The following is a 115,343-nucleotide window of genomic DNA, read 5'->3' as shown; positions in this document are numbered from 1 at the left end:
TTTACATAGCTGCGTCAGGATCTGCCCTACCCCGCCTGCAGCCGCATGAATCAAGACGTCATCGCCAGCCCCAACCGGGTAGCTATCATGTATCAAATAATGCGCAGTCAGTCCCTGCAGCATCAAGGCAGACGCCTGCTCGAAGGTGATGTCCTCCGGCAGCGGAATCAAGTGGTCCGCATCTGCCTTCACCAGCTCCGCATTGGCATGCGGGACGTCGGCGAAGGCGACCCGATCGCCAACCTTCACTGTATGGACATCCGAGGCAACTTGTTCCACAAGACCAGCCCCTTCATAGCCTAAGATATAGGGGGCCGTACCGGCCAGGTGATAATCGCCACGTCTGCGGTAAATATCTGCAAAGTTCAACCCGACCGCTCGCATCCTCACCAGCACCGTCCCCGGTTCCAGCGCAGGGTCCGGCAGATCTGCATCATAGAGCACCTCCGGCCCGCCAAACCGTTCAAATACCAATGCTTTCATAGAGTACCTCCCATTAATTCAATCCTCTATCTTCACCTATCTATTATCCATGTCCATTATTATATACATCCGGTGCCTGATGAATCCAATAGTCCCTTCCCGCTACCAGTAACAACCTATAAATTATGAAAAAGTCCATCCCGCAGGATGGACTTTCTTCTATTATCTAGCTTGACGCTCGCCAAACCGCTCTCTCGAGAGTTTATTTCCGCTCTGTCTCCAGCCGCATCGTGGTAATGTCCGTGTTCAATGCTGTCATTCCTCCCAGTCTGTAATGGCTAACCTTGGATCAGACTAGAGTACGAATTTGGCATATGGACCCCTCACCTTCCTATTAACTGGTCTAAGCATACGGGGGCCCGACAGTGGGATACAAGGTACGATTTGATTTTAATCAATCATGGTCTTGGCGGGCGCATGGATGAGACTCCCCTGCCAAACAAATACGCCCTCCTGTGCTAGGAAGGCGCATCGGTGATCAGCTGATTCTCTTCACATGCTGCTCTCGCGAATCATTCGGTTTACCGCTCTTTCTACGACCTGTTTAACCGTTTTATAATTATCAATATCTGCTTGGGTTTCTGTCATCTGCTTGTAGGATTCGTAGTTGAGACAGTTATAATTTTGGATATACTTTACGACTTCCTGGAACTTATCGTAATATAACGGAGTTTGGATATATGAATTGACCGCCTTGCGAGCCTCTTTCGTTTGAGCATAGAGCAAAGCGTCCTTACTCAGCGGTGCCCAGGTTACGGATTGAATATAATAGTGAACTTGGGGCCTAAGGTTGCCGGAGGGAATGTACATAACATCGCTCTCGCTGCCATCGTAATTACTGGTTGTAATGGCAAAGAAATTCAAGCAATTATATTGGTTTTGCCGTTCCTCAGCATTTTTGATCCTCGAATAAAGCACTCTTGCTGTGTCATAATTGGTCATTTCCCCACTCAACAAATCAAGCTCCCCATTCATCTCATAGAGCTCCGTATCTGTCATGCAGATATACTGGACCTGATGGGAAGCACTTACTGCCTGCTCGCCATAACTTTTGGAGAGTTTCTCTCGAACGGGTGCTGAGAGGATGTGAAGGGCAATTAGCTCCGTTTCATCAACCCCGAGCAGTGTTCGGCAAAATCTCACGCCATGGTAATGAATGGCCTGTTCTACCGTTTGTGCCGCTTGTTCATAAGTCAGCTCTCTCGCATTATACTCGTCTAATTCAGCTTGATGATGGCTAAGTTCAGCATGGTAAGTATCCAGCTTGCTTTCATGCTCTTCTGTGAACTTTGCCGTTAACTTATCATTATAACGAATAAAATAACCATCGACTTTTTTCTTGAATATGAAGTATACGATCAGCAGCAGAGCGACAATACTCCACAGGATGATGGCAGCCGTCATGGAAATGGCATGGGCTTCCTTAACTGCAGCTATCAATGCACTGAGTATAAAAGCTACAATGAACCAGCATCTCACCGGCTTAGTAGCCAAGTTGTTAAACAGACGGTTTTTCTTTAAATCAGGTTCCGCTTGATGGAAAGCAGGAGCCACAGTGGTCAGACTATTGTTCAGATAGGCCAGCTTCTCTGTTAGCGGGAGCTGTTCATAGGAGACATCTGACAGTTTTTTTAGAGTGCTCATAGCATCACCTTTCGGTTTAAATGGCCAACACGGAGTCAAAATAACGTTGATCGCTCTCATCGAGCTTCACGATTTTTATAATCTGGTGAACCTCTTCCGCATCCAGATTAAAATTATTCGCTGTCTCCAGAAGCGTCCTGCTGCTCCCTCCCGGGTGCATATTGAACAAGTAATATTCATAATAGTCCCGCTTGATCACCGCTTGCATGATATAGTACAAGCCGTTACCGCTGGACAAAACCTGGGCGCTATTCAAATACGACTCTACCTTGCGGACTTTGTCCATACGCAGTACACGCGGCTTTTTCCCTTCGAGCATAGCAAGCGCCATATAGTAGAAGACGTTGGGATCCGAGCAGTTATTCTCGGCCAACTTCCTCAGAATTTCGAAGGCAAACTCATAATTTTGCGCATCGATGTGACACATAGCCAGGGAAACCGCGACCGGAATATTTTCTTTGTTGTCCTCGAGCCTTTCCTTGTACGAGGTGATGTACTTGTGCTTGGTTTGACTGTCCATCTTGGCCAGGGATACGAGGTTTTTGGGAATGTAGGCCGTCCCGCAAAATTCACAGATCTGGTCCAAATCTACCGCCAGGTTTGCTCCACAATTGGGGCAAGTATTCACCATAATCTTCGCCATGGATCCTCCTGTTAATGATGATTTTATGTAGTAGAAACTGATTAATACTCACTGCATGAATCAGCAAATTTTAACAAATTGCAACAATTTCATACTATCATACTAACGACTAAAGTACCAGATTATAGTAATAGATTTGTAGCCCATATTCACAGTTTCATGTGGAAAATGCAAAGAAGCCGGCACCGATTAATCCGGGTGCCAGCCAGTCCTTTTTGAGATCCTATCCAAGCCATTATACGTTGGCAATGGCAGCGGCCTCTTGATTCCATTTCATTAAATTGAAAGTCCTTCTCCACTGAATGACTAATTTCAATTCTTCCAGTCATCTTTTAATTTCTTAGGCGCTCACTCCCGCACCCACATCTTCCCCAGCCAAGTCTCGATCAGCACCCACTCCTGCCACTGCTCCCGGATATTCACCTTCTGAGCGGACAGCCGCCCGGCGGGCTGCGTGTCGAGCGGACTGCGATAGAACGGCGTGTTAGCCTGGAGCTCAATTTGTTTATCTACGGAATGGACCGGCGTCAGCGCCTGCCCGAGAGGCAACCAGCGCTCGCCGACCCAAGTGCTCACCTTGCCCCAATTGCCCCTTGTGGCAGCAACCTCCAGAATCTGCGGTGACAAACCCAATGAAGTACGGGTGAACTTCCCGTTGGACAGTTCATATAGCTGAGTGCCCGTTGGCAAGTAGATCCGAGAGGACTCTTGCACGTCGGGCCCATCGGCCGGATACGCCATCGCCTCGTTAATCCCATCGGCGATTCCCTGGGTTAAGATATTCAAATACCCAGCATCCGATAACCGCCGATCCTCATCGGGGTTGGTCATAAAGCCCATTTCCACCAGAACGGACGGCACCGTGGACCAATTGAAGCCGGTAAGATCCGAACGCGGCACCACGCCTCGAGAGCTAGCTTGCGTAGCAGCGACGGCTTTATTCAAGATGAGCTCCGCCGCTTCCTTGCTCTGAGCAAAGATCCCTTGATTCTCCTTCGTCCATGCCGGATACAGCAGGGACATGCCTTGCGTCTTGGGAGAGCTATCCCCATCGGCGTGTATCCGTACCGCCAAATCTGCTTGAACGTCATTGCACAGTTGAGCCCGCCCAACATTAGACATATCGACTTCATGAGACTCCCGGGTCATGACGACCCGGTAGCCGAGCAGCTCCAGCTTGTCCTTAAGCAGCTTGGAGGCTTCCAGGGTCAGCACGTACTCCGGTTTCTTCGTGACGACACCTCGGGTCCCGGAAGACACCTTGGCTTTCTTTTCTCCCGAACCCGGTGCAACCGGCTCTAACGCGTTATTCCCATACAATTGATGACCGGGGTCCAGACAAATCAGCTGCTCACCCTGCGTCTTGGCGCTAACGGGTGCCGGGAGCAGGAAACCACACACAAGAACACATCCTGCGACCAGTAAACCGGTCATACTACGGGTAACGAGAACCATGGCCTAGCCTCCTTCGTCTTTCTTTACTATGATTATTGATCCTATGGATGTTGAACCACGGCCAGCTTCTTCTCCTGAATCCACCCTTGACCGAACCAGGTTCGAATCGAAACCCAACCGTTCCAGCGCTCCAAGGCGTCCACTTCCTGCGGATTCAACTCGGCAACCACGACCGAGTCGTCCGCGTTAGGGTACGGATAGATCGACGTTTTGTCCGTGAGCTTCATGCGTTCCTTATAGTCTTCACTATGGCCCTTCAGATAAGAGCCTGGCTGTATATGAACCCATTTCGGTCCGAGCCAGGTCGGGACACGATACCAATCGCCAAGGCGAGCGTCGGCTATGACCTTGGCTCCATCCAGCTTGGCTCCGACGGGAAATGATTCATTAGGGCGGTTGTAGAGTTGAACGGATTCGAGCAGTTGGATGTTCTCCTCGACCTTCTCCACCGGATAACGCTCATGCCAGAGCTTGTACGCTTCTGCAGCCAAGTAGAGGCCCAGCTTCTGATTTTCTTCCCAGATGCCCGTGAACGTCCAGAGCGGCAGCTCGGTTTCCTCCTGATACGTCCCCAGCTCTGCCGTAAATCCTGGGCGCCCGAACTGTGCGATGAACCAATCCGTGAAGCCTCCGCCTGAAGGATCCTTGTCCGGTTTCACTTGTCTATAGCCTGTCATCGCGCTGATGGCATCGGCCAGCTTCTTATCACGTGCCAGATGTTCCGGTGGTGTCTTGAAATTCCAGTACAAGACTTTACCCGAGGTATGGTAAGAAAGCGCAATCTCCGGATCAGCCTTGTAGGCAAAGTGGATCATGGCGGTTGCTTCCGCCGTCTCAGCAGGCGCTGAACCCTTATAATTCTTGAACATCGGATAAGCAGGCGAATTGCGGATGCCGGTCCACAGTGCCGGGTACTGCCTGTTAATGTCGATCCCCTGAGCATTGGCCTTCCAGCGTTTGAAGCTACCGCTATTGCCGTTCATGCGGAGCAAGCCAGCATGCAATGAATCGGGTACAGCCTCCAGCCCCCGCTGCTGCAGCGACACACCGTCCGGATTGACCATCGGCACAAACCAGATCGAGCTCTGGTCCAATAATTCCCTAACGACATATTGATCATATTTCATATTGTGCTCGTATGCATAGGCATAACGATCGATCATATAGAGAATCAGATTCGTACCCATCCATTCTCTCGCATGCTGAGACCCGTCTATGAGAACAGAGGCCTCCCCTTTTCCTAATCGAACCGCCTTGATGTCCCGTCCTAGATCCGTCTTGCCTATCGATATCACTTCGATTAATTCCGGATAGGCAGAGGCCAGCTGATCCATCTGTTGAATCATGAGCTCGTACGTGTACATCTGATAGGGATCAATGATATCCTTACTTACACTCGGCAAATCCGGACTAGCTGCATGTACATTTCCCATCATTAAGGCTGTCCCTAGAATGACCGTTAACAGGGCTAACCGTCTTCCGCGTTGTCTCTTTGTCACCAGAATACGCTCTCCTAATCGTGAGGTCTTGTGATTATTGTCTTGGGCCAAATATCCTACTGCGCACGTTTAGTTTACTAGAGGACTCCCAAAATTACTATATATTCGCTGAAATATTGCAAGTTAAACCTTGCGAGAAGAATCTTTATATTTCTTACGATCTATAAGATAGGTACATTGTCATGCCCGGAGAGGTCGTGTAAGATGAGAATTACGCATTACTTAATCAAAATTCCTAAACGGACTAAGGAGAGGGTAATTGATGGGAAAAAGCTTGAAACGGCTATCGGTTATGCTGGTACTGTACCCTGCCTCCTTGGCTAAAGATAAGCAATTTACTGGAGCCGGTGCTAAGCAGTACCGTAACTGTGGCATGATTCCTGGTCGCAATATATATCACATAACCGCTTCTGGACACAACCGTTTTCCAGTTTTTATCGAACTCCGATCGCACCACTCTGTTCGAATAGACCTGGTTCTCCAGCCGTGTAGCTTTGGTTTTTTTCAACTGCCCTGTTAATCTATCTACATGAGCAGACCCGCTCAAAGCTTCTATCTTAGCCTCCCGCTACATATATTAGGTCAAAACTATGGGCCTAGGATGTGTTTGCTTGAAAACCCCTCGATCCTCTGCTAATCCGCTGGAAAAACCGAACTTTCTCGTGTTTGTCGTCGATGAAGAACGCTACCCTCCCGTCTATGAGGACGAGGATATTCGGGAGTGGCGTCAGCAGAACCTGATCACGCAGCAGCTATTAAAAACGCACGCCGTGGAATTCCAAAGGCATTACATCGGGAGCGCTGCATGCTGCCCTAGCCGCGCTACGCTGTTCACCGGCCACTATCCATCCCTCCATGGTGTCACTCAGACGGACGGAATCGCCAAGCACGCTTCGGATTCGGATATGTTTTGGCTAGACCCGAACGCGGTGCCGACCATGGGAGATTACTTCCGTGCCGCTGGATACCAAACCTACTATAAAGGGAAATGGCATATTTCCCATGAAGATATCGTCATTCCAGGCACGCATACGAGCCTGGCCAGTTATGATGCGCTGACGGGTCTTCCTAATGAGAAGCAAGACTTGTACAGGTCTGCCAATCGCTTGGGCAGCTTCGGATTTTCCGATTGGATCGGTCCCGAGCCTCATGGCAAGAACCCGCGAAATTCCGGATCTTCCGCTGCATTCGGCGTAAGCGGCCGAGATGAAGGATATGCCGAAGAGACGGTGGAGCTGCTCCAGGCACTGGATCGGCTCCACCATGACACCGGGCAAGAGGAACCTTGGCTCGTGGTGGCTTCATTCGTCAATCCGCATGATATTGTGCTATACGGCGATCTCACGGCTCAGCTGCCCGTGTTCCGGTTCGACGTGGGTCCTATGCCAGAGGTTCCGCCTCCGCCAACCATCCACGAGGATCTGCTCAGCAAGCCTCGCTGTCAGGCTAGCTACCGGGATATCTACCCCCAAGCTTTGCAGCCGATTACCGATCAGAGCAAGTACCGCAAGCTGTATTACCAGCTGCAGAAAAATGCCGATCGTCAGATGCATAAAGTGTTCGAAGCACTTACCCATAGTTCTTTCTATGACAATACGATCGTGATCTTTACTTCCGATCACGGAGACCTGCTCGGCGCCCATGGTCAGTTGTACCAGAAGATGTACTGTGCCTATGAGGAAGTGATACATGTCCCTTTCCTCATCTATAATCGTCAGCTCTTCCCGCAGCCCGTACAGGCAAATACCCTCACAAGCCATGTCGATCTGCTGCCTACTATGCTCGGACTTGCGAATATCGATATCGCTGAGGTACAAAGCCGACTGCAAGGCCAATTCAGTGAAGCCCGCCGGCTTGTCGGACGCAATCTCACGCCGCTGCTTCGCGAACAGCATCCTTTATCCATAGCGGAGGAACCTATTTATTTCATGACCGATGATGAGATCACCCGCGGCCAGCATCAGATCAGCCCGCTTGGACATCCCTATCCGGCTGTCATTCAGCCTAATCATATTGAGACAGTCATCACGTTCCTCTACCGGCACGGAAAAAAAGAACTGTGGAAGCTTTCCCGTTATTTCGATAACCCTCAGTTCTGGAGCACTCCATGCGTGGAGGATACGACCTATCGGCCTGCTCGGGACCCAGACGGAAAGGGGACAGCGTGGGTCGAACAGAGCAAAACAAAACCTTGCCCCGACGAATACGAGCTGTATCACTTAACGGAAGATCCGCTCGAAACGCGAAATCTGGCCCACCCTGCGTTCGCCCAGCAGTATCCCGGCATTCTATCCCGGATGCTGCAAGTGCTGGAGGAGCAGCGGAGGCAGAAGCGTTTGTACCCCGAGCGGTCTAACCGCTAAGATGGACAACAGCTTCGGATCAAACAAAAGGACGCCGGAATCCGGCGTCCTTTTGTTTATGCGATAGCAATATAGATCTGTACCTCTGTATTCGCAGGATCGAAATGCCGGGAGTCATACACCTCGAAGTCCCCGGTAAAGGCCCTAACTTCCTCTGAGTCCTTGTAATAGTCCCAGATTTGGCCCCATGCCTCGGCAACGACTTCATGTACCGGGCCCTTCTTCGTCGTAAATACCCTATATCGGCTCGCTGGCACAACGGCACGGGCACCTTCGGCTTCAGCAGGAGCCGCAGCACCGTCCACCTCATGCCCGATAATCACCGTGTAGGCTCCGGTTGCGTCGCTTTCATAGTCGGTATACAGCGCATAGATAAGATGAGCAAGATGGCTATTCGCCTGTAAGGCAGCTTGATTGCGGAAGTAATCATCCCATAGCTGCGCCAAGCGTCCATTCGGACCCATTTCCTCGGCATTCGTGGTACGTACAGTCACTCCTGCCAGCGTCATTTGCGGTTTTTCAGTCTGAAAGGTATTCATTCGCCTGCCTCATTTCCTAGTGTTTAAGCTTAGTATAACCAGGAAAAGTAGACAGCTATCTGTCCACTTTGGCATAGCGCTCCACAATTTTTTGAGCACGGCTCACCACTTCAGCGGCCACATGCTCCGGCTGCTCCACGTGGACATGCTCCCCATAGCTCAGAAGCATGCCATATAACCATTCGTCAGCCGGAAATCGCCCATGTAGCTGTATCGATCCATCGTCTCGATAAGTGAGCAGCTCGGGAGGGAACGCATCCCCGACCCTGTAGCCAACCCTCGGGCTGAAGGTAAACACCATCTCTTCCTTGATGTCCTGCGACCATTGCGGATCCCATGCATAAGCTTCCAATGACGGCACCTGACGACGTATAAAAGGTTGATCCAGCACCTGCAGATTTTTCATACGGGATAACCGGAATACCCGAAACTCACCCCGCATCGTACAATAGGCATGCACATACCAGATATAGCCTTTGAGAATTAACACCGCCGGTTCGATGACCCGTTCACTCTCTGCGCCGTTCATATTCGTATATTGGAAGGACACCAAGCTATGGCTCTCTATCGCTTGCCTGAGCTTATTGGCTTTATCGCTTGCGCCAGCGCCTTGGCCCCACGGATTGAAGTCAAACACAATGCCCGTTCTTGGCTGCCCTGTAGCCACTCTATCCGCTTTACTGAGCTGGGCTTTTACTTTATCGAGCAGCGTAGCGAATACTTGATCATTCATCACGGTGTTGATGCCTTTTACAGCCGCGACAATAGCTTCTATTTCGCTCAGCGTTAGAAATTGGCGGGCAATTGTGTACTCCTCCATAATTTCGAACCCGCCCGATGTTCCTTGATGCGCCAGAACCGGAATTCCCGACTGACTCAGCGTGTCCATATCCCGGTAAATGGTCTTCGTCGAAACTTCAAAGCGTTCGGCCAGTTCCTTGGCACTGACCCGCTGGCGATTGAGCAGCAGCACCGTCATAGCTAATAGGCGATCAATTTTCATCCGTTCTCCCCCAGAGACTGTCCAGGACAAGGCCGAGCCTTATCCTGGACTAGCTCGCGATGGTCATCGCTACTGAACCTAGTATCTCATAGATTAGATGACAATGGCTCCTCTACTGAGAGGCCCTTCTATATTATAGATATGACCTTCTAATGTTTCTGAAATAACAGCTCACGGAATTGTTGTTCAAACTCGCCTAAACCTTGTAACGAATCGCCTATCGCTTGCCACTCCCCCCGAACGGCAAGGCCATGGCAATTTCCGAACATCTCGGACTGCATGAATTTTAGCCCGGATAGTTTGGGGTTCTCACATTGGAAAAACTCGCTGTAGTTCAATGCTCGCCTTGCCCCGACCTGAAATGCAAAATGCGTTAAGTGACCTTGCAGTCCCGGATCAACTTCCCCTGCCTTTACATGGCGCTGCAATGCCGCAATAGCATCGCCCCCTGTCATCCAACCATGTACCGATGCGAGGCGATCCGCATCCAAATACACTTCCCGAAAGTAACGTATGGCTTCGCGATACATTTCACTCGATGTTCGGTGTTGCAGCCTCACTGGCTCGCTCCAATAGTGATAGATAAGATCATTTGGATAAAGCCGATACTGCAGTCGGTTTGTTTTGCATGCTTGGATCAAGTCGCGGACAGGCAGCGTAGCAAAAGGATATCCCGCCGGATCATGCAGTCGAACCCATCCGTCCTCCAACCCAAGTGCCAACACATAATGGTCGGAGCCATGCAGATATGGATGATTCGGCATATAGGTCAGAAAACCCATATCGAGCGGCCCCATCATAATCGGATGTTCCTTAAGCTCTTCCGCTATCTTTTCCACCAATCCAGCTTCATCCGTTCCAGAAACTTCTTTGCTTGCACACCCCAGAATGTCCATGGCTTTGCTAACCCCTAGATGGGGAATACCATTGGAGAAAAAAATCATGTTGTCTTCCTTAAACCAAACCGCCCCCAATCCTACTCCGGTCAACACCTCGATAAGGTTCGGCGAAACCTGTTCCCCGATGCTATCCAGCAGCATGGATGTGGAATTTGCATAACAATATGCACCGTTTCCGACATAGGTAAACACAAGCTATCATCCTTTCTCCCCCGATTCTGCCCTGCAAGATATTCAGAATAACTCTTTTCATCCGGCAGTTCTTGCTCTTTATTGCTGAAAATTTGATGTTGCGGAGCTAATTGCGCCAACAAAAAAAAGCATAAATGGCCTAAACGGCCATCTATGCTTCCTTAATCAAACGATAGATTTTTGCTTATTCGGATTCGCTTGTTCTTTGCCTGCCAGACCAAGCGCCCGCGCTGTGGATGTATGAATATCCTGGACAATCTCCGGATGCTTCGACAGGGACACGCCATACGAAGGAATCATCTCTTTTAATTTCGGCTCCCAAGCTTTTAAATGCTGAGGGAAGCATTTTTGGATGATCTCCACCATGACGGAAACGGCGGTAGAAGCACCCGGTGAAGCGCCAAGCAGTGCAGCTATCGAGCCATCCGCGGCACTAATGACCTCCGTACCGAATTGAAGTGTTCCTTTGCCGGCAGCCGTATCTTTAATAATCTGCACACGCTGACCCGCGACGACCAGTTCCCAATCCTCGCTCTTGGCATTCGGGACAAATTCCCGCAAAGCCTCCATGCGTTTTTCTTTGGACTGCATAACTTCCTTGATCAGGTAGGTGGTCAACGGAACGTTCTTCACACCTGCCGCGAGCATCGTGACCAGGTTATGCGGCTTTACGGAAGTGATCAAATCCAGCATGGAGCCGTGCTTGAGAAACTTCGGCGAGAAGCCGGCAAACGGCCCAAAGAATAACGATTCCTTCTTGTCGATCACCCGAGTATCCAGATGAGGGACAGACATCGGAGGCGCGCCGATCGCAGCTTTTCCGTATACTTTGGCCTGATGCTGTGCGACAATATCCGGTTTCTTACAGACCATAAACAGTCCGCTTACCGGAAATCCGCCGATCCCTTTACCTTCAGGAATATCGGACTTTTGCAGCAAGTGCAAGCTTCCGCCGCCGCCGCCGATAAAGACGAATTTGGCCGAATGGCGCTCAACATTACCGCTATCGACATTACGAACCTTCAATTCCCACAAGCCGTCGCTGGTACGTTTAATATCATCCACATTTTGCTTGAATTTAATATTGACGTTTTTGCTCTTCAGGTGGTCGAACAATATGCGCGTTAAAGCACCAAAGTTGACATCCGTTCCAGAGTCAATTTTAGTTGCGGCGATAGGTTTATTCACTTTGCGGTCTTTCATCATGAGCGGCGTCCATTCCTTCAGTTTTTCCGGATCATCGGAAAATTCCATCCCTTGGAATAGGGGGTGGCTGGACAACGCATCGAAACGTTTTTTCAGAAAAGCTACATCGTCTTCCCCTTGGACAAAGCTCATATGAGGCACGGGACTGATAAAATCCTTCGGATTGCGGATCAGCTTGCTGTTCACTAGATACGACCAAAATTGCCTCGATACCTGATACTCTTCATTAACCTTTATCGCTTTGCTAATATCTATGGAACCGTCCGGTTTTTCAACGGTGTAGTTAAGCTCGCATAGTGATGAATGCCCGGTTCCCGCATTATTCCATTCGTTGGAGCTTTCCTCGCCTGCCTTCTCTCGCCTTTCAAGCACTGTGATTTCCCAGTCCGGTACTAATTCTTTCAGCAGCGACCCCAACGTAGCGCTCATGATTCCTGCGCCAATTAAGATTACGTCTGTTTTAGTTTGTCGGTTACTCATTTTTACCGTCCTTATACCCTAAAGTTTGCAGAAAGAATGTAGCGCACGGGCTTAGGCGCCACAGCAAGACAGGGCGCAGGCTAGTCACACATTTTTTCTGTATCGTAATAACCTAATGCTAGTGTATCACTATTAATAATAGATTAAAATATTAATTTAATTCCCTTAATCCTAGTATAAGCCATTAATGTCTGCTGAACAAGTTTAACGGCGGTCTCCCGCTGAGGGCCGATAAGACGCTCCCGAAGGGTAATTGCCATCCTTAATCCGATATTCATAGAGCCGACAACGTTTCTGAGGATCGCCAGTTCCTACGAACGAAGTCGTCTCATCTACACCCTCACCCAGGCTCTCTTCCACCATCTTACGTATCGGGGTTTCCAGTTGTGAATGTTTATGCAGCATGTCCTTCTCAGCCTCGAGTTCGCCGACAAGCCGTACATAGTCTTTCAGACAGACGAAGGCATCCGCTGAGGGCTTATGGAGCCGAGGACGAGTCCATTTCAATATCTTTTTAACCAATCTAGGATCGTATCCACCGCTTCCCTATATCGCTGCCCTACGAGCACGCCGGTATGGGTGGTATGCCACAGCCCTTTATATTCAGCACGGAGATGCTCCGCTGTCACGAGGCCCCGGCGGTCGTCATCCTCACAGCCTACTGCCTTGACCACCAGGCATGGGCAAACAATCGACCTGCTATCTATGGATATGCCCTTGGCTTCGCTTGAAAAAACAAAAGCCCCAAACGCCTTCGATGACTCCATAGTCAAATATTTTCTTTGAAACTCGATGTCGTCAGCCGTTTCATCTAGGCTTGAAATCTCTTCACGTACCGGGGCAGGCAGTATGAGTCCCTGTGCCATCCAGTCCATCTGCTCGTAAGGTACGGCTTCAAAAACCTCTCGGCTTATGACGGAATCGATTAATACCAGCCCGGCGATCAGGGTGGTTTCGGCCAGCTTCTGACTTAAGATCCCTCCCATGCTGAAGCCGACAAGAATCGGCGGAACACCGCACGCCGCGATAATCTCGCGTATATCCTCCAGATAATCATCGAACGTGATCTTCGTCATATCCAGCAGCCTACTCTTGTAGTGACTTCTCAAGTTCATGACGTAGCAGGTCCACCCTGCTCGGATGAAGTGCGGGACATACTTGCTCCACATCCAGCTTCCTGTATAAGCACCGTGTACAAATAACAACGGAGGCCTTGGCTGAACTGCACCGGGGAGAGCATCTCCCTCGAATATCTCTACAAATAAATCATGTTCACCGATGTATATCTCCGTATGACTGGGCAATTCCTTCGCAAAATCTCTCATGATCATATCCTCTCCTTCGTTTAGTTTGATATCAAACTATATATCGAAAAAAATTTAAAAATTCCCGTGGATCTTTTTTAAAATGTGAAGCAGATCTTTTTTCTCTTGTTCAGAAATGTTGAAGTAAAACACGTCCAGCATGTCTTGGGATATGGATTCGAAGACAGGCCTCAGCTCACTCCCCTTAGCGGTTAGAGCCACATAGACAACCCTCGTATCCTCGCTATCCCTTTCCTTGGCCACATAACCGAGTCGAGCCAACTTGTCGACAAGTGCGGTAACTGTGGACTTATCCTTATTGATCTTCTGAGCGATATCGGCCATCGTGAGCCTGGGATTCTGGAATAGCGCATAGAAGATATCGCCATGCGAGGTACCTATGCCTTCTATCCCATGCTTCATCATCTCTGTGACAATAAACCGATTCACTTTCTCTCTAATTTTCGATATCAACGAAATGCCATCTCTAATTTCCATAGCTAGATTATAGTTTGATGTCAAACAAATTTCAAGATAAAGAAACTAAGCCTGATTATCAAATAGGTATTCTGCCTGACGAGTTAGCCCTCTTTCGTCTTCCTGCCAGCCTTCACATGTTTAAGTTGTGCAACAATGATGACGCTGATGATAACCAGCAGGAACCACGAGCTGATCTTACTGAAGCTAACAAGATGCCAAGTTTGCTGTTGGTCAGGGTACGTCCAAGCGCCCAGAAATGTAGCAATGTTCTCAGCTAACCAGATGAAAAAACCTACCAGCATAAAAGCAACCGTTAATGGCATGCGATACGTCACCATCCGTACCCGATAGATGATCCATGTCTTCCAAAAAACGATACAGACAAGCCCTGTCAGCCACCAACGAAAATCCGGAATGAAATGATGCGTGAAAAAGTTCAGATAGATGGCTCCTCCCAGCAGTCCTGCAGAAGCAAGTCCCGGCCAGCCGGTCATGTCCATCCTCAGTCTGCGCCACACCTGGCACATAAAGCTTGCTACACTTGCATACATAAATCCGCTATAGAGCGGTACACCGAACACCTTCGTTAACCCAGGCTCCGGGTATGACCATGATCCCATCCTGACCTTATAAATTTCCAGCAGCAAGCCTATGAGATGAAAGACACAGATGACTTTAATTTCATCGCGTGTCTCCAGTCCACTGCGGTACATCAGGTACTGCACGGCAAGCAGGATGAGAAGAATGGCATCGTACCGGTAAAGAAAAGGCACCTCGATCACGCGGGATATCGCTAAAGTTCCAAAAATTGCAACCGGAAACAGGCAGCTCATTGCTTGATGATAGCCAAAATGTAGGAGTTGAAGTATGCGGTACATTAGGTTGATTTCCTCCCTTGCCCTCTCATCATACGTTTAGCTTATGAAAGAAAGTCCTCGGATTTGATTACTTTCATCATCATAAAGGTGTAAGGGATCGGGAAAAAGAGAAAAACATTTCGGTTTTTTACTTATTTTCAAGCTTACTTTACCCCTATCCCATATCCCTGTAAAATATGAAGTATGCATATATGTAACCTATATCCACCCCAAGGAGAGTGTAATGGATGAGTGAAAGCTGTGTTCCTACTGGTGTGGCGCTAAAAGATACGGGATTCGGGTATACCTTGTCATTAATCGGCGGAAAATACAAAATGATTATTATGTATTGGCTGGCTGAACATAAAGTTTTACGGCATAATGAGCTGAGGAGAAGCATCGGCACGATCTCTTTCAAATCGCTAAGTGTCATGTTAAAAGAGCTGGAGGCGGATGGCCTGATCCTGCGCAAGGAATTCCCTCAAGTCCCCCCACGAGTTGAGTATTCTCTAACGGAACGGGGTCTGTCTCTCCTTCCCTTGTTAAACATGATGTGTGAGTGGGGAGAAAAGAACGGTTTGCCTGCTCTGGAGACTGTGCCGCGGTAGGCTCGGCTCATCTGATAGCCAAAGAAGTATGTCCTAATTGGAACATACTTCTTTTTGTCATCTTCACTACATCTGCCGCTTACAGGCTATCGATAAAATTCAAATATTGGCGTGCGCTTTGTTCCAAGTCGTCTGCTGGCGTCTCATTTTCTGTACCATAAAACGCAAAGAACGAACGGTAATCAGCCTTGCAGTACCGAAAGGTCGTTTCGAAGGGAGCTAACAATTGCTCCAGCGTATAATGGTATTTCCCTTCTTCCCGGTAATCTTCTTCATCAATTCCGGCAGATACGGCTAACCCCGCTTTGCGACTCTTCAGTTTATCCCCATTGGAGCCATAGGCCCAGCCATACGCTAACACATCGTCGAGCCATTTTTTAAGAAGCGGCGGACAATTAAACCAATAGATCGGGAACTGCAGAATAAGATGGTCGTGGGATTCAATGAGTTGCTGCTCCTTTTCCACATCCACATTGCCGTCCGGATACACCTTATACAATTCGTGCACCGTATACTTGTCAGGATACTTGCTCAGCTCTTCTACCCAACGCTTATTTACAACGGACTTCTCCAGACTAGGGTGCGCTACAATAATCAAAGTTTTCATGAGTATGACCTCCTTCAGGATTTACTTCCAGAGTATAAATCGCACCGTGCAAATAAGTAAGTATGCACTTTTAGTTCAGGTACTTACATAAAGGTTAGTGTGCAGGGTACCTAGGCCATAACATCTGGATAGCTTTTGTTTCCTTGGGATATTCTATAGTCAACGCCATCCAGCATTCGACAATGTTCGCAGATTGGGTCTTGACAGAAAGACAGCTTTAAAATATAGTAAGCCCATCGGAATTAGCCTTAACTGACTAATCAGTCAAGTGGAGAGGGGCGATGGAAGCTGCCTGCTTTACCGGAACAAGATCAGAACCGCCGTCAGCAATTAATGGCTGTGGCGCTCGACTTATTTGCCCGCAAGGGCTATCACGGCACCAAGATTTCAGACATCGTCAAGGCGTCTGGGGTGTCGCAAGGTACCTTCTACTGGCATTATCCAAGCAAGGAGCAGCTCGCGCTGGAGATCATCGAGAGCGGTAAAGCGAAGCTAATCGAAGTCATCCAGCAAGGCTACCGCAAGCATGCGGGTACGGTGGACGACATGGTGAGTTCGTCCGCGCGATTGCTAACGGACTTATTCACGTTCGCCGACCAGAATCGGGATCTGATGGCTCTGCTGCTCATGAAGGGCCAGGGCGCTGACCCGCCGATCCGGGAAGCCGTCTCGCAGACCTGGATTGCCTTCGAGGAAGCGTTCAAGAACAATATACAGCGGGCTACCGAGCTCGGTATGCTTCCTGCTGCTCACGACCTGGCGCTACGGGCCAACATTCTGGTCTGTCTCATTACCGGCGTGCTGTCCAAGTGGCTGTTCGGGCCGATGCACGACGTGGATTACCAATCGCCTTATTCACCTGGAGCCATAGCTGAAGAAACCGCCAAATTCGAATTCCGGGGATTGCTCGGATAACCTGCCGTTATATCGCTATAAACCAACATCTTAGAAGACTCGAGGAGGCAACTGTTATGTCTAACCACCTAAGCAAGTTTTTGAAATCGGCGTCGCTGCTCAGCGTTCTGGTGATCGCGCTCGCGGGCTGCGGGAACAAGCCGGCTCCAACTCCGGCTCCGAACGCAAACGCTGGCAATAAACCGGCAGAAACAACAGCCGCATCGGGCTCGTTGGAGCAAATCAAGAAGGCCGGTAAAATCCGTGTCGGGCTGATGGGCACCTATGCTCCCTACAACTTCCTGAACGATAAGCACGAGGTCGACGGCTTCGATGCGGACGTGGCCAAGGCGGTAGCCAAGCGTCTGGGCGTTCAAGTGGAATTCATCACCGGCGAATTCTCCGGCCTGATCGAAGGGCTGCAGAAGGATAAATACGACGCGCTCGTCAGCCAAGTTACGATTACGGATGACCGTAAGAAAACGATGGACTTCTCGACACCTTACGTGAAAAACGCAGTGAACGTCATCGTCAAGAGCGACAACACGACGATCCAGAAGCTCGAGGACTTCAAGGGCAAGAAGATCGGCGTCGGGCTCGGCACGAACGACGAGAAATATTTGCGCGACACCGCGATGCCGAAGGTCGGCAGCTTCGAAATCGCCACATATAACGATGTCATCACGTCGCTGAAGGACCTGAACGTCGGCCGGATCGACGCGACGATCAACAACGTGTTCGCCATCAAGCCGTTAGTCGAGAAGAACCAGTTCAAGATCAAGGCAGTCGGCGACCCGATCAAAGAGGATTTTGCCGGCATCGCCCTCCGCAAGAACAATCCGGAGCTTCTCGACGCGATCAATAAAGCGCTGGCTGAGATGAAAACGGACGGTACGTTCAAAGAAATTTTCCAAAAATGGTTTGGCGTAGATCCGAACTTCTAATCCGCGCCAACCGGGAGGATGTAAGGCATGGAACTGGTTTTGCAGAACTTCCAATTTCTATTGACGGGCGCGTATTATACGCTGCTGATCACGATCGTCTCAATGTTCTTCGGCTTGATCATCGGGATCGTCGTGGCCATCGCCCGCCTCAAAGGAAATCGGCTCATCCGTAATCTGGCCAGAGGTTATGTGTCCATCATTCGCGGGACCCCGATTCTGGTCCAGCTCTTCATCATCTATTTCGGACTACCCGACTACGGGGTTACGCTCGGGCCGCTCACAGCGGCCTTTATTTCGCTTAGCATCAACATCGGCGCCTACTTGTCCGAGACATTCCGCGGCGCGATTCTATCCGTGCCCAAGGGGCAGACGGAAGCCGCGCAGTCTCTGGGCTTGACGCCCTGGCAGACAATGAGGCACGTCGTGCTGCCTCAGGCTGCCCGGGTGGCGATCCCGCCGATGGGCAATACGTTCGTCGGGATGCTGAAGGAGACGTCGCTCGTGTCCGTCGTCACCGTGACCGAGCTGCTGCGTGCCGCCCAGTTGCTAATCGCGCAATATTATGTCGCCATGCCGTTCTATATCGCCATCGCTCTGATGTACTGGCTGATGAGTATGTTCTTCTCGTATGTGTTAGACCGTATCGAATCTCGCTTGTCAAAAGCTTATTAAAGGCGTGTGATCTGCATGATCGAGGTAAACCAACTCGGCAAAAGCTTCGGCGATCTGGTCGTGTTCCGCGACATTCAGCTACATATTCAATCCCGCGAGATCGTCGTCCTGGTCGGCCCGAGCGGCTCCGGCAAGAGCACGCTGCTGCGCTGCCTGAATGGGCTGGAGGAGCCGGATGCAGGCTCAATCCGAGTAGGAGAAGCGGCCTGGGACGCCTCGATGGACGCGGCTCGCAAGAAGCAAGCGATCCGGAACATCCGCACGTTGACCGGGATGGTGTTCCAATCGTTCAACCTGTTCCCCCATATGACGGCGCTGGAAAATGTCATGATGGCACCCACGCTGGTCAAGAAGATGAGCCGGGCTCAGGCCGCCGAGATCGGCGAATCCCTGCTTGCCAAGGTCGGGCTGTCCCAGAAGAAGAACGAGTACCCTTCCCGGCTGTCCGGCGGCCAGCAGCAGCGGGTTGCGATCGCGCGAGCTCTTGCCATGCAGCCGCAGGTGATGCTGTTCGACGAGCCGACGTCGGCACTGGACCCCGAATTGACAGGCGAGGTGCTGGCCGTCATGAAGCAGCTGGCTGCGGAAGGGATGACGATGATCGTCGTCACCCATGAGATGAAGTTTGCGCGGGAAGCCGCCAACCGGGTTATCTTCATGAGCGACGGAAAAATTCAGGAAGAAAGCACGCCGGAGCAGTTTTTCGTCCAGCCGAAGACCGAACGGGCGCGCAAGTTTTTGCGGCAAATCGAAGGCGTGCCCGATATGGAGTAACGAGTAAGATTCCGAAGGAGTGGGCATTGTGATTCCCAGCAAAGCAGAGCATCTGAAGGACGTCGCGTCGCGGGCGCGGGCGATCATGGAGAAGGAGAATGTAGAGGCGCTCGTGGCGTCGGGCTGCGAAAATTTCTACTACTTGTCCGGCCACCCCAGCACGTTTATGTACACGCTGCGGATGAGCGAAGTCGCGCTGGCCGTGATGTTTCGTGACCCGAGCCGGTCCACGGTCATCATCATGAACGAGTTCGAAGCGGCAGGCGTACCCGCCGATCTGCCCCACTGCGAGCTGCGCACGTACCCCACCTGGGTGGACGTCGACGATCCGCTCGGCTTGCGCGGCGAGAAATACGAAGGCCGGCGGCCCGTGAACCATCAGGTGCAGGAGATGTTCGGACTGCTCGGACAGGTGCTGGCGGAATACGGCATACACAGCGGTCAGGTAGCTGTCGAGCTAAACGCGATGCGATATCCGGCCGTCCAGGCGCTGCGCGAAGCTGTCCCTGGCGTCCAACTGACGGAGGCCGCTCCGATCCTAACCGAGCTGCGCGCGCTCAAGACACCCTGGGAGATCGCCCAGCTGCGCAAGAGCTGCGAATACGCCGAGATCGGCATCGCCGAAACGGTCAAGGGCATCCGAGCCGGCAGCTCCGCGGCCGAGATGGCCCAAGCTTTCCGGCTTGCCCTGCTGACCCAGGCGGATGGCGCGGAATCCCGCTTCCACATGATCTCAGCCGGGGCGCATTTTGCCCCTGCGCATGTCTTCGACACACGCCCGAGTCAGCCGGGCGACCTGATCAAGTTCGACGTCGGCGTCGATGTCGCCGGGTACGGCTCGGACATCGCGCGCACCTTCGTGCTAGGCCCCCCATCTGACACGGTGAAGCGCATCTACGGTGCGCTGCGCACCGGTCACGACCGGCTGCTCGAGCTGATCGAGCCCGGCCTGCCGATGAAGTACGCCTTTGACGAGGTGATGCCGCTGATCCGCCGCTCGGGTCTTCCGAATTACAACCGCGGCCACCTGGGGCACAGCGCGGGCCTAAGTCTCGCCGCCGAGGAAGCTCCGTTCCTCAGCCCGGCCGAGGAAACCGTCTTCCGCCCCGGCATGGTCATCTGCCTGGAGACGCCGTACTACGGGCACGGCATCGGCTCGATCATGATCGAGGACATGGTGCTGGTCACGGATAATGGCTGCGAGCGGTTGAATAAGTTGTCGAGGGACTTAATATCGTTGTAGATGAAAAAAGGTCAAAAGACGCGTTTACCGCGGTGCTTTTGACCTTTTTCCAGGTTGCGTTCATCTTGTAAGTAACGAATCTATCAAGCGATGCCCTGTCCAATTTCATCGGACTCGCCTTAAGCTAGCGCCCTGAAGGCAGCTTGACCTGAAATTGTGCCTCACGAACCCAGGTACCCTGCTCGAAATCCCGTCCTTTTACCCGTACATAGTCGGGATAGACCTCGACATAATAGCCTTGACTGCCGTCCTTATGCTCATCCTCATCGGTCCATAGATAGGCCACGGAGGCCGCGTTGAATATAGCCGGCTCTTCTCCGTCGCCTCCATAGTAGTTATGGGCAGCCGCCAGCTCCCAATGCGTATGGCCGGAGAATAAGATCGCCTGCGGATGCTTCTTAAGCACCGCCCGCAGCTCAGCATCCTGGGTTACACCATACCAGCGCTGCTCCTCAAGCGAACCTGCAACCGTATTGACTAGCGGCTGATGCAGGAAGACGAAAACCGGGCGATCCGGCGAAGACTGCTCGGAGAGCTTCGCATCTTTCTGTCTTCAATAATTATTGAATATTTGTCATAATCAAGCTATAAAAGTCTATATTTCGTTATTTGTTCAAAAATTATTGTACGTTAAATGTTTGCGAGAATGGTTATTGGAATGTTATGCGAGTATGAAGGTTATGTAAATTTTTACTGCGAATGCAGTCGAAAGTTGAGGGATCTGCCATGAAGAAGGCCACTTCGGGGCTCGTGAAGGAGCCGGAGAATGTTCGCGAGAAGGCTCGCTTTCAGGTGATCGATGCGATTGCCAAAACGATGGACCTGTACGGGGTCAACTATACCTTCGGCCAGTTGTACGGCATTATGTTTTTCGAGGACCGGCCGATGACCCTTGAGGAAATGCAAGCATTTATGAATATGAGCAAGAGCAACATGAGCTACGCTGTCCGCTCACTGAGCGAGACGCAGATGGTGTCCAAGCTGAAGGAGAAGGATGAGCGCAAGGATCTGTATGTTGCCGAGACCGATTTCTTCAAGACGTTCCAAGCGTTCTTCGCTACCAAGCTTCAACGGGAAATCGAAGTCATGCAGGAAGCCATCCAAGCAGCCCTCCCTGAACTAAGCGAAAGCATTCTGGCGGAGGAGACGACGGAGGAGGAGCGCAGCCTGTGCCTGACCGATTTCCACAAGCTGAAGCATGCCGCCAGCTATTATGAATGGCTGCAGCATTTTGTAAACGGGATAAGAAGCGGTGCCTACTTTGAAGACAACCCGGTAAAGGAGCAAGCGAGTTCCCCATCGGCAGACGACCCGCGTACTTAACATTTTCGACCAAAAAGGGTTATCCTCACCGGACGCTAGCCGGCAAAGGATAACCCTTGTTTTATGATTTGAGACTACCGCCTTCTGGACCATGGGACGGGTTATACTTGAGGCACAATTCAAAACTGCTGATATAACTTTCCTCCCCACCTCCTTGGCCCCCAACGTCACTTCCACTCTTCTGCCAATATGGCATACACGCAATCATCATACCACTCGTCATTTAGCCGGTAACTTTTGATAAAATGGGCTTCTTTTCTAAACCCCAGACCTTCAAGAAGCTTGATGGACTTCAGATTGTCAGGGTCGACCGACCCTGTAACTCTATGCTTACCGAGCCCTGCAAACAAATAATCGATCACAGCCCTAACCGCCTCGGAGGCATAGCCTTGGCCCTGGAATCCGGGAGCAAAGGTATAGCCGATTTCAGCCTGGAAACCGTCGTCCAGAAAATGAATGCCGATATCCCCCGCAAGCTGTCCATCCTTCAGGCATACCGCTACTTGCAGCCATGAATCTCCGGTATCCGGCACAACAGCCATATTCGCCGAGATAAAGTTCTCAGCTTCGCTGATATCCGCGGGTTTCCAGGATTGATACTTATAAACCTCAGGCGTAGAACGATAGGTATAAAAGGCTTCCTTATCTCTCATGTCCAGCGTTCTGATTACGAGCCTATCCGTTGTAAGGCTATTGAATGTATTCATATATGTCTCCAATCCTAACTTGATTCACATAAGCACCGTGCCAACGTTACGGCACCAACAACAGTCGTGTTTGCCTCGAGGCGCGCCAACGGCGACATCGGGTGAATATCACCGCCGCTTGCACCGCACCATTTACCCCTGACTTTCCTGACGATCCAGCAAATAAAATATATAATCGGTCGGGACCCCGGCATACCCCTGCTGCCGCAGCATCGCGGTCACATTGCCCCGGTGATACGTTCCATGGTTAACGACATGCTGCACGATCTCAGAGAAACGTGTATCGAGACTACCGTATTTCGGATGCACGATGGTCATCGCCTTGTCCGGGTCGGGCGTACGCCGCAGCAAATCACGGAACTGTTCGGCGACGCCGGCGAATAGCCCGCGCATCTCGTCTACGGTTTTGCCTCGGGCTTCCTCCGTCCAGACCGGGATCTTCGGGAAGATATCCTCGTTCGGAACTTGCGCGAGCACGGCCATGTAGAGCTTGTCGAACAAGTAGATGTGTCCGAACGTTTGCGACACGGACGGGAACACGCTGGTCACTTCCGCATGGAATACATCCTCCGGAAGCTGCTCCAGATGGGCGAACAGCCGGTCGTTGGCCCAGATATGATATTCGTACAATTGATGGGTATGTTGAAGCATGGTTTCATTCACCTGTCCTTTGTTCGTCGTCGTTGGGCCTCGGCAGCCTTGGCTCTATCGTACACCGGGTTCGCTGACAACCGTTGTCAGCAAAGTTCAATCGCGATCGACTTCGTACTGTTGTGCGATTCCGTATGCGATTTCCTGGATCCGACACTTCAGTTCCAGCGGCTCCCGAATACGAATGCCCGTGCCGAACGTCAGCAGATACGCCGGAAGGTACTTGTTCATCGTCGGGACATCGAGGACAAACCGCGCCTCCCGATCAGTCCGTTCCGTCAAATAGTGACGCATATGCCAGTGGCCGCAAACCGCGTTCAGCGTGTCCGGCTCTCCCTCGATGCGGATGACCGTCAGTGGTCCTTCCGCCTCTCGTCCCCCCTCGGACTGGCTGCGGAAGTAGGCCGACGCGGAGAACCGCTTGGGCCTCTCGAACCGCGCTTCAACCAGGTCCAGCCACGCGATGCGGTCCACGCGGAACGTCCGCACCGCCTGCGACCGATGGCAGAACGCGACCGAGTACCACTCGTTACGGTCGTAAGCCAACCCATACGGATCGACTTCGCGTTCATCGGCCTGTTCCGAATTCGCTTTGCGATAGGCGATGCGGACCGTTCGCCCGTCCTTGGCCGCCTGCTCCAGGTCACGCAATAACGGAACGACGGAAGGCGGACGCGCCGGAGAAATCACATCCATGCCGCTCGTCTGCAGGGAAAGCTCCTGACGCTGCTCTTCGTGCAGCCCGCCCTCCACCTTCTTGAGCGCACTTTCCAGCTCTTCCGTATACGGATAGCCGGCGCCTTGCGCAAATTTATATGCGTCCACCAGCGCCTTCAGCTCCAAGGAGTTGAAGAATACTGGCGTCTCCTTGAAGCTTTCCAGAATTCGAATACCGCCGTCATGGCCCGATTCCGCGACGACCGGCACGCCGCTGGCGCATAGGGCGTCGATATACCGGTACACCGTACGGACGCTGATCTCCAAGCTGTCCGCGATCTCCGCGGCGGTGAGCTTCCTTCCAGAGCGCAGCATCCAAAGCATGGACAGCATGTTATCCCATTTTGCCATCGGGCCACCTTCTTTTTCTCTCAAAGTTGTTCCTAATCATACCATACTATGGAAACCAACAATCGTTTCCTAACCTCTAAGATGCGCATCTTTTACGAGAAGACCGAGAAGGATTGTTTAAACACAGCCCTGGTGCAGCAAGTCAGTTGTTCTCAGACGCCTCCGATGAACTCCCATCGATGCTGAACACTTGAAGCTTGCTCATGCTAAGATAGAGTCGGGAAAACCATTGGCAAAATTGTACTCGAACATTTTCGTTAAACTTGTGTATATTAAGAAGGGCGACCCAGAGGGCCTCCCGAGTGGTTGTCATTTTCTTTAGGAGAGCTGAGTGGTTGAATGAATATAAGGGTACGATTGAGAAATTACCGGAATCCTGTCGACACTTAGCATTCTGTGTAAATGCCGTGTCATCCGTGAGAATTACGCCTCCGTGAGATCTGTTCTTTCCCGTAGGCTTTTCCACTGCGGAAGACAACAAAAAATTTAAAATTTACCTATTGATATTTGTGACTTTTGTGCTAATATGGGTAAAGTGGTAGTGAGAAAGCTGATATTCAATATATCTGGATCTTTAAAGCAGATAATTTTTGACCACATCTCAACCGGGATGTTAAGGCCATACGGACAGCCGGGTCAAATGCCGATTGGCAACTTTAGTTGCCTTATTGATTGAGTTAAAAGCTCAAATTTTATAAGTTGGTTACTTTACAACCTGTGCATCCGCACATCAACTTGTGAAACGGTCAATAAGAGTGGTAAAAGTGATTATTTGCTATATAGACTCTGATCCTTTTATGATATATCCCGAATATTAAAGAGCTTTCTTGCAGAAGTATGTCTGTTGCTCTTGTAACAGGACTGCTCCGTGCTTTTTAATAGGTGAGTATATCTAAAGCAAGTGTGATGCGCGATTAGGCGTATTTGCATTTGCTTTTTTGTTTATAGGACGTTTCCTGCAAATAATTGCAAGTGACAGATACTGAGCAAGTCGGGTTGTTGCGCATTCCCCTTCCACACTAAAAAAAACACACAGTTAGGAGCTAACAACAATGAGCAAAGCACTAATTATCGGCTGCGGCGGTGTAGCCTCGGTAACGATCCACAAATGCGTTCAAAACAGTGATGTATTCGAAGAAATTTGTATTGCCAGCCGTACGAAATCCAAATGTGACGAGCTGAAAGCCAAACTTGATGGCGGTAAAACGAAAATTACCACGGCACAAGTCGATGCCAATAATGTGGATGAGCTCATTGCGTTGATCGAGGAAGTAAAGCCGGATATCGTGATGAACCTGGCTCTGCCTTACCAGGATCTCACCATCATGGATGCTTGCTTGGCTACGAAAACCCATTACATGGATACTGCTAACTATGAGCCGGAAGACACGGCAAAATTCGAATACAAATGGCAGTGGGATTACCGCGAGCGCTTTGAAAAAGCTGGAATCACAGCTCTTCTGGGCAGCGGCTTCGACCCTGGCGTAACCGGTGTGTTCTCGGCCTATGCTCTCAAACACTACTTCGATGAAATTGAATATATTGACATCCTCGACTGCAATGGCGGCGACCATGGTTATCCGTTCGCCACGAACTTCAACCCTGAGATCAACATCCGCGAGGTTTCGGCCAACGGAAGATACTGGGAGAATGGTGAGTGGATCGAAACCAAGCCGATGGAAATCAAGCGCGTCTATGACTTCGCTGAAGTCGGCGAGAAGGATATGTACCTGCTTTACCATGAAGAGCTTGAATCCCTTGCTGTGAACATGCCTGGTCTGAAGCGCATCCGCTTTTTCATGACCTTCGGCCAAAGCTATCTGACGCACCTGAGAGCCCTTGAGAATGTAGGCATGACGTCCATTGAGCCTATCGAGTTCGAAGGCAAACAAATCATTCCGCTGCAATTCTTGAAGGCGGTACTGCCAGATCCGGCTTCGCTCGGACCTCGCACGGTCGGCAAAACTAACATCGGCTGCATTTTCAAAGGTAAAAAAGACGGTCAAGAAAAAACGTACTATGTCTACAACGTATGCGACCACCAAGAATGCTACAAAGAAGTGGGTTCCCAAGCGATCTCCTACACGACAGGTGTTCCAGCTATGATCGGAGCCGCGATGATTCTGACTGGCAAGTGGAACAAAGCCGGCGTGTACAACATTGAAGAATTCGATCCGGATCCATTCATGGAAGAGCTGAACAAATGGGGACTTCCATGGGTAGAAGACTTTAACCCTGTGCTTGTCGACGATGAGCATGCTGAAGTTAAACAACCGGAGCTGGTTCGTTAAGATGCGCTTTGAGGAATTGCCGACCCCTTGCTATGTAGTCGATTATGAGCGCATCGAGAACAATCTGAAAATCCTCAGCGGCGTCATGCAGCGTACAGGGGCCAAGATCGTTTTAGCTCAAAAAGCGTTCTCTATGACAACGATGTATCCCCTGATTGGGAAGTATCTGAGCGGCACAACAGCCAGCGGTTTGTTTGAAGCCCGCTTGGGTCATGAGGAAATGGGCAAAGAAAATCATGTCTTTGCCCCTGCTTATCGGGATGACGAAATCGACGAGATTATTTCGATTTGCGATCATATTATCTTTAATTCCTTCTCTCAGCTGGAGAAATTCAAAGATAAAGCCCTTCAAGCCGGCAGGAAAGTGGGCCTCCGCATCAACCCGGAGTGCTCCACTCAGGACGGACATGAGATTTATGATCCGTGCTCGCCAGGCTCTCGCTTCGGCGCCAAACGCGACCAGGTGCGTCCAGAGCTGCTTGAAGGCGTAACAGGCCTGCACTTCCATACGCTCTGCCAGCAAAACTCGGATGATCTAGCGACTACGCTGATAGCCGTAGAAGAAAAATTCGGTGAGTTTCTTCCGCAGATGGAATGGATCAATTTTGGCGGCGGCCACCACATCACCAGAGAAGACTACGATATCGCAACACTCGAGGCCTGCATCAAGAAAATGCAGGATCAATACGGCCTTGAAGTGTACCTGGAGCCGGGCGAGGCCATTGCGCTCAACGCAGGCTATCTGGTCACCTCTGTCCTGGATCTTCATCGCAACGGCATGGATATTGCCATTCTCGACACGTCGGCGACCTGTCATATGCCGGATGTTCTCGAAATGCCTTATCGCCCGCCGCTTTTTGGCTCCGGCGAGCCTGGCGAGAAGCCTCACACGTACCGTCTTGGCGGGCAAACCTGCCTGACCGGCGACGTGATCGGCGACTATTCGTTCGATCAGCCGTTACAAGGCGGCGATCGACTGGTTTTTGGCGATATGGCGATCTACTCCATGGTCAAAACCAACACCTTCAACGGCATGCCGCTGCCGGCGATTGCTGTCCAATATGAAGATGGCGACTGCAAAGTCGTGCGTGAGTTCGGCTATAACGACTTTAAAGTCAGACTGGCGTAACACATAGGTAGGTAGGTATAAGCGATAGGCACCCAAAATGGGTGCCTTTTTACTTATGGGTATACTAGCTATGGATAGATCGTCCGTTCACTATATGGCTCTGTAACCATCGAGTGGCGGTAGCAAAAAAGCCTGCAGACCTGCTCCAAGAAGGAGCTTTGTCTACAGGCTCAGAGAGACACTGACGGTGTCTCCTTCACATTGACTTGAAATGAAGATTTAAAGGAGGTCCTTACCACCTCGCAAATGCTAAGGTGCCGGAACGAAGAGTTCTCCTTCGTCTGTCTTTTTGCCAACCGTATGATCTACAGAGGCTTCCTGAATATAGCCAAACGCCCAATGCGACGCAGGAACATCCGTCCATTTCGGAGCGGCGCCGCTCAGCGGTCCTCTGCCGAGCAGCTTGCTGATCATCGTCACCGCTTCAGCACGGGTCAACTCTGCCTCCGGACGGAACGTGCCGTCTGGGTAGCCATTGATGATGCCGGCTCCTTTCACACTTTCAATCGCCTTTTGTGCCCAATGGCCGTCCACATCGGAGAAGCTTCCCACGCTGCTGCTGGCCGTATCGCTGTTCAAACGGGCAACCAAGCTTGCTAGCTCAGCGCGAGTGATCGTTTGTTCCGGCTTGAAGCTGCCGTCTGGGTAACCTTCCATCAATCCCATTTTCGTCACGCGATCAATGGCAGCCTTCGCCCAATGCCCCGCAAGGACATCTGTAAAGGAGACGGAGGATGGCTTCATCTCTTTGTTCAGCGCCTTTGCAGCGATTGCCGCTATTTCTGCACGAGTGATGCGGGCATCCGGTTTAAACCATCCATCCGCGTAACCGGAAATGAACGCTTGATGCGTTTCAGCCTTCGTATTCCAATTTTCGATATGAACAACCGTAAATGTACTGAATTTATCCACTGAAAAGCGAATGCCTAACTGACCTGACTCGTCAAACGTAACGATTTTGCCTTGGACAAACTCTTTCGTCCCATCGCTATGCTCAATGAAAACGCCCAAATCTTCTAATTGCTGCTGAGTCAGCGATGTCTTGCCCAAAGGTAGGGTCAAGGTAACCGGACGGCTTTGAAGATTCGTATCAATACTCATCGGACGACCGATCACGACAGCATGATGGCTGCCGGTTGTAAGCTGTGCGGCCTGCTCTGTTCTTGCGCGCTGCTCAATTTCCTTGCGCTTGTCCTCTTCTTTTACGGGAACAAGACGGAAATAAATATCGTCCTTGAACTCTTGAAGGGAATCGCCTGGAACCTCAATTTTCACATTATTTTTAACAAACTCGAGCCCTACGCTGCTTTTTGCCAAAAGTGCAGTAGAATCCTGCGGAATTTTGATATTCGTCTCAGACACTTCGTCTTTGGTATCGGGAATGACGATTCTTGCCGTAGATGTGCCTGCCGCCGCAAGCTGCTCGACTGTTTTAGCCACTTGCTCAGGGGTGAAAACGACACTGTCCTTCTTCTGACCATTCGAATCCGTTGAACGAATGATGATTACGGTCGATACGACGGTTTTGTTCCCGCCGCTCGCACTCTCCACATTAACCGCAATCGACTCATCCTTGGAAGAAGAACCGCCACTGTCACTTGAGTTCGAAGGGGCTGGGGCAGTTTTCAGCTCAATGATCGCCGTAATGGCTTGTGTTGTTACATTGCCTGCTGCATCCTTGAGCGCCAGATACACGGTCTTTGTGCCGTTACCGTCTGTCAGCGTCCATGCTTTTGTCTCAGCGGCCGTTTCCCATGCACTCCAATCGGCATTATCGTTGGAGAACCGCATCTGGATTTGTCCCGATCCGCTGCCATCTGTGCTTGTCACGGTTAACGTGACATCTGCCGCGAAAGTCGACGACGCTCCGCCGTTGATGACCAGTGTTCCTGATGGCGGCGTGTTATCGAAGATCACGCTGCTTCCGTCGGTCGTAGAAGTTACCGTATCTCCAACGATCCCCGTCGCATCCGTGAAATCAATCGTAAATGATACGATGCCTGCCGCTTCACTTCCTGAGAATGTGTATTGCGCCTTGTATACAGAGTTGCCAACACTGGCAACGTCTGCGGGATGGACCCCTATTTTTACTACAGGAAGTCCATTTAATGCTTTATTCGCCGTAAACGTCAGTGTCGCCGTATCGCCAGCTTTGGCAAATGCCGGATTGGGGTTATCGCTCGATACGCTAACTGCGGTTAGGCCTGGAAGCACCGTCGCAGCTGGCGTTACAGCCACCTCATCGGAGTATACGCTGCTAGTTACGGTATTGACTGCCTTGATCGCAAAGTAGTAAGTGGTACCATTCGTCAGATTCACCACGTTGTAATTGTAGGTAGTACCCGTCACTGTCGCGACTGGAATGTCAGCGTAGGCTTGGGATGCCTCTCCTTGATATACCCTGTATTCCGTAGCCCCCGCCACAGCGCTCCACGCTATCGTTGCCTGCTGATCGCCTGCTTTCGCAGACACATGGGCTGGAGCTGCAAGGGGCAGTAACGTCCAGTTGGCATACAATACGGTATTACTGGTTATTTTCGTGGCTGCGAAGTTGAATGCCGTCGTTAGACTCGCAGTCGTATACCAGCCTGCAAACTGGTATCCTTCTCTCGTCGGCGCTGCCGGTTCTTGGGCATAGCCGTTATAATTCACGCTTTGAGGAGTAATTGCTGTTCCGCCATTGCTGTTGAACGTCACGGCATAGCTGTTTATCGTCCATTTGGCATACACTACGGTATTGCTGGTTATTTTCGTGGCTGGGAAGTTGAATACCGTCGTTAGACTCTCATTCGCATACCAGCCGGCAAACCGATACCCTTCTCTCGTTGGCGCTGCTGGTTCTTGCGCATAGCCGTTATAATTCACGCTTTGAGGGCTTACTGCTGTACCGCCGTTGCTGTTGAACGTCACGGAATAGCTGTTAACCGTCCAGTTCGCATACACCATAGTATTACTTGTTATTTTCGTTGCTGCGAAGTTGAATGCCGTCGTTAGACCCTCATTCGCATACCAGCCGGCAAACCGATACCCTTCTCTCGTCGGCGCTGCCGGTTCTTGTGCATAGCCGTTATAGTTCACGCTTTGCGCGCTAACGGCTGTACCTCCGTTGCTGTTGAACGTCACGGAATAGCTGTTAACCGTCCATTTGGCATACAACACGGTATTACTGGTTATTTTCGTTGCTTCGAAGTTGAATGATGTCGTTAGACCCTCATTCGCATACCAGCCAGCAAATTGGTGTCCTTCTTTTGTTGGTGCTGCAGGTTCTTGTGCAAAGTCGTTATAGTTCACGCTTTGAGCGCTAACTGCTGATCCGCCGTTGCTGTTGAACGTCACGGAATAGCTGTTAACCGTCCATTTGGCATAAAGCGTGATATCGCTTGTTATGGCGGTGGCCGCAAAATCGAACGACAACGTTGTCTCCCTATCGGTATACCAGCCTGCGAAGGTATAACCGGTCTTCGACGGAGCCGGCGGTTGGGTGGCTGTTTTGTTGGTCGGTATGATTTGGCTGCTCACAGCCGTTCCGCCGTTACTGTCAAAGTTAACCGTGTAGGCCAAGTTTCTTTTGTACACGCCGGAGCTTGCCACCGCAACGAAGGTATCCGCTCCGTAAACGACGTCCGTGTAATTTGCTGGGGACGCATCCAACGTATTTACTATTGTTTCTTTTGTCCAACTTAGCCCATCTTTCGAGGTTATAGCCGTATTGTTTGTGCCAACGGCAGCATACAATCCCCCGTTACTGCTATCGTAGGCCACTTTTGCAAGATTGGCTGTGACCGGAGAGGCTACGGCAACGGTTGGCAGGTCCGGACTCGTAGCGTCTGTGCGTACAATTTTCCCGCCACTCCCAACCGCAATGATTTGACTGCCATTCGACGCCAGTCCATTCAAGGCCGTCGTACCCTCCACCCTTACTTCAGGGCCCCAATTGGTTCCTGTATTATCTGTAGACTGTCTGACTATACCGCTGCTGCCTCCAGTGTTAGTATAACCGGCCACAATAAACCGGTTGCCCACATACTTAACATCATAAAAATAACCGTATCCTGAATTGGTTTTACTCCATACCGTCCCATTGGAAGAGCCGACAACCCCTCCATTATTCGAGGAGGTTACCAGGTATCTGTTATTCCCGTAGGCAAAGGAAGAAAAGGCATAGTCCGTGAAAGAAGGGGCTGGACTGCTGCTGCCAGCGCTCCAATTGATGCCGTCATTGGAATAAATAAAGATAGCCCCCGCTTTATTATCGTCCCGGGTCGTAGCGGCATAAAATTTTCCATTCAAAAATTTGACGGTATTCAGTCTCTTAGTGGTCTGGTTACTTACATCCCGCTGCGTCCAGGTCACCAGGTCCGTCGAGGTGTAGATGAGCCCGGTCAAAGGCTGAATACCTACATACAGTCCGTTCCCATAGGTAATAGCGGACAAGCCCGTCGTGGCTGTTTGTATCCAAGCATAGGTGTCCTCAGTTGATGCAGCTTTAGCTGGATTCGGCGCTAGTAGTCCCAAGGAGCTGATGAACAAGGTGATGACGGTCAGAATAGACATGCTTCTTCTTACATAATGCTTCAATAGTCCCACCACTTTCTGAATGAATTAAAATTTGGAATGAACAGGTATTCGCCAAAATCGGACAAATCCTAGTAAGTTTAGCATACTCACTCTCAACAAATTCTGAACAACCTAGGGTTACAAGACGTATCTGAATCTGTTATCCTAGGCATCCCGAACTAATACCTTTCATCCTCGGAAGGAAACATCTCTTTCAAGGGAGCATCGTGGCATGTCATCGATGACCTGTGCAAAGCAAAAACCAGCGGGAGGCATAACCCAGACATCATAACCTGGTTATATGCCCGATTCCCGCTGGTTCCGAACAATTGCTATTCACGAATATAAGATTAAGCTGATTCATCAGCTTCTTGTTCACGAGCCTCTCCGATAATTTGACGAGATCAGCTGCTGGTATAACCTGACTGTCTCCTGTTCCATTTCGATATTCAGACGCTCACGTACTTCCAGTTCTAGCTGCCGGTATACTTGAATGGCTTCTTTGCGATTGCCCATCTCCATGTGCAGCTTCATTAACTTTCGGCTGTCCTGCTCCGAATCCGGAGAAATCGCTACGACCCTACGCAAACACTCCAGCGTGTAAGAGAGCTGGCTCTTTTTATAGAAAGATTGTGACAGCTTACGAAGCGCATGCACATATTTGTGTACTAATTCTTCCCGCCTCCGAAACGCCCAAATAAAATCGCAGCTCTCCAGGTAATCTCCGTTGTATAGGGCCACAATCTGCTCAAATTGTTGTACGCCGAGCCCCTTCCCTTCCAGCGTCATGTCGAGCAGCCCTTCCAGCTCCGATACATCGCAAACCACGCTGCCGCAATCAAGCGAATAGCCATTGCCTGTTTTATATAAGGCTAATGGCAGTCCGCTTTCTCGTATATTTTTTCTGAGCAGTGAGATACAGGTATGCAGGTAGCTCCTTGCCTTCTCGGCATCGGATTCCGGCCATAGTGCTTCCATGATAACGGCACGCTCGACGGTTTGACCGGAGCGGTGGACAAGAAGCGCGCACAACTCCTTCTCTTTAAGGGTCCGCCATGACACCTGCGTAGTCTCGCTCTTTCCTAGCTGGATGGAGAATCCCCCCATACAACAGATTCTCGGCCCTTCGCTTCCCTCGTTTCCCTCTTTTGCTGTGCCCCTTCCCATTACGGCTTCTTCAAGCCGTTTGATCGAATGCTGCAGCCTTTCCATTCTGATCGGCTTCAACAAATAATCGAGCGATTGAATTTCAAACGCTTCGACCGCATACTCCGTAAAGGCCGTTGTAAAAATGATATGCACACCAGGATGAGCCGCCTGAATTGCGCGTGCTACGTCCACGCCTTTCATTCCCGGCATTTCAATGTCTAAGAAGACCGCATCCAATTGGTGTTGTTTGATGTCCTCGATAGCCAACAGCGGATTTATATATTTCCCCACGATCTCCACATTGCCTAGATCACGCAGCATCATTTCCAGCAACTCCAGCGCATGTTCCTCATCATCAATCAACACGACGCGATTCATAGATGCTCCTCCCAATGTCGTTTGCTCGCTTTTCCTTGCAAGTTTTGAACAATATAAAGAGCTGTCCCCCGCAGTGCATAGACCCATAGGGACAGTAGTATTCAAAAGCCATGAATATAGCAGATGGGTGAGTATACCATCAAAGTTATTAAAAGGAGATACCCTCTTAGTATGTTCAATATACCATGGGTCATCTAACGCTGCCAGTTTGATAGCCTTTAATTGTGACTCCATACGCCCGCAGAGACGGTCAATGATGGCTGCGTTGGGGTAAGAGATATGATGAACGGCCCTGCGAACGCAAACAGGCCCCTCCCAGGATGATCCTGTCGGAGCGGCCTCTTGTTAATAAAGACAAAATACATGTGCTAAGTAAATTACGGTTTCTTTGCGTTATTAAATCGATGTATCCCGAATCCTTTGAAGTCGGATGCCAGTATCGCTTCTCTAAGTGGATATAAATTTGTTGTAAATCTCAATTCAATACCTTTTTGAATCAACCTCTCCAATAAGTTGTTATAAATTTCCATGAATTTGGGCTTTACTACTTGCCGAGAGATATAATATCCAGCAGTCTGATCAAAAAGCTCAAAACCTTCATCATCAAACGAATACCTGAATAGGGTCTGCTTTGAAATCCTTGTATACCAGTCACTCTCTACGGTATCGGCATGTGTATGGTTAAAGAAGAGTTGTAGATGTTCATCCGTTTTCGCTTCGTCTCTTCTACAGACAATACGAGGACAATCCCTTGGAAAAAAGTGGGTAAACTCATGCTCTCCATCAATTGCCCAAACGACTGCGGGAAAATCCGGACGATTTTGTTTCTCTTTGGGCACGAATAATGGGATGCTATTGTCCTCGCTAAAATGAAAAAGCATGCAAGTCCTCCTTATTCGTTATACCCTTGTATTCCATGTAATCCTTACATTGTCCTGCTCATCGCGGTATAAACCTTGGAATGAGTGAGATAGCTGAGTTTCTTCGAATAACCGAGCTGATGATGAAACTCCCTTATTTCTTTCCCTAACCCAACCCAACTTGGCCTTCGCTGGAGGACAGCCGGTAGATCGCATCGCGGGGCAGCTCCCGATCCAGCCATGCCGACAGCTGTCTCACAGCGGGTCGCCAAACCGTGCCGCCGCCTTCCCAGGGCCGGTCGACAAAGCCGACCCGGCGAAGAAGAGCCTCCCGTCCGGCAGACGCTTCGCGCAGCCAGATTTCCAGCCGCAGCGTCTCATCGATAGCCGGATGCCGCTTGCTCAGCGGCTGTCCATTCCGCGCATGCTCTTGCTCCGCCTTCATATACTCACGCAGCAGTCCGGGCTCCACCAGACCGAGCCGAGCCAGTTCGCTGCCGCTCCCGGCCAGCGACTGCCGGTAATGGTCATAATGCTTCAGCACCGAAGCACGCACGAACGCATGCGCGAAGGTTTTGTCCGTGCGGGCGCGAATGACCGAAGGCATCGTTCCGATCAGTCCGCGCCGAACCAAGGTTTTAGTCGCGCTATAGCCTCCGGCATGCCCCTCCTGCTCCTTGTAGATGACCTCAGGAGGGATACGCAGGCAGAACTCCAGCAGCCTCCGGTCCAGAAATGGATAGGAGACTCTCCGGCCGTCACGGGATGCATAGTACCGGGAAGGAGCAGCATTGCGGTGGTAAATATACTGCCTCGCCCAATTGCGGTAGCGAAAATGCTTTCGCCGATGATCGTCCAGCAGTCTTTCTTGTATCCCGGCTACCTCGTCCTCTGCGGCCGGATGCAGGAATGGGGCCGGCTCCGCAGCCTCCCCCCAAACCGATGCCATATACCGATGCCAAGAGCCTCCCTGCACCATCGGCAGCAGCGCCTTCTGCCAAAACATCCGCAGCAGCTCGGAAGAAGATCCTCCCGATGCCTGCTTTAACCGGGTATGCAGATCCCTCCACTTACCGCCCAGCAGCAGCGAATCATACACGTATCCATTCCCGTCAATCGTCTCGTCCCCTCCGGTACCAGACAAAGAGGCTTCCGGCAGCGGTCCATGACGCAAAGCCGAAGCTATCGATAAGTAATTGGCCAGCGCAGTCGTACGGATTTCGGGACCATCACTGATGAACAACGGGTCCCGTCCCTGCTCATCGTTCGGATAACGGGTCAACTGGTCTGCCAGCAGAACCTCCCCGGTTAATCCCAGCCTGCGACGGCAAGCATCGATATAGGACAAGTCGCTGCTGCTCTGCAGCTCCGCCGTGGAAAAAGCAATGCCCGTCACATACAGCGCCCGGGGCCCCGTCGCCCCCAGCTCGCGCACAGCGACGCTGGCGATGGCGCCGGAATCAATCCCCCCGCTGATCGGCATGATCAGGCGTTCGCCTTGAACACGCTCCTGGACCGCCTGATGCAGCAAGTCCGAGTAATGCATATAGTAATCGCTGTCGCTGCGATAACGAATCTCCTTATTCGGCGGTGACCAATACGCCGACAGTTGCACCCGCTCCGGCGTAATTTCCAGCACATGCCCGGGCGGCAAGCGCCTTATGCCCCGGAAATACGTTTGCTCCGGCAGCACATCCCATTTCAGCTTCCACAGCGCCGGGGTCAGGTGGGCGACAAGCTTGTCACGGTTCAGCTCAAAGGGCACCCGGCGGTCTGCCAACAATTGGGCGACATCCGTACCGATCAACGTAAAGTCCTCTGCGTCATAATAGACGACCGATCGGATCCCGACCACATCGCAGGCCGCAACCAGGTTGCTTGTACGCACATCCCACAGGACAAAGGCAAATTCCCCGCGCAGCAGCGACGCGCAAGAGCTGCCGAATGCCTCATAAGCGGCCCAGATCAGCTCACGGTCGTGTGCCGTACGGGGAACCCAGACTCCTCGCCCGGCAAGCAGCTCCCGGATTTGCTCCCGGTTATACAGCGCTCCGTCTAGGCATACCGGTACACTCAACGCTGCGGGCCGTCCTTCGTCTGACCCTGCAGTATCATCCCTATCCCCAAGACTGACAGGTCCGAAGCTTCCGCTGGTCACGCCCCCAGCCCCATCGAGCGGCATCCCGTACAGCATCCGGTTCACCGTCGCTGTTCCCGAAGAGTCAGCGGAGCGGCCATCTATCTTCCCATCATCCAATGTCCCCCTTTTGTTCCAGCTGCATGCGATGATCGTGTTCACAGCGCCCGCTCCTTCCCCTGGTTGAAGTTCATTTACAATAACTTAACCTTCCACTTATTTACATCAGTACGACAGATGAGCTACGAATTCCTTGTTAATAACTATTAATCTTATAATTTTAGTCAAATTTAAATGAAGGCCATACAAGAGACTGGGTACAGTTCTACATGTAAGCCCTAAAGGCCGTCGAGCGAGTCGACGGCCTGGTTTGCTGGTGATTCAACTGTCGTTATACGTTAGTTTAATCTACGGCTATCTTCGGATTAGCCAAGGGGTTACCATAACACCCTAGACAAATTAAATAGAGTCCTGACTGATATTAGCAATATACATAGCGAAAAGTAATACGGCCCCTATCACTTGAATTAAAAAACCATAACCGCGTTTTATTTGTATAATAATCGATATGATTTGAACGAATAACAATCCAACAATCAAACCATAGTCCAACCATTGGTGACGTTCTCCGGTAAGGTCATCAAACACAACTAATATAACCCCTAATCCTATATAAAGAAGACCTAATGTAAGCAAAATGATCGTTTTTAACAAGGGTTTCACGCTTTTTCTCCTTTCAACGTTTAGGAAATATAGGGGTCACTTTAATACGCCGCGATCGTGGAGAGCTTGTACAACGAGCGGCACAGACTGACGGAGCATCTGCTGAACCGCGCAGCCATGCTTTATCCATGCAGCAGAAGTCTCGTGCACGGCGACAATAACAGGGAATCTCGTCAGATTCGCCATAACCCACTTACACACAAAGGCCGCTCCGCAGGATATCCCTGCCGGAACGGCCTCTTGCTGTCTAGCCTTATCTCGAATCAGGAATCCGCTTAGTGCATGACGGCGTAGGTGATCGACTTCGTGAATGCCGTCTTAGCCGCTGATTCGATCATCGACAACTGCGGAGCAAGACCGAGCTCGGCGAGCGGCATGGCGAAGGACATGGCGTTCAGAATCAGGAGACCCATCTCGTTGTGGTAGATGTCCCACAGCGCATCCCAGATCTCGCCGGAGCTGTATCCGGCTTGCTCGAGCTGGATCGTGGTCGCGATCCAGTCCCAGCCCTTCTGCTTCATGATACGTGCGGCTTCCTTCTCATGCAGCCCTCCATCATGCAGCGCCATGAAGACCACGCTGTCTCCCATGCTGGTCAGAATGCCGAGCACATCCCCTGCAGCTCCGCCCGTCTCTTTTCTCAGACCTTCGATGGCATAGTCCTTGACTCCCTCGATCGCTGTGAACATATCCATACGCAGGACTATACCTCCTTTCATCTCGTAGGCCTTAATGACAGACTGCGAAAGCTCGATCATGGTCAAGTCGGTTCCGTCCGCGATCGCGCGGCCGAGCGCCGGAGGCGTCCATACGTTTTTTAATCCCAGGTCGGTCAGTGCCACCTTGCGCATCTCCCGGAAGAGCTGTAGTCTAGGCATGCCCACATAGATCGACGCCTGCGCGATGTCGGCCGGGTTGCGCCAGCCCGCCTCGTACAAGTACACGATAAGCCTGCCCGACTTGGGTGTGTTCATCAGGGTCATGATCAGGGCCGTATCGTTGATCGTGTAGCCAAGCTCATACATGACAGGTCCGATGGCCTGCGCATGACCTCCGATCCTACTCAGATCCTTCAGCGGATAACCGAGATCTCGGACTGTTCTGACTATGTCTTTCAAGCTATAGTTGTTATTGTTCCTGAGCAGTATATTCGTCTGCAGGACATCGAATCCCAGATTGCGAAGCTCGCTGATCATCGATGGCTGCACCTACTAGTCCTATCATTTAAGGACTTCGGACCAAGCTCTATACGTATGTCCAAAAAGACCGTCGAGGGAGTCGACGGCCTAATGCTCCAGGCTATGATGCGATCATTTGCTCAGGCTCCTTATGACGTGATCGGCCTGAGTATGACAGAACATAGTAATCGGTATACATCTGCACGTCAGGCTGACGATTCGGTGCCGAGGCACTTCGAAAGGTCGGCCTTTTTATGAATTTATTTCGTTGAGTTAACCGGCACGTTATCATAATCCCCAAATCCCATCCCGTCAAGAGATAATGTGCAAATGAGCGACATAGCGGGGGATCCCCCCTTATGCTTTCCAGATAGGAATGAATTTCCGAGGATAAGGGGCGATATCGCTTTTTCCAATTCATCCGATTTCACGTAAAATCTTCTTCAGGCCAATAAGGAGATAACGATCTACACACAAGGACAGAACGCAACGAATTCAAGGTCATGATGAATGACAGAACAGGAGGAGCCGCATGCACAGCGTGGTCAAAATCAGATTTATACTCCTTTACGGTGAGACGCCTGAGACAAAATGTTACGGGTACATGGAGTTGAATCAGGATGGCAACATGATCGCGCTCTACCATACATCTGGCGAAGAAATAGACATGTATGGTGGACATGAATTTGTCCAGGTACGGACGCTTGGCACATTCGATAATGAAGATCGGGATCATTTTTATTCCTTGCTGGAAAGTGATGGTGTAGGATAACTTGCTTGACAGGCTGGCCGATTCACTATTAAGGCACTACCATAAATCGGCATTGCCGATCATGAACTTTCGGGAGGTAGAAGATGAACGAGCAGGCTCACGACACAAGTGAATGGAAGAGAGGGGCGATGTTAGCCGCTTTACTCATCGGTGCATTTGTCGCATTTCTTAGCGAAAACTTACTTACCAATGCATATCCCCTATTGATGCGGGAATTCAACGTTGCTGCTTCGACTATCCAATGGTTATCCACCGCTTATATGCTCGTGATCGGCATATTGGTGCCGGTGACTGCATTGCTGCAGCAATGGTTCACGACTCGCCAGATGTTTATGTCTGCGATGGCGTTATTTTTAGGCGGTACATGCTTGTGTGCGAGCTCCCCCGGATTCGAAGTCTTGCTGATAGGCAGGGTTGTTCAGGCTTGCGGAACAGGCTTATTGATCCCGTTGATGATGAATACGATTCTTGCCCTCTATCCTCCGGAACGCCGGGGCGCAGCCATGGGTCTCATGGGGCTGGTTATTATGGTGGCTCCCGTCATCGGGCCAGCTCTGTCGGGTCTGGTCATCGATACCTTGCACTGGAGATGGCTGTTCTATCTAGTGATTCCTGTCGCATTGTTCGCGATTATTTATGCATGCATGTACTTGAAGAATGTGACAGAACTAACTAGGCCGAGAGTCGATGTTTTATCTATTGTGATGTCAACCATCGGTTTCGGTTGCGTCATCTACGGCTTCAGCCGAACAGATGTCTGGACTCAGCCTGAGGGTTACGGTTTGATTGCTATAGGCTGCCTCTTCTTGTTCTTGCTTGTATGGCGGCAGCTGAAGATCAAGGAACCTTTGATAGATCTTTCCGTATTTCGGCATCGGACTTTTTCTTTGGTAGCGGTATTGATCGTAGTTCTGATGATGATTCTATTCGCCACCACAACATTGCTGCCGATCTATATGCAGGATGTGATGCAGTTGACAGCGTTCGCAACAGGCTTAGTTCTGATGCCAGGTTGTCTATTGAACGGGATGATGATGCCGGTATCGGGGAAATTATTCGATAAATTCGGGCCGAGATTCGTAATTATACCGGGGCTGCTCTTGATCGCCATCTCGTTGTGGCTGTTTGCCGGAATCGACAGTGATACAACACGGGGCTCCGTCCTGTTCAATCACATCCTCTTATTCTTAGGCATATCGTTCGTCGTCATGCCGGCTCAGACGACAGGGCTGAACCAGCTTCCGCTTCACTTGGTCCCTCATGGCACAGCCATCTACAATACGCTGCAACAAATGGCAGGGGGAATTGGCATCGCCTTATTCATCGGCATCATGTCATCTCGAACCACTCGTTATCTTCACCATTCGCTCGATCCCACGGCGATGCATGAGAAGACACAGAGCATGGTTGCCGGTCTGCAAACGGTTTTTTGGATTGAATGTATGCTCGCATTATTTATTGTAGCGCTGGCTTGGTTCATACATGATCGTCAACATGCCGATTCTTCTCAGATGAAAGACCCCGACGGCCTGTCGTCTTAGGGAGCTTGAGCCAGAAACACTTCACTCGCCCCCGCTTCACTCGTGATCAGTCGTTCTTGAAACTCGGCAAACGTTGAAGCATACTTCTCAAGCCAATCATTCATGAGGTCATGACACATGATCGGAAATTCAAGCTTCTAGTTCAATTCTGTTGATCAAAATAATCATCCGGCACATTTAAATGTATCAAACAACCTACAAATTTCTCCCTGAGATTAGGATTGCTCTTATATTCCGGCCATGCCGCCTTATAATAAGGCAATAACTTCTCGTGGGGGATAATGCCCCAATACAGAATAGAGTTTTTCATAACCTCCTTGTCCCCACCCTTTAGCATTCGCTCAATGATCTCCCAGTCTTCCGCTTTGTCATGACAGCTGCGTGTGGCATAGATGGCGGCGGCTTGTATATTCGGGTCGGTGTGGCACAAGAAGGGAGCAAAGTTTTGGAGTGTAATGGCGCCGGAAGATTCCAGCACATACCCCACATAACGTAACGTTTCCAGATCATGTATCCTGTCCAAACTTTGCAATATCACTTCTATAAATGCCTCTAAACTCACAGATTTGCCGTAAACATTCAGCATCATTAAAGCTTGTAAAAGATCCTCGTCGCTATCCGAGCAGAGCAGCTCCAGAAGATAGTCTCTCGCCGCACGGACAGAAGTTTTACAGATGAGCTGAATGGTTGTAATGCGATTCTTTTGTCCTTGATTAGCAACGTCTTTCAAAAAATCAAGGGTTGGCTGCGAGATTTTCTTGAATTTGAACATGCCATCGAGCGCTTTGGATTGGATTGCTTCATCTGGGGCGTTTTGATAAACCTGTATTAACGCCTGTTCATCGCCCGGCATTCTGCTGCCAAACCATGCAATATCATAATCCAGAATAATCTCATCCAGCCAGCGCTCATACCAGTCCAGAAAGTTTTCTTCATAGACAAAGAAGAAAGGATGATCGGGATGGAAATCTGACGTATACACGATTTTGCCCTTGTGTTTCCCTTCGAGTACGAGGTACATGTCGTATTCACAGCCTTGTGTACCCATGCACAGCATACCACCCAACACTTTATTGCGGGTAGCCTCGTATTCCTCATCAGAGATGTCCTCATCGCGGATCATGGGCTCGATCAGATGGTTCCATTCCTCTATTGTCATTCCGGGGTGCAGAACGGTATTGGCAGAGAGTGTCTGACTATCGGTATAGGAAGCTGCCTTTTCTATCGAGTAAATTCCATAATACGGCCCGGCACCTCCATTACCGACTTTCGTTAAAAACAGCGCATAAGGCTCCGGAAGAGTGACCTGATGCTTGGCTTGCCAGTCGGCAAGCTCTTTGGCTGTAAGCTTTTCATTCACCCTGTATTGGTGTGAGGATGCTCCAAATACCTGCAAAGCGGTATCTTTGCGCTTGGCCTTTTCAAGTTTGTTTTTTATTCGATCAAGCTGCGTTGCTTTCTTCCCAAATAACATCTTGAACCCTCCTGTTGATTATGGCCGGGCTTCCTTCGTTTCCTTATCCAGCAATTTCAGCAGATGAGGAAATCGGTATTCTCCATGCATCCTCTGTATGTGCCCGGCAGCGACTGCTAGCTCCATGCCGACGGAGGTTATGTATAAAGGCTTAGAGCTATGGCCTCGATAAATCTTTTGGACAACGGCTTCGTTGTCGTGAAAGGCATTTTTGGCAACACCGATCACTGGAATGTTTCCCGAAAAATTGGTATACACATAATGCCCGAGTCCAGGCTTTCTCTCATTGTTTAAGTACACGTAACCATCCACAACTAGGGTATGTATCTGGTTGATATCCGTAAGCTTCAACAGTTCCTGTATGCATGGAAGCTCTCGTTTGTAGAAAAAACCCGGTTCGTATTCGTGAGGGTTTTCCGTATCGCACGTTATGACTTCGAGCGGCTTGGAATCTTCCCAGTTGTGAAAAATAACCCCCACTGACTTCGCTTTCTTTTCCTCATAATACACATCGACAGCGATGATCATAGATAGTGATTCCTTTCTTATGCTCAATAGTCCACCTAGCTTACATATTACTTACCCACATAGGGTTGCCCTCGCAATCAATTTGAGGAATTAACTCTTAATGAGCACCCTTCATTCGTGCGATTAATATATAATTATCAACCATAATAAGAGCTCGGGCAATATGGCGAAACATTATTCCCATTGTAATTACCTCCCTACCTAATCAGAATGTATAGAATAGCTTGCAGCTCTGATACAGTCCCCGGCGTTGTCTGTAGCGGCAAGTTTAAAGGCCATCCTTTGTGGGATGGCCTACCATATCCAATCTAAACAACTATAATCAGTAACCTACCGAATTCCTTAAAATAAGAATATTTTCCTGAAGGAACGTTCGATTTTTTTCAATTCCTCTGTTTTTACACCAAACAACTGCGTTGAAAGCATCGTAAAAATCATAAAATGGCAGCACTTTTTCCAGAGCCAACATAGGTCGAATCGATTGATAACCTTCAATGAACGGTAACTTTGTTCTCGGATTGTCTTCCCAAATATATCGATTGACTTTTGTAAAATCGATTTCCGACGATCCACCACGCGCACTCTCGAAATCAATAATGCCAGCAACCTCGTTACCATTCACCATTATATTACCTGGTCTAAAATCCATGTGAACAATACATGGTCCATCAGGATCCGGTAAAGCAGCGAAAACTCCATCAAAGTGATGAATACATCTTTCATACAATTCTGAGTCGAGAATCTCTTTGCATGGCTCTTTCCACTTTTCAAAATTACTTTTGATATGTAATCTCCAATTATTTTGGTCAAGTAACTTAAAACCATCGGTTACATGGTAACCATACCCAGGAGTTTTAACCTCATGGAGCATAGCAAGATACACGCCAATTTGAAAAGAGAGTTTCTCATCCATGTCTCCTGTACAAGGCATACCTTGAATGGCTGAAAGAAGCAATGCTCCAGTATTACTTTCATCCCCGTACCAAATGTCCAATACCTTAGGAACAGGAATTACTCCTTTCAATGTTTCAAGTATCTGAAATTCACGAAATAGTTTATCTATGTTAAATGGAATTTTTACATAAACGTTTTCTCCGCTAGCAAGAGTAAGTTTGTATACATCTGAACTAAATGACTCTGGAACATCTTCTATATTCGAGACGTTCAACTTTAGCTTTTCTATAACGGTAAGAATGGAACTCATATGGTACCTCATGTTTTAGATAGCATGTGATAATTCGATTCGTTGCTCCGAAAACCGAATCAAACCCAAAATCTTGCATATATCATATTCTTGACCCAGTACCAAGACCCCTTTTCGAGGGAGAACGTATAAATGAGAATCATCAAGTCACAGCAGGACTTTGTCATTCTGCGCCGGGTTGGAGCATTTCCGGCGGCACTCCTCGATCAAGTCGAGGATCGCAAAGCCCGTTTGCGCCGACTTCGCCGCCTAGCGTGGCCCATCCCAAACCCCTGCCAGGTAAAATGTCTTTCCAAGCCCGTTGCCCGATTTTCTGGAAAAACTTGCCGCTACTTATGATACGGTTCTCCGTGCTCTCCGTAACGGCAAGATTTAGGACCAACCATTTGCCGGTTGGCCCTTCGTTTGACGCTGTTTACTTTAATATTCTTTTTTAATGACAAAGTACGAACCCCGAATGGTTCCCGCAAGTTTAGACTTCTGCCTGGCAAACTTAAACTTCCCTTCTAACTCCTGCGGTACCTCCATCCCCTCAGAAAGCTTAAAACCAACCGCCCGCTTCTTGGGGTCATCCACCGTATACATAACATTAAGCCCAAGACCATCCTCATAAAATACGTAGGTAAATAGGATGTTTTCCACTTGGAAACGCGACGTTTCCAAAGGCTTGGCCGCAAACTCAATATCACGTTCTTCCTTCAAGATTCGGTTCACGTAATCAAGGCTCTCCTGACCTTCGCTAGCGGGTACTACCGTAAATTCATGCTTGTATTTGTTCATAAAGTACCGGGCTTCATTAGCACGTAAACCAGCAAGCGCCTCTGCTACCGGCGAAGACTCTAAACCAACCGTGGATACATCTTTAAAATCAACGATATAGGACATGTCCATCTCTCCTTTTATCTCATTATTTACCAAAAGACTTGCTCTTATTATTATACGGTTCAGCTTAACGGTTTTCGAGGGATACGTCATAGAATCTTACCAATACGGGATTGCGGCGCTCTTTCACACCTGACGTGCCTGTTCGGACGCTACTCTTTCACTTGCTGTTGCAATTGTTCGAACAGACGTTTCGTCTGTTCGGGGTCCTTCTCGTTGTAGAAAACATACGAGTCTTTTAGCTTGATTTGAATATAGGGCGGAGCTTTAAATATATACATGCGTGCTTTGCCCAGCTCCTTCAGCTTGAAATGGCCGCGGGCAACCTTGTCCGTCCCCTCTCCGTTAGTTTTCACTCCGGAAGGCACCTTCTCCACGAGCGATAGTTGCTCGATGTCATCCACATTGAAGGTAAACGAGTACATCGGGTAATTGATCTCGATTTTGCGCTCGGGCGTTACGGTTAGAACCGGCGAATTCAGCTCGGAATTGACTAGCAAAACCGAAACTCCGATAACGACTGCAACGATTAATAGGATGGGTCCTCCTGCAATCCATTTCCCGGCCAAAGTGCCCGTATTCACCGTTTCCCCTATGCCAACCCGCTTAGGGACAAGAATGGCTTTATCGTCGGGATTGTGATAGGTTAATCCGTTGCTCCAGTATTCGTCGTCGTCGGTGTAAACGGTTTTTCCGTCCAGCTCCAACGTTTCCTGCTCCAGATGAGCGATTTTACGATACACGTATAGCACCAGAGCTGCCGGAACGATGCCGAACGACAAAATGATCGTCAGCCAAATACCGAACATTGGCTCGCTGTCGCTTAGGATGAATAAACCGATAAGCAGGAAATGAACATTCTCCACAATCGCTATCATGAACCACATATACGATATATACCTGCGCCGGGCCTGATTCAAGCCGACGTTCACTTCGCTGTTTGAGCTGTATACTTTGGCTTTCATCTTGCGCATGCCGAGCGCAAGGAGCAGACTCATCAGCGTAAAGGCGAAGCTTCCGATAGCAATGCCGAGGAGCTCCTGCTCGTTCAGACTCCATAATACAAAGCCGGCCGCCATCGCCACCGGGATCGCGAACAGCCACAATGGAGCGGAGCGCTGATCTTTCAAATACGCTGCACGCAGGTCGCTATGAATGACGCGTTTCGCGCCGACGAACCATTCATGTTCGCGTTTTAAAGCCAGCGTACTTCGGAACGCTTGCCGGAACCAGCTGATAACGGCGGCATAGAAACCGAAAGTCCATACAAAAAAATAAATCATCTGATAGCCGTGCCAATTATAGAGCAGCACCACCGGGATAAGAGCTGCGGCCATCCACCATGTCATCCGCACGAGCCGCTTGTCGAACTTCGCCTGCACGGCCTTGATCTTCTCATTGTCCATCGCATGAGGCGGCAATGTAATAGCGAATAGCATGCCGTTGTTATATCGAGTCTGGCCCTTGTAGGTCGCAAGTGTAACAATAAACATGAGGATAGCAACCGCCGACAAAATCACCGTTATTACGATCGGAATCAACCCTCTTCCTTATTAGATATGGGTAGGCCGGTAAGTCATTTTGTTAAATATTTGTGCGCATAGCGTCTGAAAGCGAGACTGATCCATCCCTTGAATCGTAGCTTGCGCGATGATCAATTGAAGCTGCTCCTCCAACTGCGGAGACGGCTCCAGACTATCCTGCATCCGCGGACTCACCTTGGCTCCTTGCCGCCGGTCGATGACAATATATCCTTCCTGCTTGAGCAGCGAATAAGCTTTATTCACCGTCATCGTGTTGATGCCCAAATCCTCAGCCAGCTGGCGCACGGTCGGGAGCTTCTCCTGAGCGGCCAGCTCGCCGGTCGCAATTCCGATTACGATTTGGTTGCGCAGCTGCTCATATAGCGGGATTTCGCTATCTAACTGCAAGGAAATAAGCATAATTGCACTTCACCGCCTAAGATTCTTTTTGTATTACTTATAATAATACAAACAATACTTAAATGTTGCAACTCTGTACCCATGGAAGAACAATCCGAGTATGACTATTCCTTTATGATATGGCTCGGCTTAACGGGTCTATCGGAGAAAATTAAGCCTAGAACACTTGACACGGTATGTTTACAAGTGTAAACAATAAAGCAAGAAGGTGAAGAAGATGCAGTGGTCAGATCAGACGATTAAGACCTTCCTGAATCGGTTACATAAGAAAAACGCGATTCGATTCGAAAAGTCCGGCCGGAACTACCTCTACGAGCTCCAGCAGCTATTAGAAAAGAAGAAGAAAGCATGAAAAACCTCGAATGACGGTGAAGAAAAACTTGTATGTACATGTATAGAAGAAAATTCATCCGGGAGCGTGATGACATGCTGAGAGGAAATCATACAGCAAAAAATATAAAACGATTCAAGCCCATTCAGTCGAGTATCAGGACAATAGCCCATGCGATATGATCTTACGCGTGCGAGGGAGTTGGCTATACGTGTGTGTGTTGCCGCTGGTGCGAGCAAAGCAATGGCCATCTCTCTGGCTGAAGCAACGGTCGCTGCGGAATGTGCGGGTCGGAGTTCGGTTGGATTTGCTCATCTTCCCGACTATCTGGAAGGCTTCTTGAAGGGTCGTATTCATGCCGTAGAAGAGCCTGCGATCTTCTTTCCAGCCCCTGCCCTCATTCAAGTCGATGCCAAGGGAGGGATCGCTCAACTTGGTTTTGATCGTGCATTCGAAGAATTGCTACTACGGACAAGCACTTATGGTGTAACTGTATGTTCGTTACAAAACAGCTATACGGCTGGAGAGTTGGGCTATTACGTAAGGCGGCTTGCTCTCAAAGGATTAGTAGCGCTGGCTGCAACCAACGGACCTGCTTTAGTGGCTGCGGGACAGAGCAGTGAGGCTGTTTATGGCACCAATCCCCTCGCATTCGCCGCGCCTGTCGACAACAGAGCACCCTTGGTGATCGACCAGGCATCCAGCGCCACGGCGTTTGTCAATATTCGGCAGGCGGCAGAGCGAGGCGAGATGATCCCCGAAGGCTGGGCCATCGATGGGAAGGGACAACATACCATGGATTCGCGTGAAGCGATCAAGGGGGCTTTACTTGCTTTCGGGGGTGTTCGTGGTGCTAATATCGCACTTATGGTTGAAATACTCGCCGCTGGGATGACAGGCGCGAACTGGTCACTTGACGCCCCATCCTTTGAGGAGGGGAATCACTCGCCTGGTGTAGGCCTGTTCATCGTGGCTCTTAATCCCGAACTACTCGCTCCCGGACTTTCCGCTCGAATGGCGTCACAGATCGAACGCTTGGCCTCCAAAGGTATTCATATCCCCGGACGCAGCTATGCGGAGAATGCAACTGAAATCGACCTTCCGTCTTCCCTGGTTGCGACTCTTGAGGCATATTGCTTGCAATAACGAAGCATGATTCTGAACAAGCCCCTTCCGCCAAAACGGCTGAGGGGCTGTTGCTTTTTTTACCATCGTTTTGTAGAAACCGCTTATGACCTCGGAACTAACGGTGTTCTGTTTCATTCGATAAGATGTGCTTTTCGCCCCACTCGCTCATTTTATCAAGAAATACAATCATCGAGCTTCCGGAGGAAGTCAAACTATATTCTACTCTTGGTCGAGGTTCGAGATACGATTTCCTTTCAATGATTCCATCACGTTCAAGCTCCCGAAGCTGTTCCGTTAATATTTTTTTCGAAATAGATGGTAAATGCCGCAGTAATCCACTATAACGCACTGGTTTGTTATTGTTATATAAGTATCGATAGATCGGGATTTTCCATCTCCCACTTAGCATCGTAAATACAACTTCTACCGGGCACTCATTTAGTTGGACTGGCATTCGCTCACCCCATTTCTCACCAACATTATACCCCATAACATAACCTATAGGGTTGGATACTTATAAGTGCCTTATTGTTGATCATTCATCAAGTTCATATAATCACGAGTAGAGAGGAGTAATTATATGAATATTGGAATTCTAGGCGCTGGACATGTAGGTAAAGTTCTAGGAGTGGGATTTGTTCAATCAGGTCATCGTGTTCGAATCAGTAGCCGAGAACCGCATAACTCGAAGCATGATTCTTGGAGGCAAGGGGTAGGCGAGTCTGGGGACGTTACTTCATTCGATGAAGCCGCCCGTTATGGCGAGATCATTATTCTAGCCCTCCCATGGTCCTGTGTAAAAGATATTCTTGAAACCATTGATCCAATCTATCTACAAAACAAAACGGTCATCGATGTAAGCAATGCCGTACATATGGATAACGGTCCCCGCTTACTCCTTCACGATACCTCAGCAGGGGTAATCGTCCAAACGTTATTGCCAGAAAGTCATGTTGTTAAAACACTCCATACCGTCAGTGACAAAATCATGATCCATCCAAAGTTTAAAGAAGGTACGCCTGTCATGTTTATGTGTGGAAACAATCATTCATCTAAAGATCAGGTCAGAGCTCTGCTTAAAGATATCGGTTGGACCGAGGTTGTTGACTTAGGTGACATACGGCAAAGCCTTCTCCAAGAGTCCATCATGCTCGCATGCTTGATTAGTGAACTTCAGTTACAATCTCCTGGATCTGCATTTGCTTTGTTAAGACACTGAAATAATCAGCCTGAATGGGGCTGCAGATATAGCCGAGAGGATACTGCATTTGCGTGAATGGGGTTGTGTCGTGGATAGATAAAGGAGCTGCCGAGGCAGCTCCTTTATTTGTTCCCTTTGATAAAATTACTTGTCTGTAAGGCTATCTGAAATACGTGTACCCACTATGCCCGGACTGCAAAAGATATGGATTCGCCCTCGCTAGCATTCGGACCGATCCAAAGTGTGAAATCTCCCGGCTCTGCCGTCAGGTTCATATGCTGATCGATGATCGCCAAATCTTGCTTACGAACGATGAATGCTACCTCTGCAGACTGTCCCGGCTCCAGGTGCACCTTGCTGAAATGGATCAGCTTCTTCAGCGGCTGTGTCACGCTGGCTACCTCGTCACGGATGTAGCACTGTACGACCTCTTCCCCGGCGCGATCACCCGCATTGGTGACCGTCACCGATACCGTCAACTGTTCGTCACCTTGAATCGCCTGGCTGCTGGCGGAAATGCTGCCGTATTCGAACTGGGTATAGCTGAGGCCATAACCAAACGGATAAAGCGGCTCCGTCGTGGAGTCGATATAGTAAGACGAATACACGCCAGCCGGCGGACGTCCCGTCTTCTTGCGATAGTAATAGATCGGTACTTGTCCGACATTATGCGGGAACGTTGCCGGCAGGCGTCCGCCCGGATTATAGTCGCCAAAGAGCACATCCGCAATGGCATTACCGCTCTGTACGCCAAGATGCCAAGCCTGTACAATCGCATCAGCCAGCGGCTCCAGCCACGGCAGCGCCAACGGACGGCCGCTCAGCAGTACCGCGATAACCGGCTTGCCCGCAGCGGCTACCGCTTCAACAAGGCGGCGCTGAGCGCCCGGCAGATCAAGCGAGGTGCGCGAACGCGATTCACCGCTCATCTCTTGCGACTCGCCTAGCGCAAGCACGACCACATCGGCCGCACGAGCAGCCTCCAGGGCTGCAGCGAATCCTTCTTCGCTGTCACCGTCAATGGCGCAGCCTTCTGCATAAGCGATAGAAGCCCCTGCTCCAGCCGCCTGACGAACACCCTCCAGCAAGCTGACCACTTCGTCAGGATTGCCATCGAACGACCAGCAGCCAAGCGGGTCCTTGCGGCTCTCCGCCAGCGGGCCGATAACCGCAATCGAGCTGGTCTTGGATAGCGGCAGCACCGGTCCTTCATTGCGCAGCAGGACGATGGATTCTCTTCCCGCCTCACGCGCTAGCGCCGTAAAGGACGCGCGGGCCGCAGCCGCCTCCTCCGCAGACGGCACGGTCACGTAAGGCTGCTCCAGCAGGCCCAGCTTGATCTTAACCGCCAGAATACGCAGCACAGCCTCATCAATCCGGCTTTCCGGCACGCGGCCTTCCCGAACCAATGTAGGCAAATGCTTGATATAGAAGCCGGAGTGCATATCCATATCGCAGCCTGCCAAGACGCTGCGCTCGGTTGCCTCCTCCTCACTGCCGGCAACACCATGCACGATCAGCTCATGCAGCGCGTTGTAGTCGCTAGCCACGATCCCTTCAAAGCCCCACTCGTCACGCAAAATCGTGTTCAGAAGGTAGCCATTAGCGCACACCGGAATGCCGTTAATCTCGTTAAACGAAGCCATGATGCTTAGCGCGCCTGACTCAACCGCCTCGCGGAATGGAGGCAAAATAACTTCCCGCAGCACGCGGTCAGACAAATCTACCGTGTTATAGTCCCGGCCCGCCTCGGCAAGACCGTACCCGGCATAGTGTTTCGGACAGCTAGCGGTTGCCAGTCCCGCGCCGTCATCGATTTGGGAGCCTTCCACCCAGGCTTTGGCATACTTGCTGGTGAGCAAAGGGTCCTCGCCGATGCTCTCGGCAATACGTCCCCAGCGCGGATCGCGGCTGACGTCGATCATGGGCGCAAATACCCAGGCTACACCGTCGCTAAGCGCTTCGCGGGATGCCGCTTCCGAAGTGCGTCGCGCCAGCTCCGGATTCCACGCGGAAGCCTGGGCCAGCGGAATCGGGAATACCGTCTTATAGCCATGGATCACATCGCGGCCAATAAGCAGCGGAATGCGCTGTGCGGTTTGCTCCTGAATGAGGCGCTGCAGCTCGTTGGCTTCCTCAGCGCCTGACAAATTGAAGATACTGCCAACGCGTCCCTGGCGAATTTCCTCTACCAGCAGATCGCGCTGCGATACCCCTGTTTCGGGATTGATCGGATTGAAGCCCCAGTCATATTGGGTCATCTGTCCAACCTTCTCCTCTAGGGACATGCCCAACAGCAACTGCTGAGCCTGACTAGCAATTTCGGGCGTTAGCCACTTCTTTGCTTGTGACATATGCGTAACCTCCTAGGATTGAATTGGGAAAATATCTACACTGCCTTAATTATACTAGGAGCATGTCCTTGACTTGAAGAAACAATATGGTCAATACATCAACAATCTGATTGAAATATTGCTAAATCGAAAAATACAAAGGCCGTCGATATACTCGGCAGCCTGGTTACATATCATGAACTATTCAATTCAAGTGCATTAGTTAAGAACTATTCGTTAAGGTCTTTCTTCGGCTTGCGAATTCTTACCCTCATGATAGTCTTCCCATAGCGGACCAATGTATTTTTCTAATGTTTTTACAACATCATTCCTTCGGCTCTCCTCAACATTCACCGTGTCATTTGAAATATCGTTTCTAATCCGAATGAGCACATATAAAGGGGGAAGCGCAGCCTCACGGAGAGCCTTAATCATTTGTTCTTCTTGTGGCGTAATATCCATCACGCAGCCTCTTCCTTTCGTACAATTATTAAACATTCTTCTTAGCGATAGTCTACAAATAAGCTCCGCGGGGCAAAGATCAGCTGCCTAGTGCTGCATCCATATGTTTTATTTGAGCATTTGATACACCTGTTCGACATCCTTATCCCCGCGGCCAGACAGGTTGACGATGATGATTCGATCCTGATCCATCGTCAGTGCCAGCTTCTTCGCGTGTGCAACAGCATGCGCACTCTCTAAGGCAGGGATAATGCCCTCTGTGCGAGACAGCTCCTGGAACGCTTCCAGCACTTCCTCATTGGAGACCGTTGCATATTCACCCCGGCCTGTCACCTTCAGATGGCTATGCTCCGGCCCAATGCCTGGATAGTCAAGACCCGCAGCGATCGAATAGGTCTTCCTCGGCTGGCCTTCCTCGTCTAGCAGCACCAAGCACTTGAAGCCGTGAATGATGCTCGGTACACCTTCGGTTAAGGATGGCGCTTGGTCGGGCTCAACGCCGATTAAGCGAACGGTCGGCTCGTCGATGTAGTGGGCGAATGCTCCGATCGCATTGCTTCCACCGCCTGTGCAAGCCACCACGGCATCGGGCAAACGGCCTTCCTTCTCTATAATCTGCCGCTTCGATTCCTCGCTAATAATCGCCTGAAAATGCTTGACCATCGTCGGAAACGGATGCGGACCCACTGCGGAACCGAGTAAATAAAATGTATTTTTATAATTGCGGACCAAGTCGCCGAGCGCTTCATCTACCGCGTCCTTCAATCGTCCTTGGCCCTTATCGACCGGTACAACCGTCGCGCCGAGCAGTTCCATCCGGAACACGTTAAGTGCCTGCCGCCGCGTATCTTCAGCTCCCATGTAGATGATGCACTCCATATTAAACATGGCGCAGGCCGTTGCCGTAGCTACACCGTGCTGTCCGGCACCGGTCTCCGCGATAATCCGCTTGGCTCCCATCCGTTTAGCGAGCAGAATCTGGCCAATCGCATTGTTGATCTTATGCGCTCCCGTATGATTCAGATCCTCGCGCTTCAAGTAAATCTTCGCGCCTCCCCAAGCTTTGGTCAGCCGCTCCGCATAGGTAAGCGGATTCTCGCGGCCCACATATTCGCGCAGGTAATAGCGAAGCTCTTCCTTAAAATCCGGATCATCTTTAAATTTGTAAAATTGCTCACTCAAATAACTCAACACTTCCTGCAATTCCGGCGGGACGAAGCTGCCCCCGAACTCTCCAAAGTATCCCTCTTGCTGCAATTGTTGACCCATAAGTAAGCGCCTCCATAATTGAATGTAGAAATGGTCATTCATACCTAATATCTTACCATAAATTGCTTTAGGTCTGAATTACATTTGACCTCCCTAAACCAAGGATACTTCAGAAAAAAAAGTCCCTAAATCACTTTAGGAACTAAGCACATACCCTTATCTAGAAGCTTATTTCTGAGCATCAAGAATAAACATCGATGCATCTTGATTCATGAATAGCTTACTTCCGGTGTAAAAAGTTTTGGATTGAATATCCCTATATCCAATTCTCGTCATCAGGTCGGTTAACTCCTCTTGATGGAACCCGTTATGAACGATATCGGAAACGATATGTTCATTTTTATCAAAATCTACGATTAGTAAATGTCCTCCTTCATTTAGAACATCGAATAATCTGGATAGAACGAATTCAACATCAGGAATATGAAGGAGAACCTGAGCCATAAAGATATAGTCGGCACGTAACTCCGATAAACCTTCCTTTTCAAAATCAAAGCACAATGTATCTGCATGCTGAATATGGAAATCCGAAATTTTTTGCTTGATTTGATGAATCATATTTGGGGATGTATCCAGAAAAAGCATGGAATGAAACTCATTTAACAGGTTCATTCCGACAAGGCCCGTTCCACAACCAAAATCAATCGCATGCTTACTTGTAGCATCAACTAAATATTCACGGATAGCAGCTGAGGATACCTTGGCAATTTGGATTCTTTCCGGAGTGTCATACATGTTAGCTATCATTTCGAACTTATCCGTATTTCCCATTTGTATCTCCCTCATCTTCTTCACTAGATGTATTTCCTGAACGATCTGCTCCGTATAGCTCATTCATATGCTCCATATGAGCCGATCCCCAATCATTCAAGGCCTGTAACACCGTGCTTAACCCCTTGCCGTATTCCGATATCGAGTACTCTACCTTTGGAGGGATTTGGTTATATGCCACGCGAAGTACGATGTCGTTGTACTCCAGTTCTCTTAGTTGTTGGGTAAGCATCTTTTTGTTGATATCCGGTATTGCTTTTTGAAGCTCGCTGAATCTCAGGGTACCGTTCGATATAAGCTGAAGCAGAATGACTGGCTTCCATTTTCCTATTAAAATCTCTAGGGCTGATTCAAATTTACAATATTCTTTCATTGGAGCCTCCCACTTTCCCTTGCTCTGTTAAGGTAACTTTTTATCTACTCGGTTTAGAAAAAGTGCCTACTTCCTTCATTCAAGTACTTACGTTTATTATACCTTTAGAGAACGTGGAAAATAAGGAGGTTGGCATCATTCATGAATATCGCATTATGGATCGTTCAAGGGCTTGCAGCACTAGGCTTTGTCTACTCAGGCTGGTTGAAGGCATTTCAGTATGACAAGGCCAAAGCATCTTGGGGTTGGGTAAAGGACGTTCCCCAAACGTTTGTCCTCTTGATCGGGTTAGCCGAATTACTCGGGGCACTTGGACTCATTCTACCTCTAGCGCTGAATATCGCGCCTATATGGACGCCGATTGCCGCAACGGGACTTGCCGCCATTGTTTTTTTCGGGGCTGTATTCCATATTGCACGCAAGGAATATCGAGACATTGGCGTGAATATTGTCTTCTTCGCATTAGCTGCATTCGTTGCTATCGGTCGTTTTTAAGCCAAGCAACAAACAGGATTCATGCCCATGATTTCGCTTCGCTGAAAGCCATTAAGCTTGGACTCATCTCCGTCCCGGTTGCCAAGCTGAACATGATATTTCTGTGCACGGATTGCAAGGTACCCTCCTTCAACATCCCTTATAGTAAACCTTGAAAGGAGGATACAGATGAATTGGCTGAACCGCATGAATAACGCAATGGAATATGTCGAAACACATTTATCTGAAGAAATCGATTTCGACCAAGTAGCCCAGATCGCTTGTTGCTCCACTTACCATTTTCAGCGGATGTTTTCGTTTATAACCAGCGTGCCACTTTCGGAGTATATTCGGCGCAGACGGTTAACCCTTGCCGCATTCGATCTGCAACAGAGTGATACAAAGGTTATTGACACCGCTCTGAAGTATGGTTACGAATCACCCGAGGCATTTTCCAGAGCATTCAAAAAAATGCATGGTGTAATGCCCATCTCTGCGCGCGAAAAAGGCATTGCACTTAAGGCCTATCCTCGGTTATCCTTTCATATTTCGATTCGAGGAGATGTAGAGATGAACTACAAAATCGAGGAAAAACAAGGTTTTGACATGTTTGGCGTTTCGACTGTAATCAACACTGATGAAGATCACTTAGAACAACCATTTGTTGAAATCCCTAATTTTTGGAGCCAGTGTGTATCCGACGGAACCGTAGATCGTATCCGTGCGGCCGCAGGCCTAGGGGAAAATGGCCAGATTCATGGGGTATTATATAACCACCAAAACCAAAAATTCTCTTATATGATCGGTTATTTCTTGCCTCAAAGTGGCTTGCCGCAAGGATTCGAAAAGCTTCAAATTCCCCCACAAACCTATGCTATTTTTTCAACTGGCCTCTTCCTCGACGGAGAGAGCGGGATTCATGAGTTGTGGAGAAGAATTTGGGGGGAATGGTTCCCTAGCTCTAATTACGAATTCGCAAACGGACACGAATTTGAAATGACTTACGATCGAGGCAACAACCTGTATGAAATAGAAGTTTGGATCCCTGTCGTTAAGAAGCCGGGTGCTTAGAATAGAGAGCAATACGAGTGCCTGTCACTACGTGTTGCTCTCTTCATATTTCACTTATATGCCCATTCATATGATGGAACTTGGTCCCGAGGGCAGTCATGTTGTCGTACGTCGTATAGTGTTTTGTCATTAACTCTCTCGTTGGGCGTTCGTGACCGTGCTATGCATTTTTTCTGCTTCAACAGGATTTTCTTTTGCCGTCATATGGCGAGGAATAACCCGGCAAACTTGAACCGGTCCGCCAAACACAGCCGACCTATACTTGTCGACATGCTGCTTCGACAAGGGGCGGTTATAATAGCCAGGTACGTATTTATTGATCATTTCCTGAAGTACATGGGTGGCTTCGTCCAAATCTGTGATGGGCTCTGCTTGACCAAATATCATGACGCTCATATAAGCCGTATCCGTTTTGGCAGGAACCGGATCCGTGATCGTTCCATATTCCTCACATACCGTAAAACATATCTCTGGATTTTCACTCATGACCTGATTACGTCTTCCATTTCCAGCCCCGTGAAAGTAGAGCTTCCCTGCAGTCCACACATAATTAAGCGGTACAACATAGGGTAGTTTCCCATCAACCAACCCAAGATACCCCGTTCTCGCTTGCCGAAGGAAACCTTCAATCTTCTCTTGATCCCGGCAGTCCCTAATCTTGTAACGAATCGAATCCATTTCAACCTCTCCCTTTCGCTTGTAAGATATTCATCCTACTCCAACCTGTCTGAACTCCAATACTCTTCTGGAATGCAGCAAGACTAGGTTGCAGATACCAGCGTTATTACGGTAGTATATCAATCAATGGATGGTGTTAAAATATCCAAACTAACAATTATAAGCAGTCCATAATGATGCTTTAGGATTCGAACTTCTAAGTTTGGAGGTGTGTAAGATGTTGAAAATCATTCGTAATGATCAGAGACCCATCTGGCAGCAATTGCTGGATCAAGCGATTCAACATATTACTAGCGGAACCTGGGCGCCAGGAGAATTGCTGATTCCTTCCCGCGAACTTGCTCATATGCTAGGCGTCTCTCGCTCAACTATACAGATCGTTTATGAGGAATTGCTAAGCCGCGGCTATACGGTTACATCTCGCCGAGGAGGAACGCGGGTTAGTCATTGGAAGCAAGTCACCGAATCTACGAAGGAAATAGCAGCAGATGGCCCCATCCCCCCCTCACTTCCCTTGTTGAACTCGGCTGTCGATCAATTACATGACTGGTTCAGAGGCAAAGAACATCGAGAAGTGGAAATTGACTTTAGTCCCCATGAACCCTATTTGGATGGACAATTTCAGAAGACCTGGCGACAATCGCTTCTCCACGCATCGAGTGCCATGGATGTATCAAACTGGGCTTACGGTAACCCCTATGGGTTCCCACCATTACGTGAGCAAATTCAGCGTTATTTATCACTTGAACGAGGCATCCATATCCAAACCAATCAGATTTTGTTGACCTCCGGGGCTCAGCATAGTATTGACTTAATCGCACAATCTCTTTTAACTGATGGGGACACTGTTTCTGTAGAAGATCCCGGGTTTCCAGCTTCCTGGATGGCCATGACATATCGGCGTATGCATGTGGTACCTGTCCCCGTTGATGAGTATGGTCTAGTGGTTGAGGATATTCACCCCCAATCCAAACTGATCTTTACAACGCCTTCGCACCAGTGCGCGGTCGGGGTCGTGATGTCGGAGCCGCGCAGGCAACAATTGCTGCATAAGGCCGCTCAGGAACAATTCTGGATCATCGAGGACGATTATGATAGTGAATTTCGATATCGCGGGGAACCGCTCCCAACGCTGTTTAGTCAGGCTCCTAACAACACCCTATACCTCATGAGTTTTTCGAAAATGATTGCTCCAGGCATTCGTATTTCAGCTATCGTTGGATCTGTGGAGGCCATAGCTCAACTAGCCAGGGTACAGGAGCTGACCTACCGTCATCTTCCGATTATGGATCAGCTAACACTAACTCATTTCATCCAGAACGGGCATTTTATGCGCCATATGAGAAGAGTCAGAAATGTGTACCGACGAAGACACGAAGCCATGACCAAGGCTATTATGGCTAGCGGTTTAGGGGAGCGTTTCACCCTAAGTGGAGTAGAAACGGGATTGCATATGTTACTTGAAGCTGAAGAGTCCTACGACGAAGAAAGCGTGACAAAGTTAGCCCTCCAAAAGGGAATACGTGTATACCCTCTGGGACCCTACTGTCTGGAAAGCAACCGAAAGGGATGGGTGTTGGGGTTTGCACAAGTAGATGAAGCATCGATTGAGCAGGGGATCCATCGTCTTGCGGAGTTGATCTTATAGAATATTTTGCTAGGCTTAGCAAGGGAACTGAAGCAGGAGGTCAATTTCTTCACAGCTCTACCCGGGTCATACATCGGACGCAGCTTTGTCATTTACGCTAAGCGAAGTATTCTCCGTTTGCAACAGACAGACTTGTACATTTACAATAAGAAAATGACAAAGGTATAGCTATATCGTTAGGAGGATATTAGATGCCGCAATTAATTTTTAGAGGAATTCCAGCCGAGGGCATACGTGCGATTAGTATAGCGCTCGTCGAGGAGATGGCCGCAATATGCCAATGCGGAACGGATAATTTCACCTTGGAGTGTCTGCACGTCACCGCTATATTCGACGGGAAATATACCGATTCGTACCCTTTCATAGATGTATGGTGGTTTGAGCGGGGGGACGAGGTGCGCGATAAGATGGCCGAGGCGATTGATAGGCATGTCCGTTCACTCGGTATACCCGATCTGGAGATTTCCTTCCGTGTTGGCCGCGAGGACAATTTTTATATGAATGGACGCCGGTATAGTTCCTAGCTGATTCATTGGGGTAGTGGGAGAAGAGTTCTTTGGTGCGGGGTTAACTTCACTAACTATTCTATATTATTGCTGCTACCGCCATATTATTAACCATAATCGGGTAGGAGGCTACCCATTAGTTGAGTAGCCGACCTAGCCGATCTCATTGACATAGGCCATATCGATCGTGGTAAACAAATGACCGTCGAAAAGGTCAGGAACGTGAACAGTATGACCCGTCCCTCTGAGCTCGTCGGCGAAAGCATTAATACCCTTTGTCAGTCCCAATGCGTGGTGTAATAAAAGAATCTCTGCCATTTCTCTTCTCCTTCCAGCAACTAAGAACTAAAATGATGAAAATTTTGCCTCTTACTCATCATAGATTTCGCTTCCTTACTGTCGTTATATCGCCAGTTAGCGCCGTCCCCTTGAGCGATTAAGGTAAAAAACTTCGCCCTACTTATGATACGGTTCACCATAACGGGGCCATCGGCGAAAAATGCGAAAGGAGCTGGTGATGGCTAGCTCCCTATGAGGGATAGCTCCCTTCGTTTAAGATTATTATGAAAAGGTAGGAGCAGGGAATTCATCAATTCTCATACGAAGTAAACTATATGGTTTTTCCCGCAGGTCTCTTCCATAATGAAATCTCGCCTGCCGATGTAATTGATTCACAATGACATATAAGTATTGATCGGGGCCAATCGAAAAAGTATCCGGCCATAAAATTCTCGGGTCATGTGCTATGGTTTCCATTGCGCCATTCGGCAATATCTTCCGGATGCTGTTGTTTTCATAGTCTCCCGCATAAACGGTTCCTTTTGCGCCGGTGATCATTCCATCAGACGCACCTTTTTCCCCCCAATACTGCACATATTGGGATAAATCCATGTCCTGTATCCTTCTGTCTCTTAGGGCTTTTGTTGAGATCGAGAACAGCTGACGGCTGGTTAACGGAGCATAAAATAAAACCTTTCCATCAGGAGAAATCGCTAAACTATCGGAAGCCAATCTAAATGGGAAAGTCGAGCCGTCCGGGTTTCGATTCATCAAAATTTGACCTTCTACTTTCGGTAAAAAATAGGGATCAGGTGAAGTTGATATGGCCCCATTTAACCGCCTAAACGCGTTCCCATTTTCTAAATCTACGACGATAATAGCACCTGGCCCTCTGGAAGAAGAATCCGTTATATATGCATAGCCTGCTCTTCCAACCCGAAAATCCAAACGGACATCATTCAGATAAGTTGTTGGCAAGACAACATCTTCTGTAAAGGTGTATACTCTCCTTATTGTATTCGTGCTTAAATCAACAGCAACTAATTTTGCTCCCCCTTGAATAGGTTCAGAAAAATTTGGTGCCCCTGTATCCAGTACCCAAAGTGTTCCTCTTCCATCAGCAACGATACTTTGGACACTGACGAAAGACATCGTAATATTTCCGGTATTAACCAAATTGGTTTCTAACCTGGGATAAGGCTGCAATTCACCCTCAACAATTTCCGCCACAGTAAATTGAACGTCGTCTCCCCATTTCGGAAAGCAAACAAAAATACGACCGGTTTCGGAAACGCTGACACCTGTAGGCATAGCTCCATAAAAAGCATGCACCCGTTCAAACTGCCCAAAATATTTTTCTATAGGTAACATAGGTTGCATGATATCCTCCTCATCAAATCCGAACAGATATCACCTATATATGATGAAAATTTTTTGTAGTGCCTAATTCTTGATAAATTTTTCTATCAACTCAATTGCTAAATGATGACTTAGATTCCATTCCGTCATATTTGTCTCACTTGAAAAAGCGAAGAAGTCATTGTTGTTTTCAAAAAGATTTCTAATAGCTGAATAAATAATATTCTTAACTAAATCTTTCATCGCTCTATTCTCCTTAATGGAAGACAAACATATCTCTATAGCATCTTCCTCCATTACTCCTACGGGTCTCTCCCCCCTTCTTGACAACCTAATTTTTCGCCGTCACTTATGATAAGGTTCAGCTTAACGGGTCTATCGGCGAAAAATGCTCTGCGGCGCGTAATCGCCACCCTTTCTCTGCTTATAAAGAAGCCAAAGCCTTTATACCATGCACAAAATCTTGACAAGAATTAAGGACACTTTGCCTGAATACAGATGAAAAAAATCGAGCCACAGCCCGGAATCGCGGCAGTGGCCCGTGTTTAGGGAAAATAAAGATTTCAAAGTTCTAGACTGCCGCTGTCTGACTTAGTGCAATTAAGATAATTACTATTCAAAAACCAGCTTAAGCGCCGAGCCCGGCAGCCTGCGTCCCGCTGCAAGCGGTAGATGCAGCAGCTTGGGTAGCGCGGCGTCTACCTTTCGGCGAATCGCTAGGCTTTGCGAACGTTCAGCAGCCGGTAAGCGGCCACCGCCAGCAGTGCCCCGAGGAACGGAGCCGTGACGAAAACCCACAGCTCGGACCATGCTTCCCCCCCGAGCAGGATCGCCGGTCCGAAACTTCTCGCCGGATTGACCGAAGTCCCCGTCAAGCCGATGCCGAGAATATGTACGAACGCGAGCGTCAAGCCGATGACCAGCCCGGCGACTCTACCGTTGCTGGACTCCGAGGTCACGCCGAGAATGGCGTAGACGAAAACGAACGTCAAGACAATCTCCGCCACAAAGGCCATCAACGCCGTAATGCCGATGCCGTAGCCTTCGCCGAAACCGTTCTGACCGAGGCTTGTCACCGCCTTGCCCGTCGAGTCGATGATCGCGTATAGCAGCGCCGAGCCTGCGACAGCACCGGCGACCTGGGCGACGACGTAGCCGACGAAATCTTTGGCAGAAAGCTTCCGGCTGACAAGCATGGCGAGCGATACGGCAGGATTGACGTGACAGCCGGAAATCGGGCCGATCGCGTAGGCGAGCGCCACGATCGACAGGCCGAAAGCCATTGCGATGCCCAGATACCCCAGCTCGCCCCCCGCCGTGGCTGCGCTTCCGCAGCCGAACAGAACGAGCACGAACGTGCCGATGAATTCGGCCACATACTTTTTAAATGATTGCAATTCTATCCCTCCCAAGATCGTTTGCTATCATTATATGCTGGAAATCTAGACAGATTCTGAACATGAGCGCGACAACGGCTGCAGGCTCTGTTTTGAGCTTACAGCTGTATTGAATTATCCCGATAGGAAACTAATCGATCAGCTTCGTATCTTTGAGCAAAGTATCTTGTTCGTTAGCGTAACAAAATCTGCCCCTTGAGCGGTTAAGCCAAATTTTGCCATACCTTTGGTTCTCTGCAATCTATTTCTGTTCAGGTTATTTCTTGCGTTCTATCGCATCGCGGAAGGATCGCTTTGGGGAGCTTGTGCCTGGCACGCGTTATGGAACTGGGCTTTAGGCAACATCTACGGGGCGGAAGTCGGTGGCAGCGCGGCAGAGGGTGGGCATTTGTTCCATTTCCAACTCGCCGGACCGGATTGGCTGACGGGCGGGGCATTCGGCTTGGAGGGCAGCATCGTCACCACAACGGTATTTTTGATCGGAATTGGGTATGTGTCCGTAATGCTCAGACGGAGGCAACGGAAGGAAAGAAGATCCGTTGAACAGACAAACGGCTGACATGTTCTGATCGTGCTTATGAGATTGTACGTGAATCAAATTCTCAAAACTTTTGCCGGTCTCCTTATTCCATTCCTCCTCCCGTTTTCAAGCGGAATATTATTTATCGAGGCAACTCTGGAAGAGACGCTCCGGAGTTGCCTCACCCGCTTTTATATTAGGTCAACAGCCGATACAGCACTTGCACGGCCTGCGCCCCGCCAGAGTACTTCCGGCGGCACTCCTTGACCAGGTCGAGCACTACTTTCTGCAACCAAGGGACTAACTGGAGACCGAAGATAGGATCGAGTTTCATTGGGCTGGAACGGCTATATTGTCGTTCTCGAAATGGGAGACAACGTCCGCGAATTCGGTAACGTCGGGCTAAAAACGCAAAAGCGAAGGACTTCTGGGAAGTTACCCCGAGTACGTTGAGTTACTCGACGTTGGCGGAAGACTCCAAGCGTACAAAGTCACGGTACTGTAAGACAACGACTACCTGCTTCACGCAGACCGGAGCGCATGACGAGGAGGTGAAACAATAGCTGAAAGACCAAGCGGAAAGAATTTTCCCAGTCACTTATGGTACGGTTCAATTTAACGATACGATCGGCAAAAATGCGAAAGGAACAGCTGCTCCGGGGATCTGCTTGTTTCGTTCAACTATAGAATCTGTTAGTTGCTCACGCCATAATGAAATGCATGTCGACTTGGGGGTACTTACAGCGGGCAACCTTATAGTGGTAAAATATAGATAAGAAATATTGGGGGTGAAGATGTGTATGGCTGAGTACAAAGATAATAGGAAGTTGAACTTTCTATTAAGGCACCTAGAATATCATAGCACCTACAAAAAAACGTTCATTAATGAGGAAGAAACAGGGAAGAAGCTCCTTCATTTTATAGTTGATCGTCCCGGCTGCGTCGCAGGGAATCCCCCTCCGCCGCTCAGGGTGCGAGTATCTTCCTCGGGAGGGCGATGCCAATGAGGGATGCTGCGGAGGGTAAGCAGAAGCACGGGCAGCAAGAACATATCGAGACGCTGCCGCTGTTCTCCACCACGGATAAGAACGGACGGATGACTATGCTCCGGCCGGGACATAGCGTCGGACGCGCGGCTCCGCTGATGCCGTGGCTGCTTACAGCCGCTGCACTGTGGGCGCTGACAGGCTCTGTGCCGTTCGGCGCACTGTTCGGCATGGCGCCGACACCGGCGATCAGCATGCTCCTCGGTCATCCGGTCACAGTGGGCGTCGCCGTTTTGCTGCTGTTCGTCGCGATCGGTACGACCGGCGGAGTGTACTCGCTATCGATTGAGCAGTTCGGACAGAACAGGGTGGCCGGCCTGTTCGCGACGCTATCGGTAGCAGGAGGGCTCGCAGCAGTCTCGGGAGTCCTCCTGCTCTGGACGCTGACAAGCGACCTGTCGCGCCCCTTTGATCTCAAGGCCATAGCGACATCGCCGACAATCCCGCCAGAGCTCGGCGCCGTCGTCGGAGCTAGCTTCGCCCTCTGGGCCGCTATCGCGCTCCTGCGGTTGCCCGGCTCTATCGCCCACGCCCGGCGGCGTCAGGCGGACATCGAGCGACTCCGCGTGGAGGGTTTGTCATGCACCGGGACGTTGAGCGCGTTGAATTTTACTAACCGTTGGCTCTTTAATTTGCCGCTGTTCACGGTTGAGGTAAATTATATCGTTGACGGTGCTCCTCGTGTCGTCTCAGCACATATGCGCACCAGCGCCGATCGCGTTCCCGCCGTGGGGTCGCGAATGATCGTGCTGACCGACGATCGCGGAACCACCCACGTGGAACTGGACCTGGCGAGTGGAGCGGCATTCGAGCCGGACGTGGAGAAGTACACCCCATCGGATGGTTGATTTTGCTGCCCTGATGCAACATTGTTATAAGGAGTTCAAGTCAACACGGAGCTAAAGCTTCGCTTCAACATGTTTAACGCAGGACAAATTGGGCGCTCGCTCGGTATTCCTACGCGCAGCAAGTAGCAAGAGAGGCATTGGAAGATCATCCGTACCACAATATAGAAAATAATAGGTTATTTTCCAGTCAGAAAGAACTAAAACGCCTCTGAAACTCAAGGTCTCATAGGTTCAGTAAATTCCTTTATATCACACGCCTATAACATTCCCAAGCGTCCCACCAAGGAAACTTTTCGCCGTCACTTATGGTAGGGTTCACCGCACAATACCTAAGCACAAGTATCAGCAGTACATTGTATATTTTTCAATATAGGTACCCATTCTCTCAGGAGAATCAAGGCAAAAAAACGCTGACTTCAAAGAGCCAGCGTTTTTTCTCATAAATGTGGGTTTCTCGATTTTATCTCTTGAACAGGAACCGAACATGTAAGTATTGTATTAGTTCTGCCGTAAACAGACTGTTGCTCCAATAAGTTATCAAATGAAGTTTGATTTAACTGTCTTCCGCCAGCCAAGATTGCTTTTTCGAACCCATCAAAGATTTCAAATTCATAAATCTCGTCAAGCTGAGCAAAACTGGGCTTCCCTAGTGGAGGAATACAGTTGGGTATTTCCTTGTTAGAGGGGAAACCTAATTTATGTAACTTGGATGGCTCTATAGATGAGACATTTATTGCACGAATAACAGAGCCGGTGTTCTCAATAACAATAAACGGGCGGGGATAAGAACACTCGGCTCCTCGTGCAAAAAAGGATTTTAATAAAAGAGCCTGCCTAGCTTGAATAGTCATCAGTAAATAACTATTCCTGCTGTTTCGTCTCTATATACGCTGTACGCTGAATCAGGCCCGTTAAACGATTCAAGTAGCGCCATGACATCTGCTGTTAGTGCGATTTCTTCGGGATTATAATAAAACTTGATCCCATTTACAACCTCATATTTGTCACTAAATGTATAGTTAGAATATGTGTTTAACATTTCTTTGGTCATTGGAACTTCATTAACGAGTAATCCTTCGAGAGGCATAATGCTTTTTTCTTTATTGTAAAATCTTCCTTCTTGCGAATTTTCAAACGCACTTATCCAAGACTGATGCATATGATTGATTTCCGAAAGTTTTTTGGCGCTTAATTGCCCATAAATATTCTCTGCAATTCTAAAGGTTTCAAGCTGTTCGGGAGTATAATCAACACTTTGTTGTCTTGCCGCTGCAAGCAATTCATAATGTTGATATTGATAAGCCTGTCGCACTTCTTCAACTACAGAACCATTTTTGAATGCTAAGATGTTTTCTCCGAACAGTGGTTCCCCGTTTTTCGCAAGATGAATAAGTTGCGAAAAGTACAACATCTTTTGCAACTTCATGTTTCCATCAAAAGTGTTTCTAGGAACATCTAGATTGTTTTGAAGGAACCATTTTGCTGCATCAGTCGCACTAATAACCATTTCGGATACACCTCCTGTTTCGAAATTTGTCACACCGTACTTAATTTTATCATACCCAATCTAATTGTCAATCATTTATGGAAACATGTGTTCTTAATTAAATTATTTAGTTCTCACTTTATACTATTCATCCACTATGCCGACCAGTGCAACAATATGCTCCCTAAATCTTTGGTACTCTTCAGAAGCATCGTCATTAAGCAAAGCAATTTGAAAAAATTCATCAGTAGTTGGAGATTCAGTTGCAGCTAGCTTTGCGTCAACCATCCCGCCCAACAATGTCCAACATTCACGAAAACCTTGGTCCTTTGCTTTCTGATGACTCTTTTCAGCTTCACCTAGCCTGTTGTGCGCATTTGCTCCATCAGTGCCACCTTTAATTTCAATCCAATCCGATTGATGACCTTCCCTGACTTTATAATTTATCGACTTAATACCATACATGCTCTACTTTAGGAGAATATATTAAGTGTTACTTAGCTTCAAAGAAGGCTCAGTATATGTACTTATATATACTATATATACTACCCTCCCCCACCGCCCAACTAGTTCCATAGCAATCAGCCTTTTGAAACCCCTTTTGCAACCATAACAACAAAAGTTCACAATATGTACACATTTAATGGTAATAGTGGAGCGGGTATTATCCCGCTCCGTCTGATTAACAGATTAACTCAATGTCCCTTTTCCCTTGCCAAAAACGACCCCTTATAGTTTCGTAAGGTACTTTATACTTCTTTGAAATTTGCATCAAAGTAAGTTCTTCTCCGTTGAGTGTAGTTTTGATATTAGTACGCCTGTTGTTGTCCTGTGTTTCTCTATCCGTCCATCGGCAATTATCTGGAGAATATCCTGCATCGTTATCAATACGGTCTAGGCTCATATCCTCAGAATAACCATTCTGCATCGACCATTTATAGAATTCCTCATAGGAGTTCCATTCTTGGCTCACAGCCCGATAAGCAAAAGGAAATATTGCATTCTGTAATCAAAACGATAAGTGTTAATCTCGGTAACTCCCCATCAGAAAGAAGCATTAAAGAAATCGAATTATTCTTTGATGCTTCTCTCCAAAATGATGACTTTGTGCTTACTTATGATACGGTTCCCCCCGCATAATCTTAAACGCCCGATACACCTGCTCCACCAGCACCAGCCGCATCAGCTGATGCGGCAGCGTCATCCGCCCGAACGATAGCTTCAGGTCGGCACGCGACAGCACCTCTGGGGCGAGCCCCAGCGAGCCGCCGATGACGAAGGCCACATGGCTGCGCCCGTACGTGGCCAGATCCTGGAGCTGCCGCGCCAGGTCCTCGCTGGAGAGCTGGCGGCCGTCGATGGCGAGCGCCACGACGAAGGCATCGCTACGCACGTGGCCGAGTATGCGCTCGCCCTCGCGCTGCTTGACCTGCGCCTCCTCGGCGGCGCTCATGGATTCGGGTGCCCGCTCATCGGGCACCTCGACGAGCTGCAGCTTGGCGTAGGGGCCCAGGCGCTTGGTGTACTCGGCGATGCCTTGCACGAGATAGGATTCCTTCAACTTTCCAACAGAGACGATCTGAATATTCACTAGTGCTTGTCCTCGCTTTCACATTTCCAAATAGTTCCACGTGCAACAATTTAATCTACCATCTACATCTATCTATAAACAAAAAAGAAGGCCGCTTCCGACCCTCTCCCCCGGTTTCCCTATTATACGACCAGAAATCTTCCCGCTTCCTTGCACCGCTCGCAGTGCTCCGGCGGCGTCCAATCGCTGAATGTAACCTGCTGCAGATCCACGATGTCCGGCGCATCCTCATATTCGTCGACGAACATATCGATGGCCAATTCCAAGTGCTCTTTACAAACTACGTGCATAAACGAGACCCCTTTTTCTCTTCCCTTTTCGCTCATACAGGCGGATACCCCGCGTTAACAAGGTCATCCTTGCACCTGCCGGGCATCGGTTTGTTACCGTATGCCGTCCTTCTAGTTTAACCCAATAGGGTCCAACTCACAACCTCCAAATGGTTCATTTCCCTGCCGCCGTAGCCCTACCGGCTGGGGCTCTGGACGACAGCAGGATCTGCCACTTAGCGGTCCTTCAGCTCCTCCAGCGTCACAGTTACCGTTTGCTTCTTTCCAGCTCGGTAATACGTGATCGCCAGCTTGTCGCCGATCTTCTTGGCGCCATAAATATACTTGCGCAGCGACAGTGTGCTGTCTACGGCCTTGCCATCCAGCTCCACGATAACGTCGCTTCCCTTAAGACCTGCGGATTTGGCCGGTCCCGACGCCTCGATGACCAGGACACCCTGCTTGACGTCCTGAGGCAGCTTCAGCTCATCGACGCCCTTGAAGGCCTGGAGATTCTGCGTGACGACGCCGATATACGGGCGCTTGACCTTATGATCCTTGATCAGCAGCTCGATCACCGACTTGGCCTGGTTGATCGGGATCGCGAAGCCGAGACCCTCCACGCCGGAGCCTGCGACCTTCAGCGTATTGATCCCGACCACCTTGCCATCCAGGTTGAGAAGAGCCCCGCCGCTATTGCCGTGGTTAATGGCTGCATCCGTCTGGATGACCTCCATCTCCCAGTCCAGCTCACCCTCGCGGCCGAGCGCGACCGGGATCGTCTGCTTAGGCCAGCTGATAATCCCCTTGGTCACCGTCGGGGCAAAGCCTACGCCTAGCGGGTTGCCGACCGCGATCGCGGTCTCGCCGGGCTGGAGTGAATCCGAATCGCCGAATTCCGCCAGCTGCTTGATCCCGCTTCCGTCGATCTCCAGCACGGCGAGATCCGTGATCTGATCCCGTCCGAGCAGAGTCGCCTTGCGCTTCTCACCCGTCAGCATGATCACGTCCAACTGGCTGAAGCCTTCGACGACATGATTATTCGTCACGATCCTGACCTTATCGCCCGAGCGGGAGAACATAACGCCAGAGCCCATCCCCATCGGTCCCTGGCCGGATGCCGGCCCCTTGCCGCCTTCCGCTCCGGCTACGCCGCTGCCGAGGATGCTCACGACCGCAGGCCACACCTTAGCGGCTGCACCTACGACCGTATCGCTCATCTGCTTCTCCCCGGCCCCTGAGCTCGCGCCTGCTGCCGGGAAGCTGGATGCGCCGGCCTTACCTGGGCCGCTTCCCCCGGCTCCTGCAGACCAGCCAGCCATAGCTGGCACCGCTTCCGGCGCCGCACCGGCACCCACACCGCCGCTGTACAGTGCGAGCAGCACGATAACTGCGAGCGCACCGCCGCCTGCAGGCACAGCCCACCGCGGCAGCTTCCCTAGACCGAACGGTCCGCGTTTCGGAAGACGCCATGCTTCCCTGGGGGACATTTTCGTCGAATAGAAATCGTCATCAAATAAACTCACCGCCGCTGCCCCCTTGTACGGCGCCTGTCACCAAGCGACTCGTCCGTTAATGGTTGTCTTCCTATATTCACCCATCATACACCGATACCGAACTCTACGAATCTCCGAAACTAAAAATAAAGGAATAGATGAAGACAAACCGGACTAGAATAGAATCATACCCCCGTTTCTTACAGGTAGAAAGAAAGGATGATTCGATGTCCGCCAACCGTATTCATTCGCATCTCGACGAAATCGCCTGGATCGCCAAGCTCGCCGATCTGCAGGAGCATCAATACCGCAGCACCCTGCTGCTGAGCGCCCTACTGGAGCTGCTGCAGGAGAAGGGCATCCTGACGATGCAGGAGCTGACCGATAAGGCCAGGCTGCTGGAGCAGCTCGACGCCGCAGACTACGCCACCGGACTCACACCCGAGGGCAGCGCCAGCACCGACCTTGGCGGCTAAGGCTAAGCTAAACAGCCGACAACCGTCTACTCCTCGCCCAGCCGGTCCCAGGCTGTCGACCGGTCATGGTACGTATCCATCAGCTTCGCCCGGTGATCATCCGCAGCGAGCCGGTCTTCTACTACATTATTCACGGTCAGCCTGGCCAAATCCATCAGATTATGGTCCCGGCTCAGGTGCGCGAGGTACACGCGCTTCGTTCGTTCCGTGACGACATCGAGCATCGCTTCTCCGGCTGCTTCGTTGGAGAGATGGCCCACATCGCTTAGGATGCGGCGCTTGATGTTCCACGGGTAACGGCCGACGCGCAGCATGTCGATATCGTGATTGGACTCCAGCACCAGCACATCGCTGTCGCGCACCTTCTCCTTCACCTTGGAGCTCATATAGCCCAGGTCCGTCGCTACGCTCAGCTTCTGGTCCTCATGGTAGAAGCAGTAGCCGACCGGCTCCGCCGCATCGTGGGAGATGCCGTACGACTCCACCTGCAGCGAGCCGAACTCCCGCACCTCACCCGTCTGCATCACACACCGGTTGGCATCGGCAATCTCTCCCACGTGCTTCTCCAGTGCTTCCCAGGTCTTCTCATTGGCGTAGATCGGCAGGTCATACTTGCGGGCGATCGCTCCCAGTCCCTTGATGTGATCGGCGTGCTCGTGGGTGATCACAATCGCGTCGATCTCCTTGAGCGACATGTCCCGCTCCCCCAGCAGCTGCTCCACCTTCTTGGCGCTCAGGCCTGCGTCGATCAGCACCTTGCCATCATCGGTTGCGACGACCGTCGCATTTCCCGTCGAGCCGCTTCCTAGTACTGTAAATTTTATCCCCATCTTGTTCTCCTACTCTACCTGAATTGCTTATCCGCCCAACAGCCGGATGATCCTTGCCCAATACCATACACTTAGCCTCCAAGAAGCATCAAGGCCGCTTGTTCTGCGGAGCTTCCACCGCTCCGTTGATCGCGTGGATGAAGTACGGATCGCCATTGTTCAGCGACACGCGCCACGATGGCACCATATACATCGTCTGCGAGTTGTACACCTGACCGTGATAGCCTAGCCTTACGCCCGTAATGACCGAGCCCGGAGGTAAATAATTCTCGATCAGGCTCGCCAGCACGATATACGGCGAGATGACCGTCTGTTCCTTCTGGACGCCCTCCGACTGAACCTCTACATAGCCCTGCTTATACGAAGTGACGATGCCGTCCTTCTCGAGCAGCTCCAGCTGCACCTCGAACATCGGCAGCTGGCCGAAGAGCTGATGGAACACATAAGCTCCGCTGCGGCTGGCGACGGGATCGAACTGGTACGACTCGGTATACGGAATCCCCGTCCTCGCGAGCATATCCTTGAACGTCCCCTTGTTGATCAGCGGGTCGAACTTGAACGGCGAGGACAGCGCCATCGCCTTGTCCGGATTGGAGCGCTCGTCGAACTTGACGACGATTTCCTTCAGCTTGGGCGTCTCCTTCGGAATATCCGACGGAATCTGAATATTGTTCAGCTTCATCAGCCGCTGCAGCTCTTCCTGAGCCTGAGACTCGGGATTCGTGCCGAAGTCATTGAGCAGATCCGAGCGGCTCGAGCCCAGTTGGACCGCCAGAATGATATTCAGCAGAAGAAAGGACAGTATTAGAATTGTTTTGGCCCGTCCCCAGTCCATCGGCGTCCCTCCTTCTCTTGACGACTCTCGCTACTCCAGAAATTCATACTCCCCCGTGTATAGCTCTACCGCCCACATCGGCACCAGATCGTACGCCTTGTCCGTAATCACCGGACGGTATGCCGGGAACAGCGAGACGATCTGCGACTTCTTCTTGTACTGCTCCAGCTTCGCGTCGAGGATTTCTCCGCCTGCCAGCGAGCCGTCCTTGGACGTCATCGTTTTGGGCTCCAGAGATACCGTGGAACGTTCATAGCCGGATACGATATCCTTCTGCAGCGTAATTTTCATAAAGCCGATATTTTCATGGCGCGGATTAATGACCGGGAAGGAGCCGAAGTACTGCCGGAACACGTACGCCTGACTGCCCGGCAGGAACCTCTCCGGCACTCGCTGCACCCCATAGCTGCCGTTCCAGCCGCCATGCTGGTTAATAAACTGCACAGCCGTCAGCAGCCCGCCCAGATAGTCGATCCGGTTATCCGTCGCCGGTGCGACCGGGTCCGAGTACGTCATCCAGTGCTGCTCATTCTTCAGCTGCAGCCCCCGCTTGGAGTCCGTATAGATCTCCGAGCCGTCGCGCTCCGTCAGATTCCGCGTCACCGCCGGATCGACGAAAAAAGTCCGCTTGAGCTGATCGACTGTAAGCTGCGAGACGCCCATCGTATAAGCCATCATCGGGAACGGCTTCTGAGGCAGGTAGATATCCGACTGGAACAGCTTGTAAGGGATATGTTGAGTGCCCACCGGCCCGACGAATCGTTCCTCGATATCCTTCGTCGTATAGTCCGCCTTGGTCACCTCATAGACGACATTCGACGTATCCGTGAACAGAATCGTCCGCACCTCATGATCGGTCTGGGCGAAGATCCAGATCCGGGTAATGACGTCATTATCGACCGGCACATCGCCCTTGATCTGCATGATCCGCTTCAGCACGCTAAGGGGCAGCCCGTCCCGGAAGCGAACCTCCACTCCGGGCCGCTTCATGCGCACATCCTCCCAGTTGATGCCTAGTGCGCTGACACTGTTCTTGCGAAGTCCCTCCATGTTCCGCTGCTTAACGGTATTGACGATTTCCGTATACTGCCTATCCAGCGGGTACAGCACCGTATGCTGCTGGTTGCCCAGATGGACGACGATCTGATCGGGGAACAGCATCTCATCAAGCGTTGCCTGAGAGCCCAGCATCTCCGTCTTCACATACTCCGCTTCTGTGACAGGCTGCTCCGGCTGAGGATAGCTGTATGACAGCATGTAGCTTTGTAGCAAACTGAGCATCACCAGCAGCGCCAGCGCCACCGTCTTCAGCTTCTCCATCATAGGACGACCTCCTCCTGGTGGTAAGGGAGCGTGAACGTAACCTTCGTTCCCTGCCCGAGCTCGGAATCCAATTGAATAGAGCCGCCATGCGCTTTTACTATTTCCCGGGCAATCGATAGTCCCAGGCCTGTACCGCCCATCGCGCGGGAACGGGCTTTATCTACGCGGTAGAACCGCTCGAAGATACGGGACAGATCCTTGCGCGGAATCCCGATCCCGTCATCCTGCACGGATATTTCGAGTCTAGCCGTATCCGGGCTGCCTGCATGAATCTTGATGTGGCCGCCCTCCGGCGTATACTTGATCGAGTTGGACACGAGGTTGTCCAGCACCTGGTCGATCCGGTCCCGGTCGAGCATAATACTCCGCACGCCGGGCTCGACTGTCACCTCGACCGCAATATTCCGCTGCTCCAGCTGGAACGAGAAGCGGTCCGCCACCTCGTCCAGCATCTCGGCTACCTCAGTCTTCTCCTTAGCAATCGTGACACGTCTCGAATCCAGCCTGGACAGCTGCAGCAGGTCGTTCACCAGCCGGATCATCCGCTCCGTCTCGTTATGCGCGACACCGACGAACTTGCCCGCGAGCTGCGGCTCCTCCAGCGCCCCGTCCTCCAGCGCCTCCAGATAACTCTTGATCGTCGTCAGCGGAGTCCGCAGCTCATGCGAGACGTTGGCGACGAACTCGCGCCGGGATTGCTCCAGCTTCTCCTGGCCCGTCACATCCTGCAGCACGGCGATCGTCCCGGCCGCTCCCCGCCCCTTGCTGTGAATCGTCGTGTACGTCACCCTCACGAACAGCGGATCATCCTCTTCCTCATGGAAAAAATGCAGCAGCGCCGAGTGATCCTCGCTGGATTCGAGCTGCCGTACGATGTCCGGCGTGAAGCCTAGCAGCTCCGCCAGCGGCATGCCCAGCGTCGTATCCTCATTAACCTTCAGCAGCTGCTTCGCACGCCGGTTGATCACGATGACCCGGCCGTTATCGTCCGTGGCGATCAGACCGTCATTCATATTGGCGAGAATCGAAGCCAGCTTCTCCTTCTCCTCCTCATTGAGCGTCAGCGCCTCCTGCAGCCGCTCCATCATGAAGTTGAACGTCTGACCGAGCTGACCGAGCTCGTCCTTGCCCATGATGCGGACCTGCTCGTCGAACCGTCCCTCCGCCACCCGTCCGGCCTGCTTGGTCAGTGCCTTGATCGGATTGGTAATCGTAGCCGACAGCATGACGCCCAGCACCGCCGTCATCGCGAGAGCAATCAGCGTCCCAGTAATGAAGAAGCGGTTGATCCGGTTCATCGTGTTGTAGACCTCTTCCATGGAAGCGACGATGTAGATGGCTCCGATATATTTCGTGCCTGAGCCGACCGGCTTGGCGATGACCAGCTTGCGAATGCCGCCGGGGTCAGTGAAGGTCCGCTGATTCTCCTTGATCCCCTGCAGCGCCCGAGTCACTTCCGTCTGCGTATTCTTGCTGCCGATAACCGACTTGTTCGTCTCCAGCGATGTCGTCACGACCAGCCCGTTGCCGTCGATGACCTGAATCTCCGCCTGTGTACGGGCGAACAAGCTGTTGACGACCTGATTGAGGTCCGCATAGGTACGCTTCGTCTCGCGTTCATTCCCGCCGCCCTTGGGCGTATCCTGGGTCTGATCCACCAGATACGTTTCCGCATACTGGGCCAGGAGCCGGGCCTGCCGGTTCATATTGTCGATGTAGTCCTTGGTCAGCGAGGTCTCCAGCGTCTGCGTGAAGTAAGCGGCGATCAGCTGCATCGCGATCATGATCATCAAGAGGTAGATAATAATCAGCTTGGCCTGGATCGACTGGAAAAAACGAATGCTTTTCATCGTCCGCAGCACCGTCCGTTCACGTTAGTACCCGCCTGCGCCGTTCTTCGTATTCCGCATCATATAGCCGAGCCCCCGGCGGGTGATGATATACTCGGGGCGGCTCGGATCGTCCTCCAGCTTCTCGCGCAGCCTGCGGATCGTCACGTCCACCGTCCGCACGTCTCCGAAGTATTCGAAACCCCAGACAGCCTGCAGCAGATGCTCGCGCGTCATGACCTTGCCGCTGTTGCGGGCCAGATACTGCACCAGCTCGAACTCGCGATGAGTCAGATCGAGCGGCTTGCCGTCCTTGTACACCACATACATATCCGTATCGATAAACAGCGTCTGGATGCGCAGACCCTGTGGCGCCTTCTCCTCCACGGCCGCCGCTCCGCTGCCAGCTGGAGCCGATGACTTCTGCTGCCTACGCAGATGGGCCTTCACCCGGGCCAGCAGCTCGCGCGTGCCGAACGGCTTCGTGACATAATCGTCCGCCCCCAGCTCTAGTCCGAGCACCTTATCGATCTCATTATCCTTAGCCGTCAGCATGATGATCGGCGTATTCAGCTTAGCGCGCACTTCCCGGCATACATCCATCCCGTCCTTGACCGGCAGCATCAGATCGAGTAGGATCAGATCCGGATTCTCCGAATAAGCCAGCTCGACCGCCGTCCCGCCGTCATAGGCAAGAATGACCTCATGGCCTTCTTTTTCCAAATTAAACTTCAAGATATCCGCAATCGGTTGTTCGTCGTCGACTACTAATATTTTTGCCATGGCACGTCTCACCCGCCTGTCTCCAGCCCTCTAACGAAAGCCTATTCATTCTATTTAGTTTACCATATCCTCATGCAAAAAGAGACATGGAATAGCCGCATTCCCAGCGACTTCCATGCCCCCATTTGTATATCGTTCTATGCTTGATCCGTCTGATTAGCGGTTCAGATATTTCAAAGGATTCTGCGGCGTATCATTAGTCCGCACCTCGAAGTGCAGATGCACCCCGGTCGAGTCGCCTGTGCTGCCCATAATGCCGATCTGTTCGCCCTTCTCTACGATGGCGCCCTTAGTCGTCAGAATCTTGCTCAAGTGCCCGTACAGAGTCGTGTAGCCATTGAGATGATCGAGAATGATATAATTGCCGTAGTCGCTCTTCGTACCGGCCGCTATAACCTTGCCGTTATCGGCAGCCGTGATGCTCTTGTTGCCGGTAATGTCGATCCCCTTGTGGAATGCGCCCCAGCGCGTGCCGAACGTACTCGATATATTCGGCGAGGAGACCGGCCAGGCGAACTTACCCGTACCTTCGCCCTTCACGACCTTGGTTCCGCGCTTGATGACGGCCTTCACCGGCGTATTGACGATATTCTCGTTCAGGATCTTTTCTTCCTCGAGCAGGCCGCCTACCTTGGTTAACTCGAAGGTGACCGTTTTCAAGCCGTTCTTGCCCGTCTTGAGCGTCTCCGTGACACCCAGACGCATATTGTCATCCTGTACGTACTCGGTGTCGTATTGAATCTCCTGGTTCTCTACAACCTTCTCCACCGTGCGCACGGCGACCGTCGGCTGCAGCACCGTCAGGTCGAGCTGCTGCCCCACCTTGATCATATCGTTCGTAACTGTCGGGTTATTCTGGTAGATGACCTGCTTCGGAATATCCAGCTTCTTGGCGATGCAGGATACGCAGTCACCCTCCTGCACTGTATATTTCGTCGGCGCGATATTGCCCGTCTCCAGCTTCGTCTGAAGCTGCTCCGGCGTAGTCAGATCTTCTACCTCAATCCGGATCTCCTTCATCTCGACCTGCTGGACGAAGTCCGCCTTCAACAGCTCAGTCGATACCGGAGCTTCCTTAGCCGATGCCGATAGAATGCCTACCTTGCCGGACTCCTTCTTCTTGGACAAAGCGGCCACGGCGTTGGCTTTGAGCTGCTCCAGCATCTGCTGTGCGGACGCCTCGTCCTTCAGCACGCCCATCGGCTTACCATCGACGAGAAGCTCGATGCCTACCGGATAAGAGCTGAAGAAGCCGCTCAGCCGCTCCAGCACCGCCTGATCATCCGTCTGCTCATTGAAAGCCCTTTCATGCTTCAATTCGATCCTCGGCTCCACCACGACAACTCTAACATCAGATGACACCTTGGACAGCTCCGCACGCTTGTCCTGCTTGAACTGCTCGACCTTGGACGGGTCGGCGACGATGCCGATCTCTTCGCCGTTGGCGATGACCTGATAATAATCCACCATACTGGCCTGCACATAATGATGACCGCTCCATACCACTGCGATCATCAGCCCGAAGGCTGCAGCTGATTTCCCGAACAACCATTTATGTTGACGGACACGCTCCACCATCGTGAAGCTGCCCTTTTCATTCTTCTCATCACTGGATTCTGTCCTGAAGTTTTCAGTCAAGCTGTTTGACCGATCACCCGGCCCTTTGGCACGAAGCTTGTCCAATAGGCTCTTGAACCGATCCTTTCCCTTGTTGAATACCGTCATTTTATTCTCCTTTTAAGCCGTTTTTTGCCGCATTCGACCTATCGATACCTGCCACTAGCCCGCTGGCGCCATCTTGCGCCAAGCGTTGTTATCCTTCAAGGCAGCCTCTGAGCTTCCGACTCGCGGAATCTGCCCGCAGCACGCTATGCTGCAGCCCGGGACCGGAAGATCCGCCGCATCGGCTGCAACTGGGGGGGTTCTGTACGACCTGCACATAAAAAGACCTAAAAATGGGACAATAACCATGAATCTAAAGTAGTCTTAATAAATTTACCACATCGTCTCTACCTATTTCAACAAAATTGTATATTATACCACACTATGAGAAAAAAACGTGGCAGGAGTGTGAAGGGAAGCAATGGAAAGCTTAACGGTCTATTTTGACAATCAGCGGGATCTGGAGCACGCTGCCCAGGCTCTCCGCGAGCAGGGGGCAGTCAATGTCAAAGGCGATGCAGCCGAGGTGACGGGGGATAGCGACGCAGACATGACGGCCGCGCTGCAGGCTTCTGCTGCCGGGACCGCCCCGGAGGTTCATATGCTGCAGATCGTCGTCGAATCCTCAAGGCTCCGGCAGGCTGAGGATACCATCTCCCGCTACGGCGGATGGCTGTGAGAATGCTGCCCGGAAACAAACGAACGCCCTGAAGCGCCGGTTGACGCATTCAGGGCGTTCCCAGTATCGCGAGCAAATCGCGGTACTCCTCGGGCTTCAGATGCTTCTGCAGAATCTCCTCGGCTTCCTTCATCTCAGAGGCGGTCAATCCGTCTTCCATCAGCAGTGAGAGCTTCTGCATGTCCTCCTGCGGCACTCGTGATACGAGCATGGAGAAGATCTTCCCCTTGGCCTGCTCGGAGAGCTGCTCCTTCTTCTTGGTAAAGTCCTCGCTCGATACGACGACCCGCCTGTCCTCATCGCTTGGAGACGGCGTATTCGGTGTCGCGTTCTGCGAAGGCTGACGGCTCCATACCGCGACCGCATCCTCCGGTACCCGGTACGGGTCCGTCTGCCCCGTCTGAGGCCTATCGGCCGGGTCGTTCTTACTCTTGCCCGATCCAGTCTCGGTCGACTGGGGCGTTCCGCTTGCCGCAACCGCCCGATCCTTCCCCGTCTCCGAGCCGGACAAGCCTGCCGCGCCACCGGACGCAGCGGGGGCTATTCCCGCCGGCGGAACCAAGCTGTCTGCGAAGCGGCTTAGGAAGGGGGCCCATTCGATTTTGGCCGAAGCCGGACGCTCGATATGGAACTGCTCCAGAATCATATCCACATAGGTATTCACAGTCATGAATGTAAACGCCACACAACAGCTCGCGGTCACCACCGCGCTGATGGCAAGCTTCGCCAGCCACTTCAATCCTCTCACTACTGTTCAACTCCTCTTCCTGCCTATCGCGAGTTTCTCCTCCCTAGTATTGACCTTTTTCTGGGAAACCAACCGATGAGCAGACAAGAAAAAAGGAACGGCGCCCGAAGGCCCGCTCCATCTTATGAGAAAGAAAGTATTAGTAGATCGGCTTCACGATATTCGTTTGCTCACGGTTGCGGCCGACCGAGAAGATCGCGATCGGGATACCGGTCAGCTCGGATACGCGCTCGATATAGCGGCGTGCATTCGCAGGCAGGTCATCCAGGCTGCGTACGCTCGTCAGGTCCTCGCTCCAGCCCGGCAGCTCTTCATAGATCGCTTCGCATTCCGCCAGCATCTTGAGGCTAGCCGGGTAATGCTCGATGATCTCGCCGCGGTATTTGTAGGACGTACAGATCTTGACCGTCTCCAGCCCTGCCAATACATCCAGTGAGTTCAAGGATAATCCCGTGATGCCGCTGACACGGCGCGCATGGCGGACCACGACGCTATCGAACCAGCCGACGCGACGCGGACGGCCCGTGACCGTACCATACTCATGCCCGCGCTCGCGGATCCAATCGCCCGTCTCATTGATCTGCTCCGTAGGGAACGGACCGTCGCCTACACGAGTCGTGTAAGACTTGGCTACGCCGATGATCTGGTGAATCTTTGTCGGGCCTACGCCCGAGCCGATGCACACGCCGCCGGCCGACGGATTGGAGGAGGTTACGAACGGATACGTACCTTGGTCGATATCCAGCATAACGCCCTGCGCACCCTCGAACAGCACCTTCTTGCCATCGTCGATCTGATCGTTGAGCACGACCGACGTATCGGTGACATACTTGCGGAGACGCTCCGCATACCCGAGGTATTCCTGAATAATCGAGTCGGCATCCAGCCCCTTAGAGCCGTATACCTGCTCGATCAGTACATTCTTCTCGGCGACGAGATGGCGCACCTTGCGCTCAAATTCCTCCGCATCCAGCAGATCCGCGATCCGGATGCCGTTGCGTGCCGCTTTATCCATATAGCACGGGCCAATCCCCTTGCGGGTCGTCCCGATCTTGTTATCGCCCTTGCGCTCTTCCTCGAGTCCGTCCAGCAGCAGATGGTACGGCATGATCACATGCGCACGGTCGCTGATTTTCAGGTTATCGGTGGTAAAGCCGTTTTCGTGAATATATTGAATTTCTTCGAGCAACGCACCCGGATTAATAACCATTCCGTTGCCGATGACGCAAATCTTGTCATGATAAAAAATACCTGACGGAACCATCGTCAGCTTATATTTTTTGTCGTTAATAATAATCGTATGCCCGGCATTGTTACCGCCTTGATAACGTGCTACCACATCTGCGGACTCCGCCAGGAAATCGGTAATCTTCCCTTTTCCTTCGTCTCCCCATTGGGTTCCGACAACTACTACCGTTGACATTTTGCACTACCCCCGCGAGGTGGAAACCACCCATTGATCTGCCCTATAGGCGCATGACACCATGACTAGTGTAGCAGTAGCAGGGGGCAAAGTCAATAAAAACGAACAATCGTCCGAGCCTATTCAGCAATGTTCGGAAAATGTTCATCTCATGCCAATTCTTCTGACATTAAGGAGTTCCGCTACATCCGGGTCCGCATATTGCTCTTGCGGCACAAACAGCCTTAGTCCCATGGGAGGACTAAGGCTGCACTCCATCTATGACTAGCTCGCCGGTTCCTGATGCGTCCGGTCGAGCCCGACGAACTTGTTGAAGTTCTTCAGGAATGCCAGCTCGACGGTGCCGACCGGACCGTTCCGCTGCTTGGCGATGATGATCTCGATGATGTTCTTCTTCTCCGATTCCTTATCATAGTAATCGTCCCGGTACAGGAACGCTACGATATCGGCATCCTGCTCGATCGAACCGGATTCCCGAAGATCGGACATCATCGGACGCTTGTCCTGCCGCTGCTCGACACCCCGGCTGAGCTGCGAGAGCGCGATGACCGGCACGTCCAGCTCACGGGCGATCTGCTTGAGCGTACGGGAGATTTCCGATACCTCCTGCTGCCGGTTATCGCCCTTGCCCCGCCCGTGAATGAGCTGAAGATAATCGATCAGGATCATGCCGAGCCCTCTCTCCTTCTTGAGCCTCCGGCATTTGGCGCGGATATCGGCTACCGTCACCGAAGGCGAATCGTCGATATAGATATTGGCCTCAGACAAGGAACCGATCGCCATCGTCAGCTTCTCCCAGTCGTCCGGCTCCAGGAAGCCCGTACGCATCCGGCCCGCATCGACATTGGCCTCGGCACAGATCATCCGCTGTACGAGCTGGGCCGCGCCCATCTCAAGCGAGAAGATCGCGACGGTTTCCTTCTCGCGCACACCGATGTTCTGCGCGATATTCAGTGCGAACGCCGTCTTCCCGACGGAAGGACGTGCCGCCACGATGATCAGATCGGACCGCTGGAAGCCGGAGGTCATCTTGTCCAGATCCGAGAATCCGGACTTGATTCCGGTCGTGCTGCCCTTCTGGTTGAAGAGCATCTCGACCTTCTCGAACACTTCCATCAGCACGTCGCGGATCGCGATGAAGCCGGCTCCAGAACGCGCCTGGGAGATTTCCATGATGCGGGCTTCGGCATCGCTCAGCAGCGTACCGACCTCATCCTCGCCGGCATAACCGTTCGAGACGATCTGGGTTGCTGCTCGGATAAGCCGCCGCAGCATCGACTTCTCCTCGACGATCTGCGCGTAGTAATCGACATTGGCGGCGGTAGGCACGGCGTTGGCCAGCTCGGATAAATAGGTGATGCCGCCGATCTCCTCCAGCTGCTGCTTGTTCTGCAGTCTTGCGGTCAGCGTGATCAGATCGACCGGTTCATTGGCCTCGGCGATCTCGATCATCGCTTCGAAGATATGCTTGTGGGCCCCGCGATAGAAATCCTCATCCGTGATCCGCTCCATCGCCGTAACGAGTGCGTCTCCGTCCAACAATATCGCCCCGAGCACCGCCTGCTCCGCCTCCAGATTCTGTGGCGGTACGCGATCCATAAACAAATTCTCGTTCATTTGAGTTCGTTCCCCCCGGTTCCTTGCTCTCCTGACTACAACCGTCTGTGAGGGCCGGCGGACGGCTGTCAGGCCGCCGTTCCTCTTCCCGTCCGCCACTTAACGACAAAGAACCGGCACATCCCGCACCGGCTCCCGTCTCTTCCATCGACAAGCTCTGCCCATTGCCGGTCCGCCTCATCAGGCGGACATCCGCGGCAGACGGCTTACTCCTCCGTTACCTGTACCTTCAGCTTGGCGGTAACTTCCGGATGCAGCTTCACGACCACTTCCGTTACGCCCAGCGTACGGATCGCGTCGTCCATCACAATCTTGCGCTTGTCGACCTTGATCCCCAGCTTCTCCAGACCCTCGGCGACCTGCTTATTAGACACGGCGCCGAACAATCGTCCGTCCGTTCCCGACTTCGCCTTCAGTTGGACTGTCAGCTCCGATACACGGCGTCCGAGGTCTTCGGCGTCCGCTTTCTCCTGAGCCTTCTTGCGGTCTTCGGCTTTCTTCTGATTATCTAGCGCCTTAACCGCCGAATCGTTAGCCGGGGAAGCGAGCTTCTGCTTGAACAGGAAGTTCGTTGCATACCCTTCGGATACTTCTTTAACCTCACCCTTCTTACCTTGCCCCTTGACATCCTTCAAGAAAATAACCTTCATTCGAAAAGCCCCTCCTCAGCATGAATCTGATTCAATATTTGCTTCAGGCGCTGCGTAGCTTCTGCTACCGTGCCCTCCAGCTGTGTGGCCGCATTGGTCAAGTGACCGCCGCCGCCCATCCGTTCCATCACGACCTGCACATTCATCTGTCCAAGCGACCGAGCGCTAATCCCGATGAGTCCGTCCGGACGCTCGCTAATGACGAATGAAGCCATGATCCCAGTCATCGTTAACAATGTATCAGCTACCTGCGCAATGTTCAACTGGGAGTATTTACGTCCTGGCTCCGACACGGCCAGGGCAACATGATCGAAGATGACAACGGCGTTCTTGATAATCTCGGATTTCTTGATATATTGATCCAAATCTTCCTTGAGCAGCCGCTGGATCAGAGACGAATCGGCTCCGTTGCGCCGCAGATACGAGGCGGCCTCGAAAGTCCGTGCTCCGGTCCGCAGGCTGAAGCTCCGCGTGTCGACCACAATCCCGGCCAGCAGCGTCGTCGCCTCCAGTACACCCATCGTCATCCGGTCGTTAAAGTAAGGCAGCAATTCCGTAACCAGCTCGCAGGTCGAGGAAGCGTAAGGCTCCATATAGACAAGCGTAGCGTCATGGATAAAGTCCTCGCTGCGCCGGTGATGGTCGATCACGACCCTGCGCTGGGTCAGCTGCAGCAGCTTCGGTTCGCTCGTCATCGGAGCCCGGTGCGTATCGACGACCACGACGAGCGACCGCGATGTCGTAATCTGCAGGGCCTGCTCCGGCGTTATAAACCACCGGTTCAGGCGCTCGTCCTCATGGATGGCCTCCATCAGCTTCTGGATCGCCGGGTTGATGCCCTCGATGACGATATAGCCTTCCTTGTTGCTGACATGCGTCATCTTGAGCACACCGATCGCCGCACCTACCGAATCCATATCCGGCAGCTTATGACCCATGATCAGCACATTGTCGCTGTCGCGGATCAGGTCGCGCAGCGCGTGAGAGATGACCCTTGCCCGGACCCGCGTCCGCTTCTCGATCGCGTTCGAGCGTCCTCCGTAGAAGGACAGCCGCTCGCCCATCTTCACGGCCGCCTGGTCGCCGCCGCGTCCCAGCGCCATATCCAAGCTCGTCTGTGCCCAGTGTCCGAGCTCCGGCAGCGATGCCGTTCCCGAGGCTATCCCGATACTAAGCGTCATCGGCAGCTTGTTCTCAATCGTAATATCCCGGACCTCGTCGAGGATTTCGAACCGCGACTGCTCCAGCAGCTTCAGGCTCTTGTGATTCATGACCAGGAAATAGCGGTCCGATGCGGTGCGCCGCAAGTACAAGTTATGCTTCTGCGCCCATTCCGTAATCTCTCCGGTCACCTTGGCCATCATGATGCTGCGGGTCTGATCGTCCATCCCCTGAGTCGCTTCGTCGAGATTATCCATCATGACGATCCCCATCGCAATCTGCTCTTCACTGGCTTGCGCCTGTAGCGTCCTCAGATCCGTCATATCGGAGATGTAGAGCAGCCGCTCCTCCGGCTTGAGCTGAACCTCGTAGATATGGCCGTCATGCGTAATCTCTACGCGAAGCTCCTTTTCCTTGCGGTTCTTGAGGCCGGGGAATTGCTCCAGCAGCGATTCGCCGATCAGCGAGTCTTTGCCGAACATGCGGGCGACGAACGGATTATGCCATTCGATGGCTTTCTCCTCGTTATACAGCACGATCCCAAGCGGCAGATCATGCATCGCGTCGCTCCCCGCCTTCTTCACGCGGAGCGTCAGCGTACTTAGGTAGTCAGTCAAGCCCTGACGGAACGTCTGCTCGGCCCTGTACATGAGCAGAAGCAACACGCCGGACAGGATCAGGGCAACGATACCAAGCCGCCATTCGAAGACCGACAAGGTGACAATCAGTACGAACAGCAGGCCGAACAGCCCATACATATGCAAGCCGCGCCATCGCTTCAACAAGAACTTCGGCATTTCATTCGCTCCAATCTTGCAGACTCGCGCAGGTTCAGGATCATGGATCTATCCCTTGGTCTTGATGCGTTCGCGGACAGGAAATGCCACATCGAATACCCCCAGCAGGCTCAGAAGGAAGAAGGCCGGCGGGAAGACGATCAAGAGCACGATACCGATAATAGGCAGCGTCTTGTTCCAACCCTTGGCATGAGCGACGAAAAACAGAAATGAGATCGCCTGGATCGCGAAGGCCGTGCTTAGCAGCGGCAGCAGGTTCAGCACAAGCGTGAACACCGTGGACTTGGTATCCTTAGCGAACATCTCCAGCACCAGCGCAATCACGTAGATCCAGATAAAAGATTTCGGCAGCATCCAATCCTTCACCTGACGGAAGGACGGGATCGATTCGCCCGCCCGCACCAGGAACCTTCTGGCCAGCGTATGCGAGATCGCCGCATACAGGATCGAGAACACGATCATGTACAGCGGCAGCATCTGAACCGACAGCTGAACGACCGTGTCGATATCGATGCCGATCAGGCTGCGCATTTGCGGCGAGTACATATTGAAGGACTCGATGATCATCGACTTGAACTTGCTGATCGGATTCAAGCCGAACAATTGTGCGACCACCAGGCTCACGAGCAGCTCCAAGAGGAGCGTGACGGCTCCGGCGGTCATAACGTTACGTGCCGGGGCTCTTTTCTTATACAGATTGCCCATCTGGAATACAGGAGGCAACAGGAACAGCGAGATGGCCACGAGCAGCGCCCCCACCCAGCCTGCGAGCAGCGCCGAGACGAGTACATATACGATGGCCAGGCAGGCCAAGTAATGAATCAAGAATGCTTTGGTCCCAAGGCGCACATACATGACCAGCACCGGCACCAATAAGAAAAACATGGTGAGCAGCATCACTGGGGGCAGGAAAAGCGATAATAATGTTACAATGTAAACTATGCTCCAAACGAGCATTCGCGGCTTCTGCGTTTCTTGCAAGCCCTTCACCTCTTACGCAAGTGATCTTCTAATGCGGATATATCTCCATACCATTCTTCGAGCTGGTGACCGTCCTCGCGCTGCTTCCGCATCTTCTCCAGCACCGCGTCATCCAAACTGCTCAGCGAGATGCCCAGCCGTCGGCCCAGGATATAGCAGCAAGCTACCAGACTGGCCAGCCCATCCATCATTTTATGATGGCTTCCTTCCCATATGCCCTTGAGCAGATGTGCCAGTTGGTCGACCAGTTCCGTCTTCAGCCATTCGATGATTTTGGCCCGCTTGGCCAAGTCGACATCCTTATCCATAAATGACATGCCGCTTCTCTCCTTACGTCGGGCACTTTAAGACGCTTTAACAAACAGTATACCACAATTCTTATGCCTTTTGTTCGGACTCCCAGAGCTTGAAGCAATAATCGATGATGTCGCTGCGCCGGATGATGCCAATGAATACCTCGCTGTCGTCGATCACAGGTACATAGTTCTGCCGAGTAGCCAGCGTAATCAGATCCTGCATCTGCTGGTCAATCCGGACCGGCTTGATGGCCATGTGCTGGGGAACGTCCTTCAGCTGCACCTTATGGGCATGCTCGAAGCCGATATCCGGGGAGCGCTTGAGCTTCCAGAGCAGGTCGCCCTCAGTGATCGTTCCGGCGTACTTGCCGTGATCGTCGATCAGCGGAACGGCCGAATAACGGTGGTACTCCATGCGTTCCAGCGCCTGTCTAATGGTGGAATGAGGGGATAAATAAATCACCTGATCCTTAGGAACTAGAAAAAATGCGATGTTCAAGAAACTCCCAACCTTTCTCTATATACAAACAAGCCGAACAAGCCGAAAACTTCCTGCTCCCCCATCATATCATGTTCCTGCCCTTATTGAAAAACTCTGGAGATGGGTTTGCCAACGCCACTACTGGGGCCTTACAATGAATACAGAGAGAGAGCGGGAGATGATCTGGCATGCTAATTCGCAATGATGAAACCTACACGGAGAAGGACTTCAGCCACGGGCAATTCAAGGAGGAGGAGTGGCGAGGCGCCACGTTCTTACGGTGCCGCTTCGGCAGCGCCTTCATGGAAGAGCTGCTGACATCAGGCTGCCGTTTCGAGGAATGCGACTTTACAGGCACAGCCCTGAATGCCTCCTGGCATGTAGGCTCGGCCTTCACCAACTGCCGCTTTCGCGGGGCTAATTTTTTCGTAGCCAAATTCGAGGAATGCAAGATGGTCGGCTCGGATTTCTCCGAGGCGTCGATGGATGGCATTACGTTAGCCGGGGGCGACTGGTCGTATACGAACTTGCGGCAGGTCTCATGGTCCAAGCAGTCGCTGCGCGGCGTCCGCTTCACCGAGGCGGATCTGTACGAGGCCGTGCTCGACAAGGCCGACCTGCGCGATGCTGACCTGACGCGGGCGCATCTGGCCAAGGTCCGTCTGCAGGGCGCGGATCTGCGGGGAGCTGTAATGGACGGGGTGGACTTCAAGAGCTTCGACTTGAAGGGTGTAAGGCTGGATACGGCACAGGCCGTTGCCCTGGCCCGCTCCTACGGAGCCAAGGTCAACTGAAACGCTCCGCCAACCAGACAACAAAAAAAGAAACAGGCTCGCGGGATAACCCGGACCTGTTTCTTTTTTGTGACCTATTCCGTTGTGTAAGGCAGCAAAGCGATTTGACGGGAGCGCTTGATAGCGATCGTCAGAGCGCGTTGGTACTTAGCGGAAGTTCCTGTTACACGGCGCGGAAGAATCTTGCCGCGCTCGCTGATGAACTTCTTCAACGTTTCGATGTCTTTATAATCAATGTGCTTGATTTTATTTACAGTGAAGTAACAAACTTTACGGCGCTTGCCGCCTTTTTTGCCACGTCCGCTGAACTTTCTTTCGCCGCGTTCGCCACGGTCTTCGGAACGTTCTCTTTTCTCAAATGCCATTGTTCTCCATCCTTTCTACGTTAGATTCATTCCATACCGTTCCTTAGAACGGCAGATCATCATCGGAAATATCGATCGGTCGCCCGTCGTCCTGGAACGGATCTTGATTGTTATCGCGTCCACCGCCGTAGCCGCCACGGTTGCCATTGCCTCCGCCGCTTCCACCGCCATAATTACTGCCGCTGTTGTTGCCGCCGCCGTAATTACCGCCGCCTCCACTTGGTGCACCGCCTTCTTCACGGTTGCCGCTGTTAGCCGATTCCAGAAAACGCACATTGTCAGCAATGATCTCAGTCACGTATACGCGCTTGCCCTCATTGTTGTCATAGTTACGCACTTGAATGCGTCCTTCTACAGCAGCCAGACGACCTTTGCGAAGATAATTCGCGCAAGTCTCCGCCAGTTGGCGCCAAGTGACGACCGGGATGAAGTCCGCTTCCCGCTGCCCGCCTTGATTAGAGAAAGGACGGTCTACTGCGAGGGTGAACTGGGTTACAGCCACTCCTGCAGGCGTATAGCGCAGCTCAGGGTCGCGTGTCAGTCTTCCGATCAGAATCACACGATTCAACATCCGCATTCCCTCCCGGATTCACTGCTGGCATCACTGCCTGCAGTCTGCTCAATTACCGCTGTTTGATTAAGCTACGTCTTTCGTGATCAGGTAACGAATGATTTCGTCGGAAATCTTCATCACACGGTCAAGCTCAGTAATAACTTCATTATTAGCGTTGAATTGCACCAACACATAATGACCGTCACGGAACTTGTTGATCTCATACGCAAGACGGCGCTTACCCAGAACATCGTGCTTGGTAATTTCGCCACCGTTGTTGATGATGCCTTGGAACTTCTCTACCGTAGCCTGCACCGCTTCTTGCTCGATATCAGGACGGATGATGTACATCACTTCATATTTGCGCATGTTGTCACCTCCCTTTGGACTATGGCCCCTGACCGGCTTGTACCGTCAGGAACAAGGAGCGAGATTGAAAAACTTGTCAAAACTCGCACCTGAATACTATACCAGATTGCGCCTGCCAAATCAAGTTGAATTGTTACCAGTTATTCACCTACATGGCTGTGCCCGCTATCGGTCACTCTATAGGTACATCTGCGAGCAGGAGGTGACCTGTGATGGGTGAATGGAGCCAGTTCCGTCCCGGCGACAAAGCGCCGAATGACGGCGAATATATGGAAGTCGGCGAAGCGGCGTTCCATATGGGGATTAATAACCCCCAAATCGTGAAGCTCAAGAAGGGGGACACATTCCCGGATACGAGCAATCACAACCGGAAGTGGAAGCGCATGTTCCGCGGCTAAGGCTTTTCCCCGTCAGCCTACGCACCGACAGGCGGACGGGGAACTCCCTAGTGCGAAGTAAGAGGTAGTTCAAGGCAGTTCATCCCCTAACCTAATTATAAAGGAGACTGTTCACCTGATGAATTATAAATGTACGGCCCTGTTTACTGCGATCGGAGCAGCCCTGTGTCTGATTCATTATGTTGGCCATGAATACGATCCCATCTATATGGTATTCTACGCGCTCAGTGTACCGGCTTGGTTCTACCCGATCTTTACGTATACGAATGTAAACCCGCTGCTGCTGTACGTGCTCACTACCTTATCCTGGACGGTGATCGGCTACGTCGTGGACCGGTTCTCGGTATACCGCCGCAGCCGCAGCTCATCGAGATAAGCGATGCTGTCCGCTGCTCCTTGTCCAGCAGTCCCTATACTCCCCCGGATGATACAGCTCCCGCAGTGACAGCCGATCTGGCGGTCATTCTCCGGGGGCTATTGGCATGCAAGGCACCCCGGAGCTGTTTCAGCTGCAAGATGAATGAACGAGGATGGCTTACTTTCCTCTATAGCTCCAGTTGCTGCTCTCTAAGTGATAGGGGTCGCACCGTCTCCCTCTTTTCTTCTTACCCGTGGATAGTTCAGCTCGCCTGGCAGTTTTACACACCTGTTGATAACGAAATGCACAACTCAAGCGAATGCTATATCCACATGTTCATAACTTGATTTGAATCAGACTCTGCTTATCCACAAGCTCATCGATGCAGCGCCCTTTCAACTTATCCACAGCTGCAGAACCCTTTTTCAACCAGTCGAACCCCGGAGAAATCCAATCGGCAGACCGATTCTCCCTCCCCTTGGATTCCCCACAATTCTATTTCTTCTCACACAGAACCTTGCGCTCCGACATGAGACCACCTAAACACTCGTCTAAGCCTTTCAAGGCCTCTACACCACTAGACATCTAGTAGGCTTGTATACAGCCCTGCAGTGGCTTCTAGAGCCTCAGCAAGTGATGCTGCCTGCTATGGCCTTCCACTGGGTCTCCTTTGTCCTGACGACCCGTACCCTTGCCCCTACCGCAGCCCTTCAGAGCCCCATGCACTGCCCTTAAGAGGGGCATAAACGACACCAACACAAAAAATCTCTTACGCAATATCGCGTAAGAGATCGGTTTTCGCCATGACTGGCGTAGTATTCATAAGTGGCGGAAAGAGTGGGATTCGAACCCACGCACGGCGCGAGCCGCCTAGCTGATTTCGAGTCAGCCCCCTTGGGCCTCTTGGGTACCTTTCCGCATTTCCAAAAGGGACAAGTAGTATATTAACACAAATCCCCTGGGATTGGCAAGAGGGAATACATGTTTTCTTTTTCTTAACTCTCAGCCGTTCCCGTTTCCTCCGAATCGGCTCCTGCATTCGAGCGGAGCACCTTCTTCAGCTTGCTCTCGAACTTGGCACGGGGCACCAGCACGCTGTGCTTGCAGCCGACGCACTTGATCCGAATATCCATGCCCATGCGGATAATCTCCATCTCATTGGTGCCACAAGGATGAGGCTTCTTCATCTGTACGACATCACCAAGTTGATACTGTTTTCTCTCCACCGGCTTCCGCTCCCTCCTTACCTGACCTGCCAGGAAACGCTAAGGCATATCGATCTGCTGCTCCTGCAGCACTTTACGGATTTTGTCATTGAGCTTACGGGTTACGCTGCTTGAGGTATTCGGCTTGCATTCCGCCGTTACCCTTAGTGTAATCTCGGAGCCTCCGACCGTCTGAACCCCCAGCACCTGCGGTTCTTTCACCAAATCGCTGTTTTCTTCATATCCTTTTTTAATCGTATCTTCCAGCAGCTTGCGGACCTTCTCCACATCGGATTCGCGGCTGACAGGAACATCAATAACAGCTAAGGAATTATGTATGGAAAAATTTGTAACTTGCGTAATGGTCCCGTTCGGAATGATATAAATTTCTCCGGTCCAGCTTCTCACCCGGGTAATCCGCAGTCCGATCTCTTCCACAGTTCCTTTGAATGTTCCGATCTGGACGACATCGCCCACAGCGAATTGATCCTCAAATATGATAAAGAACCCTGTGATCACATCTTTCACCAAGCTCTGGGCTCCGAAGCCGATTGCCAGTCCGACTACGCCAGCTCCAGCCAGCAAAGGTCCCAAGTTGATATTGAACTGGCCCAAAATCATCAGAATCATAATGAAGTTGACCACATAGGTTAGAATATTTCCCATCAGCTTGCCGATTGTCTTAGTCCGGCGTGTATCCAGCTTTAACGGATTTTTATCCCGGGTAATGATCAGCTGCTCTACCGCGCGTTGAGCAATCTTGGTCAACAACCGTGCGACAATGTAGATCAGAGCAATTTTCAGTACGACGAGCAGGAGTCCTACCCAGATCTCCGGGTCGGTAATATATCCCACAAACTTCTGTCTGACCGTGAACCAGCTTTGCTCCCATTCCTTGATCGTTTTGACTTCCGTCAAAAGCGGAAGCTGAGTCCTGTACATACGGCTCCCCTCCCGTTATTCCATCGTAACATACTTCCCGTCCTTTTTGTGAAAAATCCCGCGGATTTCCACGTTCTCCGTCCTGACGATCTCTCTCACTTCCTCCAGAGCTTCATCCGGAAATTCCAGGGATAATGCGCAGCCCGCCGTAATTTCCTTGGGAGTCGGGCACATATCATTCTCAATATCCGCATACTCCAGCAGCATCTCAGCCCGCAGTGCCTGCTGGGTCGAATCGAAGGCCATTAAGAGCATAGGTTCCGCTTCCTCCTCTTCACCCATCGCTATGAGACTGAACCATTCTTTGAAAAAGTTTTGCAAGCTTTCAGTTTCTTGATCGGATCGTGTATAAAACGTTTCTATGATTCGTATACTAGTACTATTCTATTTCGCCAAATGTTACTAGCCTTACCCATCCTCATCCCCCAAGGAGGGAATTGACATGAAGCTTCCTTTTTCGAAAGAAACCTCGACCAAAGCCAAAGAGCCCGCCGCTCCCGCCTCACAAACGCTTAAAATCATGCATTCCGAGGCCAACTGTACCGAGCTCTTAGCTGAAGCTTTATTTTCCTTCATCCAGCATGTCCCGGCTCAGCAGCCGATTGTCATCGTTTGTGTGGGCACTGACCGCTCCACCGGCGATTCGCTTGGACCGCTCGTGGGTTCCCAGCTAGGACGTATGGAGCTGAATGGTATTCATCTGTACGGAACCCTAGATCATCCCGTACATGCGATGAATCTGAATGATACGCTTACGACCATCTACCAGCACTACAATAATCCCTATATCATGGCTATCGATGCCTGCCTCGGACAGTTGACTAGCGTCGGCTGCATCCAGCTAGGCGAGGGTCCCGTTAAGCCGGGTGCAGGCGTCAACAAGGAGCTGCCGCCTGTTGGCAATATGCACGTGACCGGCATCGTCAACGTCGGCGGCTTTATGGAATACTTTGTCCTGCAGAACACCCGGCTTAGTCTGGTCATGTCTATGGCTGAGACCATCGCCAAAGCCATCCACTCTGCCGTTCATATGAAGCGGAGATGGTCCCCTATTCCTTTAGTGAAGATCGATTGACCGCTTCTTTCTCTTCCGGCGACAGGGTATATTTGGACTGCCCCTTCTCCAGCGGTTTGGCGTAGACATAAGTCTGCTCCCGGTTATGTATGCCGCTGAGTACGACTCCCGTTCCTTCGTCGTCGACAAGGGCCACGGCAAAGCTCAGATCGCTACCGCTTTCGGCAAAAGCATTAAACCGGTAAACGCCGACACGGGACTTCATGCGGGTCATATCCTCGCGAATGAACTGGATGCCCTGATCCGCTTGATCGCTCCTTGCCTTCAACGTATTGAATTGCTCCTGAAGCTGGATGACGACCTCTTCAATATTCATTCCTGTTGTTCCGTTCAATAGAGCAGCATGTCTCTTCTTGACATTCTTCAGCTTGACCGACAGTACGATAAGAAAGATCAGAAAAATGAATAAAATAGCGGCCGCGGCCAACATAACGATTTCAATCGGTAGATCCATCTTAACGCCCCCATGATAGCTATTGCATCTTCATATGCTTGGATATCTCGCGAACAGCCCCGATCAGCTGCTCGATTTCATGCTCGGTTGTAAAGCATCCTACGCTCGCCCGGATAGCACCGCGTTCCATCGTCCCGGCCGTTTCATGCGCCAGCGGCGTGCAGTGATAACCCGCTCTTACCGCAATACCGAAGGATTGATCCAGAATAAAGGCAATCTCAGAGGAGTCCGAATCCGCCAGGGTGAACGAGACGATACCGGTTTTAGCTTGCCCTATTTCGGGACCCAGCACTTGTATTCCTTCGATTCCCACTAGGCCCTGCATGAGCTGCTGCGTCAGCTTCCACTCATGCTCGTAGATAGCCCCCGGCGTTTGCTGATGAACCCATTTGACCCCTTCCACCAGGCCTGCAATCCCTGGTGTATTTTGCGTTCCGGACTCGAAACGGTCCGGACGTACGGTGGGCTGGTCGATCGCTTCGGACTGGCTGCCCGTTCCCCCATGAAGCAGCGGCTCCAGCTCAATCTCCGGATGCACATAGAGACCTCCCGTTCCTTGGGGCCCTAGAAGCCCCTTATGCCCCGGGAAGGCCAGCATATCGATACCCATCGCCTGGACGTCGATCTTGACCGCTCCAGCGGTCTGGGCCGCATCTACCAGCAGCTTGATGCCTCGCTGTCGGCACAGCTCGCCCAATGCCTCTACAGGCAGGATGCTACCCAGCAGATTGGAGCTATGGTTGCACACGATCAGACGGGTTGTAGGGCGAATGGCGGCGACCACATCGTCCATATGCAGATGACCGCGGATATCTGTTTTGACATAAGTCACCTGTACCTGACGGTTCTGCTTGAGATACTCAAGCGGTCTGCGAACCGAGTTATGCTCGACAGCCGTGCAGATAACATGGTCTCCCTCTTTCAAAAATCCTTTTATTGCCAGGTTGAGAGCCATCGTCGTATTCAATGCGTAGGAGATATCATTCGGGTTTTTGATACTGAACAGCCTGGCCAGCTGCTTGCGTCCTTCGAATAAAGTCCGGCTCGCTTTCACAGCCATCTCATGACTTCCACGGCCCGGGTTTGCACCGTACTGCTCCATGCACTCTACCATCGCGCGCACCACTTCCGGAGGCTTAGGCCAGGATGATGCTGCGTGATCCAAATAAATCGTCATGTTCGATCCCTCCCCATCTGCCGACTTTCGGCTTCACATAAAGATAGCATACCTGGAACCCCCCTGATCTTATCAGGCTGATCCTGGTATGCTATGTGATCAGTCTACGAGGTTTTGCCTTGCAGGAGCTCCAACAATCGGTTCAGGTCATCGTTCGAGAAGTACAGCAGCTCGATCTTCCCTTTATTATTGTTGTTGTGTTTAATTTTCACCGTCGTCCGGTACACCTCACGCAAGCTTTCCTCAACTTCATTAATATAAGGATCCTTGCGCGTCTGCTTGGGCTTCGCCTTCTTGGTATCGCCCTTCTCCTCGAGCTTCTTCACTTCCTCTTCCAGCTCACGGACACTCCACTGCTCCTTGATCGCCGTATCGGCCAATGCTTTGATCAGCTTCTTGTCCTTCAAGCCCACGATCGCTTTCGCATGTCCCATGGACAGTGTTCCACGTGAAACATATTCCTTCACTTCTTCAGGGAGCTGCAGCAAGCGCAAGAAGTTCGCAATATGCGAGCGGCTTTTGCCAACCTTCGTCGACAGCACCTCTTGCGTGAGCGAAAACTGATCGATGAGCGACTGGTACGCAACCGCAATTTCCATGGCGTTCAAGTCCTCACGCTGAACATTCTCGATCAACGCGATTTCCATCACCTGCTGATCGGTAAACTTCTTCACCACAGCTGGGATCGTCTGCAGGCCACTTGCTTGGGAAGCACGGAAACGCCGCTCCCCTGCTATGATCTCGAATCCCTTTAACACACTGCGCACGATGATAGGTTGAATCACGCCGTGCTCTTTAATCGAAGCAGCCAGCTCCTGAATCGTTTCATCACTGAAATGCTTGCGCGGCTGATACGGATTCGGCCTTAGCTGGGACAACGGAATTTCTATAACTTTATCATCATCATTAATATCAAGCGCTGGCAATAGTGCACCCAATCCTTTTCCTAAACCTGATCCCGCCCGCTTACTCAAATTGCAATCACTTCCTTCGCCAGTTCCATGTATACTTCCGCACCCTTGGATCGTGGGTCATAGGTAATGATCGATTGTCCATGACTTGGAGCTTCGCTCAATCTTACATTTCTTGGAATAATCGTTTGGTACACTTTTTGTTGGAAATACTTCTTCACTTCTTCGATGACCTGCATCCCCAGATTGGTACGCGCGTCAAACATCGTCAGCAGTACGCCTTCAATTTGCAGCGTCGTGTTCAGATGCTTCTGGACTAGCCTGACCGTATTTAAAAGCTGGCTCAAACCCTCCAGCGCATAATATTCACATTGAATCGGGATGATGACCGAATCGGCTGCTGTCAACGAATTGACAGTTAGAATCCCTAGTGACGGCGGACAATCGATGAGAATGTAATCAAATTGCTGCTTAATAAGCTGCAGCGAACGCTTCAGCCGAACCTCTCTGGAGATCGTTGGCACAAGCTCAATTTCAGCTCCAGCCAATTGAATGGTAGCTGGGATAATTTTCAAATTCGGAATGGCCGTATCAACCATGGCATCCTTCGGATGAATATCATTGATCAGAACATCATAAATGCAATATTCCACATCCGCCTTATTGACGCCAATCCCACTGGTTGTGTTGCCTTGCGGGTCGATATCAACAAGCAGCACCCGTTTTCCGAGAGAAGCCAGAGAAGCGCCCAAATTGACAGATGTCGTTGTTTTGCCAACCCCACCCTTTTGATTTGTGATGGCGATAATTTTAGACAACCTATTCACCTCAAATAAATACTAGGATAGCCGAGCATGCAGGCAGCGTGAACTTGTAGCAGAAAAGCCTCTGATCGTAGAATTCCGCTGGTTTTCAATACGACCCAACTGATTAAGCAACTGAAGCGCCTTTCAACCGAATTCTTGCTTGATAGCTGGTTTTTCTTAAAAAAAAATCATCAGAGAGCTGTGGACGCACTCCCCAATGACCGGAAACCGAGTCTATTCTCTATTTTATCGTTTTGGTATACGAATTACAATCTCATAGTGATCTTCTCTATCATTTTCTTCGGTATTGATAGGTAGCCCGGAAGAGGTAACCATATCAACAGACTGCCGGATCGTATTCAGCGCCAGCCGCACATCCTTGGAAAAGGAAACCCGCTTGGATTTGTTGCTTTTCACCTTCTCCGATTCCTTGAGGAAAGCGATCCTGACTTCCGTTTGCTTCACATTCAGTTCCTTCGTTATAACTTCCTCGAGCAGCTTAACCTGCTGTTCCTCCTGATCGAGGGATAACAACGCCCGGGCGTGACGCTCGGTTATTTTCCGCTCCATCAAGGCAAGCTTCACGGGCTCGCTCAATTGCAGCAGACGGATTTTGTTCGCAATCGTTGACTGGCTTTTGCCTAGCCGCTGAGCGAGACTTTCCTGAGTTAAGCTGTGAAGATCGATAAGCTGCTGGTAAGCGATAGCTTCCTCGATTGCCGTTAGACCCTCACGCTGCAGATTTTCGATCAAGGCAATAGAAGCCGCTTGGGCATCGTTGAACTCACGAATGATAGCCGGGATCGTTTCCAGACCCAGCTTCTTGACCGCACGCCAACGGCGCTCGCCTGCGATCAGCTCAAACTTATTATTGCGCAGTCTTACAACGATCGGCTGAATGACACCATGAGTCTTGATCGTCTGACATAACTCTTCGATACGCTCATCGTCGAAAATCGTCCGAGGCTGATAAGGACTCGCTACAATTTCCTCAACCGGAATATTTTTCACTTCATCCGTTGAGACCTTCTCGTTAAAACCGAATAATCTCGATATCTGTTCCTTCATAACGATAACCACCCGATCTTTTTCATCATGTTAGAACAAGCCGCTTTCACAAATGGAAAATTCCCTTGACCCGCTATTGAATGAGAACCCATTTGTCCAGATCTGCATCATACATTCACGTCAACGTCATATCCTGTAAAAGTGCTTTCCACAATTGCCCATTAAAGCTGTCCGATACGCACGAACGTGCGCCTCTCCTTATTGAACCGTTGCCTATATTAATTCTCCAACACCTCTCCGTTTTCCTGCTTTGGGAAGTACAGAACTTTATTGTACGATTCTCCAAAAAGAAAAACGTCTTGCGACGTCTTTGCACCTGCTGCTTATTCTGGGATGTTAGCTTGTTGTTCCACGTGAAACAACAAGCTCTCTGGTAGGCTTAAGATGGAAGCAATGGAGTTTTTAGAGGTGTTCCCGCTTTTCTCGGATACTTGCGGGGAGTTGCTGCTGTTTTGCGGATTCGGATCATATGACGGGTAGACTCTTCGACCGGAAGCTGGAATTGATGTGTCTCTACCCAACGTCCTTGCAGTTCCTTCAGGCTGAAGCTCGCTTCTTCTAGCTCTGCCTGAACATCCTGACCCTTCATCGCAATGAAATAACCATCCGGCTTTACGAAAGGCAAACAGAACTCATTGAGCACAGTCAGCCGGGCTACCGCTCTCGCCGTTACCAGATCATACCGGTCGCGGTGTTCGGAGAGTCGTGCTACATCTTCTGCGCGTCCATGGACGCATTGTACGTGCTCCAGACCAAGCTCTTGAACCACATGCTGCAAAAATTGAATCCTCTTATTGAGAGAATCAACAATCGTAATATGTAGATGCGGGAACGCAATCTTCAACGGAATACTAGGGAACCCCGCTCCCGAACCAATATCAGCAAGTTTTCCAATTGTGGAAACAGAATGAAAAAATGATAAAGAAAGTGAATCGTAGAAATGCTTGACATACACTTGCTCCCGATCCGTAATTCCCGTCAAGTTCATTCTTTCGTTCCAATCGACCAACACACGATAGTAAGTCTCGTATTGTCCAAGCTGCTGCTCGGACAATACGATCCCCTTCGCTTGCAATAGCTCTACAAACAGCTTCTGAACATGATCCATTATTGCGCCCTTGCGGCTACGACTCGGTTGTAATGCTCGAGATGAACGAGCAGAATCGAGATATCGGCAGGCGTGACACCCGATATGCGGGAAGCCTGGCCGATGGACACAGGACGAATCTTAGCAAGCTTCTGTTTCGCTTCCATCGCAATCCCATGAATATCCTCGTAGATGATATCGTCCGGAATACGTTTCTTCTCCATCTTGCGCAGACGCTCTACCTGCAGCAGCTGCTTTTCGATATAACCGCTGTACTTGACCTGGATTTCGACCTGCTCCTTCATATCCTCGGTCAGCTCAACCGGCGAAGGCGATACTTCATGCAGATGCTCGTAACCAACCTCCGGACGGCGAAGCAGCGATAGCAGGTCGGACGAATTGGTCAACTCGGTGCTTCCCAGCGAGCTCAGCAGCGCCTGTACGTCCTCCGGCTTCACCCTCGTCGTCTTTAACCGTTCGATCTCCGCTTCTACGCGCTCTACCTTCTCCATATGACGCGCATAACGCTCTTCCGTAATCAGCCCGATGTCATAGCCGGTTTTCGTCAGACGCATATCGGCATTATCGTGACGGAGCAGCAAGCGGTATTCTGCACGGGAGGTCAGCAGACGGTAAGGCTCACTCGTACCCTTCGTGACCAGATCGTCGATCAGCACGCCGATGTAAGCCTCGGAGCGATCCAGGATGACCGGCTCCTTTCCTTGCACCTTGCGGGCTGCATTAATGCCTGCCATGACCCCCTGTCCAGCCGCTTCTTCATAGCCAGATGTTCCATTAATCTGGCCGGCCGTGAACAAGCCGGAGATGGCTTTCGTCTCCAGGGACGGGAACAATTGCGTCGGCACGACCGCATCATACTCGATCGCGTAACCGGTCCGCATCATCTCGACCTTCTCCAGCCCGGGAATCGAGCGCAGAATTTGCAGCTGCACGTCCTCTGGCATGCTGGTGGACAGACCCTGCACATAATATTCCTTCGTATGACGGCCTTCCGGCTCGAGGAAAATCTGATGCTTAGGCTTATCGCTGAAACGGACGATTTTATCCTCGATGGACGGACAGTAACGCGGTCCCGTCCCCTCGATCGCTCCTGAGAACATTGGAGCTCGATGCAGGTTATCGTTAATGATCTGATGCGTCTGCTCAGACGTATAAGTCAACCAGCAAGGAAGCTGATTGGGAATCTCTTCCGTCGTCTCGTACGAGAAAAATTTGGGCTTGTCGTCTCCAGGCTGAATCGAAGTCTGGGAGAAATCGATCGTGTCCTGATGTACGCGCGGAGGCGTCCCCGTCTTGAAGCGGACCAGCTCCAGCCCGTGCTTGCGCAAATCCTCGGACAGCTTCACCGCCGGCTGCTGGTTGTTCGGACCGGACTCATACATCAATTCGCCCATAATGATCTTGCCGCGCAAATACGTGCCTGTCGTCAGGACGATAGCCTTGCCGTAATAAGTCGCTCCTGTCTTCGTCACGACCCCTTTACAGACACCATCTTCCACGATCAGCGTCTCGACCATACCTTGACGCAAGGTCAAGCCATCCGTCTTCTCGATCGTTTCCTTCATCGTGTGCTGGTACAGAAACTTATCGGCCTGCGCACGCAGCGCGTGAACCGCAGGTCCCTTGCCTGTATTCAGCATCCGCATCTGAATATAGGTCTTATCGATATTGCGTCCCATCTCACCGCCGAGCGCATCGATTTCCCTCACGACATGCCCTTTAGCCGGTCCGCCGATGGACGGATTACAAGGCATAAATGCGACCATATCGAGATTAATCGTCAACAAAAGCGTTTCGCTGCCCATACGAGCTGCCGCGAGAGCCGCTTCACAGCCGGCGTGCCCCGCTCCGATTACAATAACATCAAATTCACCTGCATTGTAATTCATGCTGCCAACCTCCTAACATCTATTGAGAGTTTAACTTTCATCTATACGTGCTAGTTTCTATTTACCCAAGCAGAATTGAGAGAATATCTGATCGATTAATGATTCGCTAACCGAGTCCCCGATAATTTCACCGAGATGTTCCCAGCCGGTACGGATATCGATCTGAATCATATCAATCGGCACATACGATTCCGCCGCGTCGAAAGCTTCCTGCAAAGCCGACCGAGCTGACTTCAGCAGATGAATATGCCGGGCATTGCTGACATAGGTCAAGTCGCTCGACTCCACCTGTCCACTGAAGAAAATTCGGGCAATCGCCTTCTCCAGATCCACAATCCCCTGCTGCTCCAGCAGCGACATGCGGACAACGCGATCCGATCCGAACGCTTCGGACAGGTCGGCCTCCTCTAGCTGCTGAGGCAGATCGACCTTATTGACGATCGCGATCACCTGACGGCCCGCCAGCTCGGCGATCATCTCCCGTTCCTCCGGCAGCAGCTGCTCCGCTCCGTTGAAGACCAGCAGGATCAGATCCGCATCCGACAACGCCTGACGGGATTTTTCCACGCCGATCCGCTCGACCACATCGCTCGTCTCCCGGATGCCCGCGGTATCCAGCAGCTTGAGCGGAATGCCGTTGACATGTACGTACTCTTCCACGACATCCCGCGTGGTTCCCGCGATATCCGTGACGATCGCGCGGTCCTCCTGGGCGAGCGTGTTCAGCAGAGACGACTTGCCGACATTCGGCCTGCCGATGATCGCGGTCACCAATCCCTCACGCAAGATTTTACCCTGCTCGGCAGTCACCAGTAAACGCTCGATATCTTCCAGCGCCAGGCTGCACTTCTCTTTAATAAAAGCATTGGTCAGCTCTTCCACGTCATGCTCAGGGTAGTCGATATTAACCTCGATATGGGCCATCAGCTCCACGAGCCGGTGCCGCAGCTCTCCGATCCGCTTGGACAGACTTCCCTCCGATTGCTTCATCGCAATCCGGAAGGCACGGTCCGACTTGGCCCGGATCAGATCGATCACCGCTTCCGCCTGCGACAAGTCAATGCGGCCGTTCAGAAACGCCCGCTTCGTAAACTCGCCCGGCTCCGCCAGTCTCGCACCGCTTTCCAGCACCAGATCCAGTACCTTGCGCACCGAGACAAACCCACCATGGCAGCTGATCTCCACAACATCTTCCTTGGTGAAGGAGCGCGGTCCCCGCATCACGGTGACCAGCACTTCCTCCACCCGTTCTCCCGTGTGGGGAGTCCGGATAAACCCGTAATTCACCGTATGGGTCGGCACGTCCGCCAGCTTCGCTTTCCCGCTGAATAGACGGTCGCTGACCGCAACGGCCTCATCCCCGCTCACGCGTATGACCGCGATGCCGCCCTCTCCGGAAGGCGTCGCAATCGCCGCGATGGTGTCCTGCATCATGTTCATTCGCACCTCATTCTTGTAAGTCGAAACGCTCCCCGCCTAAAGAAAAAGCAATGAAGTCATTCGAAACATGACGTCATTGCAACATAGATCAACGTAATACGATAACGACACGGCGATTCGGTTCATCGCCGCGGCTGAAGGTTCTTACCTTAGGATGTTGCTGCAGCTGGTAGTGGATCACCTTGCGCTCCTGGGGAGACATCGGCTCCAGCACAACTTCCTTCTTCGTCCGGATTGCACGCTCGGCCAGCCTGTCGGCCAGCTCCTCCAGCGTCTTCCTCCGGCGTTCTCTGAACTGCTCGGCATCGAGCACGACCCGGAGATGCCGGTCCGAGTATCGGTTGGCCACGATCCCTACCAAATACTGCAGCGCGTCCAGCGTCTGTCCGCGCCGTCCGATCAGCATCCCTAGCTCGGCTCCATGCATATGCAGCTCCAAGCCTTCCTTGTCTTGCTTTTGTTCGATCCGCACATCCAGCTCCATTGTCTGCAGAATGTCCTGCAGGAACCGGACGGCTTCTTCCATGGCATCGGGCAGCAGCTCCAGCTCAACCTTGGCGTTCTTCACGCCGATGAGGCCGAACAACCCTTTGGAGGGCTGCTCCAAGACGTTCACGTGAACCCGGTCTTTGGTTGTGCCGAGCTGCAACAATCCGCTTTGAACAGCATCCTCGATTGTTTTGCCCGTTACCACGATTTTTTTCATCTCATCGGCCACCCTTATTTTTTAGATCCGCCGGATTTCTTAGACTTGGCTTCGATAGCATCCGCGCCTGCAGCTGCCGCCGGTTTTCCGTATATAAAATAAGTTTGCACAACGGTGAACAAGTTGCTGTATACCCAGTACAGCGGAAGTGCCGCGGCGAAATTCATCGCCATGACGAAGATCAGTACCGGGAAGATGAACATCAGGCTTTGCATCTGAGGATTCATCTGTGAGGACATCATCTTCTGCTGCAGGAAAGTTGTCAGCGCAGCGAGCAGCGGCAGAATATAGTAGGGATCCTTCTGTCCGAGCTCGAGCCAGAGGAACGAGTGCGTGCCAATATCGGGATTCCGCATGATCGAGTTGTACAGCGCGATCAGGATCGGCATCTGGACCAGAATCGGGAAACAGCCGGCGAGCGGGTTGACGCCCTCCTTCTGGAACAGCTTCATCGTCTCTTCTTGAACTTTCTTCGGGTCGTCCTTATATTTAGCCTGAAGCTTCTTGATTTCAGGTTGTACTTCCTGCATCCGTTTGGAGCTCTTGTATTGCTTCAGCGTCAGCGGCAAAATAATCAGACGGATAATGATCGTGACGACAAGAATCGAGAGCCCGTACGATCCTCCCATCAGATTGGCGAACCAATCGAGCGTGTCTGATAGCGGACCTACAAAATACTTGTCCCAGATACTGTTCTCCCGATCCAATTTAGCCGTAGCCGGATTGCTACACCCTGCCAGCAGCAGCAATGCCGTAAGCGGCAAATATTTCAATAGTCGGCGCGTCAAAAGAACATCCTCCCAGCTTCATCTTTTCCAATAATAAACTATATCACATTCACGCTCACAAAGAAACTTAATCCACAGGCTTCGCTTCCACCCGTGGACGCAGCAGAGAAGCCCGCTTCAGCACGTGAAATACGCTCTTCTCGATCTCGTGATACGACATCTGGGGGACCGGCTTGCGCGCGATCAGAATCAGGTCATATCCGCCCGGCAGCCGGTCTGCATTCAGACGGATGATTTCCTTCAATACTCGGCGGATTCGATTGCGGACCACCGCATTCCCGAGCTTCTTGCTCACCGACACGCCGAAGCGGAACGACGCTTGCCGCGGCTGCGCCTTATAATAAAGTACGAATTGGTGGTTGGCCGACGACTTGCCATGCCTGTACACCTTGTCGAAATACTCCCGTTTGGTCAGACGGTTCTTTTTCTCCACCTTAGAATCTCTCCCATACGTCATCGGTCTTCATCATTTCCGTGCCGGCGCATGTCTGCCTGGATCTATATCCTTCAAAAAAACAAAAAAGACCACCGGGCAGTGGTCTTTCGTCTTAGGCGCTCAGTACTTTTCTTCCTTTAAGGCGACGAGCAGCAAGAACCTTGCGGCCATTCTTCGTGCTCATTCTTTTCCGGAAGCCGTGAACCTTCTTGCGTTTTCTTACATTCGGCTTAAATGTCGGTCTCATTTCGATCGTGCACCTCCTCTAGGACAGGATTCATTCCAATCCCGAAAATACCTTACAACATTAAACCATATTTACAGAGTAAAAGTCAACCTGCCTCCCTAAGCTCCCCTCAAAAAAGTTATACACAGCCCTCTGCCCAAAAACTCCCTTACCCCCCTGTGCATAAAAAAAATCGGTTTTTCACCGAATTTGTCGAAATGTAAACAGCATATAAACAATATCTTGTGCTGTTGATAACTTTTATACACAAGGTCTTGGGTATGTGGATAAATCAGAGCCATCCATTGCGGAGCAAGGTCTTTTTTGATATCATGAATATGTTTTCCGTTGTGGATACTCCCATTGGCCAAGAAAGTTATGCACAGCCTGTGGATAGGATTGTGAACAATTTACAAGGTTCTGTATAAAAGGTTTGTCGTTAATCTGCACATTGTGGATGAATTGCGACACCTTTCATTTTTTTTCTACAGTGGCGCCCATCGGCGCTGCACCGGTATCCAGTTGAAGGAGTGAATAATTTGTGGAAAGCCATCCTAACGAACAATGGCAGCAAGTCCTTTCCATTCTGCAAAAAAGGGTGAGCAAACCCAGCTACGAAACGTGGCTGATCTCCACAAGGGCTGTCGCATTCAACGAATCGACCGTCGTCATCTGTACCCCTAACAATTTCGCGCGCGACTGGCTTGAGAATCGGTATACGAAACACATCAAGGAAGCGGTCTACGACTATACCGGCAAGCAGGTCGAGCTGAAGTTCATCATCGAATCCGACGACGAAACGCATTCGTTCGGTGCGCCGCCCACGCCTGTCCTTCCTCCAGCGAAATCCAGGTCAGCGGCCGAGGAAACCTTCGCTCATATGATGAACGCGAAGTACACATTCGATACCTTTGTCATCGGATCGGGGAACAGATTTGCCCACGCCGCTTCCCTCGCGGTCGCGGAAGCGCCGGCCAAGGCGTACAATCCGCTGTTTCTGTACGGAGGCGTGGGACTTGGAAAGACTCACCTGATGCATGCGATCGGACATTATGTGCTGGAGCACAATCCTAGTGCACGCGTCATGTATATTTCCTCCGAGAAATTTACCAATGAATTCATCAACGCCGTCCGTGACAACCGGGGCGAGGATTTCCGCAACAAATACAGGACAATCGACGTGCTGTTGATTGATGATATTCAGTTTCTCGCGGGAAAAGAAGGTACCCAGGAAGAATTTTTTCATACGTTCAATGCGCTTCACGAAGAACGTAAGCAGATCATTATCTCCAGTGACCGCCCGCCCAAGGAAATCCCAACCCTGGAAGAACGGCTCCGCTCACGCTTTGAATGGGGCTTGATCACGGACATCCAGCCGCCCGATCTCGAGACGAGGATCGCGATTCTCCGGAAGAAGGCTAAGGCCGAGAATTTGGACATTCCTAACGAAGCTATGGTGTACATAGCCAATCAGATCGACACCAACATCCGGGAGCTCGAGGGCGCTCTTATCCGGGTTGTTGCCTATTCTTCCCTGATCAACAAGGACATTACGTCGCATCTGGCTGCCGAAGCGCTCAAGGATATCATCCCTAGCAGCCGCCCGCGGGTCATAACGATTCAGGATATTCAACAGAAGGTTGGAGAGTTCTACGGACTCAAGATGGAGGAGTTCAAAGCGCGGAAGCGGACTAAAATGGTCGCCTTCCCGAGGCAAATTGCGATGTATATGGCCAGGGAGATGACGGATTTCTCGCTGCCCAAGATCGGCGAGGCGTTCGGAGGCCGCGACCATACGACGGTCATCCATGCCCATGAGAAAATATCCGAAGCGATCAAAGCCGACCAGGAATTATATAAGATCATTCAAAATATAACGGAAAAAGTGAAGAACGTGACGATGTAGTCCCCGCTCTCGGAGACCCTCCATCCGTCGATTCACAATCTGAATAAACCAAAGCCTATGCACAAACTATTCACATGTGGATAGGCTTTGGTTTTGCGCTGTTCATGCACATATCCACATATTAGACGCCCCTACTACTTCAACTAAATAAAAAAAACATGTAATATAAGATGCATATGACCATCTGGCCCACTTTAGAACCTGTAGGAGTGACATTATGAAATTAACGGTCCTTAAAGATTTCCTGAACGAATCTATCCAGCACGTGTACAAAGCTATTTCTAGTAAAACGACCATTCCTATTCTGACCGGTATCAAAATAGATGCGGACACCTCAGGGATGACCCTGACTGCCAGCGATACGGACATTTCGATCCAAAGCTTTATTCCGATGGAAAAGGGTGAGCTCCAGGTCATCGATCTGAAGCAATCCGGCAGCGTCGTTCTTCCTTCCAAATTTTTCGTAGAAATTATCCGCAAGCTGCCGGCCCAGCATATCGAGATCGAGGTCAAAGAGCATTTCCAAACTATCATCCGTTCCGGCTCTTCCGAGATCCAGCTGATGGGCCTCGATCCGGAAGAATATCCGATCATGCCAGGTATTGAGGAGAGCAAGCGGATCCAGATTCCGAGCGATGTCCTCAAAACAATGATCAAGCAAACGTCGTTCGCCGTCTCGACCAACGAAGCGACTCCGATTTTGACCGGTATTTTATGGACTATTGCCGACGGCAAGCTCAAATTCATCGCCTGTGACCGTCACCGTTTGGCTACGAGAGAAACGCCGATCGACACGGAAGAGGGACTAACGCTGTCCAATGTGGCGATTGCCGGCAAAACGCTGAACGAGCTGTCCAAAATTTTGCCGGACCAGAATACGCTGATCGATGTCGTCTTCGCCGACAACCAGGTGCTCTTCAAGATGAGCTCGATTTTGTTCTATACCCGCATTCTGGAGGGAACGTATCCGGATACGTCCAAGCTGATTCCACAGGCATTCCAGACGCAGCTCGTCGTGTCAACAGGTCAGCTTGTCGATGCGATCGACCGGGCCTACCTGCTCTCGCGGGAAGACAAGAGCAACATCGTTAAGCTCGTGATGCGTGAGGATCAGTCGATCGAGATCTCGTCGAGCTCCTCAGAGCTTGGCAAAGTTACCGAGGAGCTGAATACGGTCAGCTTATCCGGGGATTTGCTGCGGATTTCGTTCAACTCCAAGTACATGCTTGATGCACTTAAGGTGATGGATAACGAACAGATCAGCATCGGATTTACGGGAGCTATGCAGCCAATCATCATCCGGCCGGATGGCAATGCGAGCCTGCTTCAGCTCATCCTGCCTTACCGGACAACCACGTAAAGACATTCAGGTCCAGGCCAGGGAGGAGAATACCCATGAAACCTATATCGATTCGTACGGACTATATTACCCTTGGACAGTTTCTTAAGCTGTCCGACTGTATATCCACAGGTGGACAAGCCAAAAGTTTTCTGCAGGAAACTCGAATTTCTGTAAATGGAGAGGCGGAAAACCGCCGCGGGCGGAAGCTGGTGGTGGGAGATCGTGTGGCCGTTGACGGCTGCGGGGAATTTCAGGTCGTTCAGGAGTAGTTGGGAGGAAGACCAAGGTGCTATTGAAAAAGCTGTCCGTCCACAACTACCGGAACTACGAGCATATCGAATTTGAGACCGACCAGATGGTCAACATCATCGTCGGGCCCAATGCCCAGGGGAAGACGAACCTGCTGGAGTCGATCTATGTGCTCGCTCTGACCAAGTCCCACCGCACGAACCAGGACAAGGAATTGATCCGGTGGCAGGAGAAAACAGCGCTGATCCACGGAGAGATCGAGAAAAGATACGGCTCGCTGCAGCTGGATCTCTCGATCTCGGCCCAAGGGAAGCGCGCCAAGGTGAACGGGCTCGAGCAGCGCAAGCTGAGCAATTTCATCGGCTCGCTCAACGTCGTGATGTTCGCTCCTGAGGATCTGGAGATTGTGAAGGGCTCGCCGGGTGTCCGACGCCGGTTTCTCGATATGGAGATTGGCCAGGTGCACCCGGCTTATTTGTATGACCTGTCGCAGTACAACAAAATTCTCGTACAACGCAATAATTACCTCAAGCAAATGTTCGGATCTGCGGGCAATTCCTCCATGCTGGAGGTGTGGAATGAACAATTGGCGCAATTTGGTACTAAAATTATGAAAAAACGTCAAAGCTTTATAAAAAAGCTGCAAAACTGGGCTGAGAAGATCCATGCCGGCATAACGAACGGCCAAGAAACGCTCCGAATCGAGTACGACAGCGCTTTGGCTTCCTTCGTGGACCAAGAAGAAGCTGTTTTATTTGACCAATTTATGATAAAGTTATCACAGGCAAAAGAACAGGAATTGCGACGAGGCGTTACACTAGTCGGCCCGCACCGCGACGATTTGCGCTTTTATATCAATGACAGGGAAGCGCAAACGTTTGGTTCCCAAGGACAGCAACGCACGACCGCGTTGTCTTTGAAACTGGCTGAGATCGAGCTGATCGGCGAGGAAGTCGGCGAATATCCCCTCCTGCTTCTCGATGACGTATTGTCCGAGCTGGACCAGTTTCGCCAGACGCAGCTGATCGAAACCTTCCAGCGCAAGGTACAGACGTTCATTACTACGACCGGAATTGAAAGTATAGATCTGTCAAAATTGGAAAGTGCTTCCGTAATTCATGTGCGGGACGGGAGCTTCATATAGATCGATTTGCCGATAAGGAGTGGGCTTCCTCTATGTTTATCCATTTGGGCGGAGAGAAAATAATCCGCGCGTCGGAGCTAATCGCCATTTTTGACCTGTCCATTGAGAAATCTTCGAAAATATCCAAGCAATTCGTAACCTATGCGAGCAAGGAGAAGCGTGTGGAAGTCATCGGCGAGGAAGAAAGCAAGTCGCTTGTCGTTACCCAAACGAAAGTGTACTACTCTCCGATCTCGTCCATGACCTTGAAGAAGCGCGCTCAGCAGCTGCTTACGACGTAACGTGTTTCGAGCGACAAGAACTTCTTAGAACTTCTTAATCGCAGTTTTTATCATGGAAAAGTGGGTGTCTGCATGTCTGTAAATCCGGGTACAACCTATGATGAAAGTCAGATACAGGTGCTTGAAGGTCTTGAAGCGGTACGCAAAAGACCAGGAATGTATATCGGCTCCACCAGCGCTCGGGGGCTTCACCACCTAGTCTGGGAAGTTGTCGATAATAGTATTGACGAGGCTCTGGCCGGGTATTGCACAAGAATTGAAGTGACCGTTCATACGGATAACAGCATCACCGTTGTCGACAACGGGCGCGGGATTCCGGTGGGCGAGAATACGAAGCTGAAGAAATCGACGCTTGAAGTCGTGTTGACCGTGCTGCATGCCGGCGGTAAGTTCGGCGGCGAAGGCTACAAGGTATCGGGGGGGCTGCATGGTGTCGGCGTGTCCGTCGTCAATGCTCTCTCGAAGAAACTGATCGCTACGGTCAAGCGGGATGGACAGACCTACCAGCAGGAATACCAGTACGGTGCTCCACAATACGACATTAAGGTCATCAACGAGACGCCGGATACCGGAACGACCATTACGTTCTGGCCGGACGAGAAGATTTTCAGTGAAACAACCGAATACGACTACGATACGCTGCAAGCGCGGATTCGTGAGCTGGCGTTCCTGAACCGCGGCATTGAGATTGTGCTGTCGGATGAACGTACGAGTGAAAGTCAGACATTTATCTACGAGGGCGGTATTATTTCTTTCGTCGAGTACCTGAACCGTACCCGCGAAGCGCTCCACCAGCCGCCGATTTATGTCGAAGGCAACAAGGACAATATCCAGGTAGAAGTCGCCCTGCAGTACAATGACAGCTACTCGGAGAACATATATTCGTTCGCGAACAATATCAATACCCATGAAGGCGGTACGCATGAGTCCGGCTTCAAGAGTGCGCTGACTCGGATCTTGAACGAGTATGCGCGCAAGTACAACACGATCAAGGACAATGACGCGAACCTCTCCGGCGATGATGTCCGCGAGGGACTTACTGCCATTATCTCGGTCAAAATCCCTGAGCCGCAGTTCGAGGGACAGACCAAGACGAAGCTCGGCAACAGTGAAGTCCGCGGGATCGTAGAATCCCTGTTTGCAGAGAAGCTGCAGGAGTTCCTCGAAGAGAACCCGGCTATCGCCAAGAAAATCGTCGAGAAGGGCGTTCAAGCCCAGCGTGCCCGTGAGGCTGCGCGCAAAGCCCGTGAGCTTACCCGCCGCAAGAGCGCGCTGGAAGTCAGCTCGCTGCCCGGCAAGCTGGCCGACTGTTCCTCCAAGGACGCTTCGATCAGCGAAGTGTACATTGTCGAAGGAGATTCGGCGGGCGGTTCGGCCAAACAGGGACGTGACCGTCACTTCCAGGCGATCCTGCCGCTGCGCGGTAAGATCCTGAACGTTGAGAAGTCCAGGCTGGACAAAATTTTGTCCAATGCCGAAATTCGCGCCATCATTACGGCGCTTGGCACGGGAATCGGCGATGATTTCGATATTGCCAAAGCGCGCTACCATAAGATCATCATCATGACGGATGCCGACGTCGACGGCGCGCACATTCGTACGCTGCTGCTGACCTTCTTCTACCGGTATATGCGCAAGATCATCGAGGCCGGATACGTGTACATCGCCCAGCCGCCGCTTTTCAAGCTGGAGCGGAACAAAACGATCCGTTACGCTTATAACGAAAAGCAGCGCGATCTGGTGATGGCCGAGTTCGGAGAAGGCGCTAAAGTCAATATTCAACGCTACAAAGGTCTCGGAGAGATGAATCCCGGCCAGCTATGGGAAACGACGATGGACCCCGAGAGCCGTTCCATGCTGCAGGTTAGCATCCAGGATGCGATCGAAGCGGACATTATGTTCGATACGCTGATGGGCGATAACGTCGAGCCACGTCGCGACTTTATTCAGCAGCATGCCAAGTACGTCAAAAATCTAGACATCTAGCGTTCCCTATGTGGAGGAATATGCTTAAAAGATATGGGTTGCTTTGGCTCATAGCCATTCTTTCCGTTATGTTTCTGTCGCCCGGGTTTGTTCACTCGGGCGGTTCCTCTGTTTATTATACGGATCGGGTGGCTGTACTGGCGTATCATCATATTGATGATGACACGACCGGGGACGTCACCATTTCGACCGATCGTTTTCAGGGACAGCTCGTGGACCTGGGGCTGCGCGGCTATCACTTTATTACGCTGGAGCAATTCCGTTCTTACATGCAGGGGCAAGCAGTTCCGTCCAATGCCGTTCTCGTCACCTTCGACGATGGCTACGAGAGCTTCTACACCAAGGCCTTCCCGGTGCTCCAGAGGCTGCATGTGCCCGCTGTCAATTTTGTGATCACCCATGATCTGGACCACCCTGGGGAATCGCTGCTGCCTTCGCTGACTCCGGAGGAGATTCGGACGATGATGGCCGAGGATTCGGATATCGACGTTCAGTGCCATTCGGATAGCCTTCATGCCAAGTCGGCCGGGGGCGACCCTCTGCTGACGGCCAGATTGAAGAACGGCGACAGTCTGGAGACGGACGATGCCTATGACCAGCGCATTCTCGCAGATACCCGGACAAGCATCGGGAAGCTATCTATGCTCAAGACCGGCCCCGTAGACACATATGCTTACCCCTACGGCGCTTATGATTCCCGCAGCGTGGGATTGCTGAAGCAGGCCGGCATGCAATATGCCTTCACCACACAGCCTGGCATCGTCGATCGCAATTCCGATCCTATGCAGCTTCCCCGTATTAATGCAGGCAGTCCTTACGTTCGAATGAATTCATTGAATAATACGATCATGCATAAGCTGCAGCGTTCGTCATCCAGCACTATATCCACTCATACGAAGCGGCTTGCTCCGTAAACTTGTAGGAGGTACACATGTCGGAAGATCCTCGTTCGCAGATTAAAGAAATCGATATCGGCTCTGAGATGCGCACGTCCTTTATGGACTACGCGATGAGTATTATCGTCAGCCGTGCGCTGCCCGATGTTCGTGATGGATTGAAGCCCGTGCATCGCCGTATTTTGTACGCGATGTCGGAGCTTGGCATGTCCCCGGATAAGCCATACAAGAAATCGGCGAGAATCGTCGGCGAAGTTATCGGTAAGTATCACCCTCACGGCGACAGCGCTGTTTACGAGACGATGGTCCGGATGGCGCAGGATTTCTCGCTCCGTTACATGCTCGTGGACGGTCACGGGAACTTCGGGTCGATTGACGGCGATATGGCAGCAGCCATGCGTTATACGGAAGCCCGTCTGTCCAAAATCGCCATGGAGCTGCTGCGTGATATCAACAAGGAAACGATCGACTTCGCACCGAACTATGATGGCGAAGAGCAAGAGCCGGTCGTTCTGCCATCGCGTTTCCCCAACCTGCTCGTCAACGGTTCCTCCGGGATCGCGGTCGGGATGGCTACCAACATCCCTCCGCATAACTTGTCTGAGGTCATTAACGGCGTGCAGCAGCTGATCGAAAATCCAGATCTCACTTCCCTGGATCTGATGCAGTCGATCAAGGGGCCGGATTTCCCTACGGGCGGCTATATCATGGGCCGTGAGGGAATCCGTCAGGCTTATGCAACTGGGCGCGGTTCCGTCACCATGCGCGCCAAGGCGGATATTGAAGAGAACGGCAACAAGGCCAGAATTATCGTGCATGAGCTGCCTTACCAAGTCAATAAGGCGCGTCTGATCGAGAAGATCGCGGAGCTGGTACGTGAGAAGAAAATCGAGGGTATCACCGATCTCCGTGACGAGTCTGACCGCAACGGTATGCGCATCGTGATCGAGCTCCGGCGCGATGTCAATCCGAATGTCGTGCTGAACAATCTGTTCAAGCATACGGCGATGCAGTCCAACTTCGGTATCATTATGCTGGCCCTGGTTAATGGCGAGCCTAAGGTGCTGAACCTCCGTGATATGCTCTATCACTATCTGGAGCATCAGAAGGTGGTTATCCGCCGCAGAACGGAATTCGATCTGCGCAAAGCGGAAGCTCGCGCTCATATTCTCGAAGGTCTGCGTATTGCGCTCGATCATCTGGATGAAGTCATCGCGCTGATCCGCAGCTCACGCACAACGGAGCAGGCCCGTGAAGGCTTGATCGCCCGGTTCGGTCTGAGCCATGATCAAGCACAGGCTATTCTGGACATGCGTCTGCAGCGGCTTACCGGCTTGGAGCGGGAGAAGATTGAGGAGGAATACGCGGAACTGATGAAGCGTATCGCCGAGCTCAAAGCCATTCTCGCCGATGAGCAGCTTGTACTCGAGATCATCAGCAACGAGCTGAACGAAATCAAAGAAAAATTCGGCGATGACCGCCGTTCGGAAATTACGATGGGCGGAGATATCGAGGATGAGGATTTGATTCCTCAGACCGATGTCGTCATCACCATCACACATACAGGCTATATCAAGCGTCTGCCGGTAACGACCTACCGCAGCCAGCGCCGCGGAGGCAAGGGCGTGATCGGGATGGACACCAAGGATAACGACTTCGTCGAACACTTGTTCGTGACCAATTCTCACCACTACCTGATGTTCTTCACGGATAAGGGCAAGGTGTACCGTCTCAAGGCGTATGAGATTCCTGATCTCAGCCGTACTGCCCGGGGAACGCCTATTATTAACCTGATCCAAATCGAGCAGGGAGAAACCATCAATGCGGTCATCCCGGTAGAAAGCTTCGATCCGGACAAATATTTATTCTTTGCCACCAAGAACGGGATCGTGAAGAAAACGCCTCTCGATGATTACGGCAACATCCGCAAGGTCGGCTTGATCGCGATTAATTTGCGCGAAGACGACGATCTGATCGGAGTTCGTTTGACCGACGGCAACCAGTCCATCATCATGGGAACGAAGGAAGGCATGTCCATCCACTTCCCTGAAGAGGACGTACGTGCGATGGGCCGCTCGGCGACGGGCGTGAAGGGCATCCAGCTTGACGAAGGCGATGCTGTTATCGATATGGACGTCGCTCAGGAAAGCGACAGTGTGCTGATCGTGACCTCCAAGGGCTATGGCAAGCGTACGCCGGTTGGGGATTACCGGATTCAGTCGCGTGGCGGTAAGGGGATTAAGACGCTGAATGTCACGCCTAAGAATGGTCCTGTCGTTGGCTTGAAGGTTGTACGCGAAGATGAGGACCTGATGATTATTACGGCGCTGGGAACCGTTATACGGACCAGCATGGCTGGTATTTCACTCATGGGACGTAACACCCAGGGTGTTCGTGTCATCAATATCCGTGATGAAGACGAAGTTTCGACCTTGGCGCGCGTGGATAAGAGCGACGAGGAGCCAGAGGACGACGAGAATGTCGAACCGGGCACAGAGGAAACACAGGAAATCGCACCCGATGAAAGCTCGGAAGAATAGACTTCTTCCCTTTTGTATGGAATTGATGAAGACTAAAAGAATGGGGTTACATCCCCATTCTTTTTCGTTTATAATGAGTGCAGGTTTGGGTCTTAAGTCTGAAATGACGGTCAGATGCAGCGACGCTTCTGGCTATCTCTAGTTGAAATGAGGAATCCCCGATGGCGACTGTTCCCGTCTCTCAATTAAAACCTGGTGAGCGAATCAGCGAGAATGTCATGACCAAATTTAATAACGTATTGTTTGCCAAGGGGAAATTGGTGACGGAGCGGGAGCTTGAGATTCTCCGTGCGTTTATGATCCCTTCCGTGCAGATTGATGCCAGACATGCCGATATCGAGCAGGTCTCGGAGGAAGCGGGCGCCGAGGACTCGCCCTCTACGTCCCAGCCTTTCCAAGAATCGTATGAGAAGATGCTTCAGCTGCTTCGCCGTGTATTCAGCAGCGCCAGCTCCGGCGGGCAGAACCTGCCTATTCTGGAGGTGCGGACAGCGTTAGAAGGCTTGATTCGGCATATCGATCACTACAACATCCTTACGTTCAGTCCGAAAAACTTCCAACTACCTGATTATGTTTATCATAATAGCATCATGGTTGCACTGACCTCTTATTATTTAGCCAAGTGGTCCGGCATGCCGGTAAAAGATCTGATGCCCGTCGCTATGGGCGGACTGTTCCATGATATCGGGACGGCCAAGGTCGATTCTTCTATCCTACACAAGCCGACCAAGCTAACGGTTCAGGAGCTGGAAGAGATGAAGCAGCATACGGTCATCGGCTACAATCTGCTGAAAACCGTGCCGGCCATCAACGATGGAGTCAAGCTCTGTGCGCTGCAGCATCACGAGCGGGAGGACGGCTCCGGCTATCCGCTCGGCATCCGTGGCGATAAGCTTCACGTATATGCCAAGATTGTGGCCATCGCCGATGTGTTCCATGCTATGAAAACGGACCGGTTTCATAAAAAAGGGGTCTCTCCCTATCTGGTTCTGGAGCAGATTCAGAATGAAGCCTTCGGTAAATTGGATCCTGCTATGGTGCAAACCTTTATTCACAAAGTAACCTCGTTCCATAACGGGATGCTGGTCAAGCTGAGCAATCATACCATCGGCGAGATCGTCTTCTCCGATAGGGCGCATCCGACCAGGCCTTGGGTTAACGTGGATGGGAATATCGTTAACTTAACGACAGAGCGGAGCCTATATATTCAGGAAGTCATTCAGAAATAAAAAAAGATACAATAGGCTTGACTATTCTTTTACGTTTATGATATATTAATCTTCGTTGCTTCGGCGGCGAGGATTTTTTTACTAAATGAGACCTTCCGGGTCAACAACTTAAATAAAAAAACACTTGCAATCAAGTAACTGAATGTGTTATATTAAGAAAGTCGCCGCTTGAGAGAGTGGTAGGAATTGCCCTTTGAAAACTGAACAACGAGTGAGTGTTAAATAGAGAATGAAAATTCTCGCTAGCATTACTTTTGAGCAAGTCGAACAAACCTTGTAGTCATTTCGACCTTCGGATCGAAAAGACTACC

The 115,343-nt window shown here is 51.1% G+C and carries 115 protein-coding genes, 1 tRNA gene and 1 pseudogene (1 of these 117 running past the window's edge); 36 read left to right on the top strand and 81 right to left on the bottom strand.

The window, feature by feature from the left end; translation table 11 throughout:
• The 6 genes from WMW72_RS14170 to WMW72_RS14145 form a co-directional block, all read right to left on the bottom strand.
• A protein-coding gene (locus WMW72_RS14170; protein WP_341416142.1) for a quinone oxidoreductase family protein crosses the window boundary here: on the bottom strand, window positions 1-483 show its beginning. Its footprint begins 486 nt before the window's first position; the window shows 483 of its 969 coding nt (coding positions 1-483); its start codon is at window positions 481-483; the stop codon falls past the left edge of the window.
• A 492-nt stretch (window positions 484-975) separates the two neighbouring features.
• Complete coding sequence (locus WMW72_RS14165; protein ID WP_341416141.1) at window positions 976-2,187, bottom strand: hypothetical protein; 1,212 nt, start codon at window positions 2,185-2,187, stop codon at window positions 976-978.
• Window positions 2,144-2,770: a hypothetical protein gene (locus tag WMW72_RS14160; RefSeq protein WP_341416140.1), complete on the bottom strand. Its 627-nt coding sequence runs from the start codon at window positions 2,768-2,770 to the stop codon at window positions 2,144-2,146. Before WMW72_RS14160 ends, WMW72_RS14165 begins: the two co-directional genes overlap by 44 nt.
• Window positions 2,771-3,118: 348 nt before the next feature.
• On the bottom strand, window positions 3,119-4,225 hold the full coding sequence (locus tag WMW72_RS14155; protein ID WP_341416139.1) for an N-acetylmuramoyl-L-alanine amidase: 1,107 nt from the start codon (window positions 4,223-4,225) through the stop codon (window positions 3,119-3,121).
• A gap of 41 nt (window positions 4,226-4,266) precedes the next feature.
• Entirely contained in the window at window positions 4,267-5,724 is a 1,458-nt protein-coding gene (locus tag WMW72_RS14150) for a M14 family zinc carboxypeptidase (protein WP_341416138.1), read from the bottom strand.
• Window positions 5,725-6,007: 283 nt separating this feature from the next.
• Entirely contained in the window at window positions 6,008-6,232 is a 225-nt protein-coding gene (locus tag WMW72_RS14145; RefSeq protein ID WP_341416137.1) for a hypothetical protein, read from the bottom strand.
• A gap of 103 nt (window positions 6,233-6,335) precedes the next feature.
• Here WMW72_RS14145 and WMW72_RS14140 point away from each other — a divergent pair, with 103 nt between their 5' ends.
• On the top strand, window positions 6,336-8,087 hold the full coding sequence (locus tag WMW72_RS14140; RefSeq protein ID WP_341416136.1) for a sulfatase family protein: 1,752 nt from the start codon (window positions 6,336-6,338) through the stop codon (window positions 8,085-8,087).
• 56 nt (window positions 8,088-8,143) lie between these two features.
• Here WMW72_RS14140 and WMW72_RS14135 read toward each other — a convergent pair whose 3' ends face one another.
• From WMW72_RS14135 to WMW72_RS14100, 8 genes are all read right to left on the bottom strand, one after another.
• Window positions 8,144-8,626, bottom strand: coding sequence for a GyrI-like domain-containing protein (locus WMW72_RS14135; RefSeq protein ID WP_341416135.1), 483 nt, complete (start codon window positions 8,624-8,626; stop codon window positions 8,144-8,146).
• Between the two features lie 55 nt (window positions 8,627-8,681).
• A complete protein-coding gene (locus WMW72_RS14130; RefSeq protein WP_341416134.1) occupies window positions 8,682-9,629 on the bottom strand; it encodes a helix-turn-helix transcriptional regulator in 948 nt (315 codons plus the stop codon).
• Between the two features lie 149 nt (window positions 9,630-9,778).
• Window positions 9,779-10,720 (bottom strand): cysteine peptidase family C39 domain-containing protein, encoded by a 942-nt coding sequence (locus tag WMW72_RS14125; RefSeq protein WP_341416133.1) that lies wholly within the window; start codon window positions 10,718-10,720, stop codon window positions 9,779-9,781.
• 165 nt (window positions 10,721-10,885) lie between these two features.
• Window positions 10,886-12,406, bottom strand: coding sequence for a malate:quinone oxidoreductase (locus WMW72_RS14120; RefSeq protein ID WP_341416132.1), 1,521 nt, complete (start codon window positions 12,404-12,406; stop codon window positions 10,886-10,888).
• 204 nt (window positions 12,407-12,610) lie between these two features.
• Window positions 12,611-12,913: a hypothetical protein gene (locus WMW72_RS14115; protein WP_341416131.1), complete on the bottom strand. Its 303-nt coding sequence runs from the start codon at window positions 12,911-12,913 to the stop codon at window positions 12,611-12,613.
• Window positions 12,910-13,731 (bottom strand): alpha/beta fold hydrolase, encoded by an 822-nt coding sequence (locus WMW72_RS14110; protein ID WP_341416130.1) that lies wholly within the window; start codon window positions 13,729-13,731, stop codon window positions 12,910-12,912. Before WMW72_RS14110 ends, WMW72_RS14115 begins: the two co-directional genes overlap by 4 nt.
• A 54-nt stretch (window positions 13,732-13,785) precedes the next feature.
• Window positions 13,786-14,136: a MarR family winged helix-turn-helix transcriptional regulator gene (locus tag WMW72_RS14105; protein WP_341416129.1), complete on the bottom strand. Its 351-nt coding sequence runs from the start codon at window positions 14,134-14,136 to the stop codon at window positions 13,786-13,788.
• Between the two features lie 155 nt (window positions 14,137-14,291).
• Complete coding sequence (locus WMW72_RS14100) at window positions 14,292-15,068, bottom strand: DUF817 domain-containing protein (protein WP_341416128.1); 777 nt, start codon at window positions 15,066-15,068, stop codon at window positions 14,292-14,294.
• Between the two features lie 227 nt (window positions 15,069-15,295).
• Here WMW72_RS14100 and WMW72_RS14095 point away from each other — a divergent pair, with 227 nt between their 5' ends.
• Window positions 15,296-15,655 (top strand): winged helix-turn-helix transcriptional regulator, encoded by a 360-nt coding sequence (locus tag WMW72_RS14095; RefSeq protein ID WP_341416127.1) that lies wholly within the window; start codon window positions 15,296-15,298, stop codon window positions 15,653-15,655.
• A 79-nt stretch (window positions 15,656-15,734) separates the two neighbouring features.
• On the opposite strand, the gene WMW72_RS14090 is transcribed toward WMW72_RS14095, so the two are convergent.
• Window positions 15,735-16,262, bottom strand: coding sequence for an NAD(P)H-dependent oxidoreductase (locus WMW72_RS14090; RefSeq protein ID WP_341416126.1), 528 nt, complete (start codon window positions 16,260-16,262; stop codon window positions 15,735-15,737).
• A 333-nt stretch (window positions 16,263-16,595) separates the two neighbouring features.
• Here WMW72_RS14090 and WMW72_RS14085 point away from each other — a divergent pair, with 333 nt between their 5' ends.
• From WMW72_RS14085 to WMW72_RS14065, 5 genes are read left to right on the top strand one after another with little or no spacing between them, the layout of a single operon-like run.
• Window positions 16,596-17,177, top strand: coding sequence for a TetR/AcrR family transcriptional regulator (locus WMW72_RS14085; protein WP_341416125.1), 582 nt, complete (start codon window positions 16,596-16,598; stop codon window positions 17,175-17,177).
• A gap of 56 nt (window positions 17,178-17,233) precedes the next feature.
• Complete coding sequence (locus WMW72_RS14080; protein ID WP_341416124.1) at window positions 17,234-18,100, top strand: transporter substrate-binding domain-containing protein; 867 nt, start codon at window positions 17,234-17,236, stop codon at window positions 18,098-18,100.
• 27 nt (window positions 18,101-18,127) lie between these two features.
• Window positions 18,128-18,772 (top strand): amino acid ABC transporter permease, encoded by a 645-nt coding sequence (locus WMW72_RS14075; protein ID WP_341416123.1) that lies wholly within the window; start codon window positions 18,128-18,130, stop codon window positions 18,770-18,772.
• A 15-nt stretch (window positions 18,773-18,787) separates the two neighbouring features.
• Window positions 18,788-19,546 (top strand): amino acid ABC transporter ATP-binding protein, encoded by a 759-nt coding sequence (locus WMW72_RS14070; RefSeq protein WP_341416122.1) that lies wholly within the window; start codon window positions 18,788-18,790, stop codon window positions 19,544-19,546.
• Between the two features lie 28 nt (window positions 19,547-19,574).
• Window positions 19,575-20,789 carry a M24 family metallopeptidase gene (locus tag WMW72_RS14065; RefSeq protein WP_341416121.1) on the top strand — a complete coding sequence of 405 codons (1,215 nt, stop codon included), beginning with the start codon at window positions 19,575-19,577 and terminating at the stop codon, window positions 20,787-20,789.
• 124 nt (window positions 20,790-20,913) lie between these two features.
• On the opposite strand, the gene WMW72_RS14060 is transcribed toward WMW72_RS14065, so the two are convergent.
• Window positions 20,914-21,195 carry a hypothetical protein gene (locus WMW72_RS14060; RefSeq protein ID WP_341416120.1) on the bottom strand — a complete coding sequence of 94 codons (282 nt, stop codon included), beginning with the start codon at window positions 21,193-21,195 and terminating at the stop codon, window positions 20,914-20,916.
• A 320-nt stretch (window positions 21,196-21,515) separates the two neighbouring features.
• On the opposite strand from WMW72_RS14060, the gene WMW72_RS14055 reads away from it, so the two are divergent.
• Window positions 21,516-22,112, top strand: coding sequence for a GbsR/MarR family transcriptional regulator (locus tag WMW72_RS14055; RefSeq protein ID WP_341416119.1), 597 nt, complete (start codon window positions 21,516-21,518; stop codon window positions 22,110-22,112).
• A gap of 167 nt (window positions 22,113-22,279) precedes the next feature.
• Here the strand turns inward: WMW72_RS14055 and WMW72_RS14050 are convergent, their stop codons facing one another.
• The 3 genes from WMW72_RS14050 to WMW72_RS14040 form a co-directional block, all read right to left on the bottom strand.
• Window positions 22,280-22,819: a GNAT family N-acetyltransferase gene (locus WMW72_RS14050; RefSeq protein ID WP_341416118.1), complete on the bottom strand. Its 540-nt coding sequence runs from the start codon at window positions 22,817-22,819 to the stop codon at window positions 22,280-22,282.
• Between the two features lie 132 nt (window positions 22,820-22,951).
• On the bottom strand, window positions 22,952-23,470 hold the full coding sequence (locus WMW72_RS14045; protein WP_341416117.1) for a DinB family protein: 519 nt from the start codon (window positions 23,468-23,470) through the stop codon (window positions 22,952-22,954).
• A gap of 96 nt (window positions 23,471-23,566) precedes the next feature.
• Window positions 23,567-24,538, bottom strand: coding sequence for a helix-turn-helix transcriptional regulator (locus WMW72_RS14040; protein WP_341416116.1), 972 nt, complete (start codon window positions 24,536-24,538; stop codon window positions 23,567-23,569).
• A 1,052-nt stretch (window positions 24,539-25,590) separates the two neighbouring features.
• Between WMW72_RS14040 and WMW72_RS14035 the strand changes: the two genes are divergently transcribed.
• Both WMW72_RS14035 and nspC read left to right on the top strand, forming a co-directional pair.
• Entirely contained in the window at window positions 25,591-26,829 is a 1,239-nt protein-coding gene (locus tag WMW72_RS14035; RefSeq protein WP_341416115.1) for a saccharopine dehydrogenase family protein, read from the top strand.
• Window position 26,830: 1 nt separating this feature from the next.
• Complete coding sequence (gene nspC / locus WMW72_RS14030) at window positions 26,831-27,958, top strand: carboxynorspermidine decarboxylase (RefSeq protein ID WP_341416279.1); 1,128 nt, start codon at window positions 26,831-26,833, stop codon at window positions 27,956-27,958.
• A gap of 249 nt (window positions 27,959-28,207) precedes the next feature.
• On the opposite strand, the gene WMW72_RS14025 is transcribed toward nspC, so the two are convergent.
• The 6 genes from WMW72_RS14025 to WMW72_RS14000 all read right to left on the bottom strand — a co-directional run bounded on the left by WMW72_RS14025 (window position 28,208) and on the right by WMW72_RS14000 (window position 38,958).
• Window positions 28,208-32,512, bottom strand: coding sequence for an InlB B-repeat-containing protein (locus WMW72_RS14025; protein WP_341416114.1), 4,305 nt, complete (start codon window positions 32,510-32,512; stop codon window positions 28,208-28,210).
• Between the two features lie 378 nt (window positions 32,513-32,890).
• Window positions 32,891-34,276, bottom strand: coding sequence for a response regulator (locus WMW72_RS14020; protein ID WP_341416113.1), 1,386 nt, complete (start codon window positions 34,274-34,276; stop codon window positions 32,891-32,893).
• Between the two features lie 143 nt (window positions 34,277-34,419).
• The gene (locus WMW72_RS14015; protein WP_341416112.1) at window positions 34,420-34,923 is read right to left on the bottom strand and encodes a DUF6886 family protein; all 504 of its coding nucleotides are present in this window, start codon (window positions 34,921-34,923) and stop codon (window positions 34,420-34,422) included.
• A gap of 145 nt (window positions 34,924-35,068) precedes the next feature.
• Complete coding sequence (locus WMW72_RS14010) at window positions 35,069-37,201, bottom strand: asparagine synthase-related protein (protein WP_341416110.1); 2,133 nt, start codon at window positions 37,199-37,201, stop codon at window positions 35,069-35,071.
• Window positions 37,202-37,498: 297 nt separating this feature from the next.
• Window positions 37,499-37,762, bottom strand: coding sequence for a hypothetical protein (locus WMW72_RS14005; RefSeq protein WP_341416109.1), 264 nt, complete (start codon window positions 37,760-37,762; stop codon window positions 37,499-37,501).
• Between the two features lie 275 nt (window positions 37,763-38,037).
• A complete protein-coding gene (locus WMW72_RS14000; protein ID WP_341416108.1) occupies window positions 38,038-38,958 on the bottom strand; it encodes a hypothetical protein in 921 nt (306 codons plus the stop codon).
• Window positions 38,959-39,472: 514 nt separating this feature from the next.
• Between WMW72_RS14000 and WMW72_RS13995 the strand changes: the two genes are divergently transcribed.
• Both WMW72_RS13995 and WMW72_RS13990 read left to right on the top strand, forming a co-directional pair.
• Window positions 39,473-39,712 (top strand): hypothetical protein, encoded by a 240-nt coding sequence (locus tag WMW72_RS13995; protein ID WP_341416107.1) that lies wholly within the window; start codon window positions 39,473-39,475, stop codon window positions 39,710-39,712.
• 83 nt (window positions 39,713-39,795) lie between these two features.
• A complete protein-coding gene (locus WMW72_RS13990) occupies window positions 39,796-41,253 on the top strand; it encodes an MDR family MFS transporter (protein WP_341416106.1) in 1,458 nt (485 codons plus the stop codon).
• 142 nt (window positions 41,254-41,395) lie between these two features.
• Here WMW72_RS13990 and WMW72_RS13985 read toward each other — a convergent pair whose 3' ends face one another.
• The 6 genes from WMW72_RS13985 to WMW72_RS13960 form a co-directional block, all read right to left on the bottom strand.
• Window positions 41,396-42,727, bottom strand: coding sequence for an SMI1/KNR4 family protein (locus WMW72_RS13985; protein ID WP_341416105.1), 1,332 nt, complete (start codon window positions 42,725-42,727; stop codon window positions 41,396-41,398).
• Between the two features lie 18 nt (window positions 42,728-42,745).
• Entirely contained in the window at window positions 42,746-43,282 is a 537-nt protein-coding gene (locus WMW72_RS13980) for an endonuclease V (protein WP_423227549.1), read from the bottom strand.
• Between the two features lie 295 nt (window positions 43,283-43,577).
• Complete coding sequence (locus WMW72_RS13975; protein ID WP_341416103.1) at window positions 43,578-44,459, bottom strand: phosphotransferase family protein; 882 nt, start codon at window positions 44,457-44,459, stop codon at window positions 43,578-43,580.
• Between the two features lie 420 nt (window positions 44,460-44,879).
• The gene (locus WMW72_RS13970; protein WP_341416102.1) at window positions 44,880-45,344 is read right to left on the bottom strand and encodes a phage tail protein; all 465 of its coding nucleotides are present in this window, start codon (window positions 45,342-45,344) and stop codon (window positions 44,880-44,882) included.
• 149 nt (window positions 45,345-45,493) lie between these two features.
• Window positions 45,494-46,834, bottom strand: a complete 1,341-nt coding sequence (locus tag WMW72_RS13965; protein WP_341416101.1) for a DUF5808 domain-containing protein — start codon at window positions 46,832-46,834, stop codon at window positions 45,494-45,496.
• A gap of 60 nt (window positions 46,835-46,894) precedes the next feature.
• The gene (locus WMW72_RS13960; RefSeq protein WP_341416100.1) at window positions 46,895-47,284 is read right to left on the bottom strand and encodes a GntR family transcriptional regulator; all 390 of its coding nucleotides are present in this window, start codon (window positions 47,282-47,284) and stop codon (window positions 46,895-46,897) included.
• 214 nt (window positions 47,285-47,498) lie between these two features.
• Here WMW72_RS13960 and WMW72_RS13955 point away from each other — a divergent pair.
• Window positions 47,499-47,597 (top strand): annotated as a pseudogene (locus tag WMW72_RS13955) (BlaI/MecI/CopY family transcriptional regulator); the annotation flags it as partial.
• A 189-nt stretch (window positions 47,598-47,786) separates the two neighbouring features.
• Window positions 47,787-48,761, top strand: a complete 975-nt coding sequence (locus WMW72_RS13950) for an Ldh family oxidoreductase (RefSeq protein ID WP_341416098.1) — start codon at window positions 47,787-47,789, stop codon at window positions 48,759-48,761.
• A 97-nt stretch (window positions 48,762-48,858) separates the two neighbouring features.
• Here the strand turns inward: WMW72_RS13950 and WMW72_RS13945 are convergent, their stop codons facing one another.
• A complete protein-coding gene (locus WMW72_RS13945; protein WP_341416097.1) occupies window positions 48,859-49,233 on the bottom strand; it encodes a winged helix-turn-helix transcriptional regulator in 375 nt (124 codons plus the stop codon).
• 90 nt (window positions 49,234-49,323) lie between these two features.
• Between WMW72_RS13945 and WMW72_RS13940 the strand changes: the two genes are divergently transcribed.
• Window positions 49,324-49,962, top strand: a complete 639-nt coding sequence (locus WMW72_RS13940) for an NADPH-dependent F420 reductase (RefSeq protein ID WP_423227548.1) — start codon at window positions 49,324-49,326, stop codon at window positions 49,960-49,962.
• 164 nt (window positions 49,963-50,126) lie between these two features.
• Here WMW72_RS13940 and bglX read toward each other — a convergent pair whose 3' ends face one another.
• The 5 genes from bglX to WMW72_RS13915 all read right to left on the bottom strand — a co-directional run bounded on the left by bglX (window position 50,127) and on the right by WMW72_RS13915 (window position 55,152).
• Entirely contained in the window at window positions 50,127-52,298 is a 2,172-nt protein-coding gene (gene bglX, locus WMW72_RS13935; protein WP_341416096.1) for a beta-glucosidase BglX, read from the bottom strand.
• A 216-nt stretch (window positions 52,299-52,514) separates the two neighbouring features.
• Window positions 52,515-52,739 carry a hypothetical protein gene (locus tag WMW72_RS13930; RefSeq protein WP_341416278.1) on the bottom strand — a complete coding sequence of 75 codons (225 nt, stop codon included), beginning with the start codon at window positions 52,737-52,739 and terminating at the stop codon, window positions 52,515-52,517.
• 108 nt (window positions 52,740-52,847) lie between these two features.
• Window positions 52,848-54,008 carry a tryptophan synthase subunit beta gene (trpB, locus tag WMW72_RS13925; protein WP_341416095.1) on the bottom strand — a complete coding sequence of 387 codons (1,161 nt, stop codon included), beginning with the start codon at window positions 54,006-54,008 and terminating at the stop codon, window positions 52,848-52,850.
• Window positions 54,009-54,176: 168 nt separating this feature from the next.
• On the bottom strand, window positions 54,177-54,794 hold the full coding sequence (locus tag WMW72_RS13920; RefSeq protein ID WP_341416094.1) for a class I SAM-dependent methyltransferase: 618 nt from the start codon (window positions 54,792-54,794) through the stop codon (window positions 54,177-54,179).
• Window positions 54,763-55,152 carry a winged helix-turn-helix transcriptional regulator gene (locus WMW72_RS13915; RefSeq protein ID WP_341416093.1) on the bottom strand — a complete coding sequence of 130 codons (390 nt, stop codon included), beginning with the start codon at window positions 55,150-55,152 and terminating at the stop codon, window positions 54,763-54,765. The genes WMW72_RS13920 and WMW72_RS13915 overlap by 32 nt, the downstream gene beginning before the upstream one ends.
• Window positions 55,153-55,293: 141 nt before the next feature.
• Between WMW72_RS13915 and WMW72_RS13910 the strand changes: the two genes are divergently transcribed.
• Entirely contained in the window at window positions 55,294-55,647 is a 354-nt protein-coding gene (locus tag WMW72_RS13910; RefSeq protein WP_341416091.1) for a DoxX family protein, read from the top strand.
• Between the two features lie 168 nt (window positions 55,648-55,815).
• Window positions 55,816-56,697 (top strand): AraC family transcriptional regulator, encoded by an 882-nt coding sequence (locus tag WMW72_RS13905; RefSeq protein WP_341416090.1) that lies wholly within the window; start codon window positions 55,816-55,818, stop codon window positions 56,695-56,697.
• Between the two features lie 129 nt (window positions 56,698-56,826).
• Here WMW72_RS13905 and WMW72_RS13900 read toward each other — a convergent pair whose 3' ends face one another.
• Window positions 56,827-57,375, bottom strand: a complete 549-nt coding sequence (locus WMW72_RS13900) for a pyridoxamine 5'-phosphate oxidase family protein (RefSeq protein WP_341416089.1) — start codon at window positions 57,373-57,375, stop codon at window positions 56,827-56,829.
• 217 nt (window positions 57,376-57,592) lie between these two features.
• On the opposite strand from WMW72_RS13900, the gene pdxR reads away from it, so the two are divergent.
• Both pdxR and WMW72_RS13890 read left to right on the top strand, forming a co-directional pair.
• Window positions 57,593-59,023: a MocR-like pyridoxine biosynthesis transcription factor PdxR gene (gene pdxR / locus WMW72_RS13895; protein WP_341416088.1), complete on the top strand. Its 1,431-nt coding sequence runs from the start codon at window positions 57,593-57,595 to the stop codon at window positions 59,021-59,023.
• Between the two features lie 191 nt (window positions 59,024-59,214).
• Window positions 59,215-59,547 (top strand): DUF1904 family protein, encoded by a 333-nt coding sequence (locus WMW72_RS13890; RefSeq protein WP_254366601.1) that lies wholly within the window; start codon window positions 59,215-59,217, stop codon window positions 59,545-59,547.
• A gap of 135 nt (window positions 59,548-59,682) precedes the next feature.
• Here WMW72_RS13890 and WMW72_RS13885 read toward each other — a convergent pair whose 3' ends face one another.
• The 4 genes from WMW72_RS13885 to WMW72_RS13870 form a co-directional block, all read right to left on the bottom strand.
• The gene (locus tag WMW72_RS13885; RefSeq protein ID WP_341416086.1) at window positions 59,683-59,847 is read right to left on the bottom strand and encodes a hypothetical protein; all 165 of its coding nucleotides are present in this window, start codon (window positions 59,845-59,847) and stop codon (window positions 59,683-59,685) included.
• Window positions 59,848-60,090: 243 nt separating this feature from the next.
• Window positions 60,091-61,188: an L-dopachrome tautomerase-related protein gene (locus WMW72_RS13880; protein WP_341416085.1), complete on the bottom strand. Its 1,098-nt coding sequence runs from the start codon at window positions 61,186-61,188 to the stop codon at window positions 60,091-60,093.
• Between the two features lie 63 nt (window positions 61,189-61,251).
• Window positions 61,252-61,410, bottom strand: a complete 159-nt coding sequence (locus WMW72_RS13875) for a hypothetical protein (protein WP_341416084.1) — start codon at window positions 61,408-61,410, stop codon at window positions 61,252-61,254.
• Between the two features lie 473 nt (window positions 61,411-61,883).
• Complete coding sequence (locus tag WMW72_RS13870) at window positions 61,884-62,564, bottom strand: MIP/aquaporin family protein (RefSeq protein ID WP_341416083.1); 681 nt, start codon at window positions 62,562-62,564, stop codon at window positions 61,884-61,886.
• A gap of 388 nt (window positions 62,565-62,952) precedes the next feature.
• Between WMW72_RS13870 and WMW72_RS13865 the strand changes: the two genes are divergently transcribed.
• Both WMW72_RS13865 and WMW72_RS13860 read left to right on the top strand, forming a co-directional pair.
• Window positions 62,953-63,123: a hypothetical protein gene (locus tag WMW72_RS13865; RefSeq protein WP_341416082.1), complete on the top strand. Its 171-nt coding sequence runs from the start codon at window positions 62,953-62,955 to the stop codon at window positions 63,121-63,123.
• A gap of 958 nt (window positions 63,124-64,081) precedes the next feature.
• Window positions 64,082-64,978: a hypothetical protein gene (locus WMW72_RS13860; RefSeq protein WP_341416081.1), complete on the top strand. Its 897-nt coding sequence runs from the start codon at window positions 64,082-64,084 to the stop codon at window positions 64,976-64,978.
• A gap of 437 nt (window positions 64,979-65,415) precedes the next feature.
• Here the strand turns inward: WMW72_RS13860 and WMW72_RS13855 are convergent, their stop codons facing one another.
• From WMW72_RS13855 to WMW72_RS13830, 6 genes are all read right to left on the bottom strand, one after another.
• Window positions 65,416-65,829 (bottom strand): hypothetical protein, encoded by a 414-nt coding sequence (locus tag WMW72_RS13855; RefSeq protein ID WP_341416080.1) that lies wholly within the window; start codon window positions 65,827-65,829, stop codon window positions 65,416-65,418.
• Window positions 65,829-66,485 (bottom strand): Panacea domain-containing protein, encoded by a 657-nt coding sequence (locus WMW72_RS13850; RefSeq protein ID WP_341416079.1) that lies wholly within the window; start codon window positions 66,483-66,485, stop codon window positions 65,829-65,831. The genes WMW72_RS13855 and WMW72_RS13850 overlap by 1 nt, the downstream gene beginning before the upstream one ends.
• Window positions 66,486-66,608: 123 nt before the next feature.
• Window positions 66,609-66,929 (bottom strand): XcyI family restriction endonuclease, encoded by a 321-nt coding sequence (locus WMW72_RS13845; protein WP_341416078.1) that lies wholly within the window; start codon window positions 66,927-66,929, stop codon window positions 66,609-66,611.
• Window positions 66,930-67,575: 646 nt separating this feature from the next.
• Window positions 67,576-68,055, bottom strand: coding sequence for a 23S rRNA (pseudouridine(1915)-N(3))-methyltransferase RlmH (rlmH, locus tag WMW72_RS13840; protein ID WP_341416077.1), 480 nt, complete (start codon window positions 68,053-68,055; stop codon window positions 67,576-67,578).
• Between the two features lie 122 nt (window positions 68,056-68,177).
• A complete protein-coding gene (locus tag WMW72_RS13835) occupies window positions 68,178-68,345 on the bottom strand; it encodes a CxxH/CxxC protein (protein WP_341416076.1) in 168 nt (55 codons plus the stop codon).
• Between the two features lie 215 nt (window positions 68,346-68,560).
• A complete protein-coding gene (locus WMW72_RS13830) occupies window positions 68,561-69,850 on the bottom strand; it encodes a S1C family serine protease (protein ID WP_341416075.1) in 1,290 nt (429 codons plus the stop codon).
• A gap of 197 nt (window positions 69,851-70,047) precedes the next feature.
• On the opposite strand from WMW72_RS13830, the gene WMW72_RS13825 reads away from it, so the two are divergent.
• On the top strand, window positions 70,048-70,296 hold the full coding sequence (locus WMW72_RS13825) for a hypothetical protein (RefSeq protein WP_341416074.1): 249 nt from the start codon (window positions 70,048-70,050) through the stop codon (window positions 70,294-70,296).
• A 26-nt stretch (window positions 70,297-70,322) separates the two neighbouring features.
• Here WMW72_RS13825 and WMW72_RS13820 read toward each other — a convergent pair whose 3' ends face one another.
• The 6 genes from WMW72_RS13820 to WMW72_RS13795 all read right to left on the bottom strand — a co-directional run bounded on the left by WMW72_RS13820 (window position 70,323) and on the right by WMW72_RS13795 (window position 77,621).
• Window positions 70,323-71,126, bottom strand: a complete 804-nt coding sequence (locus WMW72_RS13820) for an MBL fold metallo-hydrolase (RefSeq protein ID WP_341416073.1) — start codon at window positions 71,124-71,126, stop codon at window positions 70,323-70,325.
• An 88-nt stretch (window positions 71,127-71,214) separates the two neighbouring features.
• Entirely contained in the window at window positions 71,215-71,961 is a 747-nt protein-coding gene (gene yycI / locus WMW72_RS13815) for a two-component system regulatory protein YycI (RefSeq protein WP_341416072.1), read from the bottom strand.
• Window positions 71,962-71,991: 30 nt separating this feature from the next.
• Window positions 71,992-73,284 carry a YycH family regulatory protein gene (locus tag WMW72_RS13810; protein ID WP_341416071.1) on the bottom strand — a complete coding sequence of 431 codons (1,293 nt, stop codon included), beginning with the start codon at window positions 73,282-73,284 and terminating at the stop codon, window positions 71,992-71,994.
• Window positions 73,281-75,134: a cell wall metabolism sensor histidine kinase WalK gene (walK, locus tag WMW72_RS13805; protein ID WP_341416070.1), complete on the bottom strand. Its 1,854-nt coding sequence runs from the start codon at window positions 75,132-75,134 to the stop codon at window positions 73,281-73,283. Before walK ends, WMW72_RS13810 begins: the two co-directional genes overlap by 4 nt.
• Window positions 75,135-75,158: 24 nt before the next feature.
• Window positions 75,159-75,896 (bottom strand): response regulator YycF, encoded by a 738-nt coding sequence (gene yycF, locus WMW72_RS13800; RefSeq protein WP_341416069.1) that lies wholly within the window; start codon window positions 75,894-75,896, stop codon window positions 75,159-75,161.
• A 156-nt stretch (window positions 75,897-76,052) separates the two neighbouring features.
• Window positions 76,053-77,621 carry a peptidoglycan DD-metalloendopeptidase family protein gene (locus WMW72_RS13795; RefSeq protein WP_341416068.1) on the bottom strand — a complete coding sequence of 523 codons (1,569 nt, stop codon included), beginning with the start codon at window positions 77,619-77,621 and terminating at the stop codon, window positions 76,053-76,055.
• Between the two features lie 358 nt (window positions 77,622-77,979).
• Here WMW72_RS13795 and WMW72_RS13790 point away from each other — a divergent pair, with 358 nt between their 5' ends.
• Window positions 77,980-78,237, top strand: coding sequence for a hypothetical protein (locus WMW72_RS13790; protein WP_341416067.1), 258 nt, complete (start codon window positions 77,980-77,982; stop codon window positions 78,235-78,237).
• Between the two features lie 49 nt (window positions 78,238-78,286).
• Here the strand turns inward: WMW72_RS13790 and WMW72_RS13785 are convergent, their stop codons facing one another.
• The 8 genes from WMW72_RS13785 to WMW72_RS13750 all read right to left on the bottom strand — a co-directional run bounded on the left by WMW72_RS13785 (window position 78,287) and on the right by WMW72_RS13750 (window position 86,409).
• Entirely contained in the window at window positions 78,287-78,985 is a 699-nt protein-coding gene (locus WMW72_RS13785) for a hypothetical protein (protein WP_341416066.1), read from the bottom strand.
• Window positions 78,986-79,124: 139 nt separating this feature from the next.
• Window positions 79,125-80,408 (bottom strand): adenylosuccinate synthase, encoded by a 1,284-nt coding sequence (locus tag WMW72_RS13780; RefSeq protein ID WP_341416065.1) that lies wholly within the window; start codon window positions 80,406-80,408, stop codon window positions 79,125-79,127.
• A gap of 264 nt (window positions 80,409-80,672) precedes the next feature.
• Complete coding sequence (gene dnaB, locus WMW72_RS13775) at window positions 80,673-82,025, bottom strand: replicative DNA helicase (protein ID WP_341416064.1); 1,353 nt, start codon at window positions 82,023-82,025, stop codon at window positions 80,673-80,675.
• A gap of 206 nt (window positions 82,026-82,231) precedes the next feature.
• Window positions 82,232-82,675: a 50S ribosomal protein L9 gene (gene rplI / locus WMW72_RS13770; protein WP_341416063.1), complete on the bottom strand. Its 444-nt coding sequence runs from the start codon at window positions 82,673-82,675 to the stop codon at window positions 82,232-82,234.
• Entirely contained in the window at window positions 82,672-84,633 is a 1,962-nt protein-coding gene (locus WMW72_RS13765) for a DHH family phosphoesterase (protein WP_341416062.1), read from the bottom strand. The genes rplI and WMW72_RS13765 overlap by 4 nt, the downstream gene beginning before the upstream one ends.
• Window positions 84,634-84,681: 48 nt before the next feature.
• Complete coding sequence (locus WMW72_RS13760) at window positions 84,682-85,518, bottom strand: DUF2232 domain-containing protein (protein WP_423227547.1); 837 nt, start codon at window positions 85,516-85,518, stop codon at window positions 84,682-84,684.
• Between the two features lie 101 nt (window positions 85,519-85,619).
• Entirely contained in the window at window positions 85,620-85,931 is a 312-nt protein-coding gene (locus WMW72_RS13755) for a MazG-like family protein (protein ID WP_341416061.1), read from the bottom strand.
• Between the two features lie 61 nt (window positions 85,932-85,992).
• Window positions 85,993-86,409 carry a CBS domain-containing protein gene (locus WMW72_RS13750; protein ID WP_341416060.1) on the bottom strand — a complete coding sequence of 139 codons (417 nt, stop codon included), beginning with the start codon at window positions 86,407-86,409 and terminating at the stop codon, window positions 85,993-85,995.
• A 170-nt stretch (window positions 86,410-86,579) separates the two neighbouring features.
• Between WMW72_RS13750 and WMW72_RS13745 the strand changes: the two genes are divergently transcribed.
• Window positions 86,580-87,185, top strand: coding sequence for a pentapeptide repeat-containing protein (locus tag WMW72_RS13745; protein WP_341416059.1), 606 nt, complete (start codon window positions 86,580-86,582; stop codon window positions 87,183-87,185).
• A 74-nt stretch (window positions 87,186-87,259) separates the two neighbouring features.
• On the opposite strand, the gene rpsR is transcribed toward WMW72_RS13745, so the two are convergent.
• The 3 genes from rpsR to rpsF all read right to left on the bottom strand — a co-directional run bounded on the left by rpsR (window position 87,260) and on the right by rpsF (window position 88,472).
• On the bottom strand, window positions 87,260-87,550 hold the full coding sequence (rpsR, locus tag WMW72_RS13740; RefSeq protein ID WP_072334001.1) for a 30S ribosomal protein S18: 291 nt from the start codon (window positions 87,548-87,550) through the stop codon (window positions 87,260-87,262).
• A gap of 43 nt (window positions 87,551-87,593) precedes the next feature.
• Window positions 87,594-88,121: a single-stranded DNA-binding protein gene (ssb, locus tag WMW72_RS13735; RefSeq protein WP_341416058.1), complete on the bottom strand. Its 528-nt coding sequence runs from the start codon at window positions 88,119-88,121 to the stop codon at window positions 87,594-87,596.
• A gap of 66 nt (window positions 88,122-88,187) precedes the next feature.
• A complete protein-coding gene (gene rpsF, locus WMW72_RS13730; protein ID WP_341416057.1) occupies window positions 88,188-88,472 on the bottom strand; it encodes a 30S ribosomal protein S6 in 285 nt (94 codons plus the stop codon).
• Window positions 88,473-88,684: 212 nt separating this feature from the next.
• On the opposite strand from rpsF, the gene WMW72_RS13725 reads away from it, so the two are divergent.
• Both WMW72_RS13725 and WMW72_RS13720 read left to right on the top strand, forming a co-directional pair.
• Window positions 88,685-88,870: a YjzC family protein gene (locus tag WMW72_RS13725; protein ID WP_341416056.1), complete on the top strand. Its 186-nt coding sequence runs from the start codon at window positions 88,685-88,687 to the stop codon at window positions 88,868-88,870.
• A gap of 118 nt (window positions 88,871-88,988) precedes the next feature.
• Window positions 88,989-89,246, top strand: coding sequence for a hypothetical protein (locus WMW72_RS13720; protein ID WP_341416055.1), 258 nt, complete (start codon window positions 88,989-88,991; stop codon window positions 89,244-89,246).
• Window positions 89,247-90,054: 808 nt separating this feature from the next.
• Here the strand turns inward: WMW72_RS13720 and WMW72_RS13715 are convergent.
• From WMW72_RS13715 to WMW72_RS13700, 4 genes are all read right to left on the bottom strand, one after another.
• Window positions 90,055-90,145 (bottom strand) — tRNA-Ser (locus WMW72_RS13715).
• Window positions 90,146-90,223: 78 nt separating this feature from the next.
• On the bottom strand, window positions 90,224-90,454 hold the full coding sequence (locus WMW72_RS13710) for a DUF951 domain-containing protein (RefSeq protein ID WP_341416054.1): 231 nt from the start codon (window positions 90,452-90,454) through the stop codon (window positions 90,224-90,226).
• Between the two features lie 39 nt (window positions 90,455-90,493).
• Entirely contained in the window at window positions 90,494-91,351 is an 858-nt protein-coding gene (locus WMW72_RS13705) for a mechanosensitive ion channel family protein (RefSeq protein ID WP_341416053.1), read from the bottom strand.
• Between the two features lie 39 nt (window positions 91,352-91,390).
• Window positions 91,391-91,630: a putative Se/S carrier protein gene (locus tag WMW72_RS13700; RefSeq protein WP_341416052.1), complete on the bottom strand. Its 240-nt coding sequence runs from the start codon at window positions 91,628-91,630 to the stop codon at window positions 91,391-91,393.
• Window positions 91,631-91,817: 187 nt separating this feature from the next.
• Here WMW72_RS13700 and yyaC point away from each other — a divergent pair, with 187 nt between their 5' ends.
• Complete coding sequence (yyaC, locus tag WMW72_RS13695) at window positions 91,818-92,450, top strand: spore protease YyaC (RefSeq protein ID WP_341416050.1); 633 nt, start codon at window positions 91,818-91,820, stop codon at window positions 92,448-92,450.
• Here the strand turns inward: yyaC and WMW72_RS13690 are convergent.
• The 12 genes from WMW72_RS13690 to rpmH all read right to left on the bottom strand — a co-directional run bounded on the left by WMW72_RS13690 (window position 92,425) and on the right by rpmH (window position 103,480).
• On the bottom strand, window positions 92,425-92,904 hold the full coding sequence (locus WMW72_RS13690) for a DUF4446 family protein (RefSeq protein WP_341416049.1): 480 nt from the start codon (window positions 92,902-92,904) through the stop codon (window positions 92,425-92,427). The genes yyaC and WMW72_RS13690 overlap by 26 nt on opposite strands.
• Before the next feature lie 19 nt (window positions 92,905-92,923).
• A complete protein-coding gene (locus WMW72_RS13685) occupies window positions 92,924-94,081 on the bottom strand; it encodes an aminotransferase class V-fold PLP-dependent enzyme (protein WP_341416048.1) in 1,158 nt (385 codons plus the stop codon).
• Between the two features lie 104 nt (window positions 94,082-94,185).
• The gene (locus WMW72_RS13680; protein ID WP_341416047.1) at window positions 94,186-95,055 is read right to left on the bottom strand and encodes a ParB/RepB/Spo0J family partition protein; all 870 of its coding nucleotides are present in this window, start codon (window positions 95,053-95,055) and stop codon (window positions 94,186-94,188) included.
• Window positions 95,052-95,810, bottom strand: a complete 759-nt coding sequence (locus WMW72_RS13675; RefSeq protein ID WP_341416046.1) for a ParA family protein — start codon at window positions 95,808-95,810, stop codon at window positions 95,052-95,054. Before WMW72_RS13675 ends, WMW72_RS13680 begins: the two co-directional genes overlap by 4 nt.
• 234 nt (window positions 95,811-96,044) lie before the next feature.
• Window positions 96,045-96,866 (bottom strand): nucleoid occlusion protein, encoded by an 822-nt coding sequence (noc, locus tag WMW72_RS13670; RefSeq protein ID WP_341416045.1) that lies wholly within the window; start codon window positions 96,864-96,866, stop codon window positions 96,045-96,047.
• A 379-nt stretch (window positions 96,867-97,245) separates the two neighbouring features.
• Window positions 97,246-97,974, bottom strand: coding sequence for a 16S rRNA (guanine(527)-N(7))-methyltransferase RsmG (gene rsmG / locus WMW72_RS13665; RefSeq protein ID WP_341416044.1), 729 nt, complete (start codon window positions 97,972-97,974; stop codon window positions 97,246-97,248).
• Window positions 97,974-99,863: a tRNA uridine-5-carboxymethylaminomethyl(34) synthesis enzyme MnmG gene (mnmG, locus tag WMW72_RS13660; RefSeq protein ID WP_341416043.1), complete on the bottom strand. Its 1,890-nt coding sequence runs from the start codon at window positions 99,861-99,863 to the stop codon at window positions 97,974-97,976. The genes rsmG and mnmG overlap by 1 nt, the downstream gene beginning before the upstream one ends.
• A 57-nt stretch (window positions 99,864-99,920) precedes the next feature.
• Window positions 99,921-101,297 carry a tRNA uridine-5-carboxymethylaminomethyl(34) synthesis GTPase MnmE gene (mnmE, locus tag WMW72_RS13655; protein WP_341416276.1) on the bottom strand — a complete coding sequence of 459 codons (1,377 nt, stop codon included), beginning with the start codon at window positions 101,295-101,297 and terminating at the stop codon, window positions 99,921-99,923.
• A gap of 94 nt (window positions 101,298-101,391) precedes the next feature.
• On the bottom strand, window positions 101,392-102,009 hold the full coding sequence (gene jag, locus WMW72_RS13650) for an RNA-binding cell elongation regulator Jag/EloR (protein ID WP_341416042.1): 618 nt from the start codon (window positions 102,007-102,009) through the stop codon (window positions 101,392-101,394).
• Window positions 102,010-102,023: 14 nt separating this feature from the next.
• Window positions 102,024-102,797: a membrane protein insertase YidC gene (gene yidC / locus WMW72_RS13645; RefSeq protein WP_341416041.1), complete on the bottom strand. Its 774-nt coding sequence runs from the start codon at window positions 102,795-102,797 to the stop codon at window positions 102,024-102,026.
• A 67-nt stretch (window positions 102,798-102,864) separates the two neighbouring features.
• Window positions 102,865-103,230 carry a ribonuclease P protein component gene (gene rnpA / locus WMW72_RS13640; RefSeq protein ID WP_341416040.1) on the bottom strand — a complete coding sequence of 122 codons (366 nt, stop codon included), beginning with the start codon at window positions 103,228-103,230 and terminating at the stop codon, window positions 102,865-102,867.
• Between the two features lie 115 nt (window positions 103,231-103,345).
• Entirely contained in the window at window positions 103,346-103,480 is a 135-nt protein-coding gene (gene rpmH, locus WMW72_RS13635; RefSeq protein WP_010502230.1) for a 50S ribosomal protein L34, read from the bottom strand.
• 520 nt (window positions 103,481-104,000) lie between these two features.
• Here rpmH and dnaA point away from each other — a divergent pair.
• The 9 genes from dnaA (at window position 104,001) to WMW72_RS13590 (ending at window position 115,032) form a co-directional block, all read left to right on the top strand.
• Window positions 104,001-105,365 (top strand): chromosomal replication initiator protein DnaA, encoded by a 1,365-nt coding sequence (gene dnaA / locus WMW72_RS13630; RefSeq protein ID WP_341416039.1) that lies wholly within the window; start codon window positions 104,001-104,003, stop codon window positions 105,363-105,365.
• A 217-nt stretch (window positions 105,366-105,582) separates the two neighbouring features.
• On the top strand, window positions 105,583-106,725 hold the full coding sequence (gene dnaN / locus WMW72_RS13625) for a DNA polymerase III subunit beta (protein WP_341416037.1): 1,143 nt from the start codon (window positions 105,583-105,585) through the stop codon (window positions 106,723-106,725).
• Window positions 106,726-106,760: 35 nt separating this feature from the next.
• A complete protein-coding gene (yaaA, locus tag WMW72_RS13620; protein ID WP_341416036.1) occupies window positions 106,761-106,976 on the top strand; it encodes a S4 domain-containing protein YaaA in 216 nt (71 codons plus the stop codon).
• Between the two features lie 17 nt (window positions 106,977-106,993).
• Entirely contained in the window at window positions 106,994-108,100 is a 1,107-nt protein-coding gene (gene recF / locus WMW72_RS13615; protein ID WP_341416035.1) for a DNA replication/repair protein RecF, read from the top strand.
• 32 nt (window positions 108,101-108,132) lie between these two features.
• Complete coding sequence (remB, locus tag WMW72_RS13610) at window positions 108,133-108,381, top strand: extracellular matrix regulator RemB (RefSeq protein WP_341416034.1); 249 nt, start codon at window positions 108,133-108,135, stop codon at window positions 108,379-108,381.
• A 72-nt stretch (window positions 108,382-108,453) separates the two neighbouring features.
• Complete coding sequence (gene gyrB / locus WMW72_RS13605) at window positions 108,454-110,367, top strand: DNA topoisomerase (ATP-hydrolyzing) subunit B (protein ID WP_341416033.1); 1,914 nt, start codon at window positions 108,454-108,456, stop codon at window positions 110,365-110,367.
• A gap of 38 nt (window positions 110,368-110,405) precedes the next feature.
• Window positions 110,406-111,281: a polysaccharide deacetylase family protein gene (locus WMW72_RS13600; protein WP_341416032.1), complete on the top strand. Its 876-nt coding sequence runs from the start codon at window positions 110,406-110,408 to the stop codon at window positions 111,279-111,281.
• 17 nt (window positions 111,282-111,298) lie between these two features.
• Window positions 111,299-113,803, top strand: a complete 2,505-nt coding sequence (gyrA, locus tag WMW72_RS13595) for a DNA gyrase subunit A (protein WP_341416031.1) — start codon at window positions 111,299-111,301, stop codon at window positions 113,801-113,803.
• A gap of 161 nt (window positions 113,804-113,964) precedes the next feature.
• Window positions 113,965-115,032, top strand: a complete 1,068-nt coding sequence (locus WMW72_RS13590) for a cyclic di-GMP phosphodiesterase (RefSeq protein ID WP_341416030.1) — start codon at window positions 113,965-113,967, stop codon at window positions 115,030-115,032.
• Window positions 115,033-115,343 lie beyond the last annotated feature (311 nt).

Origin of the sequence: Paenibacillus filicis, assembly GCF_038070315.1 — a bacterium.
Taxonomy (GTDB): domain Bacteria; phylum Bacillota; class Bacilli; order Paenibacillales; family NBRC-103111; genus Paenibacillus_G; species Paenibacillus_G filicis.
Note: the sequence above shows the minus strand (reverse complement) of the source record. Positions and strands in the feature narration are given on the sequence as shown.

Bases quoted from the DNA above. Each gene is read 5' to 3' on its own strand.
- WMW72_RS14165 (WP_341416141.1), bottom strand. From the start codon at position 2,187: ATGAGAGCGATCAACGTTATTTTGACTCCGTGTTGGCCATTTAAACCG.
- WMW72_RS14160 (WP_341416140.1), bottom strand. From the start codon at position 2,770: ATGGCGAAGATTATGGTGAATACTTGCCCCAATTGTGGAGCAAACCTG.
- WMW72_RS14155 (WP_341416139.1), bottom strand. From the start codon at position 4,225: ATGGTTCTCGTTACCCGTAGTATGACCGGTTTACTGGTCGCAGGATGT.
- WMW72_RS14135 (WP_341416135.1), bottom strand. From the start codon at position 8,626: ATGAATACCTTTCAGACTGAAAAACCGCAAATGACGCTGGCAGGAGTG.
- WMW72_RS14130 (WP_341416134.1), bottom strand. From the start codon at position 9,629: ATGAAAATTGATCGCCTATTAGCTATGACGGTGCTGCTGCTCAATCGC.
- WMW72_RS14120 (WP_341416132.1), bottom strand. From the start codon at position 12,406: ATGAGTAACCGACAAACTAAAACAGACGTAATCTTAATTGGCGCAGGA.
- WMW72_RS14110 (WP_341416130.1), bottom strand. From the start codon at position 13,731: ATGAGAGATTTTGCGAAGGAATTGCCCAGTCATACGGAGATATACATC.
- WMW72_RS14105 (WP_341416129.1), bottom strand. From the start codon at position 14,136: ATGATGAAGCATGGGATAGAAGGCATAGGTACCTCGCATGGCGATATC.
- WMW72_RS14100 (WP_341416128.1), bottom strand. From the start codon at position 15,068: ATGTACCGCATACTTCAACTCCTACATTTTGGCTATCATCAAGCAATG.
- WMW72_RS14095 (WP_341416127.1), top strand. From the start codon at position 15,296: ATGAGTGAAAGCTGTGTTCCTACTGGTGTGGCGCTAAAAGATACGGGA.
- WMW72_RS14090 (WP_341416126.1), bottom strand. From the start codon at position 16,262: ATGAAAACTTTGATTATTGTAGCGCACCCTAGTCTGGAGAAGTCCGTT.
- WMW72_RS14085 (WP_341416125.1), top strand. From the start codon at position 16,596: ATGGCTGTGGCGCTCGACTTATTTGCCCGCAAGGGCTATCACGGCACC.
- WMW72_RS14080 (WP_341416124.1), top strand. From the start codon at position 17,234: ATGTCTAACCACCTAAGCAAGTTTTTGAAATCGGCGTCGCTGCTCAGC.
- WMW72_RS14075 (WP_341416123.1), top strand. From the start codon at position 18,128: ATGGAACTGGTTTTGCAGAACTTCCAATTTCTATTGACGGGCGCGTAT.
- WMW72_RS14070 (WP_341416122.1), top strand. From the start codon at position 18,788: ATGATCGAGGTAAACCAACTCGGCAAAAGCTTCGGCGATCTGGTCGTG.
- WMW72_RS14055 (WP_341416119.1), top strand. From the start codon at position 21,516: ATGAAGAAGGCCACTTCGGGGCTCGTGAAGGAGCCGGAGAATGTTCGC.
- WMW72_RS14050 (WP_341416118.1), bottom strand. From the start codon at position 22,819: ATGAATACATTCAATAGCCTTACAACGGATAGGCTCGTAATCAGAACG.
- WMW72_RS14045 (WP_341416117.1), bottom strand. From the start codon at position 23,470: ATGCTTCAACATACCCATCAATTGTACGAATATCATATCTGGGCCAAC.
- WMW72_RS14040 (WP_341416116.1), bottom strand. From the start codon at position 24,538: ATGGCAAAATGGGATAACATGCTGTCCATGCTTTGGATGCTGCGCTCT.
- WMW72_RS14035 (WP_341416115.1), top strand. From the start codon at position 25,591: ATGAGCAAAGCACTAATTATCGGCTGCGGCGGTGTAGCCTCGGTAACG.
- nspC (WP_341416279.1), top strand. From the start codon at position 26,831: ATGCGCTTTGAGGAATTGCCGACCCCTTGCTATGTAGTCGATTATGAG.
- WMW72_RS14025 (WP_341416114.1), bottom strand. From the start codon at position 32,512: ATGTCTATTCTGACCGTCATCACCTTGTTCATCAGCTCCTTGGGACTA.
- WMW72_RS14020 (WP_341416113.1), bottom strand. From the start codon at position 34,276: ATGGAGTCACAATTAAAGGCTATCAAACTGGCAGCGTTAGATGACCCA.
- WMW72_RS14015 (WP_341416112.1), bottom strand. From the start codon at position 34,923: ATGCTTTTTCATTTTAGCGAGGACAATAGCATCCCATTATTCGTGCCC.
- WMW72_RS14000 (WP_341416108.1), bottom strand. From the start codon at position 38,958: ATGATCAGCGAGCTTCGCAATCTGGGATTCGATGTCCTGCAGACGAAT.
- WMW72_RS13995 (WP_341416107.1), top strand. From the start codon at position 39,473: ATGCACAGCGTGGTCAAAATCAGATTTATACTCCTTTACGGTGAGACG.
- WMW72_RS13990 (WP_341416106.1), top strand. From the start codon at position 39,796: ATGAACGAGCAGGCTCACGACACAAGTGAATGGAAGAGAGGGGCGATG.
- WMW72_RS13985 (WP_341416105.1), bottom strand. From the start codon at position 42,727: ATGTTATTTGGGAAGAAAGCAACGCAGCTTGATCGAATAAAAAACAAA.
- WMW72_RS13975 (WP_341416103.1), bottom strand. From the start codon at position 44,459: ATGAGTTCCATTCTTACCGTTATAGAAAAGCTAAAGTTGAACGTCTCG.
- WMW72_RS13970 (WP_341416102.1), bottom strand. From the start codon at position 45,344: ATGTCCTATATCGTTGATTTTAAAGATGTATCCACGGTTGGTTTAGAG.
- WMW72_RS13965 (WP_341416101.1), bottom strand. From the start codon at position 46,834: ATGTTTATTGTTACACTTGCGACCTACAAGGGCCAGACTCGATATAAC.
- WMW72_RS13960 (WP_341416100.1), bottom strand. From the start codon at position 47,284: ATGCTTATTTCCTTGCAGTTAGATAGCGAAATCCCGCTATATGAGCAG.
- WMW72_RS13950 (WP_341416098.1), top strand. From the start codon at position 47,787: ATGCGATATGATCTTACGCGTGCGAGGGAGTTGGCTATACGTGTGTGT.
- WMW72_RS13945 (WP_341416097.1), bottom strand. From the start codon at position 49,233: ATGGGGTATAATGTTGGTGAGAAATGGGGTGAGCGAATGCCAGTCCAA.
- WMW72_RS13940 (WP_423227548.1), top strand. From the start codon at position 49,324: ATGAATATTGGAATTCTAGGCGCTGGACATGTAGGTAAAGTTCTAGGA.
- bglX (WP_341416096.1), bottom strand. From the start codon at position 52,298: ATGTCACAAGCAAAGAAGTGGCTAACGCCCGAAATTGCTAGTCAGGCT.
- WMW72_RS13930 (WP_341416278.1), bottom strand. From the start codon at position 52,739: ATGGATATTACGCCACAAGAAGAACAAATGATTAAGGCTCTCCGTGAG.
- trpB (WP_341416095.1), bottom strand. From the start codon at position 54,008: ATGGGTCAACAATTGCAGCAAGAGGGATACTTTGGAGAGTTCGGGGGC.
- WMW72_RS13920 (WP_341416094.1), bottom strand. From the start codon at position 54,794: ATGAGGGAGATACAAATGGGAAATACGGATAAGTTCGAAATGATAGCT.
- WMW72_RS13915 (WP_341416093.1), bottom strand. From the start codon at position 55,152: ATGAAAGAATATTGTAAATTTGAATCAGCCCTAGAGATTTTAATAGGA.
- WMW72_RS13910 (WP_341416091.1), top strand. From the start codon at position 55,294: ATGAATATCGCATTATGGATCGTTCAAGGGCTTGCAGCACTAGGCTTT.
- WMW72_RS13905 (WP_341416090.1), top strand. From the start codon at position 55,816: ATGAATTGGCTGAACCGCATGAATAACGCAATGGAATATGTCGAAACA.
- WMW72_RS13900 (WP_341416089.1), bottom strand. From the start codon at position 57,375: ATGGATTCGATTCGTTACAAGATTAGGGACTGCCGGGATCAAGAGAAG.
- pdxR (WP_341416088.1), top strand. From the start codon at position 57,593: ATGTTGAAAATCATTCGTAATGATCAGAGACCCATCTGGCAGCAATTG.
- WMW72_RS13890 (WP_254366601.1), top strand. From the start codon at position 59,215: ATGCCGCAATTAATTTTTAGAGGAATTCCAGCCGAGGGCATACGTGCG.
- WMW72_RS13885 (WP_341416086.1), bottom strand. From the start codon at position 59,847: ATGGCAGAGATTCTTTTATTACACCACGCATTGGGACTGACAAAGGGT.
- WMW72_RS13880 (WP_341416085.1), bottom strand. From the start codon at position 61,188: ATGCAACCTATGTTACCTATAGAAAAATATTTTGGGCAGTTTGAACGG.
- WMW72_RS13875 (WP_341416084.1), bottom strand. From the start codon at position 61,410: ATGAAAGATTTAGTTAAGAATATTATTTATTCAGCTATTAGAAATCTT.
- WMW72_RS13860 (WP_341416081.1), top strand. From the start codon at position 64,082: ATGCCAATGAGGGATGCTGCGGAGGGTAAGCAGAAGCACGGGCAGCAA.
- WMW72_RS13855 (WP_341416080.1), bottom strand. From the start codon at position 65,829: ATGACTATTCAAGCTAGGCAGGCTCTTTTATTAAAATCCTTTTTTGCA.
- WMW72_RS13850 (WP_341416079.1), bottom strand. From the start codon at position 66,485: ATGGTTATTAGTGCGACTGATGCAGCAAAATGGTTCCTTCAAAACAAT.
- WMW72_RS13845 (WP_341416078.1), bottom strand. From the start codon at position 66,929: ATGTATGGTATTAAGTCGATAAATTATAAAGTCAGGGAAGGTCATCAA.
- WMW72_RS13835 (WP_341416076.1), bottom strand. From the start codon at position 68,345: ATGCACGTAGTTTGTAAAGAGCACTTGGAATTGGCCATCGATATGTTC.
- WMW72_RS13825 (WP_341416074.1), top strand. From the start codon at position 70,048: ATGTCCGCCAACCGTATTCATTCGCATCTCGACGAAATCGCCTGGATC.
- WMW72_RS13820 (WP_341416073.1), bottom strand. From the start codon at position 71,126: ATGGGGATAAAATTTACAGTACTAGGAAGCGGCTCGACGGGAAATGCG.
- yycI (WP_341416072.1), bottom strand. From the start codon at position 71,961: ATGGACTGGGGACGGGCCAAAACAATTCTAATACTGTCCTTTCTTCTG.
- WMW72_RS13810 (WP_341416071.1), bottom strand. From the start codon at position 73,284: ATGATGGAGAAGCTGAAGACGGTGGCGCTGGCGCTGCTGGTGATGCTC.
- walK (WP_341416070.1), bottom strand. From the start codon at position 75,134: ATGAAAAGCATTCGTTTTTTCCAGTCGATCCAGGCCAAGCTGATTATT.
- yycF (WP_341416069.1), bottom strand. From the start codon at position 75,896: ATGGCAAAAATATTAGTAGTCGACGACGAACAACCGATTGCGGATATC.
- WMW72_RS13795 (WP_341416068.1), bottom strand. From the start codon at position 77,621: ATGACGGTATTCAACAAGGGAAAGGATCGGTTCAAGAGCCTATTGGAC.
- WMW72_RS13790 (WP_341416067.1), top strand. From the start codon at position 77,980: ATGGAAAGCTTAACGGTCTATTTTGACAATCAGCGGGATCTGGAGCAC.
- WMW72_RS13780 (WP_341416065.1), bottom strand. From the start codon at position 80,408: ATGTCAACGGTAGTAGTTGTCGGAACCCAATGGGGAGACGAAGGAAAA.
- dnaB (WP_341416064.1), bottom strand. From the start codon at position 82,025: ATGAACGAGAATTTGTTTATGGATCGCGTACCGCCACAGAATCTGGAG.
- rplI (WP_341416063.1), bottom strand. From the start codon at position 82,675: ATGAAGGTTATTTTCTTGAAGGATGTCAAGGGGCAAGGTAAGAAGGGT.
- WMW72_RS13765 (WP_341416062.1), bottom strand. From the start codon at position 84,633: ATGCCGAAGTTCTTGTTGAAGCGATGGCGCGGCTTGCATATGTATGGG.
- WMW72_RS13760 (WP_423227547.1), bottom strand. From the start codon at position 85,518: ATGTTTTTCTTATTGGTGCCGGTGCTGGTCATGTATGTGCGCCTTGGG.
- WMW72_RS13755 (WP_341416061.1), bottom strand. From the start codon at position 85,931: ATGTCATTTATGGATAAGGATGTCGACTTGGCCAAGCGGGCCAAAATC.
- WMW72_RS13745 (WP_341416059.1), top strand. From the start codon at position 86,580: ATGCTAATTCGCAATGATGAAACCTACACGGAGAAGGACTTCAGCCAC.
- rpsR (WP_072334001.1), bottom strand. From the start codon at position 87,550: ATGGCATTTGAGAAAAGAGAACGTTCCGAAGACCGTGGCGAACGCGGC.
- ssb (WP_341416058.1), bottom strand. From the start codon at position 88,121: ATGTTGAATCGTGTGATTCTGATCGGAAGACTGACACGCGACCCTGAG.
- rpsF (WP_341416057.1), bottom strand. From the start codon at position 88,472: ATGCGCAAATATGAAGTGATGTACATCATCCGTCCTGATATCGAGCAA.
- WMW72_RS13725 (WP_341416056.1), top strand. From the start codon at position 88,685: ATGGGTGAATGGAGCCAGTTCCGTCCCGGCGACAAAGCGCCGAATGAC.
- WMW72_RS13720 (WP_341416055.1), top strand. From the start codon at position 88,989: ATGAATTATAAATGTACGGCCCTGTTTACTGCGATCGGAGCAGCCCTG.
- WMW72_RS13700 (WP_341416052.1), bottom strand. From the start codon at position 91,630: ATGCTCTTAATGGCCTTCGATTCGACCCAGCAGGCACTGCGGGCTGAG.
- yyaC (WP_341416050.1), top strand. From the start codon at position 91,818: ATGAAGCTTCCTTTTTCGAAAGAAACCTCGACCAAAGCCAAAGAGCCC.
- WMW72_RS13690 (WP_341416049.1), bottom strand. From the start codon at position 92,904: ATGGATCTACCGATTGAAATCGTTATGTTGGCCGCGGCCGCTATTTTA.
- WMW72_RS13685 (WP_341416048.1), bottom strand. From the start codon at position 94,081: ATGACGATTTATTTGGATCACGCAGCATCATCCTGGCCTAAGCCTCCG.
- noc (WP_341416045.1), bottom strand. From the start codon at position 96,866: ATGAAGGAACAGATATCGAGATTATTCGGTTTTAACGAGAAGGTCTCA.
- rsmG (WP_341416044.1), bottom strand. From the start codon at position 97,974: ATGGATCATGTTCAGAAGCTGTTTGTAGAGCTATTGCAAGCGAAGGGG.
- mnmG (WP_341416043.1), bottom strand. From the start codon at position 99,863: ATGAATTACAATGCAGGTGAATTTGATGTTATTGTAATCGGAGCGGGG.
- mnmE (WP_341416276.1), bottom strand. From the start codon at position 101,297: ATGATGCAGGACACCATCGCGGCGATTGCGACGCCTTCCGGAGAGGGC.
- jag (WP_341416042.1), bottom strand. From the start codon at position 102,009: ATGAAAAAAATCGTGGTAACGGGCAAAACAATCGAGGATGCTGTTCAA.
- rpmH (WP_010502230.1), bottom strand. From the start codon at position 103,480: ATGAGACCGACATTTAAGCCGAATGTAAGAAAACGCAAGAAGGTTCAC.
- dnaN (WP_341416037.1), top strand. From the start codon at position 105,583: ATGAAATTAACGGTCCTTAAAGATTTCCTGAACGAATCTATCCAGCAC.
- yaaA (WP_341416036.1), top strand. From the start codon at position 106,761: ATGAAACCTATATCGATTCGTACGGACTATATTACCCTTGGACAGTTT.
- remB (WP_341416034.1), top strand. From the start codon at position 108,133: ATGTTTATCCATTTGGGCGGAGAGAAAATAATCCGCGCGTCGGAGCTA.
- gyrB (WP_341416033.1), top strand. From the start codon at position 108,454: ATGTCTGTAAATCCGGGTACAACCTATGATGAAAGTCAGATACAGGTG.
- gyrA (WP_341416031.1), top strand. From the start codon at position 111,299: ATGTCGGAAGATCCTCGTTCGCAGATTAAAGAAATCGATATCGGCTCT.
- WMW72_RS13590 (WP_341416030.1), top strand. From the start codon at position 113,965: ATGGCGACTGTTCCCGTCTCTCAATTAAAACCTGGTGAGCGAATCAGC.